The sequence below is a fragment of the Streptomyces sp. NPDC031274 genome, assembly GCF_055570235.1.
In genome coordinates this window covers 57,672-152,010 of record NZ_JBVIHP010000026.1, presented here as the reverse complement: position 1 = coordinate 152,010, position 94,339 = coordinate 57,672, and the positions used below count along the sequence as shown (strand labels likewise).

Genomic DNA, 94,339 nt, shown 5'->3' with positions numbered 1-94,339 from the left:
CTCCCCCCAGCCATGATCCCCACCTACCTCACCCACCTCACCACCCTCCCCCAACACCCCAACGGCAAGACCAACACCACCCAACTCCCCCCACCTGTAGCGGACTTCGAGGGTCTCGGGTCGGCGGGCGCGGAGCGCGTGGAACCGAGGGACGAGGTGGAGCGGGAGCTCGCGCTGATCTGGACCGAGGTGCTCGGGACGCCCGCGTCGGTGGGAGTGCGCGACGACTTCTACGCGCTGGGCGGCCATTCGCTGCTCGCCGTGCAGATCGTCTCGCGGGTGCGTGACACCTTCGGGGTCGAGCTGCCGCTGGAACGGATGATCAGCGGTCGGCCCACGGTCGAGGCGCTCGCGGAGGCCGTCCAGGAGATTCAGCTCTCCGACACCGACGAGGCCGAACTGCTCGCCGCCCTGGCCGCCTTGTGACCGTCGGCGCGCGCCGAACGGCCCCGGGGGCATATCCGCCCGGGGCCGCTCGACAAGAGGTGTGGTGGTCAGCCGCGTACGGTCAGACCCACCGCCGTGACGTCGGTCAGGTTGGCGCCCCAGGTGCCCCACGTCAGGTCCTTGGGAAGGGACCCCGCGCCCTGCGGGAGGCCGCGCGAGTACGCGGTGACGCGCAGCGGGATCTCTCCCTTGCCGGTGACCTTCACCGTGATGTCGAAACCGGCGGCGGGGACGCTGTAGAGGGCGAAGCCCCACTTCCACGGCCCGGCGGACGTGGGCCGGTTGGTGCCGCCCTTCACGTGGGCGCCGATGACATCGGCCCCGGCGACGGTGTGCGCGGAGGTGTCGGCGAACAGGCTCACGTACGACGTGCCCGGCTCGGGCTCGATGTGGAGGCGTACGGTGCGGGCCCCGCCCCGCCCAGCCGGGCCGGGCTTCACCGTGACGGTCGGTGCGGCCGGGCCGCTGCCCGATGCGGCCGTCGCGATGTGCGCCTGGGTGGCGAGGCCGCCCGCGAGCGTGGTCGGGAAGGTGGGGAACTCGGCCCGGATGTCCGCATGTTCAGATCCGGCGAGGGCGCTCGTCCACTTCGGCGGGGCGTTGTCGGAGCTGATCCAGTGCCCCGTACCGCGGTCGGCGTCCCACGCGTAGGCCAGGTTGGTGTGACGGGGGTGGTTCGCGTCGAAGGTGTCGAGGCGTACGCCGGTGAGAACCAGCGCGACTCCGGCCGCCAGGGCCAGCCATGTGGTGACCGGCGCGGTACGGCGCGGCAGCAGGCCAAGGAGCGGTACGGACGCCGTGGCGAGCAGCGCCATCACGGCCAGCGGCGCCACCGCGAGGGACAGACCCAGCGTCGGGAAGACCAGCACGATCACCGGCAACAGCAGCGGCACGGCGGTGAGGGCCGCCACTGACACGGCCACCGTGCGCCAGGTGTCCCCGGGCCCCCCGGGCTCCCCGGACTCCGTGGTGCGCAGTGCGACGCACAGGGCCGCGCTGCCGAGGAGTACCGGCCAGGTGAACAGGTAGGCGGCGCCCGGGGCCAGTACGGCGGTGAGCAGTCCGAGGCCGGTGAGCCATCCCCAGCCGCCCAGGGCGAGTTGAGGGGCCGTCGCCTTGCGGCGCAGCAGCAGGTACCAGCCGAGTACGGCCGCCGCGGTCAGCGTCAGGAACGCGGCACGGAACCACCCAGGTCGGTAGCTGTCGCCCATCGAGAGGTCGGCGTATCCGGGCCGTATCGCGCACAGCAGCTCCCAGCCGCCGAAGCCGACCACGGCGGCGGCGAGCAGCGCGAGCGGGAAGGTCAGCGCGGCGCGGCCGATTCCGCCGCGGGCCAGGCCTCGTCGGCCCGCGTACCAGACCGTGACCGCGTAACCCGCCGCTGCGAGCAGTGCGAGCGGCAGGGCCAGGGAGCGCGGGTAGTGGACGAGCAGGCCGGTCACCGTGAAGTAGGTGTCGTCGCCGCCGTCGCGCAGCTCGGTGAGGTCACGGCCTGACAGGTCACGGGCGGCGGCCAGGGTGTTGTCGCCCTGGCTCTGGATGCTCGCCGCGGAGAGGTTCGCGACCGAGTCGCCGGGCGTGTGGTAGTTGGCGGAGCCGTCCACGAAGGCGAAGTTGAGGCCGCCGAAGCCCTCCTTCTTGAACTCGGAGAAGTCGGTGTCGTTGGGCAGGTACGTGTAGACCTCGTCGGCGAGCGACGTGGCGATGGGCCGGTCCGCGCCGCTCAGCGCGGACAGCGCTCCGCTGTTGCGGGGGCCCGACTCGAACATGATCGACGGGCCGGATGTGCCGCGTGCCTCCAGGTTCAGGACGACGGTGTTCGCCGGGTCGAGCGAGCCGCCCGCCACGAAGGCGCGCGCGCCGAGCAGGCCGGGCTCCTCGCCGTCGGTGAACAGCACGTCCACGGTGTTGCGGGCCGTCTTGCCGTCCGCCCGCAGGGCCCGCACCACTTCGAGTACGGCGGCCACGTTGGCGCCGTTGTCGGACGCTCCCGGCCCGGCGGGCACCGAGTCGTAGTGCGCCATCAGGAGCAGATGTCCGGCGTCGGCGCCCGCCGTGCCGGGGAAGACGGCATGGATGTTGGCGACCGTGGCCACCAGCGCGGTGCCTTCCTCGTCGCGGGACACCGGCTGCGCCTCCGCCGTCACCTTGCCGCCGAGATCGGTGAGGCGCCGGGTGAGGTAGTCGCGGGCCGAGGCCGACGCCGGGCTGCCGAGCGGGCGCGGTTCCTTGCCGATCACCTTCGCGTCCTTCAGGGCGCGTGCGGCGGAGAACTCAGTCGGCGATGCGTCGGCCGGCTTCGCGTCCGGCGCTTGCAGCGTCCACACGGACGCACCGGTCAACACCGCGAACAGGGCGAGGAACACGAGCGCGGCCCAGCGCGCTTTCGACGGTGCCTTCGCGTTCGACGGCGCCCCCTTCGTGATCGATGACGCCTTCGTGTTCGATGGTGCCGTCGTGCGCGCGGGAACAGGGGCACTGGCCCCGGAATTGGGCATGGTGAAGCACCAGTCTCTCCGTGTCTCGGAATGTTCGGCGATGTTCGGCAATTCGGGCGGTCGGCTCGGAACGCGTACTTCACCGGAATTATCGAGAGGCCCAAGGTGCCTTGTCGCTCCCATCTGACAAGGTGTTTCGCCGAGGTGACATAGTCCGGGCGGTCCGCCGGGGCGAATTGACAAAGTCCGTCCTTCGTTCTGGCGGCGCCTCGTTCGCTGGCTAGCTTTACGTCGGTATTGAACTTCCCCGTCGAATGCAGAAGCCGGAGAAAAACAATGATCAATGCTGCCGTTGAGACCTACTGGGTCGTCGTCAACGACGAGGAGCAGTACTCGGTGTGGCCGACCGGGCGTGAGGTGCCGGAGGGCTGGCGGACCGTCGGAGTGACCGGCCCCAAGGACGAGTGCCTCACCTGGATCGACGCGAACTGGACCGACATGCGGCCGCTGAGCCTGCGCCGTTCCATGGGTGACGCCCCGGCCGCCTCCGCCTGACCTCTCCCGCCGAACCGCCCAACCGACCAACGAGGGGGAACGAGCTGTGATGGCCCATTGGCAGCAACTGCTCGATGAGCTACTGGCCCAGGGCGGATCCGCCCGTGGGCTCGAGATCGCCGGGGACGCCTGGAGCGGCAAAACCCGCCGCCTGGACGAACTCGCCCGCCGTGCCGCGAACAGCGGCTGGTCCGTCGCCCGTGGCCGTCCGGGCCGGCTCCAGGACTCGGCGCCGTTCGGGCTGTTCCTCGACGCCCTGGACGATGTGGTGACCGCGCGGGGCGGGGAGCTGCGCGCCCGGCTCGGTGAGGAGGAGCAGGAGCGGCTCGCCGCCCTGTTCCCCTCGATGAGTCAGGGGGTGCCGCACGACCACCCCTCCTGCGACCTGTACCGCGAGTGCCGGGCCATCCGCACTCTGATCCATGAACTGGCGGCGGACGGCGGCCTGTTGCTGATCCTCGACGATCTGCACCGGGCCGACGCCGACTCGCTCGACCTGCTCGGCTACCTCCTTGAGCGGCCGCCCGCCGGGCCCGTGCTCATCGCGGTCGCCCACCGCCCGCGCCAGCTCGACCACCGCACCCACACCCTGCTCGCCGACGCGGCGGCCCGCGGTTTCGCGCACCGCGTCGAACTGGCCCCGTACGCCCTGGACGACCCCGAGCTCACCGCGCTCGTGCCGCCCGGCGCCGACGACCGCACCCGGCGCACCCTGCTGCGGCGCAGCGGCGGCAACCCCGGGCTGCTGCTCGCGCTCGCCGCGACCGGCACCCAGGCGCCCTTCGCCGTCCCGGCCGAGCCGCCCGCCCGGGTGGCCGCGGCCACGCTCGGTGACTTCCAGGGGCTCGGACCCTCCGGGCGTGCCATGGTCGGCGCCGCCGCCGTGCTCGGTGACGCCTTCGACTTCGCCATCGCCGCCGCCGTCGCGGGACTCGACGAGAGCGCCGCGCGCGCCGGGCTCGACGAGGCGCTCGCCGAGGACCTGGTGCGGCCCGTCGGCGAGGGGGCCGACTACTGCTTCCGGGACGCCGTCGTGCGGGCCGTCGCCTATCACTCGGCGGGCCGCGGCTGGCGCTCGGGCGCCCACGCCCGTGCCGCCGCCGCCCTGCGCTGCCATCAGGGCCCGGCCGAACTCCGTGCCCAGCAGCTCCTGTACGCGGTCGAGGTGGCCGACGACGAGGACGTACGCGCTCTGGTGGACGCCGCCGAGGACGCCGCTCCGCGCGATCCCGACGCGGCCGTGCGCTGGGCCCGGCACGCGCTGCGGCCCGCCGTCACCGCCGACGTCGCGCTGCGGGCCCGCGCCCAGAGCGTGCTCGGCCGGGCACTGCTGCACAGCGGTGAGTTCGAGGAGGGCGCGGCCGTACTGCAACGCCTCCTCGCCCCCGGCGCGGACGTTCCGGCCGCGCAGCGCTCCCAGGCCGTCGCCTCGCAGGCACTGGCCCACCGCTTGATGGGCCGCCCGGAGGCCGCACGCCAATTGCTGCACGCGGAATTCCCCTCCCTCGCCACGTGCGAGGGCGACTGCGCCGCTACCGCCGACACTGGGGACGGGGGAGCCGCCGGGCCTGGCTGCTGTGCTCTCCGGCTCGCCATGACGGCGCTCGTCCTGGAGGCGGGCGGCTCGTGGAGCGGAGCCGACCGGGCCGCTCTCACCGCGCTGGGCGCCGCCGCTCCCCGCGACCCGTCCGCGCTCGCCGCACTCGCCGCCACCGAGGCGCAGTTCGGGCGTACGTCCGCCGCCACCGAGCACGCCGAGCGGGCCGCCGCTCTTGTCGACTCGCTCCCCGACGAGATGCTCGCCGCCCACCTGGAAGCCTTCCAGTGGCTGGCCGGGACCGAGCTGTTCCTCGGCCTGCCGCGCGCGGCCGAGACCCACCTGGAGCGGGCGGTCGCACTGGCCCGCCGTTTCGGGCAGGAGCACCTCGCGCCCCGGCTGCTCGTCGGCCTCGGCCAGGCACGGCTGCGCCTCGGCTACTTCCCCGAGGCGCTCGCCTGCGCCGACGAGGCCGAGCGCATCGCACGTGCCACCGGAGCGACGCCGATGCTGGCGCTCGCCGCGGGGCTGCGCGAGGAACTTGACCTGCTGCACGGCGTGGCCCGCCCGGCCCCGCAGGAGCCGGCGCCGCTGCTGCCCGAACTGAGCGGACGGGAGCGGGAGATATCCGTCCTGGTCAGCCAGGGCCACACCAACCAGCGCATCGCCCACACCCTCGAACTGAGCCCGAAGACCGTCGAGACCTACCTCGCCCGCATCTTCAAGAAGCTGGGCGTGTGCTCACGGGCCGAGGTCGCCGCCATGGTCGGCCGCGCCGCCCACCTGGTCGCCCAGGAGCCGGTACCCACCGCAAGGCCCGCCGCATGAGGCGGCACCCGGTGCGCCGAAGTACCGGAAGCGACCTGAGCGACCTGGGAGCCCAGAGCCCCCTGCGCGCCCCGCGAGAAGGGACGGCGTCATGACGGCCGCACCCGAGGAAGCCGAGCTGACCGGCGGGGCGGCGACAGCCCCCACCAGCCTCGGCGGACCCTTCTGGCGGCTGTGGACCACCACCTTCGTCGCCTCCTGGGGCGACGGACTGCGGCTCGCCGCGCTGCCGCTGACCGCCGCACTGTTCACCCGCGACCCCCTGCTGCTCTCCCTCGTGACCTTCGCGGGCCAGCTCCCCTGGGTGCTCGCAGGGACCTTCGCCGGGGCCTTCGTGGACCGGCACGACCAGCAGCGCGTCATGTTCTGGTCCGACGTCACGCGCGGCGGGGTCGCCGCCCTGTTCACGCTCGCCCTGTTCACGGGGCACGGTCACATCGCGCTGCTCATGGCGTTCGCCCTGGTGATGGGGGTGGTGGAGACCCTGCGCGACAGCGCGGCGCTCGCCCTGCTGCCCCGCCTGGTCGCCGAACCGCTGCTCGACAAGGCCAACAGCCTGCTCCAGGGCGGCGCCATGCTCTGCGTGGAGCTTGCGGGGCCGCCGCTCGCCGCGCTCCTCCTCGTCTCCGGTACGTCCTTCCCGTACGCCGTCGACACGGCCACCTTCGTCCTCTCCGCGTTCCTGATCGCGGGCCTCGCCGGGCGCGTGCCGCCACCGCCCGCCCGTACCGCGAAGACCTCACTCCTGGCCGACGCGGGAGAGGGCATCCGCTGGCTGTGGCGGCACAAGGCGCTGCGGACGGTGTGCGCGCTGGTCGGCGCCTTCAACTTCGCGCTCAGCGCCGTCGTCGCGGTGGCCGTCCTGTACGCCTACGACGTCCTGGGCGTCGACAGCGTCGGCTACGGACTGCTCATGGCCGTCATCGCGGTCGGCGGGGTGGTCGGCGTGGTCGTCACCCCGGCGCTGACCCGCAGGCTCGGCCGCGAGCGGACGGTGCTCCTCTTCTGCGGGCTCGCCCCGCTCTCCTTCGCCGTCGCCGGCGCCACGTCGCAGCCGTTGTTCGCCGCCGGGGTGCTCAGCACCGTCGGCATGGCGCTCGCCGTCATCACCATCGTCACCACCTCCCTGCGCCAGGTCCTGGTCCCCGCCCACCTGCTCGGCCGGGTCGGCAGCTCCTACCGGCTCGTCGCGGTCGGCATGTCCCCGCTCGGCGCCCTCGCGGGCGGCGCCACCGCCTCCCTCGCCGGGATGCGGGCCCCCTTCTACCTGGCCGCCGCCGTCCTCGCCGTGGCCTGGGCGTTCAGCCTCCCCGTGCTCTCCCGCCCCCCGAAAGGAACCTCATGACCACCCCCAGGACCGCGCGCACCGGCCCGGCCGTGATCGCCATGTGGAGCCCCCCGCGCTGCCGCTCGACCGCCTTCGAGCGCATGATGATCGAGCGCGGAGACGTGACCGTCCTGCACGAGCCCTTCAACGTCCTTGTCAGCAAGGGCAGTTACGAGATCGAGGGCCGCGCTCTGCGCAGCGAGACCGAGCTCCTCGACGCGATCATCGAACTCGCAAGGACCGGTGGCCGCCCGGTCTACTTCAAGGACACCACCGACTTCCGGTACGCCGAACTGCTCGCCGACCCCCGGTTCACCACCGAGATCCAGCACACCTTCATCATCCGCGACCCCGCCGAGGCCATCGCCTCACACTTCGCCCGCAACCCCGAACTCACCGTGGACCAGGTCGGTTTCGGCCTCTGCCACGAGATCTTCGAGGCCGTACGCGCCGCCACCGGCACCGTACCGGCCGTCGTGGACGCCGACGACCTGGTGGCGGACCCGGCGGGCACGGCAGCCGCGTACAGCCTGCGCACCGGACTGCCGCACCGGCCCGACGCGCTCAGCTGGCAGGCCGGCGAGCGCGGCGAATGGCAGGTGTTCGAGGAGTGGCACCGCGACGCGGCAGCCAGCACCGGCATCCACACCCGCTCCGGCGACTACGCGGACACCGTCCACAACAACCCGCGCCTCGCCGCCCTGCACGCCGCGCAGCTCCCCTTTCACGAGGAGCTGCGCGCCCACCGCATCGGGGACCGCGTCGCCGTGCAGGGAGGAGCCGCCGTATGACAAGCCGCTTCGAACAGCTCGCCGTGGACTGCCTTGACCCGCGTCGGCTCGCCGCGTTCTGGTGCGCCGTCCTCGACTACACCGTGCACGAGGACCGCGACGGCGAACTCGTGGAGATCGGCCCCGCCGCACTCGCCCCGCTCGACGAACTGCGCCGCACCCCGGTCGCCCCGCAGATCGTCTTCGCCCGCGGCCACACCACGAAGATCCGCAAGAACCGGCTGCACCTGGACGTCTGCCCCATCGACAGCGATCAGGCGGCCGAGGTGCAGCGCATCATCGCGCTCGGCGCCCGCCCCATCGACATCGGCACGGCCAAGGAAGCGAGCTGGACGGTGCTCGCCGACCCCGAGGGCAACGAGTTCTGCGTACTGCGCAGCCTCGCGCCCGGTCACTTCGAGGAATAAGAGGAGCGGTAGGGGCATGAGCGGTTCATCCATCCCGTCCTCGGCGCAGACGCAGACGCAGACGCAAGGGCAGGGGCAGGGGCAGGCGCAGGACGAACAGCGCCGTGCGGCGGCGGCAGGTTCGCCCTGGCTGCGGACCTGGCACTCCGGCGGCCGTACCCGGCGGCGTCTGCTGTGCCTGCCGCCGGCCGGTGGCGCCGCGCACGTCTATGGCCGGTGGGCGACACGGCTGCCCGCCGGGACCGAAGTGGTGGCCGTCGAGCTGCCCGGCCACGGCACGCGCTTCGGCGAGCGCCCGCTGACGCGGATGGCCGACGTCGTCACCGGCGTCGAGACGGCGCTCGACGGCCTCCCCGAACTCCCGCTGGTGATCTTCGGCCACAGCATGGGCGCGGTCGTCGGCCTGGAACTCGCCCGTTCGCTGCGCCACCGCCACGGCCACCCGGTGCACGCGCTGATCACCGCCGCTTCGCCCGCCCCGTCGACGCCGCCGCCCGACCGCTGGGCGAAGGGCGCGGCCACCCCCGACGAGGAGCTGCTCGCCCTGCTCGACCACTCCGGCAGCCTGCCGGACCAACTGCGTCAGCACACCGAGTTCCTCGATCTCTACCTGCCGGTGCTCCGCGCCGACCTGGAGATCCTCTCCGGCCACCGGGCCCGCCGCGAAGAACCCCTGCCGTGCGCGCTGCGCGTGTACGTGGGCGCCGACGACCCGCTGGTCTCCGAGGCCGAGGCATGGCCCTGGTCGCCGGGCGACATCGCGGGCGACCGCCGCCTCCGGGTCTTTCCCGGCGGCCACTTCTTCCCGCACGAGCACCCCGGCCCCGTCCTCGACGGCCTCGCCCGCGATCTCGCCCTCGTCACACCCGGCGCCTGAGCCCAGGAGCAGCAGATGAACCCCCAAGCCCCACTCGCCGAGACTCTGGCCGGGCTCACCCCGCAGCAGCGCGCGCGGCTCACGCTCGAACTGGCCCGCCGCAAGGCCGCGAAGAACCCGGCGGTCCCGGCCCAGCCGCGCACCACGGACGGCGAACAGACCTTCCCCGCCTCGCCAGGACAGGAGCGGCTCTGGTACCTCCACGCCCTGGAGCCCGACTCCACGGCGTACGTCCTGCCCATCGTCCTGCGGCTCGGCGGCACCGTCGACACGGCCGCCCTGCGAGGGGCGCTCAGTACGCTCGTCCGGCGCCACGAAGTGCTGCGCACCGTGTTCCGCGAGGACGCGGACGGCCTGATCCGGCAAGTGGTGCGGCCCGCGAGCGAGGTGCCGCTGCCGGTCATCGAGCTCGCGCCGGGAATCACCGATGACGCCCTCTGGGAGCGGGTGCGCGGAGAGACCGCCCACCCCTTCGACCTCGCCACCGGACCCCTGGTGCGGGCCTCGCTGCTGCGCCGCACCCCGACCGAGTGGGTGCTCGTGCTGTGCGTCCACCACATCGTGGTGGACGGCTGGTCGCTCGGCGTCCTGGTCGGTGAACTCGCACAGGCCTACGCGGCCTGCGCCGAGCGGCGCGCCCCGCAACTGCCCGAACTCGCCGTGCAGTACGCGGACTTCGCCGTCTGGCAGCGCGAGCGCCTCTCGGGCGAGCAGCTGGCGGAGCACCTGACGTACTGGCGTGGCCACCTCGGCGGCGCCCCGGTGCTCGACGTACCGGGCGACAGGGCGCGCGCCCCGGAGCAGTCCTTCGCCGGGGACTCGGTGCCGCTGGACCTGCCCGCCGCCCTGGTCGGACGGCTGACCCGCCTTGCGGAGAGCGAGTCGGCGACCCTGTTCATGGGGCTGCTCGCCGGGTTCTCGGCGGTCCTCGGGCGCTGGGCCGGACAGCCGGACGTCGTCGTGGGCACCCCGGTCGCGGGCCGTACCCGTACGGAGCTTGAGCCGTTGGTCGGCTTCTTCGTGAACACCCTCGCGCTGCGCGTCGACGTGGGGGGCGGTGCCTCGTTCCGTGAGGTGGTGCGGCGGGCCCGGCAGACCGCGCTCGACGGCTTCGCCCACCAGGAGGTGCCGTTCGAGCGCGTGGTCCAGGAGCTCGGCGTCGAACGCGGCACCAGTCACCCCCCGGTAGCCCAGGTGATGCTCGCGCTGCGCAACGTCCCCATGAGTCCGCCCGCCCTTGGTGACCTGAGCGTCGACGTGGTCGAACTTCCCCGCCCCGTCGCCCAGTTGGACTTGAGCGTCGAGTTGGCGCCCACCCCGGACGGCGGCCTGAGCGGCGCCCTCGAATTCTCCTCCGAGCTGTACGACCGCGCCACCGCCCGGCGTCTGGCGGCGGGCGTCGTCGCGCTCCTGGAGGCGGCCGTCGCGGACCCGGAGGCCCCGGTGGCGCACCTCGACGCGGTCGGCGAGCGGGAGCGCGCGCTGCTGCACACCTTCGGGGGCAGGGACGTCGAACCCTTCGCGCCCGCGTTGTTGCACGAGTTGGTGGAGCGCCGGGTGGACGTGGACCCGGCGGCGACGGCGGTCTGTGGTGACGGTGCGGGTGAGACGGGCAAGTGGTCCTACTCGTACGGCGAGTTGGACGAGGAGGCGAACCGGTTCGCGTGGTGGTTGCGCGAGCGCGGGGTGGGTGCCGAGTCGCTTGTGGGGGTGTGTCTGGAGCGTGGGCGTGACCTGGTTCCGGTGTTGTTGGGTGTGCTGAAGTCGGGTGCCGCGTATCTGCCGCTCGATCCGTCGTATCCGGCGGACCGGATCGGTCATCTGGTCGCGGACGGGCGTCCGGCCCTGGTGGTGACATCGGCGGGCGCGGACGCGGTCCTGGCGGGTGCGGCCACAGACACGGTGATCGTCCGTGTCGAGGACCTCACTGACGACCTCGCGACCCGGCCTGCGACCCGCCCCGCCGTCCCGCTGCACCCCCTGAGCGCGCTCTGCATGCTCTACACCTCCGGCTCGACCGGCCGCCCCAAGGGAACGCTGCTGCACCACCACGCCCTCACCAACCGGCTGCGCGGCATGGTCGACCAGTACGGCTTCCATCCCGGGGACCGGGTCCTGCACAAGTCGCCGCTCGGCTTCGACCCGCACCTGTGGGAGTGCTTCGTCCCGCTGATGACGGGCGCCCGCGTGGTCATGGCGGCGCCCGGCGGCCACCGCGACCCGGGGTACCTGCTCGACCTGTGCGAACGCGCCCGGATCAGCTGCGCCGACGTCGTGCCGTCCATGCTGCGCGCGCTCCTCGGCCACGGCGGGCTCGACGCGCGCGCCGCCGGCCTTCGGCTCATGCTGTGCGGCGGCGAGGAACTGCCCCCGGACCTGGCCGCGGAGTTCGTGCGCCGCCTGCCGGGCGCCCAGTTGCACAACATGTACGGGCCGAGCGAGACCACCATCGACGCGACAACGCACCACCTCACCGCCCCCGTCCCCGACGGCCGCGTCCCGATCGGCCGCCCGGTCCCGGGCTCCCGGGTGTACATCCTGGACGCGTCCCTGGGCGAACAGCCGGTCGGCGTCCCCGGCGAACTCTGCGTCGGCGGCGTGCCGTTGGCGCGCGGCTACCACGCCCGGCCGGGCCTGACGGCCGACCGCTTCGTGCCCGACCCCTTCGAGGCGGGGGAGCGGCTCTACCGCACCGGCGACCTGGCGCGCTGGCGGCACGACGGCACGGTGGAGTACCTCGGCCGCCTCGACCACCAGATCAAGATCCGCGGCCAGCGCATCGAGCCCGCCGAGGTCGAGGCCGCGCTGCTCGACCACCCCGCCGTCGACCAGGCCCTGGTCACCACGGAACCCGGCGCGGACGGAGCCGCCCAACTGGTCGCCCACCTCACCGGCACGGGCGCCCTCGACGCCGCCGAGCTGCGCGGCTTCCTCGCCGAACGGCTGCCCCCAGCCATGCTGCCCAGCTCCCTGGTACGCCTCGACGCCTTCCCGCTCCTGGCCAACGGCAAGGTCGACCTCAAGGCCCTGACCGCCGCGCCGGGCGAGCGCCTCGTCACCGTGACCGCCTACGAGCCGCCCCGCGACGCGCTCGAAGAGGTACTCGCCGGGATCTGGGCCGATGTCCTGAAGGCCGAACGGGTCGGCGCCCAGGACGACTTCTACGACCTCGGCGGACACTCCCTGCTCGCCACCCAGGTGGTCTCCCGCATCACCGCGATGCTGCGCGTCGAAGTCCCGCTGCGGGCCTTCGTCGGGGTGTCCACCGTCCGCAGGCTCGCCGCCGTGGTGCGCGAGACAGCCCGGGGCGAGGGGCTCGACGTCGACCAGATCGCCGGACTCGTCCTCCAGATCAGCGGCCTGGCCGCGGACGAGATCACGCAGCAGCTCAAGGACTGACCACCCCACAGCTCCACCACTTTGGAGGTACGACACCGATGGCCCTCGCGCCCTTCTCCGCCGAACAGCAGAAACTCCTCGATCAGCTCCTCGACGGCCAGGGAGTGGCCCGCCGGTCGAGCGCCATCGAGCGCCGCCCCGACCCGGCGGCCCCGGCCCCGCTCTCGTACGCGCAGGAGCGTCTGCACTTCTTCGACCGGATGCAGCCAGGATCGCCGCTCTACTCGATGACCGGCCTCGTCCGGCTGCGCGGCGCCGTGGACGTATCGGCCCTGGAGGGCGCGCTCGGCGACGTGGTGGCCCGGCACGAGGTGCTGCGCACCGTGTTCCGCTCGGCGGCCGACGGCACGGTCCACCAGATCGTGCGGCCCGCGACGCCGGTGACGCTGCCCGTCACCGAGGCGCGGGACGGCGGCAAGGCCCCGGACGGCGCTGAGGACCCGGTGCGCGAGCGGGTGCGGCAGGAGAACGAGCGCGGCTTCGACCTGGCCGAAGGCCCGCTGCTGCGTGGCTCCCTGATCCGGCTCGGTGACGCCGAGTGGGTGCTCGTGCTGTGCGTGCACCACATCGTGGTGGACGGCTGGTCGCTCGGCGTCCTCGTCGACGAACTCGCCGAGACCTACGCGGCCAGGGTGTCGAACCGTCCCGACGAACTCCCCGAACTTCCCGTGCAGTACGCCGACTTCGCCCTCTGGCAGCGCGAGTGGCTGACCGGCGAGCGCCTGGAGCGTCAGCTCGCCTACTGGCGCGGACAGCTCGACGGCGCGACCGCCCCGGAGGTCCCCGGCGACCGGCCCCGTCCGGCGGTGGACTCCTTCGCGGGCGACTCCGTACGCGTGGAGGTGCCCGCCCCCGTGGTCGCGGGCCTCACCCGGCTCGTGGAGGACGAGTCGGCGACCCTGTTCATGGGCCTGCTCGGCGCGTTCTCGGCGGTCCTGGGCCGCTGGTCGGGCCGTGGTGACGTGGTGGTCGGCACGGCTGTCGCGGGCCGTACCCGTACGGAGCTCGAGCCGTTGGTCGGCTTCTTCGTGAACACCCTCGCGCTGCGCGTCGACGTGGGAGGCGGTGTCTCGTTCCGTGAAGTGGTGCGGCGGGCCCGGCAGACCGCGCTCGACGGCTTCGCCCACCAGGACCTGCCCTTCGAGCGGATCGTGCAGGAGCTGAGCCCCGAACGGCACAGCTCGGGCCGCATCCCCTTCGTCAACCACATGCTGGTCCTGCACAACACGCCCTACCCCGAAGTGCGGTTGCCCGACGTCACGTTCGAGGTGGTGCCGCAGCACACCGGCACCGCCAAGTTCGACCTGGAGCTGGAACTGGCGCTCACCGCCGACGGCTCGCTCGCAGGCGCCCTGGAGTTCTCCTCCGAGCTGTACGACCGGTCCACCGCCGAACGTCTCGTCGAGGGCGTGATCGCCCTGCTGACCGCCGCCGTCGAGAACCCCGACGCGCGGATTGACCTCCTGGACGTCATGGGCCGCGAACAGGCAGCCCGCATAGGTGAGTTCAGTGGTCTCGGTGTCGCACCCTTCGCCCCCGCGCTGCTGCACGAGCTGATCGAGCGCCGGGTGGACGTGGATCCGGCGGCGGTGGCGGTGTGCGGTGATGGTGTGAGCGATGCCGGTAAGTGGTCTTACTCATATGGCGAGTTGGACGAGCGTGCGAACAGGATCGGGTGGTGGTTGCGCGAGCGTGGGGTGGGTGCCGAGTCGCTTGTGGGCGTGTGCCTGGAGCGTGGTCGCGATCTGATTCCGGTGCTGCTGGGTGTGCTCAAGGCGGGCGCCGCGTATCTGCCGCTCGACCCGTCCTACCCGGCGGAGCGGATCGATCAGCTGGTGGCGGACGGACGTCCGGCTCTGGTGCTGACATCGGCGGGCGCGGACGCGGTGCTCGCGGGCATGGCCTCAGACGTGGTGATCGTCCGTGTCGAGGACATCGCCGACGACCTCGCGACCCGGCCCACGACCCGCCCCGCCGTCGCGGTCGACCCACGCAATCCGGCCTACGTCCTGTTCACCTCAGGCTCCACCGGCCGCCCCAAGGGCGCCGCCAACTCCCACCACGCCATCACCAACCGGCTGCTGTGGATGCAGGAGCGGTACCGGCTCGACGCCACCGACCGGGTGCTGCACAAGACGCCGATCGGATTCGACGTCTCCGTATGGGAGCTGACCTGGGCGCTCCTTACCGGCGCCCGGATCGTGCTCGCCGACCCGGGTGGCCAGCGCGACCCCGAGTACCTGGCGCGGGCCACCGCTGCCGCCCGCATCACCACCGCCCACTTCGTGCCCTCCATGCTGAAGGTGTTCCTCGACACCGCGGAGACTCTGGGCACTGCCGGGACCGTGGGCGCCGCGCTGCCGGAGCTGCGCCGCGTGGTGTGCAGCGGCGAGGAGCTGACACCGGAGGTCGCCGGTCGCTTCCACGCGCTGTTCCCGCACGCCGAGCTGCACAACCTGTACGGGCCGACCGAGGCGTCCATCGACGTCACCGCCCACCACGTCACCGCTCCGGTCACCGGCCGGGTCCCGATCGGCACCCCGATCACCGGGGCCCGTATCCACGTACTCGACGCGGCCCTGCGCATGCAGCCGATCGGCGTCGCGGGCGAACTGTGCATCGGTGGCGTGCCGTTGGCGCGCGGCTACCACGGGCGGCCCGGTCTGACGGCCGACCGCTTCGTGCCCGACCCCTTCGAGGCGGGGGAGCGGCTCTACCGCACCGGCGACCTGGTGCGCCGCAGGGCCGACGGCGCGGTCGAGTACCTCGGCCGCCTCGACAACCAGATCAAGATCCGCGGGCAGCGCATCGAACCCGCCGAGGTCGAGGCAGCGCTTGTCGGCCACCACGCGGTCGACCAGGTCCTCGTCACCACCGCGCCCGACGCGGACGGCACACCCCAGCTGGTCGCCTACCTCACCAAGTCCGCGAAGCCCGCCGCCGCCGGGCACGATGCGCAGGTCGACCGGTGGAGCGAGGTCTTCGACCAGATCTACCGGGCAGGCGAGCAGCAGACCGCCGACCCGACGTTCGACATCTCCGGCTGGATCAGCTCGTACACCGGGGAGCCGCTCGGCGCGGACGAGATGCACGGGTGGGTCGACTCGATCGTGGACCGCGTGCTCGCGCTGCCGCACCGCCGGGTCCTGGAGATCGGCTGCGGCACCGGCCTGCTGCTCTTCCCCATCGCCCCGCACACCGAGTACTACCGCGCCGTCGACGTCTCCGAGGTCGCCGTCCGCGACCTGGCCGACAAGCTGCACCTGCTGCCGCCGGGCTCGGGCGAGGTGGAGCTCGTGCACGGCTCGGCCGAGCAGTTCGACGGGGTGGCCGACAACAGCTTCGACACCGTGCTCATCAACTCGGTCGCCCAGTACTTCCCCAACGCCGACTACCTCGCCGACGTCCTGACGCGGGCGCTGCGCGTGGTCAGGCCCGGCGGCGCGGTGATCGTGGGCGACGTACGCAACCACGCGCTGCTCGACACGTTCCACGCCTCGCTCCAGCGGACCGATTCCGGCAGTGAGCAGGAAGAACAGGGCCAGGAAGGGGAGGAGTTCGAGCGGGCTGTCGCCGAGCGGGTCGCCCAGGACGCCGAACTCGTCATCGACCCCCACTTCTTCACCGCGCTCGCCGGTGACCGCCCCGAGATCGAGGGCGTCTCCTTGCTCGCCAAGCGCGGCCACCACCGCAACGAGCTGGTCAAGTACCGCTACGATGCGGTTCTGCACCTCGCGGACCAGCATCCGGCCACCCGGCCCGCCGACCTACAGGCCACCCCGCCCGGCGACGCACAGACCGCACCGCCCGCCGACGCACCGGCCACCTGGTCCTGCGCGCCCGTCGCCGATCTCGCGGCGCGCCTCGACGCCGAACGGCCCGAGAGCGTACTGATCCCGGACGTCGCGGACCAGCGGCTCGCCGCCGACCTCGACGCCGCCCGGGGCGACAACGCGCTCGACCCGGCAGAACTGGCCGCCGCGGTGGCCGACTTCGGGTACGAGGTGGTGCCGGCGCTGCGTCCAGAGCGCCCCGGCCACCTCGACGTACTGCTCACACGGGACGCGGACCGCGCCCTGCGTCCCGTACGCGAGCTGCCGCTGCGGGCCCCCGACCGGGGCTGGGCCGCGTACTCCAATAACCCGATGGAGGCCGCCTGGCGCAGCTCGCTCGTGCCGGAGCTGCGTGCCCACCTCCAGGACAGGCTGCCCGAGTCGATGGTCCCGCGGCACTTCCTGGTCCTCGACGCCTGGCCGCTGAGCGCCAACGGCAAGCTCGACCGCAAGGCGCTGCCCGAGCCGAGCGCGGGACGCGACGCCACCACCGCCGTGTACGTCGCGCCGCGCACCCCCACCGAGCGGGCCGTCGTCACGGTCTGGTCGGACGTCCTGGGGGTGAGCCGGGTCGGCGCCCTGGACAACTTCTTCGAACTGGGCGGCCATTCGCTGCTCGCCACCCGGGTCACCGCCAGGCTCGCCGACGCGTGCGGCACCGAGGTACGCCTCGGCGCCTTCTTCCAGCACCCGACGGTCGCGGCGCTCGCCGCGCACATCGACGAGGAGGCGACTCGGCAGGTCACCGTCCGCGCGCCCGTCCGCAGGGCCGACCGCAGCCGCTACCGCGGCACCCGTCAGGACCCCGCTGCCACCCCCGTCCCCACCGAGGCGACGGCCTGAGAACCGGGCCCAACCCACCAGGAGAGTGACCACCACTGTGACCACGACGACCACGGCCAGGCCCGAGACCGCGCCCGCCCCTCCACACCTCCCCCCAGCCCCGGCTCCCTGCCACTGCACCTGCGGTGCCACGGTCTGGCTGACCGGCCTGCCCAGTGCGGGCAAGAGCACCATCGCGGGACTCCTCGCCGACCGGCTCCGCGCCGCGGGCCGCCGCGTCGAGGTCCTCGACGGCGACGAGATCCGCCGCTTCCTCTCGGCGGACCTCGGCTTCTCACGCGCCGACCGGGACACCAACGTGCGGCGGATCGGCCTGGTGGCAGAGGTGCTCGCCGCCAACGGCGTGATCGCACTGGTCCCGGTGATCGCGCCGTACGCCGACAGCCGCGCCGCCGTCCGCGCCCGCCACGCCGCCCGCGACGCCGCCTATCTGGAGGTGCATGTCGCCACCCCGGTCGAGGTGTGCGGCGCCCGCGACGTCAAGGGCCTGTACGCCAGGCAGGCGTCCGGCGAGCTGACCGGCCTGACCGGTGTCGACGACCCCTACGAGATCCCCGTACGCCCCGAACTGCGCCTGGACACCCACCGCAGGAGCGAACGGGATTCGGCGGACGCGGTCTGGGCGTTGCTGGCCGACAGGGGGCTGGTGTGATGACCACCCTGACGAGCGAGCTGACGACGACGGCTCTGACGACGGCGCCCCCCGCCCCGCTGACCCACCTCGACGACCTGGAGTCCGAGGCGGTGCACATCTTCCGTGAGGTGGCGGGGGAGTTCGAGCGGCCGGTGATCCTGTTCTCCGGCGGCAAGGACTCCATCGTCATGCTGCACCTCGCGCGCAAGGCGTTCGCCCCCGCCGCGGTGCCGTTCTGCCTGCTGCACGTCGACACCGGGCACAACTTCCCCGAGGTGCTCGACTACCGTGACCGCGCGGTCCTGCGGTCCGGTCTTCGCCTGCACGTGGCGTCCGTGCAGGAGTACATCGACGCGGGCAAGCTGCGCGAACGCCCGGACGGGACACGCAACCCCCTCCAGACGGTGCCGCTGACCGAGGCGATACAGGAGCACCGTTTCGACGCGGTGTTCGGCGGCGGGCGCCGTGACGAGGAGAAGGCCCGCGCGAAGGAGCGCGTCTTCTCCCTGCGCGACGAGTTCTCGCAGTGGGACCCGCGCCGCCAGCGCCCCGAGCTGTGGCAGCTCTACAACGGCCGCCACGCACCGGGCGAACACGTCCGCGTGTTCCCCCTCAGCAACTGGACCGAGCTGGACGTCTGGCAGTACATCGCCCGCGAGAACATCGAACTCCCCGAGATCTACTTCGCGCACGAGCGGGACGTCTTCCAGCGCTCCGGCATGTGGCTGACAGCGGGCGACTGGGGCGGCCCGAGGGAGGGCGAGAAGGTCGAGAAGCGGCTCGTCCGCTACCGCACGGTCGGCGACATGTCCTGCACCGGCGCCGTCGACTCCGACGCCACCACGCTGGACGCCGTCATCACCGAGATCGCCGCGTCACGTCTCACCGAGCGCGGCGCCACCCGCGCCGACGACAAGATGTCCGAGGCCGCCATGGAAGACCGTAAGCGCGAGGGGTACTTCTGATGACCACGATCGACCTGAGGACGGCGGCAGCGACCGCCACCGCCACCGGCGCCACGCCGACACCGCCCGCCGTGCCGACACAGCCCGTCGCACCCGCCGTCGACACCCTGCGCCTCGCCACCGCCGGATCAGTCGACGACGGCAAGTCCACCCTGGTGGGCCGGTTGCTCCACGACTCCAAGTCGGTCTTCACCGACCAGCTGGAGGCCGTGGAGGCGGCCTCCCTGAGGCGCGGCCAGGAGACACCGGACCTCGCGCTGCTCACCGACGGCCTGCGCGCGGAACGCGAGCAGGGCATCACCATCGACGTCGCCTACCGCTACTTCGCCACCGCGCGACGCCGCTTCATCCTCGCCGACACCCCCGGCCACGTGCAGTACACCCGGAACATGGTCACCGGCGCCTCCACCGCCGAACTGGCGGTCATCCTGGTCGACGCACGCAACGGCATCGTCGAGCAGACCCGCAGGCACGCCGCCGTCGCCGCGCTCCTGCGCGTCCCGCAGGTGGTGCTCGCCGTCAACAAGATGGACCTGGTCGGCTTCGAGGAGCGGGCGTTCGCCGCCATCGCCGACGAGTTCACCACGTACGCGGCGTCGCTCGGCATCCACGACGTGACGGCCGTCCCGGTCTCCGCGCTGCTCGGCGACAACGTGGTGGACGCGTCCGCGAACATGGACTGGTACGCGGGCACCACCGTCCTCGAACACCTGGAGACGGTCGCGGTGGGCGGCCGTGCCACCGAGGTGCCCGCCCGCTTCCCGGTCCAGTACGTCGTGCGCCCGCAGAGCGCCGAACACCGCGACTACCGCGGTTACGCGGGCCAGATCGCGTCCGGGGTCCTTCGGGTCGGCGAGCAGGTCACGGTGCTGCCCGCCGGGCGGACCAGCACCATCACCGGCATCGACGTCCTCGGCGAGCCGAGCGCGAGCGCCCGCGCCCCGCAGTCGGTGACCTTGCTGCTCGCCGACGACATCGACATCTCGCGCGGCGACCTGATCGCACCGAGCTCCTGCGCTCCCGCGGTCACCCAGGACGTCGACGCGACCGTCTGCCACCTCGCCGACCGGCCGCTCACGGTGGGGCAGCGGGTCCTCCTGAAGCACACCACCCGCACCGTGAAGGCGATCGTCAAGGACATCCCGTCCCGGCTGACCCTGGCCGACCTCAGCCGCAGCCCCGAGCCGGGTTCGCTGGCGGCCAACGACATCGGCCGGGTGGTGCTGCGCACCGCGGACCCGATCGCGCTCGACGCGTACGCCGACTCGCGCCGCACGGGCTCGTTCCTCCTGATCGACCCGGCGGACGGCACGACGCTGGCCGCCGGGATGGCGGGGGAGGAGGACCTCTCCACCGACTGACGCCAAGTCGGCCTGCCCGCACCCGACTTGGGTACGGGCAGGTCGTCACTGCGTCCGGTACTCCTGCTCGGGACGCCCCGTGGTCCCGTACCGCAGGCTCATCCGCAGGAGGCCCGAGGTGACGAGCGAGGCGAGGTAGCGCTGCGCGGTGGCCCGTGAGACGCCGATCAGTTCGCCGACCTGCCCCGCGGACAGCGACGTAGGAGAGTTCCGTACGGCGGTCAGTACCGCGTCGGCCGTCACGGTACGGGTGGTGGTGGGCCGACGGTCGGGGCGGCGGCCGACGGTCTCCCGCAGCGCGCGGTACGTGCTCTCGACGGTGCTCTGGTCCACGGACTCCGCATCCGTCAGCTGCCGGAACCGGGCGTAGCCCCGGAGCTTCTCGGCGAGCAGCTCCGGCGGGAACGGTTTGATCAGATACGCCAGTGCCCCCGCCGACAGCGCGCGCCGCACCACGGGCCCCTCGGCCGCCGCGCTGAGGACGAAGGCGTCACAGTCCAGGCGGCGCAGCAGGTCGATGCCGGAACCGTCGGGCAGATAGACGTCGACCAGGGCCAGATCGACGGTGGCCCCGGCGGCCGTGAAGGCGTCGACGGCCTCCAGCGCCGCCGTCGCGGTGTGCGTGGTACCGGCCACCCTGAAGCCCGGCACCTCCTCGACCAGCGAGGCGTGGATACCGGCGACGCGGAAGTCGTCGTCGACCACGAGGACGGAGAGGGGCTCGCGGTCGGCGGCTGCGCGGTCAGTCATCGTCCTTCGTCCTTCTTCCTTCGTCCCGCCTCCATGACATCGGGGAGCCGGGCCACGAACACCGCGCCGCCGGAGATCTGTTCGGGGGTCCGGTCGACAGTCGCGTCGGCGTCGGCCGTCGGGCGGCCACCGCTTTCCGCGATGTAGACGTCACCACCCCTGGTGCGGGCGATCTGGCGGGCCAGGGCGAGGCCGATGCCCCGTCCGCCGACGACCGAGGCGTGGTTCTTCGTGGACACGCCTTCGCGGAATACGTTGTCCTCCGCCTCCGGGGCGGCCGGGGCGGCCGGGTCGACCGGGACACCGTCACCGGTGTCGGCGACGGTGATGAGCAAGGTGGTCTCCTCCGTCATGAGTTCCACTTCGACGAACTTGGCGGCCCGCCGCCCGTGCTGGGCGGCGTCGATCGCGTTGTCGACGAGATTGCCGAACACGGTGGTGACATCCACGGGCGCGTCGAGGGTGCCGTCGACCCAGGTGGCGCTCCCGATGACCAGGGTCACGCCGCCCTCCCGCGCCTGTGCGGCCTTCGCCGAGAGGAAGGCGCGCAGGTAGGAGTCACGGACCGCGTCGATGCCCGGCAGCGCTTCGCCGAGCCTCCCCGTACCGAGGATCGTGTCGATGTACTCGGTGGTCTCGGCGAGGTGCCCGCCGTGGGCGAGCGCGGAGACGACGTGCAGCCGGTTGGCGAACTCGTGGGGGGGGGGGGGGGGGGGGGGGGGGGGGGGGGGGGCCGGGGGGGGGGGGGGGGGGGGGGGGGGGGGGGGGGGGGGGGGGGGGGGTGGTCGTGCCCCCCCCCCCCCCCCCCCGAGCTCATGGCCTGCACCGCGTCGAGCTGGCGCGTCAGGGACTCCACATCGGTACGGTCCTTGACGGTCAGGAGCGTGCCGAGATCGCGCCCGTCCCGGCGCACCTTGCGGGACGAGATCACAAGCACCCGCTCGCCGACAGCGGTCATGACAGGACCTTGAGCGTGTCCGTGTCCGTGTCCGGGCCCGTGTCCGGGGCCGGGGCCGGGGCTGGGGCTGCGCAACGCGTCGACCACCCGGGGAGTCAGCCCCAGTTCCCCGAGGTCACGGCCGGAGGCGGCGTCGGGCACGAGCAGCAGCCGACGCGCCTCGTCATTGACGACCGTGACCCTGCCCTCCGTGTCCAGGGCGAGGACGCCTTCGCCGATGCCGTGCAGGACCGCCTCCTGTTCCTGCACGAGCCCGGCCAGTTCCTCCGGTTCGAGCCCGAGCGTCAGACGCTTCCACCGCCTGGCGAGCAGCGCGGACGCGGCGACGCCGAGCAGCAGGGCGACCACGAGCCAGCCGAGGCCACCGAGCAGGACGCGCAGGAACTGGGCCTGTACGGCGGACACGGCGAGCCCCGCGTTCGCCTCGCCGACGACCTCGGTGGCCGAGCCTGGGGCGTACACCGGGACCTTCGCGACGACCTCTTCACCGAGGTGGGCGCGGTGCCGCGCGAGGACCTCGTTTCCGGCGAGCGCGCCGGACGGGTCGGTGCTCACCTTCCTGCCCAGCTGTGAGTGCTCCGGGTGGGCGAGCCTGATGCCCCGGTCGTCCGTGACGACGACGAACAGTGACCCGGTCCTGACCCGCGCGGCCTCTGCCACGGTCTGCGCCGTGCCCTTGGCGAGCGTCGCACGCGCGGTGTGCGCCGCGCCGCTTCCGGGGCGGTCGTTGGCCGCGGAGAACTCGGCGGTGGCGCGCCGGACGGACGGCTCCGAGGCGATGGTCCTGGCCACCGCGAGCGCACGCAGCTGGTACTCCCGGTCGAGCCGGTGCTCGTTGGAGTACGCGAAGGCGGCGAAAGCCGCGGCGAGGGTGACCGCGACCACCGCGCACTGCAGGAGCAGCACCTGGGTCCGCAGCCGCAGCCGGGGCCGCAGCCTGGGCCGGGGCCTGGACCGCGGCCGGGGGCGTTCCAGCCCCGGCGGTTCGACGATTCTCACCAACCGAAGGTAACCCCGGCGCGGACCGTGCACAGAATGCGCAGAACGCTCAGAACAGGGGTTTCACGGGTTACGAGCACAACCTGGAGGCGCCGGGCGACCGGCCGATACGTTCCCGCCGGGACACAACGAGCCGCATACCAGGAGTTTCCTCAATGACGACGGCACTCACCGCATCACGCCCGCGTACAGGCCTGTCCACGGGCCCCGACGGCCGCTCGGGAGGCCGACTGTGACGGGCCACACGTGGACGCTGTTGATCATCCTGGCGGCAGCCATCGCCGCGCTGATCACGCTGATCAACTCCCGGCTCCGGTTCCACCCCTTCATCGCCCTGATGGCCGTCTCGGTCGGGGTCGCCCTGGCGGCCGGACAGCCGGTCGAGAAGATCGCCGAGTCCCTTGAGTCGGGCGCGGGCGGCATCCTCGGCGACGTCGGCGTCACGCTCGCGTTCGGCGCGATGCTGGGACGGCTGCTCTCGGCATCGGGTGCCACGGACAGGATCGCCCGCCTGATCGTCGACCGCGCGAGCGCCCGCTCGCTGCCCTGGTACGTGACGGGCGCGGCCTTCGTCATCGGCATCCCGATGTTCTTCGAGATCGGCCTCATCGTCCTGCTCCCGCTGATCTTCAGCGTGGCCCGGCGCCTGGAACGTACGCACAAGATCAACGGATCCCCGTACGTGTACCTGGCGGCGCCCGCGATCGGCGCCCTGTCCACCCTGCACGGCATGGTGGCCCCGCACCCCGGCCCGCTGGTCGCGGTGGAGGGCCTGCACGCGAATCTCGGCATGACCATCGCCGTGGGCCTGGTCTGCGCGATCCCCACGATCATCATCGCGGGCCCGGTGTACGGCCGATGGATCGCCCCGCGCCTGGACGTGCGCCCCGACCCGGAGCTGATAGCCAAATTCACGGGGACCGGCGACGAGCCCCAGGAAGCTCAGGAGTCCCCGGAGGCTCAGGAACCGCGAAAGAACAAGGTCCGCACGGGCTGGGCCCTGGCCGCCGTACTGGTCCCCGTGGTCCTGATGCTCCTGCGCACCATCGCGGAACTCGCGTACGACGAGTCCAGCCAGGTGCGGCACGTCCTGACCTTCACCGGTGAGCCGGTGATCGCCATGCTCATCGGCTTCCTCTTCGCACTGTTCGCCCTCGGCTACCGCAGCGGCCTGTCCCCGGACTCGATCCGCTCCTCGCTCGCGGACAGCCTGAAGGCCGTCGCGGGCATCCTGCTGATCATCGCGGGCGGCGGGGCGTTCAACCAGGTCCTGGAGGACTCGGGGATCGGCCAGGCCGTCGAGTCCGCGGCATCCGGCATGCACATCAACGTGATCGTGCTCGGCTGGCTGATGGCCCTGCTCCTGTCCTTCTCCACCGGCTCCGCCACGGTCGGCATCGTCGCCGCGACAGGCATACTCGCCCCTCTCGCACAGGGCGGCAGCAGCCTGCACACCTCGCTGCTCGTGGTGGCCATCGGCGCCGGTTCGATCGGCCTCAACTACGTGAACCACGCGGGCTTCTGGCTGGTGAAGGAGTCCTTCGGAATGACACTGGGCCAGGCCACGAAGTCCCACACGGCCATCCAGACCATCGTGAGCGTCTGCGGACTGCTGATGGCGCTGCTGGTGTCGACGCTGGCCTGACCGTCTGCACATGACGTACGCGACGGTGCCCTGCCCGGCGTGTGCCGCGTACCGCCTCCGTCGTCGTGCGCTTTGATCTGTGAGGGAAGCGTCGTGTCGCGGATCGCGTCCGGCCCGGCAACAGATCGTCAACGGAGCGCTCGGCATGACTGCGGACGAGGCAGAGAAGGCGGAGAAGACGGAGAAGACGGAGAAGGCGGACGAGGCCGAGAAGACGGGGGAGGCGCGGGAGCCCGGCACCCCCCACTGGCTCTTCGGCGACCAGCTCGGTCCCCATTTCGTCGACCCGGCGCGGGGCGGCCCGCACAGGGACGCGCCGCTCCTCATGATCGAGGCCCGCGGCGTCTTCCGGCGGCGGCGGTTCCATCGTGCCAAGGCCCACCTGATCCTCTCGGCGATGCGCCATCGGGCCGCCGAGCTCGGTGACCGCGTGCGGTACGTCAAGGCGGACACCTACCGCCAGGGCCTGCGCGAGGCAGTGGGGGACACCCCGGTGACCGTGCACCACCCGACGTCCCACGCGGCCGGCGCCTTCGTGCGCGCGCTGCCCTCCGTACGGGTGCTGCCGGCCCGCGGATTTCTCGTGACGCACGACGAGTTCAAGGCCTGGGCGGACGGCCGGGGCACGAAACACCTCCGTCAGGAGGACTTCTACCGCTGGGTCCGCCAGTCGCACGACCTGCTGATGGAGGGCGACCGGCCCGCAGGCGGCCGCTGGAACCTCGACCACGACAACCGGCAGCCCCCGCCCAAAGGCGCCGCCGACCTGGGCGTTCCCGCGCCCTACCACCCCCGGGAGAGCGACATCGACGGCGAGGTGCGGGCCGATCTCGACCGGTGGGAGCGCGACGGTGACGTCGAGTTCGTCGGCGAGGACGGGCCACGCTGGTTCCCCGCCACCCGCCGCGAGGCACTCGCCGCGCTCCGCCGCTTCGTCGAACACCGGCTCGCCACGTTCGGCGCGTACGAGGACGCGATTCTCGCCGAGGACGTGACGATGAGCCACAGCCTGCTCTCCTCGTCGCTCAACCTCGGCCTCCTCGACCCCGCCGAATGCGTCGAACGGGCCGAGGCGCAATGGCGGTCCGGCGACGTGCCGCTCAACAGCGCCGAAGGCTTCGTACGACAGATCGCGGGCTGGCGCGAGTACGTCTGGCACGTCTACTGGTACTTCGGCAAGCGCTACCGCGAGAGCAACACCCTGCGCCATCACGCGCCACTGCCCGACTGGTTCACGGAACTGTCCCCGGACGGGACCGAAGCGAACTGCCTGACCCACGCCGTGCGGCAGGTCAGGGAGACGGGCTGGACGCACCACATTCCGCGCCTGATGATCCTGGGCAGTCATGCGCTGCAGCGCGGGTGGGAGCCCCGGGCCGTCACCGACTGGTTCCACCGCAGCTTCGTCGACGGCTACGACTGGGTCATGGTGCCGAACGTGGTGGGCATGTCGCAGTACGCGGACGGGGGCCGCATGACCACCAAGCCCTACACGTCCGGCGGCGCGTACATCGACCGCATGAGCGACCTCTGCGGCCCCTGCCGGTACAAGCCGTCCGTACGGGTCGGCGAGGACGCCTGCCCCTTCACCGCCGGGTACTGGAACCTTCTGCACCGGCATCGCGACCGGTTCGAACACAACGCGCGGATGTCCCAGGCCGTACGGGGGCTCGACCGCCTCCGCGATCTCGATGAGCTCCTTGAGCAGGAGCGCGAGCGCCGGGACTGAGACCCTTGGAGCGGATAAGAGCGGACAAGAAGCGGCGGAGAGGAACAGCACGTGGGTCAGTCGGCCGGAGAGCCCGCCTCGGGAGAGCCCGAGCAGCAAGCCCTCTTCGGATGGTCGGAGGCCCCACCGGCCCAGGCCGGAACGGCTCAGGCCGGAACGGCTCAGGCCACGCACGGGCTGTTCCGGGACAGCCCCCAGGCACGCCGGATGCTCGACGTACGCGAGGTCTACGCCGAGCCCGCGGCCCTCGACTCACCGCGCGGTCAGCAGATCATGGCCCGGCTGCCGCAAGCCCGCGTGACAGAGGTCGCCAGCCACTGGAACATCCCCGCCCTGCACGGCAACGACGGCAACATCGCCCGGTGGGTCCGCATCAAGACCGAGACGCTCGTCCTCGGGGTCAAGCACACCCTCACCACGCGCCCCAACGGCAGATCGGCCGACTGGATCGCGCCCGGCCCCTCCAACGGCTGCGCGATGGCCTGCGCCTACTGCTACGTGCCCCGCCGCAAGGGCTTCGCCAACCCCATCACGCTGTTCACCAACATCGAGGCGATCGTGGCCCATGTCCGGCGTCACGTGCGTGCCCAGGGCCCCAAGGCGGAACCCAACCAGTGCGATCCGCAGGCCTGGGTCTACGACATCGGCGAGAACGGTGACTGCTCCGTCGACGCCCTGGTCTGCGACAACACGGCAGATCTCGTCGCCGCCTTCCGCGGCCTTCCGACCGCCAAAGCCTCCTTCGCGACCAAGTTCGTCAACCCCGACCTGCTCGCCCTCGACCCGCGGGGGCGTACTCGCGTGCGCTTCTCCCTCATGCCGCCCGACGACGCCCGCCTCCTCGACATCCGCACCAGCCCGATCGACGAGCGGATCGCCGCGGCCGCCGACTTCCTCGACGCCGGATACGAGGTCCACTTCAACCTCTCGCCTGTCGTCCTGCGCCCCGGGTGGCAGCGCGACTGGGCCGACCTGCTCACCCACCTCGACGACGTCCTGCCCGCCCGCGTGAAGGAGCAGGCGGCGGCCGAGGTCATCATGCTGACCCACAATGAGCAGCTCCACGAGGTCAACCTGGGCTGGCACCCCCGCGCCGAGGACGTGCTGTGGCAGCCGACCGCACAGGAGACCAAGCGCTCCCAGAACGGGGCCGTGAACGTTCGCTACTCCCTGGAGATCAAGCAGCAGGCCCTGACACGCATCCAGCAACTCCTCGCGGCGCACGCACCGTGGCTGCGCGTCAGGTACGCCTTCTGAGCGGACCGGACCGGACCACCTTGTCGCCGACAGCGTGCTCGGAGTGGACGTCCTCCGCCAGTTCGGTTCACTGGGAGGTTGAGAAGCGTTTCGGTTCCGCCAGAGCGGCGCGCGCGCCGACGAAGTCGGCCAGCCTTGCCGACAAAGTGGCAACGGCCAGCCGTTGGGGGAGTGCTGCCGAGAACTTCAGGCCGCGCACTGCCCGCTGGTCGACGTCAGGCAGGACCAGCGTCGGCTCGGCCTGTGCGGCGTCCAGTGCGGCGCGCCACATGCTCAGGTTCAGATCTTCCCGTAGCCGCAGGTAGCAGTCCGTCGGCCGCTGAACAGGATCAGCGATGGACGAGAGTGTCGCGCCCAGCGTCGCGTTGGCGCGATAGCCCGCCCACGTCCACCAGCGGACGTCGTTTCCGCGCCGCGAGATCAGCGTCCCGCCGGGGTGGACGAGATGCTGGGCGTCCTCGTCACGCCACTCCTGGAGGCAGACTCCGGCTCGTCGGGTGAGCGATACCTTCGGGTCGGTGCCGAGGAGGACATCCCGCATGGCGCGCGTCAGCTCGTACGAAAGCCCGACGAGCGTGCCTCCGGACCACTTGGCGACCCCACCCCCGTCGACCGGCTCGACGAACACTCGCTTGCGGCCCCAGTCGATGAACGTCACCTGCCAGCTGCGGCCCGCGAGCAGTAGTCGTCGGGGGCCCGGACGTTCCTCAGTGAGTACCGACGGATCCATCCGGCCGATCTCGGAGCGGCCGGACAGGACGGTGAACTGTGGTGGCGCGGTGAAAGACGCGGTCAGTTCGATGAAGTGACGTCGCCCGAAACGCCGCTCAGCTTCCAAGCCGATGAACAGCATGCCTTCGTCGGTGTCCAAAAAGCCTTCCTCCGTCAGGTGACGCAGGATGGGAGTGGCCGAACGGTCGAAGGGAGCCAGGCCGTTCCACTGCTCCGGCCACACCTGATCGCCCAGCTTGTGCTCCTGGAGTGTGGCGGCAAGGAGCTGCTGCGCGACCAGATGCCGCGGTGCGGGTGGTGCGACGACTGGCTCGACCCAACCGCGGCCCCAGAGCAGCAGCAACGCGGCGGCCTGCAACAGAGTGTCCTTGTGCGTGGCCAGAAACAGGCAGTTGCGGGTGTTCCCCGCGCGACGCCCTGTACGGCCGACGCGCTGAAGGAACGAGGCGACTGTGCTGGGCGAGTCGATCTGGACGACTCGGTCGAGGTCGCCGACGTCTATGCCCAGTTCCAGGGTGGACGTGGCCACGATGACGCAGTCACGGGCCTCGGCGAACGCCAGCTCGGACCGGGCCCGCTCGTCTGCGGACAGAGAGGCGTGGGACAGGAACACCGTGACGTCACGTGCCCGTAGTGCCGCTCCCAGCTCCTCCACCTGCCGTCGTGACTCACAGAAGACCAGCCGCTTTTCGCCCCTGTGCAGGGCCGCGATGACCTTGGCCGCGTTGGACAGAGAGCCCACGTAGTCGAGTTCGATCTCACCGGGCGGGGGCCCGGTCACGTCGTCCGCGGGCACCCCGTCGGAGGACGCGTCCGAGGAGGTTGTGAACTCTGGGCCGATGACCTGCCCCGCGCGCCGACCGGCGCCGGATCCTTGCAGCCAGGTGAGCAGCTGGCGGGGATTTCCGACGGTCGCCGACAATCCGATCCGCTGGATGGGATGCCCGGTGACCCTTTGGAGGCGTTCGAGGACCGCCAGGAGATGCCAGCCCCGGTCGTCGCCCGCGAACGCGTGCACCTCGTCGACGACGACGGCCCGGACACCGCCCAGCAGGTGCGCGTGGTCCGTCTTCACTCCGATCAGCATGGCTTCCAGTGACTCGGGCGTCGTCAGCAGGATGTCGGGCCTGTCGGTACGGATACGTTGACGTTGCGACTCCTTCGTGTCCCCGTGCCACAGTGCCGCGCGTCGTCCGAGCCACTGTGCGTAGCCGTCGACGCGAGTCACGAGATTGTTGAGGAGCGCCTTGAGCGGACAGAGGTAGAGGACCGAGGTGCCGGTCCAGCCCCGTTCGGACATGGCCGACAGGATCGGCAGACAGGCCGCCTCGGTCTTGCCTCCGGCGGTGGGGGCGAGCAGGACGGTGTCCTCGCCGTCCATCACCGGGTTGATCGCGGCTCGTTGAAGGGGGCGCAGGTCCGGCCAGCCGAGCGTGTTGACCACGTGGTGCAGGATGACGGGGTCGAGCCGGTCGACGGGTTCTGAGGCCGGATCCATCACAGCTCCAGGTCGACTGCGTCGGCCGACGACGCCCCGGCCAGGTTCCGCTCCACATCGGTGAGTTCACTGCCGCCGACCGTGAGCCGGTAGTGCTGCCGTGGGTCGAAGTCCGGGAACTGATCGATACGGTCGAGGACGTCGCCGACCAGCTTTTTGAGGAAGAGCCGGGGCGCGACCCCTACCTTGCCCGCGAGGGCCCCGCCCACCGCACGGGCAAGATCGGCAACATACGCGTCGTCCGCCAGCGCCTTGACCCGTTCGGGAGAGTCTGCCCCGGACGCGAAAAGGTCCCGGATGGTCACACCGAGGCCGGTCAGCGACTCCAGGGTGAATCCGGGCAGACGCAGTTGGACTGCCCGGGGGTTGTCGAAGCGGGGATCGGTCGTGAAGTCCGTGGCGAGTCGCTGGGCGAGCGGCGGGAGTCGTTGCACGCCTTGCTGGCCGTCGTAGAAGGCGGGTGTGCCGGTGATGACCAGATAGAGGCCGGGGAACCGTCCCGAGTGGACTTCGTCGATCAGCTGGCGCAAGGCGTTGAGTGCCTTGTCCCGGGCGTCCGATCGCACTCTCTGCAGGGTTTCCACCTCGTCCAGTACGACGAACAGTCCTCGGTGGCCGGAATCCCGCAGGACGGTGAGCAACCCCTGCAGGAAACCCAGGGCCCCGAAGTGGTCGAGGTCGCCGCGTACCCCCGCGGAACGGCGCGCAGCAGCCGCCACATGGGGCTGGCCGCCGAGCCAGGCGAGGATGGCCGCTGCCGTCGCCTCGTCGCCCTCGGAGAGAGCGGTTCGGTAGCCGCGCAGCGCGGCCGCGAAGGACGGCGCGTGTCGGGACACCTCGGTCAGCCGGGCGGTCAGCAACTCCTCCACCGCGCCGCACAGATCATTCTCGTCGGCACCGGCGGCGAGAGCGTCCTCCTCCAGGGCGTAGAACCACGCGTCCACCACGGGCCGCAGGGCACTCGGTGGGAAGCTCGGGGTGGACAGCCGCTCGGTGAGACGCCGGTAGACGGTCTCCAGCTTGTGCAGCGGAGTTTCCGTCTCCGAGACCTGGATCTCGGCAACGGCGAAGTTACGCTGCCTGGCGCGCTCTCCGAGCCACCGGGTGAAGAAGGTCTTGCCGGAACCGTACTCACCTCGCACAGCCTTGAAGACCGAGCCACCCGAGGCGACCGCATCGAGTTCCGCGTCGAGCGCGGACTCGAAACGGTCGAGGCCGGTGGCAAGAAGATCCAGGCCGTTCTCGGGCACCGCACCGCGCCGGAGCGCGTCGAGGGCGGTGCGTCGCCGAGCGGCGGAGACGGGAGAAGGACGCGGATCGATCACTCGCTCATTGTCCCATCCGTGCATGGTGAGGAACCGTTCTCGCGCATGGTGAAGAACCGTCCTCCGGGTCACCTGCGCCGGTGGCTGCCGTATCCGAGGTTGGTCGTGAGGTAAGAGACGAATTCGCTGCTCTTCGCGGTCTTGTCGGCCCCCGAACGGTTCTCTCGCTGGAAGTTCTCGAACTGCTCCTGAAGCGATGCCCACAACGATTCGAGGCGCGCCGCGCTCGGGAAGACCTCTTCTCTGGCGGCGTTGTCCAGGGCTTCCGGCTTGCTGAACACGCGGCCCATGAGGTCGACCGCGCCGAGCATGGCGAGATGGAAGTGGAGATTCGTGTGCAGTGACCGGGAGACGGGATCCGACATCGACTGCAAGAACTCGTCCACTTGGCGCTGCGCTTTGGCCAGCCACAGGTAGACGGGAAGTTCCGTCTTCGCCGAGAAGACGCGCCGGTAGTCGGTGTCGGACTTCAGCAAGCTGGAGGGGCGGGCGCGGGCGTCGTCGGGCCGTCCCAGCGCCATAGCCATCACGGACTGTGCCAGCAGGGGAATGCTGACGATACGGTCGGCCGGCTTGCCTTGGTTCCGATAGAAGTTTTTGCGCCGGTCGTAGAACCAGTCGTGCTCCAGGAAGTACGACTCGATCTGCCGTTGGATGTCGTCCGTGGCCCGGAGAGAGGCGACCGGGACGCTCGTCTGCCGGTTGGTGGCGCGGATGACGGAGTCCCGCGCGGCTTGGTCCACGGTGACGAGGATGCGTACCTGCACGAGCCTGTTGAAGACGGGGTCGGTCGGCTCGGTCAGGTAGAGGTCGTGCAGCGTCTCGTGGAGCGTGTACGAGGTCTGGAGACCGTTGACTATCTGTACGTCGGAGAGGCTGAGCCGCTTTCCGACGGAGGTCGCCTGCGAGCACACGATGGTGATGCCGTTGTTGAGCCACCAGAACTCCGGCGCCTCGGGGTTCTGGAGGGAAGCCGTGATCTCCCGGTTCACCTCGACATTGCCCTGATAGTCACGGACGTTCCAGTCGAAGATATGGGACTTGATGGACCCGGTCTCGTCGCTGAGGAAGTCGAGGTACTCGCCAAGACCGACCAGGGCGATGTGGCTGGTGCCGTGGGTGATGCTCTCCCTGTAGGGCAGTTCCAGGGTGTACGAGGGGAGAGTGCTGGCACGCTGCCAGAGTTCCGCGGGGCCGAGGAACTCGACCTCACCCGTGGAGATGGCGAAGGCGTTGGAGAACTGCGTCTCCAGGATCTTGGCTTTTGCCTGAACCTTGGGGTGCACCTCGCTCGCCTCGCCGCGCGTCACGTACGAGAACTTGATGAGGACGGTCGGGTGGCGCGTGAGGAGACGCGATAACGCGGTTCTGAAAAGTCTGAAGCGGGCGAGGAGATCGGCGGTGTACAGCACTCCGACGGTGCTCTCGTCGACCTCCATGTTCAACAGGTTCGCGCAGGTGGACGCCGCCTTGTCCAGGGCCGTTTCGGAGAACCCCGCGCTGGTCTTGGCCTGGATGAGCCACAGCGTGAGCTGGCTTCCCTGCTCCACGTTCGAGACAGCGGAGTGCTGCTGGAAGATCTCGCTGTCCTCGTGCAGGAGCCGACCGCCGAGGAAGACGTAGGCCCCGTCGATGCCGCCGTCGTTGGCGCCTCCGATCACGCCGGCCTCGATCTCCTCCTCGGAGAGGCCGAAGCCGTGCAGCGCGTGCTCACCGGCGAACCTCTCGAAGGCCGCGTCGAACGTAAGCGGGACGGCGCGGGCGTTGCGCCGCTCCTCGATCATCTGGTTGATCAGCACACGGTCGTTGGCGCTCATGGCTCCTGGCTCATCGGTGGAAGGGACGTCGGATGGAAGGTCAGGCTAGGTCGAACTGCAGGCGCAGCAGGGCGAGATCGAGGCGGAGGGTGCGCCCGTCCGGCAGGGTTTCCAGGACTTGCACCCCGTCGTAATTGAGCAGTTGGCGCAGGATCGCGGCGAAGCCGTCAGATCGGGTCACCGGGTAGGACACGCGCTGCGCCAGCGCGGACACCGGCAGCGTGCCACCGGCGTCGAGCAGGGCTCGAATCGCCCCTTCGACCTTGTCCATGGGCGGCTTGCGGGCGAGCAGGCCGATCTGTCCCTGGAACGCCTCTGAAGCGAAGAGGGACGAGACGAGGGTGTCGTCGGGACCGACGAGGGCGGTGGTCACCAGCGCTCCCTCGCTGTCGGGTGCCGGAACCAACGCGACCTCGAACAACGAGTCGTGCGTACGGGCGACCTGGGCCTGCGCCTGAACCTGTGCCTTCGTCGGCTTCTGCCGCGCCTGCCGCTTTGCCGGGGCTGTCGGGGCGGGCGGAATGCTGACAGTGGGAGGCATGGACCCGGTAGGCAGCCACCAGGCCGGTCGCTGATCCGCCAGCTCCCGCCAGACCGGAGGAGGCGTCGCTCCGAAGGGCAGGAAGGCCAGCACAGGAATGGTGAACTCGGCGAGGGACGCCCCGCCGTGGTACCCGGCCTTACGAGCTGTGTACCGCGAGTCGGCGTCCCACAGCGCGGTGATCGATCCACCGGACTCCGGCGCGATGACCCGGGGCCCGTGCAGCGCAACTTCCGTCGGGCCCACCCCGCCGTCCGGTGTCCGGTGACGGGCGGACTGCGGCGAGCCGGTGTCCACCTTCACCCCGTGCCGGTCCACGACATGCCCGTGGTCGCTGGTGATGACCACGGCCATCCCCTGCGAGGCGGCGATCCGCAGCAGATCCGGAAGGCCCGGAATGTGCCCGGCCTGCCAGGCGCCGTCCCCCAGCTTCTGCTCCTTGGCCAGTCGGTCGTCGATCGCGTTGAGGACGACGGCCACATGCGTGCGACCGTCCATGAGCGCTTCGGTGAGCTCGGGCCCGAAGGTGTCTCCCGCACTGTCGGCACGCAGGCCGTCCTTGTGGAACACGGCCGCCTGCGCACCGTTCCAGAACGGAAGTGCGGGAAAGAGCTGGGCTTCGTCTTTCTGCGATCCCTGCGCCAGCCTGCCCGCGAACAGCGAAGTGCGGGACACGGAAGTGAGCGTGGGAAGAGCTGCTGCCATCGCGCGGCGGAGCGGAGCGCCCTCAGCGGCCACCGGATCGAACTCGGCCCATGTGGCGCGCAGTTCCTCGCCCAGTTCGGTGGCGATGGCCGCACTCATCCCGTCCAGGACGATCAGCAGCACACGTCGGTCGGGCGCCCCTCGGACCACCGGCTTCACCACCCGGTCCAGGAACGTCTCGACCGTCAGCATTCCGCCGGGATCAGTACCGGCGGCAGTCCAGGTCGCCAGGGCGCGCGCGAATTCACGGTCGATCTCGTGGCGCCGCTCGCGCACGCGCACGGCCAGTGAGTCGTACGCGGTCCTCAGCCGGTCGTCGGAGTCCCCGCCCGCCTCGATGTGTTCGAGGGCGCGATCCACCCAAGCGGTCTCTTTGAGGTGCCGTTCTATGGCTCCGCCCACGTGTGACGCCTCGGTCTGCGGCTCGGTGGCCAGCCACCGGACGAGCCGCTGGGCCATGCGGGTCCGCTCGATCCGTGACTGGACCTCCGGCCCTTGTGCACGCCGGTGCTCGCTCAAGGAACGCACGGCGGCGTCGAGCGGACCCGGCTCACCGGCGGTCAGGGCCGTGCCGACAGCTGTGAACCTGGCGTCCAGACCTGCTGACAGGAGAGGACTGGCTCTGGCGGCGGCTTCCGCACCGAACTGGCGGACCAGCACCGAGGCGCTGTCCAGCACCGTGTCGCTGGACCGTCGTGCCTCGCGGACCGACTCCGAGCCCGCAGCCGCGGAACGGTCCCTGGCGGCTGCGGCGAGCAGTGTGCCCACGTAGTCCTCCGAGGCCCGGCCGAAGGCGGTCGCCATGGCGTCGAGCTGCTCCCCCTGCGCCGAAGGACGCTCTCCGAACCAGCGCTCCGCGCGACCGCGCGCTGTGTAGACGGCGGCGTCCGGTTCGGCGTGGCACCACAGCGCGGCGCAGACGAGTCCGAAGGCCACCGCGTCCGGTCCGTGTTCGGCCTCGACGAGGTCCAGAAGTGCCCGCCCCGCGAGTCCGGCGCGGTCGTCCTCGCTCAGGAACCGGGCCAAGCCGCCGCGTTCGGGTCCGCGGAGGGCCAGGAAGTGCTCCGGACGGCCCTGAAGCAGGGACCAGTCAAGGAGGGCGTGGGTGTCGAGGCGGTCGGCGGACGTGGTGTGGTCCTGGCGGGCCGCCTCGTCCTCGTAACTGCCCAGTCTCAGGCGCCGCAGCGCGAGTGCCGACAACGCGGTGCCGCGCGACAGGATGCCGCCTCCAAGACGGGGCCAGCCACCCCTCGGCGGTGCCGCGTCCAGCAGTGCCTCCGCGGCCCACTTGTCGTCCTTGAGCCGTTGGTCGACCTGATGAGCTCCGAACGCGTCCCGCACCACGTCCCAGCTGTCCACCGTGTCGATGCGCTTCTTGTGGGTGCGGGCCAGGATTCCGGGGTCGAGCTCGTTCGGTTCGCGGTCGGTCAGGACGACGAGTACGGCAGGACCGGCCGCGCCCGTGTCCGACAGGTGGCCGAGCAGCAGTTCGTGCACGGCGAGCGGGGAGGGCGCCGCCACGATCCGAGCCGACAGACCGTCGCCCCATATGTGTTCGGCGGGGCCGTCCCACTGCGGTGCGGAGCGCAGCAGCACGGCCCGGCGCCGGCCCTTGTCCTCGTCCGCCAAGGCGTCGGCCAGAGAACTCTGGGTCGACAGGTACTGGGTGATCGTCGCGAGGTTCAGCCGCACGGCCACCGTGCTGGTCGTCGCCGTGCTCATCGTTCGACTGCCCGCCAGGTGATCTCGACCTCAGTACCGGGTTCACGCGCCGCCAACTCGGCAATTTCGGCTTGGAGTTCGGCAGCCGCTCTGGAGGCGGTCGTCCGCCCGCCCCCGGAGCGCTTCAGTCGTCCCGGAGCGGATGCGCCAGAGGTGCCCGCTCTCTGTACAGGGATGGCCGGATGACTCGTCCTGGTGTCGAGGCGTACATCACCGGGGCCGGGCTCCGGGCGAGCAGGCGGCGGAGGAGGAGTCGGATTCGACTTCGCACGGTTGCGCTTCACCAGCGCAAGGACGTCGCGCTGCGTCCTGGCCAGCGCCTCCTTCAGGTCGTTGGTCCGCTGGTCGCTCTGTGCCACGTTACGCAGGGACTCCAGCAGCGCTTCTCCCTCCGGCCCCTCCGAGGTGGCGAGGTCGAGGGTGGTCCAGGACGCCGAGTCCAGCGCCTGCGCGACCGCACGAGCCTGCGTGACGGAGGTCCCGAACCGGTCGGCGCCGACCTGGCCGAAGTCGAAGGCGGCCAGGGCCTCGACGGTCTTCCGTGCTCCGGCGGCTCCCTGACCGGCCGAGCGCGTCAGCTCCTGGAGCAATTCGACGCTCCGTCGAGCGAGGGCGAGGCGTCCGCCCTCGGCGGTTTCGTCGAGGTGGAGGAAGCCGGTGTGCCGCTCCAGCTGCGTCACCAGCTCGCGGGCAGCCTCCAGGTGGGCGCCCGCCTGCTGAGCGATCTGCCGGGCGAGCTGGTTGACCATGCGGCCACGTCGCAGCGTGGGTGCAGGATCGCCGAAGACCGTGGAGAAGCACTCGCGGGCGGCAGACCAGTCCTCCTCGGAGGGCAGCGGCTGGCTGCGCAGCGCGTCATGGTCCTTGATCTCGTTCAGCTGGGGCGCCGGGTCCAGCGGCGTGCCCGCGCGAACCCACACCCGGTCGTCCATCTCGGCGAACGAGGCCACTATGAGGCGGACGAGGAAGACCGGCAGACCGCGCGGTGCCGGCCGGTCCGTCCAGTCGGCCAGGGTGATCAGGCTGAGGTCCCCGGTCACGCCCTGCCCCCTGGCGAGCTGCCGGAAGTGATCGGCCCAGTACTCCGACACCTCGAAGTACGCCTCCTTCTGCTGCCCGAGCCGCAGCGGGGCGGCCACTCGGCGCATCAGGTTCCGGTCGGTGGCGGGGACTTCGGCGCGTCCGTCGCGGGCCTCGGCGGCGGCCCGTACGTGCGTGAAGACCTTTCTGGCATCGGCAGGCTTGACGACGGTGCCGTTGCCTTCGGGGTCGAGGTTCGGGTGGTCCGGGTACTGGCTCGCGAGCAGCTTGCCCGCGATGTGCCGGATGCCGTCCCGCAGCGACTGGCCGAAGGAGAGCGTCAGGCCATCGACCTCGCGCAGCGACTGCAGATGGTCGCCGAAGCCGAGTTCCACGTCGGTGGCCTTCTTGTCGGCGAGACCGTAGGCCTGCTTGAAGGCCGCCTTCACGTTCTTGAGCAGGGACTCCCGCTGGGTCTCCAGGAGCCCCTTCGCGCGGGCCCGGTTGTCGGGGCTCAGGTGGCTCGCGTACTGGCCGTCGAACCGCTGGCTGTCGGAGAGGGCCTTGTCGATGACGACGAGGCGGCGGAAGTCGGCGTACCGCTGGCTGGAGAGGTGGGTGGGAAGCCAGGCGACGCTGCGGGACGGCTCGCCCTGCCGCTCGCGCAGCCGCTGCATCCGCATGGCGTCCTCGCGCGGCCCGTACTCACTCTCGTCGAAGGGAAGGTCGATCACGAGCCGCCAGTGCCCGTCCTGCTGCGGCATGAGGTCGTGGTCCGGCAGCTCGTCCGTGTCGGCGACATTGCCGAACAGCACCTCGACACTGCGCTCCGTGCCCCGCCAGGCGAAGTGCAGTTCGTTGATCAACTGGTCCTGCTGAACACCGAGTTCCTCGACGAGGAGCCGCTTCGCGAGGGCCTCGCGGTTGCCGGGGTTGTCGTTGACGTTGGCGTTGGCGATCACCGAGTCGACGTCGACGCCCGACAGTTCGAGCCGGACGCCCGGGTTGGCCTCGGTGCCGGTCTCCTTGATCTCGGGGAAGCGGCCCGCCCACTCGGCCACCTTGTTCTTCAGGATGCCGTACTCGCGGCCCGGGATCGGGGCGGCCACCGAGCCGTAGTTGAGCGCGGACAGGCGGCGGATGGTCAGATCGGACAGGGCCGGGACGCTCGGGGCGAGTGCCGAGAGCAGCAGGGTGCCGACGATGCGGTTGTCACCGGTGAACTGCTTGATCCGGGGGAGCAGGTCCGGGTCGGTGATGCTGTCAGGCCGGTGGACGTACTGCTCGATGACTTCCTCCGACACGTTGTGCGTGAGGAGGAGATAGGGACGTAGCTTCGTCCGGTACAGCTTGTCGGCGGCCTCGAAGACCACCTTGAGACTGTCGGTGAACGGCTTGTCCCCGCCCGCTGTAATCAGCGGATACAGGTCGCCGACCGGGATCAGGTCGCCGAGCCGTAACTCGGCCCGGTGGTCGGCGAGCAGCTGTCCCATGAGCTTCATGCCGGTCCGGTTGCGCTGGAGCGCGGACGACACGTGTACGAGGGTGTCCATGAACGCCGGTGAGAAGGGGTACGTCAGCCGGAAGCTCTCCTCGTCCGCACCGACGCCGTCGGCACCGCGGTCGGAGCCCAGGAGCGTGTCCCACACCTCCTGGCGGATCCTGCGGGTCTTCTCGAACTCGGCCTCGACGAGGGCGGCGGACTTGTCGTCCTTGGGCTTGAGTAGGCGGGCGTGCGCGACCTGGGGGAGGTTGCGGTCCTCCAGCGTGATCTTGTCGAACCGGCCCGAGGCCAGGTTGAGAGTGTCCTGGATGGATGCCTCGGCCGCTCCCGACACTTCCTCGCCGACCAGTTCGCGCAGGTCGCGCTGACGGGCGATGAACGAGATCACCGGCACGGCACGGCGGGCGTCGCCGCCCTCCACGAAGTTGGTGATCTTTCCGGCTTCCCGGGCCACGAACTTCTGGTCGTGGATGAGGGTCGCGAGCCACAGGATCAGCTCATCCATGAAGAGGATAAGACCGTCGTAGCCGAGCGACTTGGCGTGCTCGGCGATCACGGACAGGCCGGCGTCGAGCGAGACGAACCCGTGCTCGTCCTCGGCGGCGTTCTTCGCGAAGCCCGGCAGCAGATGCGTGCTCGCGTCCTGCACAAGGCGTGCCCGCAGCTCGGCGGGCGTCGACGGACTGACCAGGTTGAGCGCCTGGCCGCCTTCGTGGATCTCCTCAGCGGCGAGGGCGGTGTCGAGGAGTTGAGGCGTCCATCCGAACGCCTCGCCCCACTCGTCCTCCTCGTCCGCGGTGCCGCCGCCGTCGTCCGCCGAGATGAGACCGCCGATGACCGCCTGGTCGCCCATGCGGGACCGCATCGCGCGAATGTCCTCGAACAGGGCGTCCGTCCGGTACACCTGCGGCGTCGGAGCCTCGGGGTGCAGCTTCTTGACGTGGCTCACGTACCCACCGAGGATCCGCTGCTCCAGCGCCTTCGCACCGAGCATGTGGTACGGCACGAGCAGGAATCGCTTCCCCTCCGTGCCGAGCCACTCGTGCTTGGTGAGCACCGGGTCCAGGTCCGTTCGCGCGCGAGCCGCTGGGGCTCCGCTGAGCAGTGCGTGGAGCACCGCCATGAAGTGCGACTTACCGGAACCGAACGACCCGTGGAGATAGGCCGCCTTCGACGTGTGTCCGTCTAGCGCGGCCCGGATAAGACCGAGCGCCTCGTCGAAGTTCTCCAGCAGCCGTTCCGTGACCACGTAATCCCGGAGCGCACGTTCGGCGCCTTCCGGGGCCGTTGCCTCCGAGAGCTGGAGGACGAAGTCGGACGTGGATATGGACTCCTTGATGTCGATGACATCACGGAGTAAGAGCGGCTGTTGGGCCATGAACGATCACTCTCCGACGGGCGTCTGCGCAGGGTCATCCGATCGTATGACTTTCTACTGTCATCGGATGACCTCTTTCCGCATATGCCCGACTACACGAGGACGATTGCCTCCGACTCTGCCTCGGACGTCGGACTCACGAGCGAGCGCAACTTGTCGCGCGTCTCAGGGTCCGTCGAGTAGACGACCGTGCCGACCATGCCCCGGGTCAGCAGCACTTTGTAGGTGTTGCGGATCAGCCGGTCGATCTCGCTGTCCGGCGTCGCCTTGGTGAAGATCGGATCCTTGGACGCCGACCGGTCCACGACCCAGTGGTCCGTACGCCACACCAGGTCGGGCCCGATGATCACGCCCGACCAGTCGTACTCGAAGCCCTGCGCGGTGTAGACGCAGCCCACCTGCCCGAAACCGTCCGGGTCGGTGGCCCACAGGGGCGCGGGCGGCGCGCCGAGGAGGGACCGGTCGCCGTACACGTTCCAGGGCCGCGCCCACTCGCCGATGACGACATCGGTGGGCAGCTCGGTCATGCCCGGGGTGACCTTGGTGGTCCACTTCCAGCAGTAACCGGCCGACATCCGTGCGCCGTAGCCCTCGGCCCGGCGGGCGACGAGGAAATCCTCCAGCTCCTGCGGGCTCTCCGCGGTCCGCAGCTCCAGCTTGCCGTCCGGCTCCCACGAGTGGGGCGTGCCGTTCTCCAGGCCGAGCAGGTCGACGACCCACTTCTCGTACGCGTCACTGCCACCGCACCGGAACTGCCCGTCCAGCGCCACGACCGTGCACTCAAGACCCTGAGCGGCGGCGGCCCGCTGGATCTCCGCCTTGGTGCCCATCTCACCGGGCCGCACTACCTGGTGCTGGTCGAGCAGGAACACCGGCACCCGAGCCGCGTCGATCAGCTCCGCCACCTGAGGGCGGCCGGTGCGCAGTTCAGCCTTCGTGTAGCGGTTGGCGGACGTCTTGCGCAGCCGGTGGGCCTCGTCGCAGATCAGCACGTCGAGGTCGTTCGGCTCGGCGTCCATGAAGCTGTTGAAGTACATGAACAGCTTCTGCACGGCGGGCTTCCGCGCTCCGGCGACCTTGCGCATGGTCTTGGTGAACGACGCGGACCCGGTGGCGTGCAGCGCGGTCACCCCGCGCCGGTACAGCTCACCGAGCAGCGACAGGGCGACCACACTCTTGCCGGAGCCGGGACCGCCGGTCACCACGACGACCTGCTTGTGGTTGGACTGCTTGGCCTTGCGGACGGCGGACATCACCTTCTCGTACGCGACCCGCTGCTCGGCGATGAGGACGAACTGCTCGCGGTCGCGGATCTCGGCCGCCGCGAGAGCCATCAGTTGCTTCGACGGCCGGATCTTCCCGTCGAGCAGTACGTCAGCAGCCTCCGCGCCGGGCTTGGCTGCGAGCCGCGAGCGCAGGAAGTCCAGGAAGGCGCCGCGCTGCTCGCCGGTGTACAGCCGGCCGTGCTGGTCCTCCTCGACGCCGCGCAGACCTGCGATACGGGACTCGGCGGCGTTGTGCAGAAACGCCACCCCGGCCACAGACTTCGGCATCCGCTCCAGAGCGCCGTTGAAGGACAGCAGGTACTCGCAGTAGCCCCGGACCTGCTCGATCGGATTGAGCACGGCGTCCGGATACGCGTCGATCCGGCACAGCAGCGGCTCGTCCTCCTCCGGGTAGGCGGCGCTCCACTGCTTCAGCTCGACCACGACGTACGACGGTTCGCCCGTGGTGGGGTGCACGCCCGCGAGTACGGCATCCGCGCGCTTGCTGGTGAGGGGCAGGCTGTACTCGATGAGCACCTCGACGTCGTCGAGCCCGGCCTCGATGAGGGCGTTGACGAGAGCGGGGAGACTGCGTTCCCAGGACCGGATTTCCGACTGCCCGGCGCTGTGGCCGTGCAGATGACGGAAGTTCTCGGTCAGATGCAGCGCCAGCGACCCTTCGAGGATGCGGGCGGCCACGGACGCCGCGGATTCACGGAACAGCAAGGCAATGCCCCCAGGCAGCACGAAGAAGACTCGTGCGGGTGGGGGCATGTCCTTCGTGCTCCGCCACGCGATGTCGCGCGGCGGGTCAGGAAGCCCGTCGGGCCGCTGAGATTGGTTCTCGCCATCCTAGGTGAGGGCGTTGATCATGGGGAGGTGGTCGGTACGGAGTCGGCCATGAGGGGGGTGGTGTTGTCATCTGGGCTGCCTGCTCCGGGCGTTCACCTCGGCGAGGAGGGCACTCAGCAGTTCATCTTGGGTGAGGATGCGGAGGCGGTCGGGGTCGGCGTCCCACTCCCGGCCACCGGCGAGCGGACGCAGTTGGACGTACGGGCCCTCGTGGCCCATGACCCGTCCGACGCGGTCGCGCTCACTGTCGTGGACGGCCTCGCCGACGGTGGGTGCCCGGTCGGCGGCGTCCTCCGTCACCCGGTGATCCCCTTTGTGATCACGTCCGCGAGCATGAGGGCGATCGGGGCCGAGCACACGCCGAGGTGGACGAGGGCGTACTGCGCTTCGGCCTTACGGTCGTCCGCCCAGGGGGTGCGGATGTCCATCGCGGGGAGCTGGATGCCCGCTTGGGAGAGCGCGGCGGCGAGGGCGTCGCGGGCTTCGACGGCTTCCTGGACCTTGGGGGTGTGGGGAGGGGGCGGTGTGGGGTTCATGTGGGTCCTTGTTGGTGCTTCTCGGCGGGGTTCTTGGTGTGGTTCCTGAGCTGTTCCGCTGATTCCATGACCCGGCTGCGCTGCGCCAATTACGCTGTGTAGTCCGGTCGTAACGAGAATGCGCCCGGAGGTGGGCGGCCGGTCTGTGGGCGGGGTGGTGGTTCCTCGCCGCGCGGAGGTGGTTCCACACGTTCCACGTCGGTCACTCGTACGTCCCGGAGGGAGCGGTATGCCGCAACGACGCGTCATCACCGGCCGCAGTCAGGAACCCCGCCAGCGGTTCGCCGAGGAGTTGCGGAAGCTGCGGGGCGAGAGCGGGGTGAGCCTGCGGGCGCTGGGCGAACGGCTGGGGTGGGACTGGTCGTTGTTCGGCAAGATGGAGAAGGGCGAGACGCTGGGTAGCCCGGAGGTGGTCCAGGCTCTCGATACGCACTACGGGACGCCGGGGTTGTTGCTGGCGCTGTGGGAGCTGGCGGCCGGGGACCATACGCAGTTCCGGGAGCGGTATCGGCGGTATATGGCGCTGGAGGCGGAGGCGGTGAGTCTTTGGCACTTCGCGGTAGGCGTGCCTCCAGGGCTCCTTCAGACGCCGGGGTACGCGAGGGAGGTTCTGGCGGCCGGGCGGCTCAGGGGGAAGGAGCTGGAACAGCAGGTCAAAGCTCGGTTGACCCGGCGCGACTTGCTAGAGGGAGAAGACGCACCGCACTTCCGAACGATCCTGTCCGAGACCGTGCTGCGGATGCCGTTGGGGGACACTGCTGCCTGGCGTGAGCAGTTGGAGCATCTGGTCAAGATGTCCGAGCGATCCCAGGTGGTCATTCAGGTTCTTCCGCACAGTGCAGGACCACATAGCCTTTCGCATACCGACGTCATGTTTCTGCGAGTACCGGGCGGCCTCACTGTGGCCTACGTGGAGAGCGCGATCCGGGGCGACCTCATCGAGGCGGCCAGCCAGGTCGAGGACCTTCAGCAAATGTACGATGCGGTGCGCGACTTGGCCCTGTCCCCGGACCAGTCGCGGAAGTACATCCTGCGGGTGTTGGAGGAAGTGCCATGCGAACCATCGACTTGAACGCCGCCACCTGGCGCAGGAGTAGCTACAGCAACTCGGATGGTGGTCAGTGTGTTGAGGTCTCCGATGACTTCGCCACCGTCGTTCCTGTGAAGGACAGCAAAGTGCGAAACGGTCCGGTGCTCGTGTTCCCGGCTGCTGAATGGTCCTCCTTCGTTGTAGCCATCAGGGACGGGCAGTTGAGCGGCTGATCAGGCAAGGCAAAGCGGCCCCGCGATCGGTTCGGATCGCGGGGCCGTTGGCGTCGCTGGCAGGCTACTTCTTGGTGGTGCGGCGCCCTCTGGTCGCGGCGGCCGGGCGCCAGGCGCGCAGGTCGTCGTCCGTGAGGCCGTGCTTGCCCTGTTCCATCTGCCGGTCGCCCTCGAAGAACTTGGCGGGGGTCGGGGAGAAGAGCGGGTCGGGCTCGTTGTGCCACTGGTTCAGCCAGGGCTGGAGTTCCAGCAGCCCGGCGAGAAGCGGGGTGACGTCTTCGGTGGTCAGGCCCTCGTGGGTGGCGATGTAGGTGTCGAGCGCGATCGCCTGCTCTCGGTGGTCCCAGCCTGCCCAGCCGTACAGATCGGGGGTTGCGACGTTGGCCCTTGCGTACGAGATGAACCGCTCCTTGGGCACGTCCAGCTTGCCGCGCGCTCGCCAGTAGGAGGGGCGCAGGAAATCGGCGGAGGTGTACTTCGGCGGTACGGGGATGCGGTTCCGGATCTTTCGCTTGGCCGGCTCGTCGGGAGCGGCGTCTTCCTCCCGCTGTAGATCCCAGACGTGCTCCCAGTCCGCGCGCTTCTTGAGGGCGGCGGGCTTGTAGCGCAGGGCGGAGAGGAAGGGCACATGCTCGTCCGACATCAACTCGGCGACGACGGCGCGTAGTTCCTTGTGAGGTGAGTAGATCTTGGCGACGGATACGAAGTCCCCGTCGCGGGAGAGATTGTCGGCGAGGCGGGAGAGGGCGACGAGGGTGGGCATCCCGTTCTCGTCGAACCAGTGAGTGCGATCTTCGATCCGGTCGAGCAGCCAGCTCTGCAGGGCTTTCTCTTGGAGTGAGTCCCACCCTTCCGTGGCCCAACGCCGCTTGTACTCGGGTCGCTCGATCATGCCGAGGGCGCGGGACGATTCGATGGCATCGATCCGCTTCTGAACGACCTTGCGGTAGGCGGTGGGCCAGTGGGAGGGGATCTCAGTGATGGGCGTAGACCCGTGCCGTTTGAACCACTCGTCACTGGCGTCGCCTGCTGCTACACGCCGTGCAAGCACGATCTCGAATGCGCGCTCGCCGAGGGTGAGTTCAGGAATATCGGGAGAGTATGGCTCTTCGGAGGCGCGCAGGTCTTCGGAGTGAAGGTTGTAGAGAGAATAGACTTGCCAGTCTAGTTCCTCTTGAAGAGCGATCATGCGCGCCCGGGTTGATTGCCAGGCGGCCTGACCTTCACGCAGATTGTAAGCGGTGGGTATGGTGCTGGCTGCGATTCCTGCTGGACTGTCGGCGGCGAGCTGATGAGCGCAAGCGTCAATAGTAACCACAAGTGCGAGTGGGTATTCTGCCGGAAGGGGGAATGTTTGGAGCTTAGTCCCCGTGAATTCGTAGAATTGCTCCCAATGCTCTTCCGCAATGCCTCCTCCGATTCCCCCACCTCCCTTGTTGTGGCTGACCATCTTGAGCCAGAAACAAGCGGTGGAGCTGCTTAGGAGCCCGACAAGTCGCAGGTGTTCATCCTCGGTGACGTCCGGTTGGAGCTTGATCACTCGGGCAGTCTGCTTGAATACTTTTCCACCTCGATCAAGCGCAAAATGGTTGTGGGTGGCAACAAATGCGAACGTTATACTGAGGGATGTTAGAAGCTTATTGGGGTAAAGTTCCTGGAACTCATACCAAGTGAGCCCGCGCTGGAGCATTGGGGTGCCGAATCGGCGGCGGTGTGAGATCGCTGATCTGTAGGGCTGTAGATAGCGCTCTATGTTCGGGGCTTGTGCGAGGGGAAGCACCTTGAAGTCTGGTGTGTAGACCCACACTGCCTCGAATGCCGGGGTGAGCTGGTAATCGCGAATCACGTCCCCTGTGACCATGGGTCGTGCTTGTTCGATTCTGTTGCGCCCGACACTTCCGTTCGGAGGGAGTAGGTAAAGGTCGTCTTCGCCTGTTACAGAGGTGATCCCCGATTCGGTCGTAATATCCTGCATGAATCTGGCGGCCTCGGTGGCAAGTTGCTCAATCATTTCAAGCCCGCCGTCGGCCAAAACCCAAGGCTGTCTTCCGAAGAAGCGTCGGCGATCCAAATCGTCAACGGAGACCCATTGGCTGATTGACCCAGGCTCGTCGATTTGCGCGATAATCGCTTCCCATACTTTGCCGTCTGATCCCGTATCCGGCGCCGTAGGCTCGCCTTGGACGCTACGCACAGTGCGAATTGTTCCGGACCGTCTGTTTCCCCCGCGCCGCGTGCCTACCAGAATGACAGTGGGGGTCCCGTGTCCCGGAATGTACGCCCCAGAAGTGTCTATTACCTCACTCAGTTCCACTTCGTGGCCGAAATACGTCTCGATCAACCTGGTTCCGAACTCTCTCTTCATGAAGGAATTCGCCGTGATTTGGCCAACTAATCCGTACCCGTGCCCACTGTCGGCGTCCCCAGCCACCGCCAGCTCGAAGAATCGTTGCGCAAACGGCACCGATAGCGCGTACTTTCCGGCGCACGCGTCGTATAAGCCTCGGTAAAGCTTATTGAGCTTATTGTCCTTCACTGTAATGTAAGGCGGATTTCCCACCACCACGTGATATCGCCCCGGCTCTAAAATCCCCGGGTGCTCATGCACATCCTCAGTCTCGTACTTGAAGTCGGCCAGCTCATCAGCCCCCTCCTCCTCCAAGCCGTCAAACAAGTTCCCCTGCTTGTGCCGGTGCTTAATGAGCGAGTCGCCCACCGCCAGATGAATAGGCCACTCATACTTGGCCGCCTCCGCCAGCGTCCGAACCCCACCCGCAGCCATAGCCGCCACCAGCAACCGGAACCGAGCAACAGCCACCGCGAACGGGTTCAAGTCCACCCCATGCACGGAGTCCAGCGCCTCCCGCACCCGCTCGTGCACGTCCTTACCGGGCCGCCCATCCGCCCACAGCCGCACCAACCGCCGAAACGCCCCCAGCACAAAGTGCCCCGACCCACACGTAGGGTCGATCATCTTCAGGCCCTCGTACCCGAACTCCCGTACCGCCGGATTCATCGTCCGGTCGAGGATGAACTCCTCCACGAACTCCGGTGTCTGAAGCAGCGCGTACGTCTTACGGGCCGCCTCGCTCAGGTCCTGATACAGGTCACCCAGGAACCGCGTATCCCAGCCCCGCGTCCCGTCCCCGTCCTCCTCCAGAGGGTCCGTGAAGTCATGGACAAGTAAGCCGCCCTCATCCCGCCCCCGCCAAAAGTCCACCAACTCCCGCGCACCGTCATGCGACAACGGCACCTGGAACAGCGGATTGTGCCGCCGGTCGAACAGCAGCCGCCCCGCCTGCCCCGCCCCGAGCTCCTCGAATGCCCGCTCAAGCCAGCCCCGGTACGTCGGGTCCTCGGACTCCGCCACGTACTCCTCGAAGCGAGCCAGCGCCAAGTCCCGCCGATCCGGTTCCGGGGCCGTCAGGTACGGCTCGGGTATCAGCCCGTTGTCCTCGCAGAACCGGACGAAGACCGTACCCAGCACCCACGCCACCGCGACCTGCGTGACCCGGTCGTCCAACCACGAATTCCACGTGGCCGCCGTGCGCCCCAGCTTGCGTGCGCGCTCGTACTCGGCGCGCAGTTTCTCCCCCTCCGCAACTACCTTGACCTGCTTGCCGAGGTCGGCCTCGGCTAACTTGACCTGCTGCTTAAGGTCATTCAACAGCCCCTTGCGGTCGATCACTTGTGCTCCCCCTCGTTGCGTTCACGTCCACGGCACCCACATCCCCCGCCGTCCCGGACAGGTAGTCCTTCTTGACCCACGAGTCCGGAAGATCGATCCATTCGCCCAGGCCGGCCTGGTAAGCCACTGCCGTGTGGCCCAGCTTTGGCTCCCGCCCCGGGTCCGCCTGCGGCACCAGCAGCCACAACCCACGCCCACCCTGCCGCGCCGCCCCCGCGAGCCGGTCCAGGACGCCCATGCCGTCGTACCGGGCGAACACGGCCGCCTCGGTCAGCAGAACCGGGCCCGAACCGGCCCCAGGGTCCAACAGCTCCCGTACCTGCGGTTCCACCGCGCCCCACGCGGTCCGCGCGTACTCGCTGAATTTGAGCGCACCCCGTGAGCCCGGCTCGGCCACGTCCGCCTTCAAGAGCGTCTCCCACGTCGGCTTCGTGCCCGGAGGGACAAGCGCGTGCATCGACGACAGGAAGAGTTCGGTCACGGAGACCGCCTGCGCCCCGATGCGGTGGCCCGCCAGCCTCCGTACCGCCTCGACCGTGCGGGCGTGGTGCACGGTCAGGACCCGGTAGCCGTCCCGCCGGGCCGAGGCGAGGAGCCGCTCGTCCGCGCGGACCCCGCCCGCGACCAGCGGGTCATCGGAGTAGCGCGTCACCGCGCCGGCCTCCGTCGACTGCCGCCAGTCCGCGACCGTCAGATAGGTGGACGCACTGTCCATCCGCGTCGGCAGATAGCGGGGCGTCCTCGTGTCCTCGCGCGTCGAGAGGGTGAGGTCGAATCCGGCGTCGCGCAATGCCTTGGTCAGCGGGCCGCCGGTCGGCAGCTCATGCGTGCTCGCGCCCCGGCTGTCCTTGATGACCAGTTCAGGGAAGCGAGCCCGTACCCGCTCGTTGACGTCCTCGCCCGTCAGGCCGGGCTGCCGGGCTTCCGGTACGCCCGCGATCAGCCGTACGAGACCGGCCTGGGTGAGTCGTAGGGCCCGTACCAAGGGCAGATCGCGCGGATAGATCTCCAGGCGGGGCGTGGCCGCCGCGTTCACGGACGCGGCGGCGGCCAGTTCGACCAGTCGCCGTTCGTCCCAGTCCACGACACCGGGCGGTGGGGTGAGTGCGCCCAGTTCGCTCAGGACCGTCGTGGCGGTTGGCAGGGTGTCCAGACGGGTCAGGCGGTCGGCCGTCTTGCCCAGGCGGGTCGCGTAGTCGAGGAGGCCCGGGGCCGTCGGGGTGTCCGGGGCGTCCCCTTCCCGCACGTCCAGCGCGAGTAGGCCCGCCGCCAGTACGTCCTCCGTCGCCCTGCGGTTGGCCTGGTGCTGGAACTCGGCCTCCTCCGGCTGGAGTTGCTCGACCTCCACGACGGCCCGCACCGCCGCCAGGGCGAGCGCGCGACGCTGCTCGCGCCCCGGCAGCTGCGTACCGCGTCGTACGGCGAGGGCATCGGCGATCTCCACGGCGGGGGCGACCCGGCCGAGGCCCACCAGCAGGCCGACGATCTCGTCCCGCAGGGCCTGGACCGCAGGGTGCTTCTTCCAGCGCTTGCGCTCCTCCTTCAGCATCTGCGGAATGCGCCCGGCGGACAGGCCGAGCGCTTCCGCGACGTCCTTCTGCTTGGGCCAGACGCCGATGCCGGGCAGCTCTCCGCGCTCGTCGGGCAGCCGCAGCAACAGCCGTACCATCTCGACCTTGTTGCTGTTGGAGCGGTTGTTGTTCAGCTCCGGAACGAAGAGGGTGGCGAGGGTGTCCAGGCTCACCGAGCGGAGGACGGACTCCGTCAGCCGCGATGCTCCCTCACCCACAACCGTGGCTCCGGCCACCGCTGACCCGGTGGCGGTGAGCTGGGCGAGCTCCTCCTTCGCTTCCGCGCGGCCCTTCGGGGTGAGCGGCGAGAGCGAGGCCTCGCGCAGCAGCTTGCCCCACTGGCGCTGGCGTCGCTGAACCTCGGTGCGGGTCTTGGTGCCCAGGCCCGGAGCGTTGAGGAGCTTGCTGCGGCTGTAGTCGAGAAGGCCGCCGACGGTTGTGATCCCGAGGCCGTAGAGGAAGGACTCGGCGGCCGGGGTGAGACCCGCCGCGGACAGGTGCGTGTCGCGGGTGACGGCCGCCGCCAGACGCTCACGCTGTTCGTCCGCGGTGAGCGGCTCGGCGTCCGCGATCGCCGTGGACCGCTCACCGGCAGCGGTCTCCTGTGGTGCGGGCTCGGGGTGGCGGGAACGGTGGCTGGACGGCACCGTCTGCGTGGCGTCCAGGAAGATCTTCCGCCAGGCGTCCCGCATCGGCTTCAGCTCGGCGAAGCGCTTCGACGCGTCCCGGTGGAGGGCCTTGCGGAAGAAGGCGACCAGACTGTCCCGTACGGCGGGCTCGAAGGCGTCGGCCTGGACGGTCGGGTACGGGAACTCCTTCGCGTCCGTCATCCTCGGCGGGAGCGAGCCGTCGCCCCATTTCGGCAATTCGCCCGAGGCCATCTGGTGGAGGGTGACGGCTATCGCGTACCGCTCGGCGTGCGAGTCGTACGCGGTGCGGGTCAGGCTGCCGATGAACGGGTCGAGGTAGCCGTCCGTACCGGCCTCGTAGTCCTTCGCCGGGTAGCCCGCCAGGGAGAAGTCGATGAGGACCAGTTCGCGGGTGCGGTTGGGACGGATGCGTATGGCGATGTTGTCCGGTTTGATGTCACGGTGCCAGACGCTCTCGCCCTCCAGGAAGTCCACGGCCCCGAACAGGTAGTCGCCGTAGGCCTCCAACTGGTCCATTTTCAGGCGGCCGTGCTCGCGCAGCTGGCGTGCGACGGTTTCCTCGCGGCGGCGGGTGCGCGTGTTGGTGCTGGCGCCGGTGCTGGAATCGGAGGGCTCGGCGTCCGGCTCAGTGGCCTCGCGCTCGTCGCCCACGTACTCCAGGGCGAGGACGGTACGCGAGCCGATGTGCAGGGGTTCCGGCTCGACGAGCCGGATCACGCGGGAGTCGGGGCGCAGCCGGTTCATCACCTCGGCCTCGTGGACCAGGACTTGGCCCCTGCTGTCCGAGAGGGCCACCTTCAGGACGGCAAGGGGCCGGGTCTTGCGCGCTTCCGCTTCCAGGTCGCGGACGAGGAAGGCTCGGCTGGTGGAGCCGGTTCCGAGGCGGCGCCGGACTTCCCAGCGCCCGCCGAGAACATCTCCGGCCACCGCTTCGAGGGGGTCCTTCTCGGGGTCCTCGGCGGGTTCGGGGTCGGGTGCCGAGACCGGGGCGGTCAGGCCGTCCTCGACGATCTCCAGCATCTCCAGGAACTCGTCGACCGAGGAGAGACGTTGACCGGGGCGGTAGGCGGTCGCCGCCTGCACCAGGAAGTCGATGTCCTCGGAGAGGTCGTCGACCAAAGAGCTGGGGCGAAGGCCCTCGCCGGCTTCAAGGCGGGCCAGCAGCTCGGCCTGGCTCGCGGCGGGGGCCCGGCCCGTGACCAGGAGGTACGTGAGGACACCGAGGCCGTACACGTCCAGGTAGACCGGGTCGGCCTTGAGAGCGGTCAGCTCCGGGGCGAAATACGGGTCGGAGCCCTCCGCCAGGTGCATCGCCGATAACGCGGTCGGTGCGAAGCGGGTCGCTCCCTGCCCGCTGTCGCCGTCCGTGCCGGACGCGCGCTGGGTGGCGATCTGCCAGTCCGATATCTCCAGGCGGGGGGTGAGCCAGGCGGCGTCCTCCCCGACCGCCCGACCGCGGCGGCCCCGGTCGCGGGGGACCACGTGAACGGCACGGGCGGCCAGCGCCCGGTGGTGGATGCGGGCGGAGTGCGCGGAACGTATTGTCTCGGCAAGCTGGCGGACCAGTGCCATCCTGCCGAGGATGTCGAGCCCCTTGCCGTGCTGGAGCAGGTACTCGTCCAGGCGCAGCGTGCGCGGGTCGTAGTCGAAGATCAGGGACGGGCCCGCGGAGTGCCCGGACGGGTAGTACTGCTTGAGCTGGACCACGCCCGGGTGCTTGAAGCGTTGCAGCACGGCTGCTTCGCGGCGGGCCGCGTTCTCCACCGACCGTCTCAGCGAGGCGTCCGACCCGCGCTCGCTGAGGTAGACGCGGACCCGGGCCACCTCGGGCAGCTCGCTGTGGCTCGCCTTGTAGTCGGCCCAAGTCGGTCCGGAGTCGAATGACTTGCGGTCCAGTTGGTACGGGCCGACCTTGTACTCGGCGTCACTGCGCCGGATGCCGATCCGTTCGAGCTTGGTCTTGATCTCACGGGATTCGACGGCGTTGATGCGGCGTCGCTCGTCGCGCGGCGGCTGCTTCAGCATCGTGACCAGCTCGTCGACCGTGTGGACGCCGTTCTGATCGTGGGCGGGCAGGCGGACACGTAACCCGCCGTCGGTGAAGCAGACGGCCTCGCCGACCCACACCCGCCTGCCGTTCTGGCCGAGCAGCGAGGCCAGTTCCTTCGCCTTCTTGTTGACGAGGTGGAGCGGGTTGCCGTGCGGCCGACGATGGCCACCCGGGGTGGTCTGCACCCAGGTGCCGTTCTCGCTGGTCACGGAGCCGTGCCAGTCCTTGAGCTCGATCATGTAGACGCCGCCTGGCGCGACGACGAGGAGGTCGACCTCGCGGACGTGTCCGGTGTGGGCGGTGAAGGTGAAGTTCGACCACGCGCGCCAGGGATCGGCGTCCGCCAGCCTCTCCCGGATGGCTTCCAGGCCACGGTGTTCATGGTCGAACTCCGACTCGGTGACCGTGGTCCACCGGCCTTGCCGCATGTGCTGTCCCCGCCCCTTGAATCTGTCCCCAGCCACTGTCCGTTGGTGTGTCTACATGCCGTTCCACCACGTCACGGATTCAAGGAATCCTAGCGGTGGCCGACAGCGGCGGGTAAGGCGTGGGTGGATCCGCAACTGTCGATGCTGGGGGGCGCGTGCAAGGGGCACGCGCGGAAATAGCCGTGGCAGCACTCCCACACGCCCCCATTTCGGCCAGCTCGGCCGAAGAAGTACTGGTCGCGGCGGACGGCTTTGCCGAATACTCATGAGGCATAGGCGGGGGACGGGGGATCTGATGCTGCTCGCCATGGCATTACTGGTGATCGGTGGCACCGCGCTGGTGTCGCGTTGCGGCGGTCCGACGGCCTTCCACCGGCCGTGTCGTCGTAGACGCAGAGGGCTGTTCGCGCGCTGCCGCGACCACACCTTCACCTTGGTCACGATCACCGATCTGGCGGGCCTCGCGTTGTTCGGGCTGGCCGGTGGCATGTTTGCGCTCTTCGGCCCGGCCGTCTGATGCGGCGCAGACGGAGCCAAGGAGGCTGGGCGGCAATTCCCTGGTGGGCGTGGGGGATAGGGGGCCTGGCCGGAATCAGCGGTCTGTGGCAGGCGGCCGCGCAGTGGCCGGTGCGGACGGGCAGTGTGTTGGCCGTCGCGGCAGTGGGATTGGGGCTGAAGCCGGGGAGGCTGGCCCTACGGAGGTGGAGTGGGCGCTCGGCGCTTCCTGCGGGGCCCGTGCGATATTCGCTGGCGCATCTCGATGCCCTGGATCCCCGGGAGTTCGAGCTGGCGGTCTGTTCCTTGCTGAGTCGGGACGGACTGGCCGCGGAGCATGTGGGCAGAGCCGGGGACAAGGGCGCCGACGTACTCGTAGTCGACCGTTCGCGACGACGGGTCGTCGTGCAGTGCAAGCGGCTGCGGCCGGACCGCAGGGTCGGGGACCAGGACGTACAGCGAGTCAACGGCACGTACCGCCACGACCACGGTGCTCACTTCGCGGTGATCGTCACCACCGGAGGATTTACGGCGGCCGCGAGGGCCAGCGGTCCACGCTATGGGATCCACCTGGTGGACCGGGACGCGCTGGAGAGGTGGGCGGACATGGGCGAGTCGCTGTACAGAATCCTGCGGATCGCGGACGTGGACGCACCACGCAGGCGCTGGACGACCGCCGCATGGCGACGGGAAAGATCACGAGGCTGACGGGCATCAGGAGCGCGGGTAATCCTGGGCGCAAGTAAGCGAGTTGGCGATATGAGGGAGAACATGTCCGACGAAATCGAGTCCGCGCAGATCCAGGTTTTCGGTGCCGACCCGCGGCATGCGGAGCTAGAAGCGCGAGAGCTACGCGATGCTCTGCGCAGGCTGAACGGAGCCCAGGTGCGCTTCGCCCCTTCTGAAGGGCAGGGAGACGCGGAGAGTGCGAAGGGGGCGGAACTGCTGACCCCGGAGGTCGTGCTCATCCTCACCACGGGCACCTTCGCGCTGGCGCGAACTGCCATCAAGGCGTGGGTCGACGTCCGTAAGAGCCGCAAGGTGCGTGTCGTGCACTCCGACGGCACGGTCACGGAGTTCCAGGGCGGAGTGTCCGGGCGTGAGGTGAAGGCGCTACGGGACGGCCAGGACGGACGGAGCGCCGGTCCGGGAGACGAGCGATGAGCCGTCAGCATGCCTTGCTCGTGGGCACCGCTGTCTATGAGGACGCGCAATTCTCCGCTCTGCCTTCCGTACGCGCGGATGTTCACTACTTGAGCCAGATCCTGGAGATGCCTGCGGTCGGCAGGTACGAGAAATGTGTACGGGTCGAGGACTCGTCGAAGGCGGCTATCAAGCAGGCCGTCGAAGAGTTCCTCAGGGACCGTGAGCCGGACGAACTGGTCGTGCTCTATCTCAGCGGCCACGGGGCGTACGACCGTGAGGACGGTCAGCTCTACTACGTCACCACGGACACCGAGGCTGACCGGCTCCAGCAGACAGCACTCGAAGCCTCCTACGTTACCGACCAGTTGGAGAAATGCGCCGCGCGGCGCAAGGTCCTGCTGCTCGACTGCTGTTTCAGCGGCAGCGCAGTACAGGGCTTTCGCAGCAAGGGGGCCACTCACTCGGCCACTGCACCGGTGGTCGAGGCCAGCGGTGTGTACGTCATCACCGCTTCGCAGCACTGGGAACAGGCCTTCACCACCGATGCGGACCAGCCCTCGCAGTTCACCAAAGCGATGGTCGAAGGTCTGCACTCGGGACAAGCGGACCTGGACGGTGACGGGAGGGTCTCGGCGAACGACCTTTTCCAGTACATCAGCCGTGACCTGCGTAAAGCACCTGACGGACGCAGGCAGACACCGACGCAGTCCAGTCTGCAGGTGACCGGCGACATCTATCTCGCCACTGCCTCCACCGGCCGTCAGATCCCCGCCCTCAAGCCGTTGCCTGCCGGTCTCACCGCAGTCTCCGACGGAGCGGGAGGCGTGACACCGGCACCGGTCAAGGCTGCCGAGGCAGCGCACGACGACTCTTCCTTCACCGACGCTGACTGGAGTCGGCTGCTGGCGTACTACCAGCACTGCCTGGAGGCGGAGAATTCCACCGACGAACTGCTGCCGCTGGTGGGCAGCGACCCTCCACGCGCGGTCTGGCCCGCTGGGGAGGAAGTTCTGCTCTCCGGTACGGAATCCACAGTACAAGCGCCAGAACGCGTCGTGGACCTCGCCGAGCGTGCGCAGAAGGACAGTGCGGACCTCTGGTACGGGTACCCCGCCGCTGTTCTCTACGACGGCAAACGGCAGATGTGCGCGCCGCTTGCCATGCGTCAGATCGAGGTCGAACGCGATCCGCAGGGACGCAGCGTGGTGATGCCCACCGGGCCGATCGTCCTGCATCCCCAACTTGTTCTCGACCGGTTGGGCAAGGACGAAGGAAGGGAACTGCTCGCCGCCTACCAGCCCAACTGGCGTCCGGGGTTCCGGGAAGACATGGTCCGTGACCTGCGGAGTCTGCTGCAGGAACTGGGGCTGCCCGATACAGAGCACCTCGATCCCGGATCGCTCGGCGACGGCAGCTCGCTCTACGCCGCGCACGAGGGCGCCCGCAATGTGGCGATCGTTTTCGCCGCACGGTCGGACTCGGCGGCCACTGCACAGCTGATGAAGGACTACAAAACGCTGCAGAAGAGCGTCGGGCAGTTCCCGGACACCGCGCTCGGGGCGCTCACCGCGACGGCGGACCAGGCGGTGGACGAGAGCGCTGAGCAGGAGGTGCAGGTCGTCGCACCGCTGGAACTGAACGAAGGACAGGAAGCGGTCATCCGGGCGGCGATGGTCCGCCCGCTCACCGTCGCCACCGGACCGCCTGGCACCGGGAAGAGCCAGCTCATCGTCAATGCGGTTGCCACGGCCAGAGCGGCCGGCCAGACCGTGCTCGTAGCCTCCACCAACAACAAAGCGGTGGACGAGGTCTGGGAGCGCTGCGAAGCCCTGGCTCCGGGTCTTCTCGTACGTACGGGCAACCAGACAGCCGTCGATGAAGAGCTGCGAACGTTGGAGAAGCTGACCCGCAGCGTGCAGCCCCACCAGTCGTCCCAGATGCACCGAGGCGAACTGCGGAACCATCTTCGCGAGCAGAAGACGCTGCGCCGACAACTCTCGGAGGCCGCCGCCCGGGAGCGGGAGCTCGCCGACCTCGGACGGCTCCGCTTCGCCTACGCCGAACAACACCATGGCGACCCCGAGACGCTCGCTACGGCTCTGGGCGACGATGTCTCCCTCGGCAGGTGGCTGCGCCGGGCTCGCACGGCAGCGCGCCTCGGGATGCTCGGTGGGTGGCTGCGAAGACGATGTCTGCGCGGTCTCGCCCCGCTGTCCGCGCAGGCCGCAGGGCGTCGGGAGTTCGACGACCTGGTGTGTTTCGCGAAAGCAGAGGCCGCTTGGCGGCAGACGGGCGCCGAAGCCGCTGCGGCCGCGGACGACACCCAGCTCCTGACGACGCTTCGTGAGACCGATCGACGGGTTCGGGAGGCGGCGGCAGCACTCCTGCAGACTTCGGTGGCAGAGCAGGCCACGACCGCCCGCGCGGCCATCCACGACCGCATCGAAGCCGTGAAATCACGGTCGCCACGCCAATGGTCGTCCTTGGAGCGCATCCTGCCGCAGGTGTCGGGCTGGGCCGTCACCGCGAGATCCCCACGGCGATTCCGGGACCGCGCCGCCCTCTTCGACCTGGTCATTGTCGATGAGGCAAGCCAGTGCTCCACACCGGACGTGCTCCCTCTGCTCTTTCGCGCACGTCGGGCCCTCGTGATCGGCGACCCCATGCAGTTGCAGCACATCACCACCCTTCAGCCCCGGCAGGAGGCCGAGGCACACCGTGGGGCGGGGCTGCGGGCCAGCTGGCTCGACGAACACCGGCTCGAGCACCGGCGATACTCCTCGTTCCATGCGGCCGCCCATGCGGCGGGGAAGACCCTGCTGCTGGACGAGCACTTCCGCTGCCACCCGGACATCGTCGGCATCTCCAACCGGCATTGCTACGGCGACCGGCTGACCGTCCTTACCGAGCCTCGCTCGTTGCGGCGCCTCGAAGGGGTCGACGCGGTGCAGTGGCTCGATGTGGAGGGGACGGCGCGCAGAGGCGGCAGCGGGTCCTGGATGAACCAGGAGGAGGCGGACCGCGTCCATATTTCGGTGGAGCGGTTGCTGAAGCGGCTTCCTCAAGGCTCGACGGTAGGAGTCGTCACCCCGTTCCGCGCCCAGAAAGACTTGATCGCCAAGCGCTGGGAGCACGAGCCGCGCGTGCGGGTCGGTACGGTGCACACGTTCCAGGGAGGGCAGCAGGACGTGATTCTGCTGTCACTGGTCGCGGGCGAAAGAATGCGCCCCAGCGCGGTCAGCTGGCTGTGCCGCGAGGTCAACCTGTGGAACGTGGCCATCACTCGTGCTCGTTCGCATCTCATCGTGTTCGGGGGCCGTGACTTCTGGTCGGTGCGTGCGGGGATGCCGCGCGCACTCCTGGACGCTGCTGAGGCCAAAACTGCACGGGTCTCGTCCGCCGCGGAGTCCGGACAGGGCGACGAGCTTGTCGGCGACCGGCTTCAACATCTCCTGACGGGCAAGATCTCCGGAGTCCAGCTCGACCGGAACATCACGGTTGACGGCTATCCCTACGACTTCGACGTCCGCCGGGGCACGGACGCGGCCCAGGTCCAGCTGGATCACGGGGCGCCCGCCGACATGGAAGGCGCACGCCACCTGAGGCTCGCGCTCAGTCACGCGGCCCTGTTGCCGAACGGCGTGCGACTGCCCGCCTGGCACGTGTGGGCCGGCCGAGTGGAACGGGTGATGGACCGGCTCAGCGGCCAATGAGGGCGAAGCGCGGAATTTCGTAGAGATCAACCTGAATATGCCCGCCGCCAATTCCTGCACACTACAGTGGAGTTGGGGGATCTCACTGACTTGACCTGCACGACGGCGGCCACCACCGGCCCGTCAGCATGTCGTCCGAGCCTCTCCGACGACCGCTTTCTTCGCAGCCCGCCAGGAGCTCAATGTGCCGTACACGGCAGAGATCAGCCGCAGCAACCCGACGAGCATCATCTTCCTGGTCGATCAGTCGACCTCTATGAGCGATCCCATTGGCGGTGAAGTTCCCCAGCAGAAGGCTGATGTCGTCGCCGATGCCATCAACCGGCTACTCACCGAACTCTCGGTCAAGTGCGCAAAAGAGGAAGGCGTACGCGACTACTTCCACGTCGCGGTCATCGGCTACGGCGCCACCGTGGGCTCAGCCTTCGCGGGGTCGCTGGCGGGCCGGGACATCGTCCCTCTCAGCGAGGTGGCGGACAACCCGGCCCGCGTCGACGAGCGAAGCAAGAAAGTGCCTGACGGTGCCGGCGGCCTGGTGGAAACAGCGGTCAGCTTTCCGCTGTGGATGGACCCGATCGCCCACGGCGGAACTCCCATGAACCGCGCGCTCCAATACGCCGAGAGCCTTGTCGCCGGGTGGACCGAGCGCTTCCCGGCCAGTTTCCCGCCCATCGTCATCAACCTGACGGACGGAGAGTCCACCGACGGCGACCCCACCGCGGCTGCCGAGGCCGTCACCTCGCACGCCACCGCCGACGGAGCGGCGCTGCTGTTCAACCTGCACGTGTCCGCTGCAGGCGGCACTCCCACTGCCTTCCCGGACACGGACAGTGGTCTCCCCGACAGCTACGCCCGGACCTTGTTCGCCATGTCGAGCCCGCTACCCAGCCACATGCGTTCGTACGCAGCCTCACAGGGGCAGCGGGTCAGCGAGACCACCCGGGGATTCGTCTACAACGCGGACATCACCACCGTCGTGCAGTTCCTCGACATCGGCACTCGGGCCACTGAACTGCGGTGACGACTTCCACATCATGCGTGTACGTCACGCAGTTCGTGGCTCCCAAGCACGGAAGTACGGACGCGGAATGCGAAGACGCTGTCGCCGTGATTCCCGGCCGCCCGCACGACGACGAGCTGCAGGAGCCGCTCACAGCGGGTGTCTGCGACGGTGCGACGGAGAGCGCACTGGCCAAGGACTGGGCCAGGCTGCTGTCCCGTGCGGCGGCCGAGTGTGCCATGGAACGGCCGGACCTGTTGGGAGGTGGCGCCGCCTTCGAGGACTTCGCATCGTCGGCTGTCTCCCAGTGGGAGCCCTGGCTCGGGCAGTACACACAGGCGCGCCACGACGAAGGGCGCCCACTGAAGTGGTACGAGCACACCAAGATGGCAGAGGGTGCCTACGCGACCCTGCTCACCGTGCGCGTCGACCCGGTCGCCGCTTCCGATTCCGGTACGGCTGAACCGACCTGGCGATGGCGCGCTGCGGCGCTCGGGGACAGCTGCCTTTTCCACTTGCACAACGATCAGCTGGTACAGGCGTTCCCGGTGTCGACAGCCGAGGAATTCGGCTTGACTCCCGATCTGTTCGGCAGTCGCAACCATGACGTGGCATTGCTTGCCCGCCGCACGTGCTTCACCGAAGGCCGGTGCGGCCCCGGCGACCGGCTACTCCTGATGACGGACGCCCTGGCCGCGTGGCTCTTGTCAGTCTCCGACCAGGAGGACGCCGTGAATCAGTTGCTGGAGTACGCCGGGCCTGACGACCTGGACAAGTTCAAGAATTGGCTGAGTGGTCTACGGGAGCGCCGGCAATTGCGCAACGACGACGTGGCACTCGTACGGATCGATTTCGAGGGGCGGTGAACGTGGGCCCGGCCACCGGTCCGCAGCGTCAATTTCCGAGCGGTGCCGAATACGCGGAGGCTTTGCAGCACACTCAGTTGTGCTTCCGGCACCCCGAACTCCAAGGCGCACGGCCGGAACTGACCAAGCTCGGCCTACCTCGAGCCATCTCCGGCGCCTTCGCGAGTGTCTTCTCGCTGACCTCGAACACCTCAGGTCGGCGTTACGCGATCAAATGCTTCACCCGACACGTCCCGGACCAGGAGCGTCGCTATCAGGCCATCAGCTCCCGGCTCGCAGGACTGAACCCGGCCGAGCTCTCGCAACCGTGGAATCTTGGATTCGAGTACCTCCCTTCCGCCATCAGCGTCGGGCAGGATCACTATCCCATCCTGAAAATGGAATGGGCCGAGGCCGTCACACTGTCCTCCTGGCTCGACGACAATCATGCCCACGGGTTCGCCGTCGACCGTATGGCAGACCGGTTCGAGGCGCTGACCCGTGATCTGGCCGCCCACGAGATAGCCCACGGCGACCTTCAGCACGGCAACCTGCTCGTAGCAGGCGATGACACGCTACGACTGGTCGACTACGACGGGATGTACGTCCCCGCACTCGATGGAATGGGCGGTACTGAGCGAGGACACCGCAACTACCAGTCGCCCATGCGCGGGAATGATGACTTCGGGGCGTCACTGGACCGGTTCTCCGCCTGGGTCATATTTCTGTCGCTCAAAGCGATCGCCTCCGATCCCGCTCTGTGGAATCGGCTGCACGAGCCGAGTGGCGAGTTCCTGCTGCTCACCGAGGATGACTTCAAGAGTCCGGGTGGCTCCACGAGACTGCAGACGCTGCTGGCCCACCCCGACCGGACGGTGAGCGGTCTCGCCGACCAGGTCCGGTCCTTGGCCTTCCAGCCGTTGGACGTGCTGCCGCCGCTCGCCCTGGCCGTTCCCAAGCAACGGGTCGCCGCGACGAACTCAGCGGCAACGGCTGCCGGCCCTGCAGCTACTGCTCCAGGTCCAGGCGGCCTGCCGGGATGGATGACGGGGCATGTCTCTCCGCAAGCCATGCCCATGCCGACTGTGTCCTCGGACGCTGCCCCGGACGGCTTCCGTACCCGGACGTGGCTGGATATTGCCACTGCCGTGCTTCTTCCGCTGATGTTGGTCGCGACCGTCCTGATGGGCATCGTGGGGTTCTCGGCGTCACCGATCGGACCGGGGATGCCCGTTCTCGCTGCGGTCGCGTTCACAGCGTTCGCCCGGAGCCGCCGTGCGGAGCGGACTCACGCACGGGCGGCCCTTGCCAAGCTGACGAATGAACTGGCCCAGCTCGACGACCCGATCAAGGCAGCAGAGAAGCTGCACAAGGACCGGGCGAAGTTCGACGCAGCGGAGGCGAAGCGGACCGCTGCCTTCCCGCGCGCCCAGGGCAAACTCACGGCCCAATACCACGCCGAGCTCAAGGAGGCCGAGAAGCGCAAGGTCCGCAAGCAGCGCGACATGGATAGGAAGATCGACGGGCTCGCGGAAGAACTCCGCAGAGCCCTGGCCAAGGCGCTCTCCGAGAAGCAGTCGGCATACGTGCGGGATCAGCTCGGCCGACGGCTGATCGCCCAGTCTCCGCCGACAGGCATCGGGCCGAAGCTCGCCTCGCGCCTGGCGGCGGCGGGCATCCGAACAGCAGCCGACTTCACGGGCTATCGACCCGTGCAGAACACCCACTACAACAGCACCGGTGCCGTCCTTGTGCTGAGCAGTGGCCGGGTCATCGACGTCCACGGCATCGGCGAGGCCAAAGCCATCGCTCTCGATGTCTGGCGCAGACGCCTGGTTGCTTCCGCTGAGGCACGGCAACCGACCTCGCTCAGTACGTCGGAGCGACAGCCGATCGAGCAAGGCGTCGACCGTCGGCGAGCCCAGTTCGTCGCCCGGCGCAAGGATGTGGAATCCGAGACCGATGCTCTGCGAGTGAAGGCACGGAAGCAGATGGTGGACGGTCAGGACCGACTGACCCAAGAGAACTCGGTTGCGGGCGATCGGGCCCGACAGCAGCGGCAGGATTTCGGTAGGCGCACGGTCGGACTCCAGCAGAACAGCGCGCTCCACGGGACACTGAGCGACTCCGTCGAGGCTGCCAAGCTCCGGCAGCGCGAACTATCGTTGATGTGCTATTTGCGGTTCCTCTACATCGGTCGCTGAGGTCACGACCGCCTGCCGAGGGCATCGGAGGCCTTTGCGGCGGTGCCGGTGGCCGTTCTTCCGGCATCGACATCATGTGCCGCCATTCCTGGTGGCCAGAACCCGGTGGAATGAGAACGTGGCTCCGTCGGCGGTGAGCCTCTCTCGGTCGGCAGGAGCCGCATCACCGACGACACGGCTCCCGCCGGAGCCCTTCGTGGGTGGGAAGAATCCCGCATCTCACCTATGGAGGGCACCGCGCGAGGAAGCGACGAGGGGGAGCCTCGTTCCTCGCGTCCCGGACGGCCGTCGCCGCCCAGTGCGCGGCGGCCGCCATCAACCAGCCGCTCCGATCGCACCACCACGACGTTACTCCCTCTTTGCTCTAACGTCCGCACACATGTGCGGAGTTGATGCGAACCGTTGCCCCCTGTCGGTCCCTCACCGGCCGGGCAGCGCCTTCGGTTGAGCGGCGCGTGTATCGGCGATACGGGCGGCGATACGGCGGACCTCGCTGCTGCCCGCCGACCGAGGCGGCGGAGCGGGAGACGCGAGCCCCCGCTCCCCACCCGGCAGGGCAGGCGGTCTCGCCGGAGGCGGGCCACGAGACGTTCGGGTCGTCGACGTCGCTGCCCAGCATCCAGAAGGCGGGCCAGAATCCGTCGCCGTCCGGCAGTTTCATGCGGGCGCTGACCTTGCCGTACGTGGGCCGGATTCGCCGTGTACGCCTCGGGACGGAGGGAGCGGAGGTCAGGGGAAGGAGACCACCGTGGACGGCACCGTGTCGGAGCCCGATGTGGGGTTGCCGGTTCCGTTGATGACGTGCGCGTACTGGCCCTTGCCGCCGAGCGAGACGACGAGCAGGTGGTGGAACTTCACGCCCGGCTTGTTCGGGGCCTGGAAGCCGTGCTCCTGCACGATGTTCGGAGCGACGTTGTAGAAGCAGTAGCTGCCGAGCCCCCAGCCCTCGTGGGTGGTGACGGAGTCGGCGACCTTGTACGAGGCGAAGCCCCGGATGCTGCCGTTCTGGATGGCGGCCTGGTTGGGGGCGTCGTACGCCTTCTCGTTCTGGTAGAAGATCGTGCGCCCGCGCTCGCCGTTCCACTGCACGTCGTACTTGTTGAAGTGCTCCACGAACAGGCCGGTGGCGAGCACGTCGGCGCCGTTGACGACGACGCCGTAGTCGGCCCGGTTGGTCTCCCAGCCGACGCCGTCGCCGTGGTCGGCGCGCCAGACCCAGGTGTGGTCCACGATGGTGTGGCGGCTGTTGACGACCATGCTGGTGGTGGCCTTGCCCGCGCCCGCACCGCCGATGCGGATGAACACGTCCTGGACGGTGGTCGGGTTGCCGACGTGCGAGCCGCTCGCGCCCCCGGGGCCGATCTCGACCAGCGTCTTGGAGTTCTGCGTCCCGGCGTCGACCAGGAACCCGGCCAGGCGCACCCCGTCCACGTCGGCGGTCTTCACCGCGGTCACTCCGTTGTCCGGTATGAGGGTGGCGTAACCGATGCCGAGGACGACGGTGTTCGCCTTCTTGACCTCGATCGCCCGGTCGAGGTGGTAGATGCCGGGGGTGAGCAGGAGGTGGAGTCCCCGGTCGAGGGCGGCGTTGAGCGTGGCGGCGCTGTCTCCCTCCTTGGCGACGTAGAAGGCGGAGAGGGAGAGCGACTGCCCCTGCGGGGTGCCATGGCCCCAGCTGGTGCCACGGGCGTTGGTGCGCAGGGCGGGCAGGAAGACCTTGTACTCGCCGCCGTCGAGGTACAGGAAGGGCTTCTCGCGGGAGTACGGGGTGTTGTTCAGGGTGGTGTAGGGCGGGTTGGGGAAGGAGTCGCCGGGGGCGCCCTCCACCCCGGAGGAGACCATGTTCCACACCGCGTTCAGCCAGCCCCCGATCGAGCTGTCGCGGGTGTACCACTGCTGCTGGGAGTACGGCTGTACGGTGCCGTCGATCCGGCTGTCGGCGATGTAGCCGCCGCTGGCCCAGCCGTAGCCGTTGGGCGCGAGGTTCAGGTCGCCGCGCACGTGCATGCGGCGGAACGGGGCGGCCTGGGAGACCGCCCAGCGGTTGGCGCCGCTGACCGGGGAGAGGGAGAGGTTCTCCGCCGAACGCCAGAAGTTCTGCGTGGCGTTTCCGTTGAACCAGCCCGCGTCGACGGTCACGTCACCGTTGAAGTGCGTGTCGTCGGGGGACAGGCCAAGGCCCATGATCGAGGTGTAGAAGCCGATCTGGGCGTTGAGTCCGCCGTAGGTGCCGGGCTTGAACAGCAGGGCGTAGCGGGACTTGCCGAACTGCGCCGACTCCTGCTTCTTGAAGACCTCGTCCAGCTTCGCCTGGATGCCCCCGGTGGACGGGTCGAAGATGATGACGTTCGGGCCGAAGTCGGGAGCGAGGGCGTTCGCCGGCTGGGGGCGGCGGGCGGCGGGGGCCTGCGCCGACGGCGAGTCGGGAGCGGCGACCGCGTGGGAGGCGAGCAGACCGGTGGCCGGGACCGCCAGGGCGGCGGCCAGGGCGGTGCGGCGGGAGAGGGTGGTTCGCGCGGCGGGCGAAGGCATGTGCTCAGACATGGCAAGTCTCTCTGTTGGTGGGGTTTCTGAGTCGCCGATGGTGCGGGTGGGGTGCGTGGGTGGGGGTGGGTGCGCTGATGGTGTGGGGGTGGGGGGTGCCGCTCCGGGGTGAGTGGGGCTCTGGGGTGGGGTGCCGCTCTGGGGTGGGTGCCGCTCTGCGGTGGGTGGGCAGAGCGGTGCCGTGTGCGTTCAGCCTGAGTTCAGAACATGAACGGTGGTCGCTGAGAGAGCGCTCTCTCGCGTTGGATAGTTGTGTCTGCGACAAGGCGCGTCAAGGGGGTGCGCACGATGTCGCACTGACTCGGCGGAGAGAAGTCAACTAGGTGCCTCTGTGGGCAAGTTGGCGCCAAACGCTCATACGTGGGTGATATGTCCGGCGGCGTGAGGGGGAGGGGCGACTGGGTTCAACTGGACGCCAGATCTGCTCAAGTGACGTCTCATCAGGGGCGGAGACCTGAACATCAGCCCACCTGATTGCTATAAAGACCCCGTGACTGCCGATGCCCTGCGCCCCGCACGCCCGGTGACCCTGGAGGACGTGGCCCGGACGGCGGGGGTGTCGCGCGCCACCGTCTCCCGGGTCGTCAACGGCGCGCCCACCGTCGACCCGGTGCTGCGCCGCAAGGTGGAGGAGGCCGTCGAGGCCACCGGGTACGTACCGAACCAGGCCGCCCGCTCCCTGGTGACCCAACGGACCGACTCCATAGCCCTCGTGGTCTCCGAGCGGGAGCGGCGGCCGGTCGCGGCTCCCTTCGTCGGCCGGATGTTCTCCGACCCCCACTTCGGGCGTGTGGTCGGCGGGCTGCTCGACGTGCTGCGACCCGCGGGGGTGCAGATGGTCCTGATGCTGGTGGACGACGACACCTCGCGCCGACAGTTCCTTTCGTACGTGCGGCAGGGCCACGTGGATGGCACGGTGGTCGTCTCCTCGCACGCCTCCGATCCGCTGCCCCGGCTGCTCGCCGAGACCGGCCTGCCCGCCGTGCTCGCCGGGCGCCCCGCCGAGACGGTTCCGCTGCCGTACGTGGAGGTGGACCAGCGGGCGGGGGCGCGGATGGCCGTCGACCGGCTGGTCCGCGGGGGCCGCCGCCGGATCGGCACCATCGCCGGTCCGCAGGACATGCCCGCCGCCCAGGAACGCCTGGAGGGTTTCCGTGATGCGTTGGCCGCTCACGGCGTCACCGGTGCGCCCTGGGCGGAGGCGGACTTCACGCGGGTGGGCGGCGCCGAGGCGATGCGGCGGCTGCTGGCCGAACACCCCGCCCTGGACGGGGTGTTCGTCGCGTCGGACCTGATGGCGCAGGGTGCGCTGCAGACCCTGCTGCGGGCGGGCAGGCGGCTGCCGCAGGACGTCGCGGTGGTCGGCTTCGACGACAGCGAGGCCGCCGGGGCCTGCGAGCCCGCGCTGACCACGGTCCGGCAGCCGGTGGAGGAGATGGCCGCCGAGATGGCCCGGCTGCTCCTCGGGCGGATCAAGCAGCCGGGCGACTCGCCGCCGTCGATGGTGTTCCGCCCGACGCTGGTGGAGCGGGCGTCGGCATGACCGGGACCGAGGCCACCCCGGGTCCGTAGCCCTCAGGCCCAAGACGCCGCGCCCGGAGCCGAGACCACCCCAGGCCCACGCTCAGGACAGCAACATCACCAGCGTGACCGTGGTCCCGGCCTCGTTGACCGTGACTTCGAAGTGGTCCGTGAGGGCCTGGGCCAGCCACAGGCCGCGGCCGTCCTCGGCGTCGTCGCCCTCGGGCAGGGTGGCCGACTCGCACGGCCTCTCCCGGATCATCCCCGGACCGCTGTCCGTGATGACGCACCGCAACCCGTCCCCCGTATAAGTGAGCCGGACGCGTCCCTTGCCGCCGCCGTGCACGACGGCGTTGCTCGCGACCTCGTGCACGGCGAGCACGAAGTCGCTGAGGCGGGGGTCGCACAGGCCCGTGTCCTCGGCGCGACGGGTGACCAGGAAACGCAGACGTGCCAAGTCGGCCATGGTGAAAGGGAGATCGAGGAGGGCTCTGCCCGGCGCGGGGAGGAGAGTGTCGTTGATGTGTTTCTTTCGGTGGAGGGCCGGGTCGCCGCCGTTGTCGTCGTTGCCGATGCCGCGGTTGAGAACCACTTCGCGGATCACCTTTCGCCCAGGACGAGTTGAGGCACTTCGGCGGCTCCGCAGAGCCGTATCGCTTTGTCCTGCGCGGGTTGGCAGCGGATCGACAGGAGGTGTCCGCAGGGGAGTCCGCTCGCGAGCCGTACCAGTGTCGACGCGCCGCGCATGTCCATGAAGCACAGCTCGGACAGGTCGAGCACGCGCGGGCGGTCGGGACCGGCCAAGGCGTGCGTCAGTGCCGCGTCGAACTCTTCTTGTGTCGCGAGGTCGATGTCTCCGGCGATCTTCAGTTCGGCGCCGGTCCGGGTGATGGCCAGGGCGCCGAGGCGCTCCAGGACCCGCTGGGGATGCGCGAGGTGGATCCGGCCCAGGAGGCCGTCGCCGAACTTGCGCCGGTCGTACTCGCAGACCGCGGTGAACCCGATCTTGGTGAAGAGCGGCGAGAGTTCGGTCTCGTACTCGACCAGGAGATCCTCGTCGATGCCCGGCTCGGCCGCCCAGCCCATGTCGCCGACCACCCGGATGCCGGAGAAGCCGTCGAGACGGGCCCTGTCGGTCAACTCCACCCAGATCTCCGCTCGTTCGGACGGGTCGAAACCGACGGCCGGGTCGTATCCGGGGACTTCGTTGACCACGACAAGACGTCCGTCCATGAGTGCGGGACCCAGCGGGAAGCCGCCGGCGCTCAACTGCTCGGCCGCCACGGCGGGAGTGGTCGCACGGTCGGTGAAGATCAGCACTTTCTCGCCGCGCGAGAGGCCGATGTCGGCGTACGCGGCACGGACTTCCCAACGGGATTCGTCGTCGTCGAATCCGAGGCAGGCGTGATCCCCGGAGTTCATACGGGTGACGGAGACCGTCCTGGTCACAGAACTGGCATCCATGGGGCAGACCCTAGGGTCCGCGCGAGGAGCCACGGTGTCCGTGATCACTGTTGACTGAAGTCGTTCCTATCGCTCGACAACTCGATAATTCGTTGCGGGGCGCGATCGCCGGAGGTGATGATCCACGCATGGTTCCGACACCTTCCGACGGCCGCGCCGGAATCGACGCGGCCCTGGTGAAACGACTCGTCGCCGCGCAGTTTCCACACTGGCGCGACCTGCCCGTCAGACCGGTGGACGTAGACGGCTGGGACAACCGGACCTACCGTCTCGGGGATACCCTGACGGCCCGGCTGCCCACGGCCTCCGGCTATGTCCCCGCGGTCGCCAAGGAGAACGAGTGGCTGCCCCGGCTCGCGCCGTCCCTGCCGTTCGCCGTTCCGCCGATCGTGGGCCAGGGCGCCCCGGGCGAGGGCTACCCCTTCCCGTGGTCGGTCCGCGGCTGGCTGGACGGTGAGACGGCTTCCCCTGAACGCATCGACGACATGCGGCAGTTCGCGCTCTCGGTGGCCGAGTTCATCCTCGCCCTCCAGCGCTGCGACGCCACCGGGGGCCCGCTCGCCGGCGAGCACAGCTGGTACCGAGGGGCGTCTTTGGCGTACTACGACGAGGAGACCCGGCGCTGCCTGACCGCCCTTGAGGGGCGTGTGGACACGGGCAGGGCCGCGGCGGTCTGGGAAGCCGCCCTCGGCGCGGAGTGGCACGGGGTGCCCGTGTGGTTCCACGGTGACATCGCCCCCGGCAACCTGCTGGTCGCCGACGGCAAGCTGACGGCCGTCATCGACTTCGGCACATCGGGCGTCGGCGACCCGGCCTGCGATCTGGTGATCGGGTGGGGGATGTTCTCGGGCGAGAGCCGGGAGGCGTTCCGCGGTGCGGTCGGCCAGGACGAAGGCACGTGGGCACGGGCTCGCGGCTGGCTCCTGTGGAAGTGCCTGCTGACCCTGACCGAGCACATCGACACCGATCCGGAGCGGGCGGCCATCGACCGGCGCGTGATCGCCGATGTCCTGGCCGACCACGAGCTCTTCGGCTGACGCCGGATGCAGGGGAGGGACGGAAAGCGGCCGACGCGCCTATGTGGGCACGACCGTCGTCTCCGTCGCCTTCACACTGGTCCACACCGGCGTCCCGTCGGCGAGGCCGAGTTCGGCCGCCGCCTGCGGCGTGATCTCGGCGACGAGGTCCGGGGCCTGCGGTGAGGTGATCAGGAGGCGGAGGCGGCTGCCGCTGGTGGTGATCTCGCGGACGGTGCCCGGCCAGACGTTGCGGGGGCTGCCGGTGGGCTTGTCGCGGTGTACGGAGACCGCCTCGGGGGCGATGATCGCCAGGGCCTCGGTGCCCTGCGGAAGCGGGTCGGCGATCACGAGCGTCCCCCCGCCGGGAAGGATGAGGCCCTCGGGTCCCGCGGTGCCGGGCCACGCGTTGCGGCCCAGCATCCTGGCCACCCATGGAGAACGCGGATGCCGTGTCACCTCGGCCGGCGCCTCGTCCTGGAGCGCGATCCCCTGGTCGAGTACGAGAACCCGGTCGGCGAGCGATACCGCCTCGACGGGGTCGTGCGTGACGATCAGGCAGACACCGCCGAAGGTGTCGAGGTGCGTACGCAGGGTGTGGCGCACGTGGGCCCGCGTCGTCTGGTCGAGCGCGGCCAGAGGTTCGTCGAGGAGGAGCAGCCGGGGCCGGGCCGCCAACGCCCTGGCCAGCGCGACCCGTTGGGCCTGCCCACCGGAGACCTGGGCGGGCCTGCGGTGCGCGAGGTGGCCGACGCCGAGCCGGTCGAGCCACTCCTGCGCGCGGCGCCGGGCCTCGGCGCGCGGGACGCCGAGGGCGCGCGGTCCGTACGCCGTGTTGGCGAGGGCGTTCATGTGCGGGAACAGGGCGCCGTCCTGCGGGACCCAGGCGACGTGGCGGCGGTGCGGCGGCAGGCCGGTGACGTCGGTGTCGCCGAGACGGAGCTCGGCGTGGGCGCGCGGGGTGAGGCCGAGGAGCGCGCGCAGCAGCGTGGTCTTGCCCGCGCCGTTGGGGCCTACGACGGCGATGGTGGTGCCCGGTTCGGCGTCCAGGGTGAGCTGGTTGAAGCCGGTGACATCGGCGTGCAGGGGCCAGCGCTCCTGGGGCGGCGGGGCGGGGTCGGGCGAGGCGGATTCGGCCGAGGTGGGGTCGGGGAGTGCCGAGGTGGGTTCGGGCAGTGCCGAGGTGGGATCGGGGAGTACGGGGGCGGAGACGTCGTCCGGCGGCCCGCCGGACCGGCCGCCTCGACGGTTTCCCGGAGTGCTCATCCAGCGCCCGCGCAGCGCCACGAGAACCGCCATGGCGATGGCGAGCAGCAGCAGCGACACGGATGTCGCGGCCTCGGGAGAGCTCTGGAGGAGCAGGTACACCTGGAGGGGCAGGGTCTGGGTGGTGCCGGGGAGGTTGCCTGCGAAGGTGATGGTCGCGCCGAACTCGCCCAGGGCCCGCGCCCAGGTCAGGGCCGCTCCGGCGATGAGCCCGGGAGCGACCATGGGCAGCGTGACCGTACAGAACACCCGTACCGGCGAGGCCCCCAGGGACGCCGCGGTCTCCTCGTAACGGGGGCGGAGTCCGCCGAGCGCGCCTTCCAGGCTGATGACGAGGAACGGCATCGCGACGAAGGTCGCCGCGATCACCGCGCCGGACGTGTGGAACGGCAGGGTGATCCCGAACGTGTCCTCGAGCCACGGGCCGAGCAGTCCGCGCCGCCCGAAGGCGAGAAGCAGGGCGACGCCGCCCACGGTGGGCGGAAGGACCATCGGCAGCAGGACGAGGGAACGTACGACCGCCTTGCCGGGAAAGTCGACGCGGGCGAGCAGCCAGGCCAGCGGGACCCCGAGCAGCAGGGAGAGGCCAAGGGCCCAGAAGGAGACGATGAGGGACAGCTTCAGCGCCTGCGTGGTCTCTTCGCCCGTCAGGTGGGTGCCGAGCTCGCCCCATTCGGTACGGACGAGGATCCCGAGCAGCGGCAGCATCAGGAACGCGATGGCGAGCAGCGCGGGGATCGCGAGGGCGATCGGGGTGCGGGGGCCAGGGGTGCGGCCGCGCAGGCGTTTCATCGTGGTCCCTGGGGTGAGCTCGGGGCGGTGTCGCGAGGTGAGGGGGCGTCAGGGGCGTGCCGGGGGACGGCCCGGCTCGCCCCGACCGGGGAGGCGGTCGGCCCCCTCACCTCGGCTCGGTGTGGTCACATCCTTCCCGGGACGGCAAGGCTCTCCCGGGAAGGACGCGGTCACGGTTCTGGCGAGGCGACGGTGACGGCTACGGCTTCTCGAAGCCCGCGTCCTGAAGGATCTTCTGCGCGGCGGGCGTGGACAGCCACTTCACGAACGCCGCCGAGGCCTCCGCGTGCTTCGACGTCTTCAGCGTGGCCGCGGGGTACTCGGCGATCGCGTTCTCGCTGTCGGGGATCTTGATCGCGTCGACCTTCCCGGTGGCGGTGGCGGCGTCGGTCTTGTAGACGAGCCCGGCGTCCGCCTCGCCGAGTTCGACCTTGCTCAGGACCGCGCGGACGTTGGGCTCCTGCGAGACCGGCTTCACGTCGATCTTCTGCTCGTCAAGGATCTGCTTGCTGTAGCGGCCGACCGGTACCTCGGGCGCGGCGAGGACGACCTTCAGCTTGCTGTCGGAGAGGTCCTTCAGCTCGGCGACCTTCTTCGGGTTGCCCTCGCCGACCGCGATGACCAGGCGGTTCTTGGCGATGACGGACGGCGTCCCGGTGTCGGACTTCAGGCCGTCCATGGTCTTGGTGTCGGCGGTGACCAGGGCGTCGGCCGGCGAGCCCTGGTTGACCTGGGCGGCCAGCTCCTGGGAACCGGCGAAGGAGAAGTTGACCTTCGTCCCCGGGTTCTCCTTCTCGTACGCGGCACCGGCGGTCGCGAAGACGTCGGTGAGCGAGGCGGCGGCGAGCACCGTCAGGTCGGCCTTCGGGGCGGCGCCGCCCGAGGACTTCGTGCCGCTGTCGCTGCCGCTGTCCTTCTTGTCGTCGTTGCCGCAGGCGGCGAGCGGGACGAGCAGGGCGACCGTGAGCACGGCGGCAGCGGCGGTGCGGCGCCGGGCGGGGGTGAGAGCGAGGGACATCAGCGTGGAACTCCTTGGAGGCGAGGCCGGCGGCGCGGTCCGGCCCGTGGTGGCGGACCCTGGGGTGCGGACCAGGGGTCAGGTGCGGTCGATGTGCACGCTGGTGGACTTCACGCGACCTCGACGGAGAACGCGGCGAGAGCGCGGCCGTCGATGAGCCGACGGCCCGCCCTCGTCGCGGCGGGTTGTGACCCGTCCGGCGTCCGCCCAGCGACGAGCGGTATCGGGGCCGACGCCGAGCAGACGCGCTGCCTGTCCGATCGTGTAGGACTGCATGCGCGACACGATAAGCCGCCTGACCTGGCATCTACAACAGGTATGGGCGATTGTCCATGGCAGATGCAACCCTCCTTGGAGGAAGCGTCAAGGGGGCAAGAGGAAGCGTCAAGAGGTGGTGGCGCCTCCCAGGGGTGCGGTCTTCTTGACCTGTGGCACCTGCTTCAACGTGATGCCGAAGTGCGTGGCGTACGCGTCGAGCACGTCGGCGTCCGTGGTCAGCTCGACGGTGTGGCGCTCACCGGCCGTCGTGGTGGTCAGGGTGCGGCCGCTGAGGGTAATCCGGCCCGTCTCGGTGAGGAGAGAGCAGACCAGTGACTGCGTGAAGTGGGACGTGGGCGAGGTGCGGTGCCACCAGGCCCCGGACGTGAAGTCCGCCAGCGCGCGCGGGCGTTGATCGACCACGTACTGCGCCTTGCCGTCCCTGCTGACGTCCAGATCGCCTTCGGGGGTCTCGGAGACGCGGAACGTGCCGCCGGGATCCGACTGGTCGCCGCGCTCGCCGAAGGCCAGCGGGAAGTGGCTGTGGGTGCCGAACCCGACGTCCGCGAGCCGGTCGCCGCCGTCACGGGTGCGTACGCGCAACGCCAGGTGGTCGTACGGGATCCCGGGGTGCCCGGAGGCGTCGTACACCCGGGCCTGCAACAGGGTGACCTCGAAGCCGAGAGCGGTGAGAAGCGCGGCGAAGGCGCCGTTGAGTTCGTAGCAGAAGCCGCCGCGGCGGGCGCCGACGACCTTCGCGACCAGGGAGGCATCGGTGAGTTCGATGTCCTCGTCGAGGTGGATGGAGAGGTTCTCGAAGGGGACGGCGCGCAGGTGCGCGAGGTGCAGATCGTGCAGGGCCCGCGTGGTGGGGGCGGCGGGGCGCTCGGCGCCGATGCGGCGCAGGTAGGCATCCGTCTGGTCGGAATCCATGGGCTGGTCAGAATCCATGGGCAGATTCTTACGCGATCCGGAGGTCCGCTTCTTCGCTCGCCACTATGTACTTAGGTTAGGCTAAGCTAAGTACATCGTGTTTATGCTGGACCAGGAAGGCGGGGAACGATGCGGGTCCTCTTCGTGTGCGGATGAGTGTGACTGCGGGGGCTGTAGGGACTGTGGGGGTTACGGGTGCCTCGGGGGCCGCGACGGAAACCGCGGGGGTGCTCGCGGCCGACGCGGTACCCCGTCGGCTGGCGGGCGTCGCGCCCTGTGTCGAGCGCGTCGCCACCCGCATCGCCGATGCCTCCGAAGCCGATCGGGCCGCTGTCCTGGAGGAGTTCTGGGCGGATGCCGCGCGCCGCGGCACCCCGTTGATCGAGACCATCGACGGCGACCCCGACCACTGTGACGTGACGTTCCTGTGGCGCGGCCATCGCGCCACCCGGCAGGTTCTGCTGCTCGCCGAGGGCATCGCGGACCGCGCCGATCTCGCCGCGTCCCGGCTGAGCCCGCTCCCCGGCACGGACATCTGGCATCTCGGGTACCGGCTGCGCGCCGACCACCGCGCCTCGTACCGCATGGCCGCCGACATCTCGCCCGGCGAACCGCCCGCCTCCGCCGCACTCCTCCAGCGGCGCCTGCTCTCCCTGTCCGCGCACGCCGCGCCCGATCCACTCAACTGCGGCCGTATGAAAGGTCGTTGGCCGGACCGTGACACCTCCGTCTTCGAGCTTCCGCAGGCGCCCGCGCGGCTGTGGAGCGAGCCGGCGGCCGGGGCGTCCGGGGTATCTGGCGTGCCAGGGGTGTCCCGGGGGAGGGTCGAGCGGCACCGGCTGCCCGCGGGGGTGCTCGGTGCCGAGCGGGACGTGTGGGCGTACCTCCCGCCGGGCGGCAATACGGCGCCCGAACTGCCGGTACTCGTGCTGTGCGACGGCGACATGTGGTTCGGGCGGCTCGCCTTCCAGGACGCGCTGGACTCCCTCATCGCCGACGGCGTCCTGCCGCCGCTCGTCGTCCTCGCCCCGGACGCCGTCGACAGGGACACACGCCGCCGGGAACTGGACGCGTACGACAGCCATGTGAGTTTCCTCGCCGACGAACTGCTGCCGTGGGCGGCGGGCCGCTGGCCCCTCACCACCGACCCCGCGTGCACGCTCGTCGCGGGCCAGGGCCTCGGCGGGCTGACCTCCCTCTACGCCGGTTTCCTGCGGCCGGAACGGTTCGGCAACGTCCTGTCCCAGTCCGCGCCCGTCTCCCGCCTCAGCGGTGGCGTGTCCCGGTCCATCGCCGTGTGCCTCGACGTCGGGCTGCGCGAGGGCGAAATTCTTGATCACCATCGGGATCTGTACGAGGTCCTCAGCTCGCGCGGCTGTCCGGTGACCCTGCGGGTGTACAACGGCGGTCATGACTGGGCCTGTTGGCGCCGCTGTCTGACCGAAGGGCTTGTGGGACTTCTGGGACACTGACCCGTCGGCCCTGGCACACTGGTTCGCTCGCCCCGTGTCGCTGTTGGGCCGAACGGGTGAGGTCGCGTAAGAATGAGCCAGTGCAGATATCGAGTGCGAGCCAGGACGGGGTGGATCGTTGAACAGCCACGACGTCACAGATGAACAGTGGGAAGGGCTCGCCCAGGTCGTACCGCTGCGCAGCCGCAACGAATGGCCGTCCTGGCCCGGGCACCGTGCGCTGCCCGACGCGGAGACCGAGGCGCGGCGGCGTTTTGTGGTGATGCGGGTGAACGTCTTCTCGGACGCCCGCGAGGTCGCCGAGACCGTGATGGCGCAGATTCCGGTCCTGCTCGACCTGACCGGGGCCGAGACGGACGTCGCCAAGCGCGTCCTGGACTTCAGCAGCGGCGTGGTCCTGGGCCTCGGCTGCGGGATGCATCGCGTCGACAAGAACGTCTTCCTGCTCGCGCCGCCCGGCACCGAGGTGCAGGGGCTCGTCGCGGCGGCGCAGTCCTAGCAACACGGTTGGAACGGTTGTAGGGGGGGGCGGGCCTTGCCCTGGCTCCGGCCAGGGCCCTGGCTCGCGGAGTAGTCGTCAGGCATAAGCCAGACGCATAGCCGTTCGTGGGTGGAGCCGGAGCCGCTCCGTCGGGAATCCCTCATTCGTAGGAAGGTCACTCGGGCGGAACGGTTCACCAGTTCCGCCGCCACCTACCGTCCGGTCATGACTGTGCACCTTCCGGAGGCGGTCGCCGAGCCGCCGTCGGGTCCGGACCGGAGCCGCGTCACCGAACTGCGGCTCTCGGCTTTCGCCTCGCACCGGGGCGCCGTGTTCCCGCTCGGTCCGCTGACCTTCGTCACGGGGCCGAGCGGGAGCGGCAAGTCCACCGTGCTCGCCGCGTACGAAGCGCTGGCGCGGCTCGGTGCGGGCGAGGTGCTCCCCGATGTCTTCGCCGATCCCGTGGCGTGCGTGCCTGATCGCGCACGGGGTGACGGGCAGCGGCGGCGCGGTTTCCGTATCGGCTGCACGGTCGACGGTCCCGTCGGGGCGGTGCGTCTCGACATCGCCGTACAGGCCGAGCCGGAACTGCGCGTCGTGGGCGAGCGGCTGACCCGGGGCGGGCTCACCCTGCTGGAGACGGCCCTGCGTGATCCGGGGCGGCGCGCGGTGCAGGCGGCCTGGCACACGGCGGGCATGACGCCGGTGACGCGCGGTCCGCTGCCGGACGACCGGCTCGGCACGGCGCTGCTCCCGCTGCGGGTCGCGGGCAAGACCGCGGGGCAGCGCCTGGTGCTCGCGGCGGCCGAGCAGGTGGTGGTCGCGCTGCGCTCGGTGTTCCCGTGCACTCCCCGGCCCGGACTCATGCGGCTGCCCGTGCCTCCTGGTCTGACCGGCGCGGGCCGCCTGTTGAGCGGCTGCGACAACCTCGCCGAGGTCCTTCTCCGTACGAAGGAGGAGTGCGGCAGCCGTCATGCGCGGCTGGTGGCGGCGGTGCGGGCGGGGTGTGCGGGGCCGGTCGCCGACGTGTTCGCGGAGGTGGCCGACGACGGGTCGGTCCACGCGCTGATCGACCGGGGCGCAGGGGTCAGGTCGCCTGTCGGACGGCTCGGGGACGGCGAGTTGCGGTATCTGGCGCTGGCCCTGGTGCTGCTCACCGGACCCGGAGTCCTTGAGGTGGACCCGGTGGCCGAGGTGCCGTCGGCGTACCAGAACCTCACCGTGCTCGCCGACGGCCTCGACCACTTCCTGGACCTGCGGCAGAAGCGCGCACTCGCCGAACTGGCCGCGCGTACCTGCGAGCGGGGGCACATCCGTCTTGTCGGGACGGCGAGTGACGCGTCGTGGGCCGCTGAGGTGGGCGGGGCAGCGGTGGTAGACCTGGAGTCGTGACTGAACTGACTGAATCTGAACTTGATGTAGCGGGACTGCAGCGCCGGCTGGCCGACTTCGCGGCGAAGCGGAACTGGGAGCAGTACCACACGCCCAAGAACCTGGCCGCCGCGCTCAGTGTGGAGGCGTCCGAACTGGTCGAGATCTTCCAGTGGTTGACGCCCGACGAGTCGGCAAAGGTGATGGACGACCCGGAATCGGCGCACCGGGTGGCGGACGAGGTCGCCGACGTACTCGCCTATCTGCTGCAGTTCTGCGAGGTCCTCGGCGTCGACGCGCTGGCGGCGCTCGCCGCGAAGATCGACCGGAACGAGCAGCGCTTCCCTGCGACATGAGGTCCCTGACCTGACCCGCGGTTCCCCGGCCCTCAGTTCCCTGACCGCCAGTCCATGGACCCATTTTCTGTAGATCCGTCACTCTCCGGAGTGGACATAGTGTCCACAGTCGATAACTTGTCCACAGATTTCCAGGTTGCTCTAGCTTTTCTTCCCGCTGGCACTCACTCTGGGTAGTGGGCAGAGCGGCTGTGGCGAGCGTGCGGCGGGTGCGCGCGGGATGGGTGGGGGTGCGCATGGAGGCGATGCGGCTCATCGAGGCGAGCAGACATGCTCTGGCGCGGAGTCAGGAACCGTCGGACATCGTCGCGGAGGTGTGGCAGTCCCAGGCCCTCGCGCAGGCGATCGGCAATCGGCTGGCGATCGCCGGGCCGCAGGAGTTGCGGGGCGAGGCGCTCGACCTGAGCGAAGTAGGTGGCAGAGGCTGCGGGGTTCTCGACGCCCAGGGCCTGGGGAAGGAGAGCATCCGCGCGGCGCGGCTGACGGGCGTCGACCGGGTGTACGAGGTGCTGCAGGGGCTCGACGAACTGCTCGGCGAGGTGGGCATGGCGCTCGTCGGCGTGGCCATGGGCGCGGAGGACGAGGGGCTGTACTGGCAGTGCATGGAAGCGATCGACGCCGCCGACGAGTCGAGGGACCGGGTGCTCGAGATGCTGCGCAGTCTCGCGGTGCGCGAACAGATGCTGCCCGAACCCGACTCGGCGGCGGGGTCGTCATGAGCCGGCGTCGTGACGGGGGCCGCGGCCGGCCCGGTGGCACAGGCGCCGGGGGCGCTGGGGGAGTGCCGGTGCCTTCAGAAGCGGGTGGGCTCGTCGCCTACGGGGGGACGAGGAACAGGGGGCGCGGTGCCGTCGGCGGACGACGTGGACTGCTGGAGCTGCGCGTCGAGCTGCGTCAGATCCGCGTTGAGCGCGGCCATCAGCTCCTCCATCTGCTGGAGCAGGCCCTTCGCTGGTCCCTTCGCTGGTCCCTTCGCTGGGCTCTTCGCTGGGCTCTTGGCGGGGCCCTGCTCGGGCACGGACGGTTCGCGCGCGGCCTCCTGCTCGGGTACGGCTTCCTGGGACATGACGGCCTCCTCGGCCCTCGCCCTCCGGGTGGAGGAGGACAGCTGATGCAAGCGACGCACCAGCAGCGGCCACCGGTGCGAGTGCCGGGCGGTCCGGCTCCGCCCGAGCCAACGATCACCCGCGGTGGCGGGTCACTGGGGCGGAGCCGCACCGGACGCCGGGTTGACGGAATTTCACCCGGCCGTGGCCCGATCACCTCGCCGTCGGTTCAGCTGCCGTCAGGCCGACTGGTGTCGGACCAAATGCCGTCGGACCAACTGCCGTCGGGTCAGCTGCCGTCAGGTCAGCTGAGGCATGACCTCCGAGGAGATCAGCTCCAGGTGGTCCAGGTCGTCCAGGTCGAGCATCTGGAGATACATGCGCTGCGAGCCGACGGCCTGGTAGGCGGCGATCCTCTCGACGACCTCGGCAGGGGATCCGGCGAGCCCGTTCGCCTTCAGGTCCTCCACCTCGCGCCCGATCGCGTCGGCGCGGCGCTTCACCTCGGCGTCCGTCTTGCCGACGCAGGCGACAAGGGCGTTGGAGTAGGTGAGGTCATCGGCGGTGCGGCCGTGCTCTTCGGCGGCGGCGCGCACGCGCTTGAACTGCTGCTCGGTATCGGAAAGAGAGGCAAAGGGGATGTTGAACTCGCTCGCGTAGCGGGCCGCGAGGGCGGGCGTCCGCTTGGCGCCGTGTCCGCCGATGAGGACGGGCACCTTGGACTGCGCGGGCTTGGGAAGGGCGGGGGAATCGGAGAGCTGGTAGTAGGTGCCGTCGAAGGTGAAGCGCTCGCCGACCGGGGTCTCCCACAGGCCGGTGACGATGGCGAGCTGCTCCTCAAGGCGCCCGAACTTCTCCTTCGGGAAGGGAATTCCGTACGCGGAGTGCTCCGCCTCGTACCACCCCGAGCCGAGGCCGAGCTCGATGCGGCCGCCCGACATCTGGTCGACCTGCGCGACCTGGATCGCGAGAACGCCCGGCAGCCGGAACGTACCCGCGGTCATCAGGGTGCCGAGCCGGATCCGCTGGGTCTCGCGGGCCAGTCCGGCGAGAGTGACCCAGGCGTCCGTGGGGCCGGGAAGGCCGTCGGAGGAGCCCATCACGAGGTAGTGGTCGGAGCGGAAGAAGGCGCTGTAGCCGAGGTCCTCGGTGGCCTTGGCGACGCGGAGGAGCGTCTCGTAGGTCGCACCCTGCTGCGGTTCAGTGAAGATTCGAAGGTCCATACAGCCATCTTGCCCGGATGCCGGATCCAGTTTCAGCCCCGCACCGGTCGTGTTGCCGGGGTTAGGCTTCGGAACTGGCTGTCCGGGCAAGGGGCCCGGAGATGGTGTGTTGGGGTTGAGATGGTCGCTGGCAGAGTTGTCCGGTTCGACGGCGCGCGGGGTTACGGGTTCATCGCCCCGGAGCACGGTGGGGAAGACGTGTTCCTGCACGCCAATGATCTGCTGATTCCGGAGCCCTTGGTGTACACGGGGGCGCAGGTCGAGTTCGAGATCGAGGAGGGCGAGCGCGGGCCCAAGGCGTCGTCCGTCCGCCTTCCCCAGGGGGCGCAGGCACCGACGGCACCGCCGTTCGCGGGCCGTGCCCAGGTGCCGCCGTCGATTCAGGCGTCCGCACCGGGGTTCGACGACGGCGAGGAGCCCACCTGCGATGTGCTCAGCGTCGCGGAGTACTCGTTCGAGGTGACCGAGCTGCTGCTCGGCGCGGCGCCGTGGATGACCGGTGAGCAGATCAAGCAGCTCCGCGAACAGCTGGTGCAGCACGGCAAGAGCCACGGCTGGGTGGAAGGCTGAACAGAGGGTTGAACAGAGCTGAGTGGAGGGCTGAGCGGAGGGCCGCACGGTGGGCTGAGCGAGCGGTGACGCCGTGAGCGGGCCGGGTTTCGAGGGAGCAAGGGGGAGCTAAAACCCCTGAGTGTGGCGCAGGTGTTCGCTGTACGGTCTAGAGGCGCGCTGGAGCCGCAACCGTAAGTTTCCGCAGTTCAGATTGCGTTTCGAGGCAGACCCGTGTTCCTGACGATCAGTACCTCCGGTACCCCTGAGAGCCCTGCGACCGACCTCGGGTTCCTGCTGCACAAGCATCCCGACAAAGCGCAGGCGTTCTCCACTTCCTACGGCACGGCACACGTCCTCTACCCGGAGGTGTCCGCGGAGCGTTGCACGGCCGCGCTGCTGCTCGAGGTGGACCCCGTCGCGCTGGTGCGGCGGGGGAAGGGCAAGGGGAAGGGCGGTGCGCCCGACGCGGCGCTCGCCCAGTACGTGAACGACCGGCCCTACGCCGCTTCGTCACTGCTCGCCGTGGCGCTGAGCGCGGTGTTCTCCAGCGCGATGCGCGGGGTGTGCAGCGCACGGCCCGAGCGGGTGGGGCAGCCGCTGCCGCTGCGGATCGAGGTGCCCGCACTGCCCGCGCGCGGCGGCGCCGATCTGGTGCACAAGCTGTTCGAGCCGCTGGGCTGGACGGTCACGGTGACGCGGATTCCGCTGGACGTGCGGTTCCCGCAGTGGGGCGAATCGCGGTACGTGCACCTCGTACTCGAAGTGCCGGACGGGAAGTTGACCCTGGGCGAGGCGCTGCGGCACCTCTATGTCCTGCTCCCCGTCCTCGACGACGCCAAGCACTACTGGGTCTCGCCCGACGAGGTCGACAAGCTGCTTCGCGCCGGTGAGGGCTGGCTCGCGGACCACCCGGAGCAGAAGGTCATCACCAGCCGCTATCTCGCGCGGCGCTGGTCGCTGACCCAGGAGGCCATGCAGCGGCTCGAACTGGTGCGGCTCGCCGACGCGGACGACACGGACGTCGACGACCTCGACAACGCGGTCGAGGAGGAGAGCGCTGACCCTGATGGTGAAGAGGGGGAAGAGGGGGAAGAGGGGGAAGGAGGGGCGGACAAGCCCGTGCCGCTCGCCGTGCTGCGGCGCGAGGCGATTCTCGCGGCGCTGACCGGCTCCGGCGCCGGGCGCGTGCTCGATCTCGGATGCGGACAGGGCCAGCTGGTGCAGGCCCTGCTCAAGGACACGCGGTTCACCGAGATCGCCGGTGTCGATGTGTCGATGCGGGCCCTGACCATCGCCTCGCGGCGGTTGAACCTCGACCGCATGGGCGAGCGGCAGGCCGAGCGCGTCAAGCTCTTCCAGGGCTCGCTCGCCTACACCGACAAGCGGCTCAAGGGGTACGACGCCGCCGTGCTCAGTGAGGTCATCGAGCACCTCGACGTGGAGCGGCTGCCCGCCCTGGAGTACGCGGTGTTCGGCTCCGCGCGGCCGCGCACCGTGCTCGTGACGACCCCGAACGTCGAGTACAACGTCCGCTGGGAGACGCTCCCCGCCGGGCAGGTCCGGCACGGCGACCACCGGTTCGAGTGGACGCGCGAGGAGTTTCGCGGCTGGGCCCGCCAGGTGGCCGAACAGCACGGCTATGGAGTGGACTTCGTGCCCGTCGGCGAGGACGACCCCGAGGTGGGCCCCCCGACTCAGATGGCCGTGTTCACGCGGACGGACAAGACCAACAAGGCGGACGAGACCGCGAAGAACAGCAAGGCGGACGAGACCGCGAAGCACAGCAACACCGACAAGAACGCGAAGGAGGTGCAGGCGGCATGACGAATGAATCCAGCACCAGTTCCAACACCAGTTCCAGCACGAGTTCCAGCAACAGCTCCCGTACCGGAGCCATCCCCGGAGCCACCACCGAAGCCACTCACGCGGGACGCGTGCTGCCCGTCACCGACCTCTCCCTCGTCGTCCTCGTCGGCGCCACCGGCTCCGGAAAGTCCACCTTCGGCCGCAAGCACTTCAAGCCCACCGAGGTCATCTCCAGCGACTTCTGCCGTGGCCTCGTGGCGGACGACGAGAACGACCAGGGCGCGAGCGGTGACGCCTTCGACGTGCTGCACTACATCGCGGGCAAGCGCCTCGCCGCGGGCCGCCGCACCGTCGTCGACGCCACGAACGTACAGAGCGAGAGCCGTAAGCAGCTGATCGCGCTGGCCAGGGAGCACGACGTGCTGCCCATCGCCATCGTCCTGGACGTGCCCGAGGAGGTCTGCGCCGCGCGCAACGCCGGGCGCGACGACCGGGCCGGCATGCCGCGCCGCGTCATCCAGCGCCACCAGCGCGAACTGCGCCGCTCCCTCAAGCACCTGGAGCGCGAGGGGTTCAGAAAGGTCCACGTCCTCAGAGGCGTGGACGAGGTCGACGGCGCCACCATTGTCACCGAGAAGCGCTACAACGACCTCTCCCACCTCACAGGCCCCTTCGACATCATCGGCGACATCCACGGGTGCGCCACCGAGCTGGAGACCCTGCTCGGCAAGCTCGGTTACGCCGACGGCGCGCACCCCGAAGGGCGTACGGCCGTCTTCGTGGGCGACCTCGTCGACCGCGGCCCGGACTCCCCGGGCGTGCTGCGCCGCGTGATGTCGATGGTCGGCGACGGCAACGCCCTGTGCGTACCGGGCAACCACGAGAACAAGCTCGGCCGTCACCTCAAGGGCCGCAAGGTCCAGCTCACCCACGGACTCGCCGAGACCGTCGAGCAGTTGGAGGCGGAGAGCGAGGAATTCAGCCGAAGCGTGCGGGAGTTCGTGGACGGACTCGTCTCGCACTACGTCCTTGACGGCGGCAAGCTCGTCGTCTGCCACGCGGGTCTGCCCGAGAAGTACCACGGGCGTACGTCGGGCCGGGTGCGCTCGCACGCGCTCTACGGCGACACGACCGGCGAGACCGACGAGTTCGGTCTGCCCGTGCGCTACCCGTGGGCGGAGGACTACCGCGGCAGTGCCGCCGTGGTCTACGGCCACACCCCCGTGCCCACCGCGACCTGGCTGAACAACACCATCTGCCTGGACACCGGCGCCGTGTTCGGCGGTGCGCTCACCGCGCTGCGCTGGCCGGAGCGCGAGCTCGTCGACGTACCGGCGGAGCAGGTCTGGTACGAGCCGGTCAAGCCGCTTGGCACCCAGGCGCCGGGGGGCCGCGAGGGGCGGCCGCTCGACCTGAACGACGTGCACGGCCGCCGCACCGTGGAGACCGGACAGGCGGGCCGCGTCACCGTGCGCGAGGAGAACGCGGCGGCGGCCCTGGAGGTCATGAGCCGTTTCGCCGTCGACCCGCGGCTGCTTCCGTACCTCCCGCCGACGATGGCCCCGACCGCGACGTCGCAGCGCGAGGGGTACTTGGAGCACCCGGCCGAGGCCTTCGCGTCGTACGCCAGGGACGGGGTCGCCCGGGTCGTGTGCGAGGAGAAGCACATGGGTTCGCGCGCCGTGGCCCTGGTGTGCCGCGACGCGGACGTGGCCCGCGAGCGCTTCGGCGTGGACGGGCCGACCGGCTCGCTGTACACCCGCACCGGGCGCCCGTTCTTCGACGACCCGGAAGTCACCGAGGAGATACTCGGCCGCGTGCGCACCGCCGTCACCGAAGCGGGCCTGTGGCAGGAGCTCGCCGGGCCCGACAGCGCCTCCGGCACGTGCGACTGGCTGCTGCTCGACGCGGAGTTGATGCCCTGGTCGCTGAAGGCGTCCGGCCTGCTCCGCACGCAGTACGCAGCCGTGGGCGCCGCGTCCGGAGCCGTCTTCCCTGGCGCGATCGCCGCCCTGGAAGCGGCGGCGGCACGCGGCGTGGACACCGGGGGACTCCTGGCCAAGCAGCGCGAAAGGGCCATGGACGCCGCCGCGTTCACGGACGCCTACCGCCGCTACTGCTGGCCGACCGAAGGCCTTGAGGGCGTGCGCCTCGCGCCGTTCCAGATCCTGGCCGTCCAGGGCCGCAGCCTCGCCGGGCTCCCGCACGACGAACAGCTCGCGCTGATCGACCGCATGGTGGAGCACGACGGCACCGGCCTGCTCCAGACCACCCGGCGGCTCTATGTCGACACCGGCGACGAGGCGTCGGTCCAGTCAGGCATCGACTGGTGGCTGGAGATGACCAACCGCGGTGGCGAGGGCATGGTCGTCAAGCCGGTCGAGGCGCTGGTCCGCGACGGGAAGGGCCGGATCGTGCAGCCGGGCATCAAGTGCCGGGGACGCGAGTACCTCCGGATCATCTACGGCCCGGAGTACACCCGCCCCGACCACCTCGACAAGCTGCGCGGCCGCTTCCTCGGCCACAAGCGCTCGCTCGCGATCCGTGAGTACGCGCTCGGCATCGAGGCCCTGGACCGCCTCGCGGCGGGCGAGCCGCTGTGGCGGGTGCACGAGGCGGTGTTCGCGGTCCTGGCCCTGGAGTCGGAGCCGGTCGACCCGCGGCTCTAGGGAAGGCTTGCGGCTCTAGGGACGGCCCGCGGCTCTAGGAAGGCCTGCGGTTCCGGGTGCCGCTGGTCGGCGGCCCCGGATGCCGCTCCGCGGCTTTGGGCAACAGCGGGCGTCGGCCGTCCGGCCAGGGAAAGATGGAGTCCATGGGATTCCATGTCGACTCCGAGGCCGGGCGGCTGCGCCGCGTGATACTGCACCGCCCTGATCTGGAGCTCAAGCGGCTCACGCCGACCAACAAGGACGCGTTGCTCTTCGACGACGTCCTGTGGGTCCGCAGAGCCCGCCAGGAACACGACGGATTCGCCGACGTGCTGCGCGATCGCGGGGTGGCCGTCCACCTCTTCGGCGACCTGCTGACCGAGGCCATGGACGTGCCAGGGGCGCGCCTGCTGGTTCTTGACCGGGTCTTCGACGAGAAGGAGTACGGGCCGCTCGCGACGGACCATCTGCGGGCGGCGTTCGAAACGCTGCCCTCCGCGGAGCTCGCCGAGTCGCTGATCGGCGGGATGACGAAGCGGGAGTTCCTGGAGCGCCACCCGGAGCCGACCTCCGTGCGCTTCCACTGCATGGACCTGGACGACTTCCTGCTCGACCCGCTGCCCAACCACCTCTTCACGCGCGACACCTCGGCCTGGATCTACGACGGCGTCTCCATCAACGCCATGAGCCGCCCCGCGCGGCAGCGCGAGACCGTGCACTTCGAGGCGATCTACCGGCACCACCCCCTCTTCAAGTCCGAGGGCTTCCACGTCTGGTCCCAGGGGCAGGCGGACTACCCCTCCACCATCGAGGGCGGCGACGTCCTGGTGATCGGCCGGGGCGCCGTCCTCATCGGCATGAGCGAGCGCACCACGCCGCAGGCCGTCGAGATGCTCGCGCACAAGCTCTTCGCGGCGGGCTCCGCGCAGACGATCGTGGCCCTGGACATGCCGAAGAGACGCGCGTTCATGCATCTCGACACGGTGATGACGATGGTCGACGCCGACACCTTCACGCAGTACGCGGGCCTGGGCATGCTCCGCTCGTACACCATCGAACCAGGCGTCGACGCGCGGGAGTTGAAGGTCACCGACCACCCGCCCGAGCACATGCACCGGGCGATCGCGGCGGCCCTCGGGCTGAGCGGGATCCGGGTCCTCACAGCCACCCAGGACGTGCACGCGGCCGAGCGCGAACAGTGGGACGACGGCTGCAACGTGCTCGCGGTCGAGCCCGGCGTCGTCGTGGCGTACGAACGGAACTCGACGACGAACACGCACCTGCGCAAGGAGGGCATCGAGGTGATCGAGATCCGGGGGAGCGAGCTGGGGCGCGGCAGGGGCGGGCCGCGCTGCATGAGCTGTCCGGTGCAGCGGGATGCCGTATAGAGCAGCCGGACGCCGTACAGGGCAGCGAGATGCTGTACAGAGCAGCGAGACGCCGTATAGAAATGTGGGGCGTCGTATATACTTCCAGTGTCCTTATACGTGTACCCCTGGAGTGCCACCATGGCCATCGACCTCACCGGCCGCCACTTCCTCAAGGAGCTGGACTTCACCGCCGAGGAGTTCCGCGGCCTGGTCGACCTCGCCGCCGAGCTGAAGGCGGCCAAGAAGGCCGGTACGGAAGAGCAGCGTCTGCGCGGCAAGAACATCGCGCTGATCTTCGAGAAGTCCTCCACAAGGACGCGCTGCGCCTTCGAGGTCGCGGCCGCCGACCAGGGTGCCTCCACGACGTACATCGACCCGGCCGGATCGCACATAGGCAGCAAGGAGTCCCCGAAGGACACCGCCCGGGTGCTCGGCCGGATGTTCGACGCCATCGAGTTCCGCGGTGACGCCCAGTCGACGGTCGAGGAGCTCGGCGCCCACGCGGGCGTGCCCGTCTACAACGGCCTGACCGACGACTGGCACCCCACCCAGATGCTCGCCGACGTGCTCACGATGACCGAGCACAGCGCCAAGCCCCTCACCCAGGTCGCCTTCGCGTATCTCGGTGACGCCCGTTTCAACATGGGCAACTCGTACCTGATCACCGCCGCACTGCTCGGCATGGACGTACGCGTCGTCGCGCCGAAGGCCTACTGGCCCGCCGCCGAGATCGTCGCCCGCGCCCGCGAGCTCGCCGAGACCAGCGGAGCCCGGATCACGCTCAGCGAGGACATCACCGAGGGTGTCGCGGGCGCCGACTTCGTCGTGACCGACGTCTGGGTCTCCATGGGCGAGCCCAAGGAGGTCTGGGACGAGCGCATAGCCGCCCTCGCTCCGTACGCCGTGACCATGGACGTGCTGCGCGCGACCGGCAACGCCGACGTGAAGTTCCTGCACTGCCTCCCGGCCTTCCACGACCTGGGCACGAAGGTCGGCCGCGAGATCCACGCTCAGCACGGTCTAAGCTCTCTCGAGGTCACCGACGAGGTCTTCGAGTCGGCGCACTCCGTCGTCTTCGACGAGGCCGAGAACCGCCTGCACACCATCAAGGCGATCCTCGTCGCCACGCTCGCCTGACGCGGGCCGTCCGCCCTCGTCCGATCTGCCACACACGCGTTACCAGCTCACACTGGTGGGGCCGGGGAACACCTTCCCCCGGCCCCATTTCGTTGCGGCACCACCCCTCGCCGCACCCAGCACCACCGAAATGAGAACCACCGCATGCGCTCGACCGGTCCGGCAGGACTCCGCATCAAGTCCCCCGAACTCCTCGTCGCCGAATCGGGCGCCGACCTCGAAGGCCATGGCCTCAAGCGCACCATGGGCCTGTTCCAGCTGGTGTGCTTCGGCGTCGGCGCGATCGTCGGCACCGGCATCTTCGTCGGCCTCTCCGACAGCGTCGCCGAGGCGGGCCCCGCGGTCGCCGTCTCGTACTTCCTCGCCGCCGTCACCTGCATCTTCACGGCGTTCTCGTTCGCCGAGCTCGGCGGGGCGATCCCGGTCTCCGGCAGCTCGTACTCCTTCGCGTACGCCTCGCTCGGCGAGCGCACCGCGTTCCTCGTCGGGTGGTGCCTGCTCCTGGAGTACGGCGTCTCCGTCTCCGCCGTCGCGGTCGGCTGGAGCCAGTACCTGAACGAGCTGCTCGAAAGCCTCACCGGCTGGCACCTGCCCGACGCGCTCTCCACCGGCCCCGGTGAGGGCGGCGTCGTGAACCTGCCCGCCGTGGTCGTGATCCTCCTTGCCGCGACGCTGCTCGTGCGCGGCATCCGCGAGAGCGCGCGGGCGACGGCCGCCATGGCCGTGCTCAAGATCGGGATCCTGCTGCTCTTCCTGGCGATCGCGTTCACCGCGTTCAAGGCCGGCAACCTCACGCCCTTCGCGGGCGCCGGGGTCTCGGGGATCACCGCGGGCGCCTCGCTCGCCTTCTTCTCCTTCATCGGTTTCGACGCGATCACCACGGCGGGCGAAGAGGTCAAGAACCCCCGGCGCAACATCCCGATCGCCATCCTGATCTGCATCGGCGTCGCCACACTGCTGTACGTCGCTGTCGCCCTCGGAGCGATCGGCGCCCTGGGCGCCGACGCGGTCGCCGACAAGCCCGCGGCGCTCTCGCTGATCGTCAACCAGGTCACCGACTCGACGGTCGGCGGCGGCATCATCGCCTTCGGCGCTGTCGTGGCCATCGCGTCCGTCGTACTGGCCGTGATGTACGGGCAGACCCGCATCCTGATGTCGATGTCCCGCGACGGGCTCATCCCGCGCGTCTTCGAGCGCGTCTCGCCCAGGACCTCGACGCCGGTCGCCAACACCTGGATCGTCGCGGCGGTCTTCGCCGTCCCGGCCGCCTTCTCGTCGCTCGACGTGGTGGTCAACCTGACGACGATCGGCACGCTGGCGATCATGGTCGTGGTGAATGTCGCGGTACTCGCGCTGCGCCGCTCGGCGCCGGAGCTGAAGCGCACCTTCCGGGTGCCGTTCTACCCCGTCTGCCCGATCCTCGGCGTGGGCTTCTGCCTCTATCTGATCTGGGGCACGGGCTGGACGACGTGGGTGCAGTTCGCCGTGTTCCTCGTCGTGGGCGCCCTGGTGTACGCGCTGTACGGGCGCCGTCACTCCCGGCTCGCCGAGGCGGCGGGCGCTACGCCGCGGGGAGCGTGAACCAGACCGCTTTGCCGGAGCCGGTGGTGCGGTGACCGCAGGCTGAGCTGAGGGTACGGATCAGGAGCAGGCCGCGGCCGTGTTCCTGCCAGGGGTCCGGCTCGTTCATCGGCCCGGGGTTGCTGAGATCGCCGGGCGGCAGCGGGTTCGAGTCGTGGACCTCCACCTGGCAGCCGCTCGGCAGGAGCTCGATGACGAGCTCTATCGGGTCGTTGCCCGAGGTGTGCTCCACCGCGTTGGCCACCAGCTCGGCCGTGAGCAGCTCAGCGGTATCGCTGTCGGCGGGCGACTCGATCTCCGTGAGTGCGGTACGCACCAGCGCCCGGGCGATCGGCACGGCCGCAGTGGTGTGCGGCAGCGCGATGCGCCACGAGGCTGGAGCGGGAGGTTCGTGCAAGGCGGGTCCGTTCAAGGCAGCAGGAGGTCCTGCTTTCAACCGTACGAATCTTAAGCGCTATGTCGACAGGGTCGACGGTCGGGCATTTCCGGGACGTCCGGCCCTTGGGTGCCTCAGGCGACAAGACATGCATGTCGGGATTTCCGTTCCCTCAAGGGGCCCCTGATGCGAACGCGTGACCGCGTGATCGCACGGTCGTGACGTATCGCGTACTCGTGACGACAGTCACGTACAGGTGATAACTTCAAAAGGCAGCGACACCTTCGAAGAGGCACCTTCGAAGAGACATCGTCGAAGAGGCGTCTTCGACGAGGCACCTTCGAGAAGCAGACCGCCGCCGCCCCGACCGAGGAGGCCGCACGTCGTCATGAGTCCCTTCACCGGCTCCGCCCCCCGCACCCCCGACTGGCAGCACCTCCGCTTCGAGGTGGACGACGGGGTCGCCACGGTCACCCTCGCCCGCCCCGACAAGCTGAACGCGCTCACCTTCGGTGCCTACGCCGACCTGCGCGATCTCCTGGCCGAACTCTCCCGCGACAAGTCCGTACGCGCGCTGGTGCTCGGCGGAGAGGGGCGCGGCTTCTGCTCGGGCGGTGACGTCGACGAGATCATCGGCGCGACCCTCGGTATGGACACCGCGCAGCTGCTCGACTTCAACCGCATGACGGGACAGGTCGTGCGGGCCATCCGCGAGTGCCCCTTCCCGGTGATCGCCGCCGTGCACGGGGTGGCCGCGGGCGCGGGCGCGGTGCTCGCCCTCGCCGCGGACTTCCGGGTGGCCGATCCCTCGGCGCGGTTCTCCTTCCTCTTCACGCGGGTCGGCCTGTCGGGCGGTGACATGGGAGCCGCGTACCTCCTGCCCCGCGTCGTCGGCCTCGGCCACGCCACCCGGATCCTGATGCTCGGCGACCCGGTGCGCGCCCCCGAGGCCGAACGGGTCGGCCTGATCAGCGAGTTGACGGACGAGGGCAAGGCGGCCGAGGCCGCACAGTCCCTCGCGCGCCGTCTCGCCGACGGCCCCGCCCTGGCGTACGCGCAGACCAAGGCGCTGCTGACCTCGGAACTCGACATGCCGATGGCCGCCGCCGTGGAGCTGGACGCCGCGACGCAGGCCCTCCTCATGACCGGCGAGGACTACAAGGAATTCCACGCGGCGTTCACGGAGAAGCGCCCGCCCAAGTGGCAGGGGCGCTGACGATGGCCACCCCCGCGACCATGGCCACCCCCGAGACCGCGGCCACCCCGGCGCGCGACTCCGCACACCGCATCGCCGTCATCGGCGGCGGCCCCGGCGGGCTCTACGCCGCCGCCCTCCTCAAGCGGCTCGACCCGGAGCGCGAGGTCACCGTCTGGGAGCGCAACGCCCCGGACGACACATTCGGCTTCGGAGTCGTCCTCTCGGACGAGACACTCGGCGGCATCGAGCACGCCGACCCCGTCGTCTACGCCGCGCTCCAGGCGGAGTTCGTGCGCTGGGACGACATCGACATCGTGCACCGGGGGAGCCGTCACACCTCGGGCGGGCACGGGTTCGCGGCGCTCGGGCGGCGCAGGCTGCTCGGCATCCTGCACGAGCGGTGCCGGGAGCTCGGCGTCGATCTGCGCTTCTGCGCCGAGGCGCCGTCAGCGGCCGAGCTCTCCACCTCGTACGATCTGGTGATCGCGGCGGACGGCGTGCACAGTCTCACGCGCGAGGCGCACGCGGAGGCCTTCGGGCCGAGCGTCGAGACGCACCGCTGCCGCTACATCTGGCTCGCGGCCGACTTCGCCTTCGAGGCCTTCCGCTTCGAGATCGCCGAGACCGAGCACGGCGTGATGCAGCTGCACGGCTATCCGTTCTCCACCGCGGGCACCGGCGAGTCCACGGTCATCGTCGAGATGCGTGAAGAGGTCTGGGAGGCGGCCGGTTTCGCGGAGCTCGACGAGCGCGACTCGACCGAACGCTGCGCCAAGATCTTCGCCGACGCGCTCGGCGGCCGCACCCTGCGCGGAAACAAGTCCTCCTGGATCAACTTCCGCACGGTCCTCAACAAGCACTGGTCGTACGGCAATACGGTGCTGCTCGGCGACGCCGCCCACACCGCCCACTTCTCCATCGGTTCCGGCACCAAGCTCGCCGTCGAGGACGCCCTCGCGCTCGCCGCGTGCCTGGAGGAGCAGCCCGGCATCCCCGAGGCCCTCGCCGCGTACGAGACGGAGCGCCGACCCGTCGTCGAGTCCACGCAGCGCGCCGCCCGCGCCAGCCTGGAGTGGTTCGAGCGGCTTCCCGACTATCTCGGCCAGCAGCCGCGCCAGTTCGCCTTCAACCTGCTCACCCGCAGCCGCCGCGTCACCCACGACAATCTGCGGCTGCGCGACGCCCGCTTCACCGAGTCCGTCGAACGCGACTTCGGCTGCCCGGACGGTACGCCGCCGATGTTCACGCCCTTCCAGCTGCGCGACCTCACCCTGCGCAACCGCGTGGTCGTGTCCCCCATGGACATGTACTCCGCGACGGACGGTGTCCCCGGCGACTTCCACCTCGTCCACCTGGGCGCGCGGGCGCTCGGCGGCGCGGGCCTGGTCATGACCGAGATGGTGTGCGTCAGCGAGAGGGGTCGGATCACGCCGGGCTGCGCCGGGCTCTACACCGACGAACAGGCCGACGCCTGGCGGCGGATCACCGACTTCGTGCACGCACAGGCGCCCGGCACCGCGATCGGCGTCCAGCTGGGGCACTCGGGCCGCAAGGGCTCCACCAAGCTGATGTGGGAGGGCATCGACGAACCCCTCGACGAGGGCAACTGGCCGTTGGTGGCGCCCTCGCCCCTCCCGTACAAGGCGAACAGCCAGCGCCCGCACGAGCTGGACCGGGCCGGGCTCGACGAGATCCGTGAACAGTTCACCGAAGCGGCCCGGCGGGCCGAGCGAGGCGGATTCGACCTCCTCGAACTGCACTGCGCGCACGGCTATCTGCTCTCCGGGTTCCTCTCGCCGCTGACGAACCGCAGGACGGACGAGTACGGCGGCTGTCTGGAGAACCGTCTGCGCTTCCCTCTCGAAGTGTTCGACGCGGTAAGGGAGTTGTGGCCCGACGGTAAACCCATGACCGTCCGCGTCTCGGCCACCGACTGGGCCGAAGGCGGCACCACCGCGGACGACGCCGTCGACACCGCCCGCGCCTTCGCCGCGCACGGAGCCGACGCGATCGACGTCTCCACGGGACAGGTCGTCTCCGACGAGCGCCCCGCGTACGGCCGCTCCTACCAGACCCCGTTCGCCGACCGCATCCGCAACGAAACCGGCATCCCTGTCCTGACGGTCGGCGCCATCTCCTCCTGGGACGACGTCAACTCCCTGATCCTGGCGGGCCGCACGGACCTGTGCGCGCTCGCACGCCCCCATCTGTACGACCCGCACTGGACGCTGCACGCGGCGGCCGAGCAGGGTTACGCGGGACCGGGTGTCGCCTGGCCGGTGCAGTACGGCGCGGGCAGCCGCCGCCCGCAGACAGGGCGCACGGACGCCCCCAAGCCCCGCCTCAAGCTGGGGAGTTGACGAACCCCGCCCCCGCATCCCGCAGCCGCCCGTCAAGCGCCCTGAACACCTCGGCGGACCGGTCCCCGGGCCACCCCTCCGGAAGGAGTTCCCCCGGAAGACCCGGATCCGCGTACGGCAGCCTGCGCCAGGAGTCCAGGGCGAGGAGATAGTCGCGGTACGCCTCTTCGGGCGGGGTCTGTGTCCGCTCCTGCCAGGCCCGGAGCACCGGCTCGTGCCGGTCGAGGAACGCCTCGTGCTCCTTGGCGATCGAGGACAGGTCCCACCAGCGGGCCACCGCGTCCACCGTCGCCGCGAAGCCCAGGTGCTCGCCCCGGAACAGGTCGACGTACGAGGCGAGTTGGAGGCGGTCCAGCGTGTGCCGGGTCTCTTCGTAGAGGTGCGCCGGGGCGATCCACACCCCCGGTGCCGCCGTCCCGAAGCCGAGTCCGGCCAGGCGGGAGCGCAGGAGGTGCCGCTTCTGGCGTTCCGACTCCGGTACGGAGAAGACGGCGAGCACCCAGCCGCCGCCCCGCCGTGCGGCCGGGGGAGTGGCGTAGATGCGCCGGTCGCCGTCCTCCAGGAGCTGGCGCGCGTCCGGCGACAGGGCGTACCCCGCCGCGCCCGCCGCCGTCCGCGCCGGTACGAGAAGCCCGCGCCGCTTGAGCCGGGACACGGACGAGCGCACGGCCGGGGCGTCCACGCCGAGAGGGGCTAGGAGCCTGACGAGGCCGGCGACCGGCACCGGACCGGGGGCCGCGCGCCCGTAGGCGCCGTAGAAGGTGACGATCAGGGACCGTGGAGTGTGCTGCTCGGACACGTGATCACTCTACGGGCCCCGGCTCCCGCAGCCGGAACCGTTGCAGCTTGCCCGTCGCGGTGCGCGGCAGTGCGTCCAGAAAGACGATCTCGCGCGGACACTTGTACGGCACGAGCTCGCCCTTCACGAACGCGCGCAGCCGCTCCGGGTCCCGTTCGGTGCCCGCGCGCGGGACGACGTACGCGACGACCGCCTGCCCGCGCAGCTCGTCGGGGCGTCCCACGACGGCCGTCTCCAGGACATCGGGGTGGCGCAGGAGCGCCTCCTCGACCTCCGGGCCCGCGATGTTGTACCCCGCCGATATGATCATGTCGTCCGCGCGGGCCACGTAGGTGAAGTAACCGTCGGCGTCGCGGACGTAGGTGTCGCCGGTGACGTTCCAGCCGTGGCGTACGTACTGGAGCTGGCGCTCGTCGCCCAGATACCGGCAGCCGACAGGCCCGCGCACGGCGAGAAGACCCGGCTCCCCGTCCGGCAGCTGAGCCCCCGAATCGTCGACCACGCGCGCGTGCCAGCCAGGAACGGGGCGGCCCGTGGTGCCGGGCCGGATCGCCTCGTCGGCGGCGGAGATGAAGATGTGGAGCAGCTCGGTCGCGCCGATGCCGTTGATGATGCGGTGCCCGGTGCGCTCGTGCCAGGCGTGCCAGGTGTGGGCGGAGAGATTCTCCCCGGCGGAGACGCACCGCCGCAGCGTGGAGACGTCGCAGGCGTCCGGCTTGCCCAACTCGTCGAGCATCGTGCGGTAGGCGGTCGGCGCCGTGAAGAGCACGCTCACGCCGTGCTCGGCGATCGCGGGCAACAGCTGCTTGGGAGCCGCGTGTTCGAGCAGGAGCGACGAGGCGCCGAACCGCAGCGGGAAGATGACGAGTCCGCCGAGCCCGAAGGTGAAACCGAGCGGTGGGCTGCCCGCGAACACGTCGTCGGGCACCGGCTTGAGTACATGGCGCGCGAAGGTGTCGGCGATGGCGAGCACGTCACGGTGGAAGTGCATACAGCCCTTGGGGCGCCCGGTGGTGCCGGACGTGAAGGCGATGAGGGCGACGTCGTCGGCGGCGGTGTCGACGGGTTCGTAGACGTCGGGCTGCCGGGCGGCGCGCGCGAGGAGGTCGTCGTCCGCGTCCCCGCCGAAGGTGGTGACGCTCAGCCCCGGGATCCCGGCCTTGATGAGGTCGTCCACGGAGCGCGCGTCGCACAGGGCGTGGCCGACCTCGGCGATCTCGCAGATCGTGGCCAGCTCGTGCGCGCGCTGCTGGGCGAGGACGGTGACCGCGACCGCGCCCGCCTTCATCACCGCCAGCCAGCAGGCCGCGAGCCAGGGCGTCGTGGGGCCCCGCAGCAGGACGCGCTGTCCCGGCAGTACGTCGAGTTCGCCGGTCAGGACGTGCGCGATCCGGTCGACGTGCCGCTGCAGCTCGCCGTACGTCCACACCTCGCCGGAGCCCGCGTCGCCGGAACCCGCACGGAACGCGGTTCTCTCGGCGCCGTGCCGCTCCACCGTCCGGTCGAGGAGCTCGGCGCCGCAGTTGAGGCGGTCGGCGTAATGCACCTCGGGCCGGTCGCGGACGAACGCGGGCCACTGCTCCGGCGGCGGGAGATGATCCCGGGCGAAGGTGTCGAGGTGAGCCGATGGGTGGAGTCGCAGTGCACTCTTGGCGTCCACAGCGGGTCGCCCCCTTGCCGTTCGGGCTTGTGGTGAGCTCGCGCAACGAGCGTATCGTGATGGTGACGACAGTCAACGGTGCGCGATAGAGGAGGGGCCCTGCATGACGGCATTCTCGCTCGATCCAGAACAAATCGCCTGGTGTGCGGAGCTACGCACCCTCGCCGACGAGCGGCTGCGCCCGCTGGCGGAGAAGGGCGAGCCGGGCCGCGTGAACCGCCCCCTGGTGGAGGCCCTCGGGGAACTGGGCCTCCTCGACCGCCTGTTCGCGGGGGAGGGGCCGGGCGGCTCCGCCGCCTCACGGTCCCCGGCCCCGCCCGCCACCTCGGGCGCCATGGGCCTCTGCCTCCTGCGCGAGTCCCTCGCCTACTCCTGCACGGAGGCCGAGACCGCGCTCGCGCTGCAAGGGCTCGGGGCGCACCCCGTCGCCGCGTTCGGCTCAGCGCGCCAGCGCGAGCAGTGGCTGGCCCCCGCCCGCGCGGGGCGCGCCGTCGCCGCCTTCGCGCTCTCCGAACCCGGCGCGGGCTCGGACGCCGCCGCCCTCGCCCTGAGCGCCGTGCCGG

Annotated in this window: 65 protein-coding genes and 2 pseudogenes (1 of these 67 running past the window's edge); 40 read left to right on the top strand and 27 right to left on the bottom strand. The window is 70.0% G+C overall.

The features are described from left to right. The coding region (locus tag ACZ5CR_RS33940) for a phosphopantetheine-binding protein (RefSeq protein WP_468864661.1) at nucleotides 1-426 on the top strand (426 nt) is incomplete at its 5' end. Between the two features lie 68 nt (nucleotides 427-494). Here the strand turns inward: ACZ5CR_RS33940 and ACZ5CR_RS33935 are convergent. Further along, nucleotides 495-2,945: a M20/M25/M40 family metallo-hydrolase gene (locus tag ACZ5CR_RS33935; RefSeq protein ID WP_468864659.1), complete on the bottom strand. Its 2,451-nt coding sequence runs from the start codon at nucleotides 2,943-2,945 to the stop codon at nucleotides 495-497. Between the two features lie 276 nt (nucleotides 2,946-3,221). Between ACZ5CR_RS33935 and ACZ5CR_RS33930 the strand changes: the two genes are divergently transcribed. The 11 genes from ACZ5CR_RS33930 (at nucleotide 3,222) to ACZ5CR_RS33880 (ending at nucleotide 20,242) form a co-directional block, all read left to right on the top strand. After that, nucleotides 3,222-3,440 (top strand): MbtH family protein, encoded by a 219-nt coding sequence (locus ACZ5CR_RS33930; protein ID WP_383275329.1) that lies wholly within the window; start codon nucleotides 3,222-3,224, stop codon nucleotides 3,438-3,440. Between the two features lie 49 nt (nucleotides 3,441-3,489). Continuing rightward, nucleotides 3,490-5,805 (top strand): AAA family ATPase, encoded by a 2,316-nt coding sequence (locus ACZ5CR_RS33925; protein ID WP_468864657.1) that lies wholly within the window; start codon nucleotides 3,490-3,492, stop codon nucleotides 5,803-5,805. A gap of 91 nt (nucleotides 5,806-5,896) precedes the next feature. Then, nucleotides 5,897-7,150, top strand: a complete 1,254-nt coding sequence (locus tag ACZ5CR_RS33920) for an MFS transporter (protein ID WP_468864655.1) — start codon at nucleotides 5,897-5,899, stop codon at nucleotides 7,148-7,150. After that, entirely contained in the window at nucleotides 7,147-7,923 is a 777-nt protein-coding gene (locus ACZ5CR_RS33915) for a sulfotransferase-like domain-containing protein (protein ID WP_468864653.1), read from the top strand. Before ACZ5CR_RS33920 ends, ACZ5CR_RS33915 begins: the two co-directional genes overlap by 4 nt. Then, nucleotides 7,920-8,330: a VOC family protein gene (locus ACZ5CR_RS33910; RefSeq protein WP_468864651.1), complete on the top strand. Its 411-nt coding sequence runs from the start codon at nucleotides 7,920-7,922 to the stop codon at nucleotides 8,328-8,330. Before ACZ5CR_RS33915 ends, ACZ5CR_RS33910 begins: the two co-directional genes overlap by 4 nt. Before the next feature lie 16 nt (nucleotides 8,331-8,346). Further along, nucleotides 8,347-9,207 carry a thioesterase II family protein gene (locus ACZ5CR_RS33905; RefSeq protein ID WP_468864649.1) on the top strand — a complete coding sequence of 287 codons (861 nt, stop codon included), beginning with the start codon at nucleotides 8,347-8,349 and terminating at the stop codon, nucleotides 9,205-9,207. A 15-nt stretch (nucleotides 9,208-9,222) separates the two neighbouring features. Continuing rightward, entirely contained in the window at nucleotides 9,223-12,606 is a 3,384-nt protein-coding gene (locus tag ACZ5CR_RS33900; protein ID WP_468864647.1) for an amino acid adenylation domain-containing protein, read from the top strand. Nucleotides 12,607-12,644: 38 nt separating this feature from the next. Next, nucleotides 12,645-17,282, top strand: a complete 4,638-nt coding sequence (locus ACZ5CR_RS33895) for a non-ribosomal peptide synthetase (RefSeq protein ID WP_468864644.1) — start codon at nucleotides 12,645-12,647, stop codon at nucleotides 17,280-17,282. Between the two features lie 25 nt (nucleotides 17,283-17,307). Then, on the top strand, nucleotides 17,308-17,934 hold the full coding sequence (cysC, locus tag ACZ5CR_RS33890) for an adenylyl-sulfate kinase (RefSeq protein WP_468864642.1): 627 nt from the start codon (nucleotides 17,308-17,310) through the stop codon (nucleotides 17,932-17,934). Further along, complete coding sequence (gene cysD, locus ACZ5CR_RS33885) at nucleotides 17,934-18,881, top strand: sulfate adenylyltransferase subunit CysD (protein WP_468864640.1); 948 nt, start codon at nucleotides 17,934-17,936, stop codon at nucleotides 18,879-18,881. Before cysC ends, cysD begins: the two co-directional genes overlap by 1 nt. Further along, nucleotides 18,881-20,242: a sulfate adenylyltransferase subunit 1 gene (locus ACZ5CR_RS33880; protein WP_468864637.1), complete on the top strand. Its 1,362-nt coding sequence runs from the start codon at nucleotides 18,881-18,883 to the stop codon at nucleotides 20,240-20,242. The genes cysD and ACZ5CR_RS33880 overlap by 1 nt, the downstream gene beginning before the upstream one ends. 45 nt (nucleotides 20,243-20,287) lie before the next feature. On the opposite strand, the gene ACZ5CR_RS33875 is transcribed toward ACZ5CR_RS33880, so the two are convergent. From ACZ5CR_RS33875 to ACZ5CR_RS33865, 3 genes are read right to left on the bottom strand one after another with little or no spacing between them, the layout of a single operon-like run. After that, entirely contained in the window at nucleotides 20,288-20,992 is a 705-nt protein-coding gene (locus tag ACZ5CR_RS33875) for a response regulator transcription factor (protein WP_468864635.1), read from the bottom strand. Beyond that, on the bottom strand, nucleotides 20,989-21,495 hold the full coding sequence (locus tag ACZ5CR_RS33870) for a sensor histidine kinase (RefSeq protein ID WP_468864633.1): 507 nt from the start codon (nucleotides 21,493-21,495) through the stop codon (nucleotides 20,989-20,991). The genes ACZ5CR_RS33875 and ACZ5CR_RS33870 overlap by 4 nt, the downstream gene beginning before the upstream one ends. After that, nucleotides 21,492-22,742 (bottom strand): sensor histidine kinase, encoded by a 1,251-nt coding sequence (locus tag ACZ5CR_RS33865; RefSeq protein ID WP_468864676.1) that lies wholly within the window; start codon nucleotides 22,740-22,742, stop codon nucleotides 21,492-21,494. The genes ACZ5CR_RS33870 and ACZ5CR_RS33865 overlap by 4 nt, the downstream gene beginning before the upstream one ends. 439 nt (nucleotides 22,743-23,181) lie before the next feature. Here ACZ5CR_RS33865 and ACZ5CR_RS33860 point away from each other — a divergent pair, with 439 nt between their 5' ends. From ACZ5CR_RS33860 to ACZ5CR_RS33850, 3 genes are all read left to right on the top strand, one after another. After that, a complete protein-coding gene (locus ACZ5CR_RS33860; protein WP_468864630.1) occupies nucleotides 23,182-24,594 on the top strand; it encodes a GntP family permease in 1,413 nt (470 codons plus the stop codon). Nucleotides 24,595-24,739: 145 nt separating this feature from the next. Further along, nucleotides 24,740-26,323: a cryptochrome/photolyase family protein gene (locus ACZ5CR_RS33855; protein ID WP_468864627.1), complete on the top strand. Its 1,584-nt coding sequence runs from the start codon at nucleotides 24,740-24,742 to the stop codon at nucleotides 26,321-26,323. A gap of 51 nt (nucleotides 26,324-26,374) precedes the next feature. Beyond that, nucleotides 26,375-27,580 (top strand): spore photoproduct lyase family protein, encoded by a 1,206-nt coding sequence (locus ACZ5CR_RS33850; protein WP_468864625.1) that lies wholly within the window; start codon nucleotides 26,375-26,377, stop codon nucleotides 27,578-27,580. Between the two features lie 67 nt (nucleotides 27,581-27,647). On the opposite strand, the gene ACZ5CR_RS33845 is transcribed toward ACZ5CR_RS33850, so the two are convergent. The 8 genes from ACZ5CR_RS33845 to ACZ5CR_RS33810 all read right to left on the bottom strand — a co-directional run bounded on the left by ACZ5CR_RS33845 (nucleotide 27,648) and on the right by ACZ5CR_RS33810 (nucleotide 42,475). Next, entirely contained in the window at nucleotides 27,648-29,810 is a 2,163-nt protein-coding gene (locus ACZ5CR_RS33845; RefSeq protein ID WP_468864622.1) for a DEAD/DEAH box helicase, read from the bottom strand. Next, complete coding sequence (gene brxD, locus ACZ5CR_RS33840) at nucleotides 29,810-31,159, bottom strand: BREX system ATP-binding protein BrxD (protein ID WP_468864620.1); 1,350 nt, start codon at nucleotides 31,157-31,159, stop codon at nucleotides 29,810-29,812. The genes ACZ5CR_RS33845 and brxD overlap by 1 nt, the downstream gene beginning before the upstream one ends. Nucleotides 31,160-31,203: 44 nt before the next feature. Continuing rightward, on the bottom strand, nucleotides 31,204-32,952 hold the full coding sequence (locus ACZ5CR_RS33835) for an AIPR family protein (RefSeq protein WP_468864618.1): 1,749 nt from the start codon (nucleotides 32,950-32,952) through the stop codon (nucleotides 31,204-31,206). Between the two features lie 40 nt (nucleotides 32,953-32,992). Then, on the bottom strand, nucleotides 32,993-35,920 hold the full coding sequence (pglZ, locus tag ACZ5CR_RS33830) for a BREX-2 system phosphatase PglZ (RefSeq protein WP_468864616.1): 2,928 nt from the start codon (nucleotides 35,918-35,920) through the stop codon (nucleotides 32,993-32,995). After that, on the bottom strand, nucleotides 35,917-39,822 hold the full coding sequence (pglY, locus tag ACZ5CR_RS33825; protein ID WP_468864613.1) for a BREX-2 system ATPase PglY: 3,906 nt from the start codon (nucleotides 39,820-39,822) through the stop codon (nucleotides 35,917-35,919). The genes pglZ and pglY overlap by 4 nt, the downstream gene beginning before the upstream one ends. Nucleotides 39,823-39,914: 92 nt before the next feature. Next, nucleotides 39,915-41,861, bottom strand: a complete 1,947-nt coding sequence (locus tag ACZ5CR_RS33820) for a DNA/RNA helicase domain-containing protein (RefSeq protein WP_468864610.1) — start codon at nucleotides 41,859-41,861, stop codon at nucleotides 39,915-39,917. Between the two features lie 144 nt (nucleotides 41,862-42,005). After that, nucleotides 42,006-42,239, bottom strand: coding sequence for a hypothetical protein (locus ACZ5CR_RS33815; RefSeq protein ID WP_468864607.1), 234 nt, complete (start codon nucleotides 42,237-42,239; stop codon nucleotides 42,006-42,008). After that, nucleotides 42,236-42,475 (bottom strand): hypothetical protein, encoded by a 240-nt coding sequence (locus ACZ5CR_RS33810; protein ID WP_468864605.1) that lies wholly within the window; start codon nucleotides 42,473-42,475, stop codon nucleotides 42,236-42,238. The genes ACZ5CR_RS33815 and ACZ5CR_RS33810 overlap by 4 nt, the downstream gene beginning before the upstream one ends. A 229-nt stretch (nucleotides 42,476-42,704) precedes the next feature. Here ACZ5CR_RS33810 and ACZ5CR_RS33805 point away from each other — a divergent pair, with 229 nt between their 5' ends. Both ACZ5CR_RS33805 and ACZ5CR_RS33800 read left to right on the top strand, forming a co-directional pair. Further along, nucleotides 42,705-43,547, top strand: coding sequence for a helix-turn-helix domain-containing protein (locus tag ACZ5CR_RS33805; protein ID WP_468864602.1), 843 nt, complete (start codon nucleotides 42,705-42,707; stop codon nucleotides 43,545-43,547). Beyond that, nucleotides 43,529-43,738, top strand: a complete 210-nt coding sequence (locus ACZ5CR_RS33800) for a DUF397 domain-containing protein (RefSeq protein WP_468864599.1) — start codon at nucleotides 43,529-43,531, stop codon at nucleotides 43,736-43,738. The genes ACZ5CR_RS33805 and ACZ5CR_RS33800 overlap by 19 nt, the downstream gene beginning before the upstream one ends. Nucleotides 43,739-43,802: 64 nt before the next feature. On the opposite strand, the gene pglX is transcribed toward ACZ5CR_RS33800, so the two are convergent. Together pglX and pglW are read right to left on the bottom strand one after the other, a co-directional pair. Beyond that, nucleotides 43,803-47,426: a BREX-2 system adenine-specific DNA-methyltransferase PglX gene (gene pglX / locus ACZ5CR_RS33795; RefSeq protein WP_468864597.1), complete on the bottom strand. Its 3,624-nt coding sequence runs from the start codon at nucleotides 47,424-47,426 to the stop codon at nucleotides 43,803-43,805. Then, nucleotides 47,398-52,125 carry a BREX system serine/threonine kinase PglW gene (gene pglW, locus ACZ5CR_RS33790; RefSeq protein ID WP_468864596.1) on the bottom strand — a complete coding sequence of 1,576 codons (4,728 nt, stop codon included), beginning with the start codon at nucleotides 52,123-52,125 and terminating at the stop codon, nucleotides 47,398-47,400. The genes pglX and pglW overlap by 29 nt, the downstream gene beginning before the upstream one ends. A 295-nt stretch (nucleotides 52,126-52,420) precedes the next feature. On the opposite strand from pglW, the gene ACZ5CR_RS33785 reads away from it, so the two are divergent. From ACZ5CR_RS33785 to ACZ5CR_RS33755, 7 genes are all read left to right on the top strand, one after another. After that, entirely contained in the window at nucleotides 52,421-52,642 is a 222-nt protein-coding gene (locus tag ACZ5CR_RS33785) for a hypothetical protein (RefSeq protein WP_468864593.1), read from the top strand. A 218-nt stretch (nucleotides 52,643-52,860) separates the two neighbouring features. Continuing rightward, nucleotides 52,861-53,328, top strand: coding sequence for a restriction endonuclease (locus ACZ5CR_RS33780; RefSeq protein ID WP_468864592.1), 468 nt, complete (start codon nucleotides 52,861-52,863; stop codon nucleotides 53,326-53,328). Nucleotides 53,329-53,391: 63 nt separating this feature from the next. After that, nucleotides 53,392-53,784: a hypothetical protein gene (locus ACZ5CR_RS33775; protein WP_468864590.1), complete on the top strand. Its 393-nt coding sequence runs from the start codon at nucleotides 53,392-53,394 to the stop codon at nucleotides 53,782-53,784. Then, on the top strand, nucleotides 53,781-57,479 hold the full coding sequence (locus ACZ5CR_RS33770) for a caspase, EACC1-associated type (RefSeq protein WP_468864588.1): 3,699 nt from the start codon (nucleotides 53,781-53,783) through the stop codon (nucleotides 57,477-57,479). The genes ACZ5CR_RS33775 and ACZ5CR_RS33770 overlap by 4 nt, the downstream gene beginning before the upstream one ends. A gap of 184 nt (nucleotides 57,480-57,663) precedes the next feature. Continuing rightward, nucleotides 57,664-58,500: a vWA domain-containing protein gene (locus ACZ5CR_RS33765; RefSeq protein WP_468864585.1), complete on the top strand. Its 837-nt coding sequence runs from the start codon at nucleotides 57,664-57,666 to the stop codon at nucleotides 58,498-58,500. Nucleotides 58,501-58,586: 86 nt separating this feature from the next. Next, the gene (locus ACZ5CR_RS33760) at nucleotides 58,587-59,345 is read left to right on the top strand and encodes a hypothetical protein (RefSeq protein WP_468864583.1); all 759 of its coding nucleotides are present in this window, start codon (nucleotides 58,587-58,589) and stop codon (nucleotides 59,343-59,345) included. 2 nt (nucleotides 59,346-59,347) lie between these two features. After that, nucleotides 59,348-61,528 carry a protein kinase family protein gene (locus ACZ5CR_RS33755; RefSeq protein ID WP_468864581.1) on the top strand — a complete coding sequence of 727 codons (2,181 nt, stop codon included), beginning with the start codon at nucleotides 59,348-59,350 and terminating at the stop codon, nucleotides 61,526-61,528. A gap of 558 nt (nucleotides 61,529-62,086) precedes the next feature. Here ACZ5CR_RS33755 and ACZ5CR_RS33750 read toward each other — a convergent pair. After that, nucleotides 62,087-62,213 (bottom strand): annotated as a pseudogene (locus ACZ5CR_RS33750) (family 16 glycosylhydrolase); the annotation flags it as partial. Nucleotides 62,214-62,257: 44 nt separating this feature from the next. Continuing rightward, nucleotides 62,258-64,072 (bottom strand): coagulation factor 5/8 type domain-containing protein, encoded by a 1,815-nt coding sequence (locus ACZ5CR_RS33745; protein WP_468864579.1) that lies wholly within the window; start codon nucleotides 64,070-64,072, stop codon nucleotides 62,258-62,260. 490 nt (nucleotides 64,073-64,562) lie between these two features. Between ACZ5CR_RS33745 and ACZ5CR_RS33740 the strand changes: the two genes are divergently transcribed. Next, entirely contained in the window at nucleotides 64,563-65,615 is a 1,053-nt protein-coding gene (locus ACZ5CR_RS33740) for a LacI family DNA-binding transcriptional regulator (RefSeq protein WP_468864577.1), read from the top strand. 81 nt (nucleotides 65,616-65,696) lie between these two features. On the opposite strand, the gene ACZ5CR_RS33735 is transcribed toward ACZ5CR_RS33740, so the two are convergent. After that, nucleotides 65,697-66,185, bottom strand: a complete 489-nt coding sequence (locus ACZ5CR_RS33735; RefSeq protein WP_468864575.1) for an ATP-binding protein — start codon at nucleotides 66,183-66,185, stop codon at nucleotides 65,697-65,699. 8 nt (nucleotides 66,186-66,193) lie between these two features. Then, nucleotides 66,194-67,057, bottom strand: coding sequence for an MEDS domain-containing protein (locus ACZ5CR_RS33730; RefSeq protein WP_468864573.1), 864 nt, complete (start codon nucleotides 67,055-67,057; stop codon nucleotides 66,194-66,196). A 128-nt stretch (nucleotides 67,058-67,185) separates the two neighbouring features. On the opposite strand from ACZ5CR_RS33730, the gene ACZ5CR_RS33725 reads away from it, so the two are divergent. Beyond that, nucleotides 67,186-68,094 carry an aminoglycoside phosphotransferase family protein gene (locus ACZ5CR_RS33725; protein WP_468864570.1) on the top strand — a complete coding sequence of 303 codons (909 nt, stop codon included), beginning with the start codon at nucleotides 67,186-67,188 and terminating at the stop codon, nucleotides 68,092-68,094. A 39-nt stretch (nucleotides 68,095-68,133) separates the two neighbouring features. On the opposite strand, the gene ACZ5CR_RS33720 is transcribed toward ACZ5CR_RS33725, so the two are convergent. The 4 genes and pseudogenes from ACZ5CR_RS33720 to ACZ5CR_RS33705 all read right to left on the bottom strand — a co-directional run bounded on the left by ACZ5CR_RS33720 (nucleotide 68,134) and on the right by ACZ5CR_RS33705 (nucleotide 72,340). Further along, complete coding sequence (locus ACZ5CR_RS33720) at nucleotides 68,134-70,131, bottom strand: ABC transporter permease (RefSeq protein WP_468864569.1); 1,998 nt, start codon at nucleotides 70,129-70,131, stop codon at nucleotides 68,134-68,136. A gap of 199 nt (nucleotides 70,132-70,330) precedes the next feature. Further along, complete coding sequence (gene modA / locus ACZ5CR_RS33715) at nucleotides 70,331-71,149, bottom strand: molybdate ABC transporter substrate-binding protein (protein ID WP_468864566.1); 819 nt, start codon at nucleotides 71,147-71,149, stop codon at nucleotides 70,331-70,333. A 113-nt stretch (nucleotides 71,150-71,262) separates the two neighbouring features. Beyond that, nucleotides 71,263-71,425 (bottom strand): annotated as a pseudogene (locus ACZ5CR_RS33710) (MerR family transcriptional regulator); the annotation flags it as partial. A 108-nt stretch (nucleotides 71,426-71,533) separates the two neighbouring features. Continuing rightward, nucleotides 71,534-72,340 carry an arylamine N-acetyltransferase family protein gene (locus ACZ5CR_RS33705; protein WP_468864674.1) on the bottom strand — a complete coding sequence of 269 codons (807 nt, stop codon included), beginning with the start codon at nucleotides 72,338-72,340 and terminating at the stop codon, nucleotides 71,534-71,536. A 227-nt stretch (nucleotides 72,341-72,567) separates the two neighbouring features. Between ACZ5CR_RS33705 and fes the strand changes: the two genes are divergently transcribed. The 5 genes from fes to ACZ5CR_RS33680 all read left to right on the top strand — a co-directional run bounded on the left by fes (nucleotide 72,568) and on the right by ACZ5CR_RS33680 (nucleotide 76,739). Beyond that, on the top strand, nucleotides 72,568-73,812 hold the full coding sequence (fes, locus tag ACZ5CR_RS33700) for an enterochelin esterase (RefSeq protein WP_468864563.1): 1,245 nt from the start codon (nucleotides 72,568-72,570) through the stop codon (nucleotides 73,810-73,812). Between the two features lie 118 nt (nucleotides 73,813-73,930). Continuing rightward, nucleotides 73,931-74,311, top strand: a complete 381-nt coding sequence (locus ACZ5CR_RS33695; protein WP_468864562.1) for a cell division protein SepF — start codon at nucleotides 73,931-73,933, stop codon at nucleotides 74,309-74,311. 207 nt (nucleotides 74,312-74,518) lie between these two features. Next, the gene (locus tag ACZ5CR_RS33690) at nucleotides 74,519-75,685 is read left to right on the top strand and encodes an AAA family ATPase (protein ID WP_468864560.1); all 1,167 of its coding nucleotides are present in this window, start codon (nucleotides 74,519-74,521) and stop codon (nucleotides 75,683-75,685) included. Nucleotides 75,686-75,690: 5 nt separating this feature from the next. After that, on the top strand, nucleotides 75,691-76,020 hold the full coding sequence (locus ACZ5CR_RS33685; RefSeq protein WP_468864672.1) for a nucleotide pyrophosphohydrolase: 330 nt from the start codon (nucleotides 75,691-75,693) through the stop codon (nucleotides 76,018-76,020). A 236-nt stretch (nucleotides 76,021-76,256) separates the two neighbouring features. Further along, nucleotides 76,257-76,739, top strand: coding sequence for a DUF6099 family protein (locus ACZ5CR_RS33680; protein ID WP_468864670.1), 483 nt, complete (start codon nucleotides 76,257-76,259; stop codon nucleotides 76,737-76,739). Between the two features lie 74 nt (nucleotides 76,740-76,813). Here the strand turns inward: ACZ5CR_RS33680 and ACZ5CR_RS33675 are convergent, their stop codons facing one another. Together ACZ5CR_RS33675 and ACZ5CR_RS33670 are read right to left on the bottom strand one after the other, a co-directional pair. Beyond that, nucleotides 76,814-77,086, bottom strand: a complete 273-nt coding sequence (locus ACZ5CR_RS33675; protein ID WP_468864558.1) for a hypothetical protein — start codon at nucleotides 77,084-77,086, stop codon at nucleotides 76,814-76,816. A 279-nt stretch (nucleotides 77,087-77,365) separates the two neighbouring features. Continuing rightward, nucleotides 77,366-78,289 (bottom strand): LLM class F420-dependent oxidoreductase, encoded by a 924-nt coding sequence (locus ACZ5CR_RS33670; protein WP_389901420.1) that lies wholly within the window; start codon nucleotides 78,287-78,289, stop codon nucleotides 77,366-77,368. Between the two features lie 120 nt (nucleotides 78,290-78,409). Between ACZ5CR_RS33670 and ACZ5CR_RS33665 the strand changes: the two genes are divergently transcribed. From ACZ5CR_RS33665 to ACZ5CR_RS33640, 6 genes are all read left to right on the top strand, one after another. Then, nucleotides 78,410-78,859 (top strand): cold-shock protein, encoded by a 450-nt coding sequence (locus ACZ5CR_RS33665; RefSeq protein WP_468864554.1) that lies wholly within the window; start codon nucleotides 78,410-78,412, stop codon nucleotides 78,857-78,859. A gap of 213 nt (nucleotides 78,860-79,072) precedes the next feature. Then, nucleotides 79,073-80,665: a 3' terminal RNA ribose 2'-O-methyltransferase Hen1 gene (locus tag ACZ5CR_RS33660; protein ID WP_468864551.1), complete on the top strand. Its 1,593-nt coding sequence runs from the start codon at nucleotides 79,073-79,075 to the stop codon at nucleotides 80,663-80,665. Continuing rightward, nucleotides 80,662-83,316 carry a polynucleotide kinase-phosphatase gene (locus tag ACZ5CR_RS33655; protein ID WP_468864549.1) on the top strand — a complete coding sequence of 885 codons (2,655 nt, stop codon included), beginning with the start codon at nucleotides 80,662-80,664 and terminating at the stop codon, nucleotides 83,314-83,316. Before ACZ5CR_RS33660 ends, ACZ5CR_RS33655 begins: the two co-directional genes overlap by 4 nt. A gap of 143 nt (nucleotides 83,317-83,459) precedes the next feature. Beyond that, the gene (locus ACZ5CR_RS33650) at nucleotides 83,460-84,683 is read left to right on the top strand and encodes an arginine deiminase (protein WP_468864547.1); all 1,224 of its coding nucleotides are present in this window, start codon (nucleotides 83,460-83,462) and stop codon (nucleotides 84,681-84,683) included. 120 nt (nucleotides 84,684-84,803) lie between these two features. Continuing rightward, the gene (argF, locus tag ACZ5CR_RS33645) at nucleotides 84,804-85,802 is read left to right on the top strand and encodes an ornithine carbamoyltransferase (protein WP_468864545.1); all 999 of its coding nucleotides are present in this window, start codon (nucleotides 84,804-84,806) and stop codon (nucleotides 85,800-85,802) included. A gap of 144 nt (nucleotides 85,803-85,946) precedes the next feature. Further along, nucleotides 85,947-87,383, top strand: a complete 1,437-nt coding sequence (locus tag ACZ5CR_RS33640) for an amino acid permease (protein ID WP_468864542.1) — start codon at nucleotides 85,947-85,949, stop codon at nucleotides 87,381-87,383. Here ACZ5CR_RS33640 and ACZ5CR_RS33635 read toward each other — a convergent pair. Next, complete coding sequence (locus ACZ5CR_RS33635; RefSeq protein WP_468864540.1) at nucleotides 87,364-87,780, bottom strand: ATP-binding protein; 417 nt, start codon at nucleotides 87,778-87,780, stop codon at nucleotides 87,364-87,366. The two genes, ACZ5CR_RS33640 and ACZ5CR_RS33635, sit on opposite strands and share 20 nt — an antisense overlap. Nucleotides 87,781-88,147: 367 nt before the next feature. Between ACZ5CR_RS33635 and ACZ5CR_RS33630 the strand changes: the two genes are divergently transcribed. Together ACZ5CR_RS33630 and ACZ5CR_RS33625 are read left to right on the top strand one after the other, a co-directional pair. Then, a complete protein-coding gene (locus ACZ5CR_RS33630) occupies nucleotides 88,148-88,975 on the top strand; it encodes an enoyl-CoA hydratase family protein (RefSeq protein WP_468864537.1) in 828 nt (275 codons plus the stop codon). A 20-nt stretch (nucleotides 88,976-88,995) separates the two neighbouring features. After that, nucleotides 88,996-91,317 (top strand): bifunctional salicylyl-CoA 5-hydroxylase/oxidoreductase, encoded by a 2,322-nt coding sequence (locus ACZ5CR_RS33625; RefSeq protein WP_468864669.1) that lies wholly within the window; start codon nucleotides 88,996-88,998, stop codon nucleotides 91,315-91,317. Here ACZ5CR_RS33625 and ACZ5CR_RS33620 read toward each other — a convergent pair. Both ACZ5CR_RS33620 and ACZ5CR_RS33615 read right to left on the bottom strand, forming a co-directional pair. Next, complete coding sequence (locus ACZ5CR_RS33620; protein ID WP_468864536.1) at nucleotides 91,301-92,116, bottom strand: PaaX family transcriptional regulator; 816 nt, start codon at nucleotides 92,114-92,116, stop codon at nucleotides 91,301-91,303. The genes ACZ5CR_RS33625 and ACZ5CR_RS33620 overlap by 17 nt on opposite strands. A gap of 4 nt (nucleotides 92,117-92,120) precedes the next feature. Beyond that, complete coding sequence (locus ACZ5CR_RS33615; protein WP_468864533.1) at nucleotides 92,121-93,776, bottom strand: AMP-binding protein; 1,656 nt, start codon at nucleotides 93,774-93,776, stop codon at nucleotides 92,121-92,123. Between the two features lie 103 nt (nucleotides 93,777-93,879). Between ACZ5CR_RS33615 and ACZ5CR_RS33610 the strand changes: the two genes are divergently transcribed. Next, nucleotides 93,880-94,339 carry the start of an acyl-CoA dehydrogenase family protein gene (locus ACZ5CR_RS33610; RefSeq protein WP_468864531.1) on the top strand. 752 nt of this gene lie beyond the right edge of the window, so the window shows 460 of its 1,212 coding nt (coding positions 1-460); the start codon lies at nucleotides 93,880-93,882; its stop codon lies beyond the right edge, outside the window.

Coding starts and splice junctions, on each gene's coding strand:
- ACZ5CR_RS33935 (WP_468864659.1), bottom strand. CDS start 2,945: ATGCCCAATTCCGGGGCCAGTGCCCCTGTTCCCGCGCGCACGACGGCA.
- ACZ5CR_RS33930 (WP_383275329.1), top strand. CDS start 3,222: ATGATCAATGCTGCCGTTGAGACCTACTGGGTCGTCGTCAACGACGAG.
- ACZ5CR_RS33925 (WP_468864657.1), top strand. CDS start 3,490: ATGGCCCATTGGCAGCAACTGCTCGATGAGCTACTGGCCCAGGGCGGA.
- ACZ5CR_RS33920 (WP_468864655.1), top strand. CDS start 5,897: ATGACGGCCGCACCCGAGGAAGCCGAGCTGACCGGCGGGGCGGCGACA.
- ACZ5CR_RS33915 (WP_468864653.1), top strand. CDS start 7,147: ATGACCACCCCCAGGACCGCGCGCACCGGCCCGGCCGTGATCGCCATG.
- ACZ5CR_RS33910 (WP_468864651.1), top strand. CDS start 7,920: ATGACAAGCCGCTTCGAACAGCTCGCCGTGGACTGCCTTGACCCGCGT.
- ACZ5CR_RS33905 (WP_468864649.1), top strand. CDS start 8,347: ATGAGCGGTTCATCCATCCCGTCCTCGGCGCAGACGCAGACGCAGACG.
- ACZ5CR_RS33900 (WP_468864647.1), top strand. CDS start 9,223: ATGAACCCCCAAGCCCCACTCGCCGAGACTCTGGCCGGGCTCACCCCG.
- ACZ5CR_RS33895 (WP_468864644.1), top strand. CDS start 12,645: ATGGCCCTCGCGCCCTTCTCCGCCGAACAGCAGAAACTCCTCGATCAG.
- cysD (WP_468864640.1), top strand. CDS start 17,934: ATGACCACCCTGACGAGCGAGCTGACGACGACGGCTCTGACGACGGCG.
- ACZ5CR_RS33880 (WP_468864637.1), top strand. CDS start 18,881: ATGACCACGATCGACCTGAGGACGGCGGCAGCGACCGCCACCGCCACC.
- ACZ5CR_RS33875 (WP_468864635.1), bottom strand. CDS start 20,992: ATGACTGACCGCGCAGCCGCCGACCGCGAGCCCCTCTCCGTCCTCGTG.
- ACZ5CR_RS33855 (WP_468864627.1), top strand. CDS start 24,740: ATGACTGCGGACGAGGCAGAGAAGGCGGAGAAGACGGAGAAGACGGAG.
- ACZ5CR_RS33845 (WP_468864622.1), bottom strand. CDS start 29,810: ATGGATCCGGCCTCAGAACCCGTCGACCGGCTCGACCCCGTCATCCTG.
- brxD (WP_468864620.1), bottom strand. CDS start 31,159: ATGCACGGATGGGACAATGAGCGAGTGATCGATCCGCGTCCTTCTCCC.
- ACZ5CR_RS33835 (WP_468864618.1), bottom strand. CDS start 32,952: ATGAGCGCCAACGACCGTGTGCTGATCAACCAGATGATCGAGGAGCGG.
- pglZ (WP_468864616.1), bottom strand. CDS start 35,920: ATGAGCACGGCGACGACCAGCACGGTGGCCGTGCGGCTGAACCTCGCG.
- pglY (WP_468864613.1), bottom strand. CDS start 39,822: ATGGCCCAACAGCCGCTCTTACTCCGTGATGTCATCGACATCAAGGAG.
- ACZ5CR_RS33820 (WP_468864610.1), bottom strand. CDS start 41,861: ATGCCCCCACCCGCACGAGTCTTCTTCGTGCTGCCTGGGGGCATTGCC.
- ACZ5CR_RS33810 (WP_468864605.1), bottom strand. CDS start 42,475: ATGAACCCCACACCGCCCCCTCCCCACACCCCCAAGGTCCAGGAAGCC.
- ACZ5CR_RS33805 (WP_468864602.1), top strand. CDS start 42,705: ATGCCGCAACGACGCGTCATCACCGGCCGCAGTCAGGAACCCCGCCAG.
- ACZ5CR_RS33800 (WP_468864599.1), top strand. CDS start 43,529: ATGCGAACCATCGACTTGAACGCCGCCACCTGGCGCAGGAGTAGCTAC.
- pglW (WP_468864596.1), bottom strand. CDS start 52,125: ATGCGGCAAGGCCGGTGGACCACGGTCACCGAGTCGGAGTTCGACCAT.
- ACZ5CR_RS33785 (WP_468864593.1), top strand. CDS start 52,421: ATGCTGCTCGCCATGGCATTACTGGTGATCGGTGGCACCGCGCTGGTG.
- ACZ5CR_RS33775 (WP_468864590.1), top strand. CDS start 53,392: ATGTCCGACGAAATCGAGTCCGCGCAGATCCAGGTTTTCGGTGCCGAC.
- ACZ5CR_RS33770 (WP_468864588.1), top strand. CDS start 53,781: ATGAGCCGTCAGCATGCCTTGCTCGTGGGCACCGCTGTCTATGAGGAC.
- ACZ5CR_RS33745 (WP_468864579.1), bottom strand. CDS start 64,072: ATGTCTGAGCACATGCCTTCGCCCGCCGCGCGAACCACCCTCTCCCGC.
- ACZ5CR_RS33730 (WP_468864573.1), bottom strand. CDS start 67,057: ATGGATGCCAGTTCTGTGACCAGGACGGTCTCCGTCACCCGTATGAAC.
- ACZ5CR_RS33725 (WP_468864570.1), top strand. CDS start 67,186: ATGGTTCCGACACCTTCCGACGGCCGCGCCGGAATCGACGCGGCCCTG.
- ACZ5CR_RS33720 (WP_468864569.1), bottom strand. CDS start 70,131: ATGAAACGCCTGCGCGGCCGCACCCCTGGCCCCCGCACCCCGATCGCC.
- modA (WP_468864566.1), bottom strand. CDS start 71,149: ATGTCCCTCGCTCTCACCCCCGCCCGGCGCCGCACCGCCGCTGCCGCC.
- ACZ5CR_RS33705 (WP_468864674.1), bottom strand. CDS start 72,340: ATGGATTCCGACCAGACGGATGCCTACCTGCGCCGCATCGGCGCCGAG.
- ACZ5CR_RS33690 (WP_468864560.1), top strand. CDS start 74,519: ATGACTGTGCACCTTCCGGAGGCGGTCGCCGAGCCGCCGTCGGGTCCG.
- ACZ5CR_RS33680 (WP_468864670.1), top strand. CDS start 76,257: ATGGAGGCGATGCGGCTCATCGAGGCGAGCAGACATGCTCTGGCGCGG.
- ACZ5CR_RS33675 (WP_468864558.1), bottom strand. CDS start 77,086: ATGTCCCAGGAAGCCGTACCCGAGCAGGAGGCCGCGCGCGAACCGTCC.
- ACZ5CR_RS33670 (WP_389901420.1), bottom strand. CDS start 78,289: ATGGACCTTCGAATCTTCACTGAACCGCAGCAGGGTGCGACCTACGAG.
- ACZ5CR_RS33665 (WP_468864554.1), top strand. CDS start 78,410: ATGGTCGCTGGCAGAGTTGTCCGGTTCGACGGCGCGCGGGGTTACGGG.
- ACZ5CR_RS33655 (WP_468864549.1), top strand. CDS start 80,662: ATGACGAATGAATCCAGCACCAGTTCCAACACCAGTTCCAGCACGAGT.
- ACZ5CR_RS33650 (WP_468864547.1), top strand. CDS start 83,460: ATGGGATTCCATGTCGACTCCGAGGCCGGGCGGCTGCGCCGCGTGATA.
- argF (WP_468864545.1), top strand. CDS start 84,804: ATGGCCATCGACCTCACCGGCCGCCACTTCCTCAAGGAGCTGGACTTC.
- ACZ5CR_RS33640 (WP_468864542.1), top strand. CDS start 85,947: ATGCGCTCGACCGGTCCGGCAGGACTCCGCATCAAGTCCCCCGAACTC.
- ACZ5CR_RS33630 (WP_468864537.1), top strand. CDS start 88,148: ATGAGTCCCTTCACCGGCTCCGCCCCCCGCACCCCCGACTGGCAGCAC.
- ACZ5CR_RS33625 (WP_468864669.1), top strand. CDS start 88,996: ATGGCCACCCCCGAGACCGCGGCCACCCCGGCGCGCGACTCCGCACAC.